Genomic DNA, 109,356 nt, shown 5'->3' with positions numbered 1-109,356 from the left:
ACTCAACGCCCAGGAACTCCAGCGAGAGGTTATGGATCAGATGGCGGAGTTCGGCCTTGAGATCGAGGATATGAAGCAGGTACAGGAGGCCCTCGACGTGGAGATTCTCGACCAGGATCTCGAAACCGGGGCCGACGAGGAGATAGAGCTCATGGAGGAGATGGCCGCCGGCGACATCAACCACGAGCAGGTCGATATCGACGACACCGTCGAGGTCGAGCCGGACGACTTCGATGTCGACATCGAGGACAGCGAGCCAAGCCTCTAACCCATGTCGCTGAAGCGGAGTGCCCAGAAGAGCCATCTCGAATCCGAGTACGAGCGCTACCGGAGCCACGCCGAGGCCGCCCGCGAGGAGGGCCAGCCGTCGGCGGCCGCCCGCTACTACCGGCAGTGTGTCGGCGTGCTTGAGGATCTCGCCGAGCTTGAAACCAACCCACGGCTGGCCACCGAGCGCAAGGAGCTGGCCGCCAATCTTGCCACCGCCGCCGAACGCCTCGAAAGCGACAAGCCGCTTGTCGACGAAAGCGGTGGCAGTACCGGTGGGTCGACAACGACCACGACAGCCACGGGCGATGGCGACACACCCGGGCGGGCCGGCGACGCCGACGACACCGGCACCGATCCCGAAACGTTTCTTGCGGAACCCCCCGCGATGGATTTCAGCGACGTTGGCGGGATGACCGACCTCAAAGAAACGCTGAAAGATCAGGTCATCGACCCGCTGCAGCGACCCGAACTGTACGCGGAGTACGATCTCGGCGTCGTCAACGGCGTTCTCCTATATGGCCCGCCGGGAACCGGCAAAACGTATATTACGGAGGCACTGGCCGGCGAGTTGGGGTACAACGTCGTCATCGCCCAAGCCTCGGATATCACCAGTTCGCTGGTCGGTGAGGCCGCCGACAACATGGCTGATCTGTTCGAGATCGCCCGCGACAACCAGCCCTGTCTGCTCTTTCTCGATGAGATCGATGCCATCGCCGCCGAGCGCGGCGGGACGGCAAACAAAACCATGAGCGAGAGCCAGATGATCACCCAGTTTCTCACCGAAATGTCGGAGACGAAAGGCGAAGACGTGGTGGTCGTCGGCGCGACAAACCTGCCGGAGGAACTCGACGGCGCGGCCTGGCGGCGATTCGACGAGCGCATCGAGGTGCCACCGCCGGATGCGACGGCGCGGGCAGCGATCCTGCGGATCCATCTCCGGGATCGGCCGGTCGTCACCGACGAGATCGATTGGGATGAGATCAAAGCACAGACCGATGGGTATGTTGCCAGCGACCTCGAGATCATCGCCTCGACGGCCGCACGCAACGCCCTGAAGGAAGCTCGGGATGCCGACTCGGTCGTCCCGATCTCACAGGCCCACCTGACAGCCGCCATCGAGGCAACCGACCCGAGTTTGGACGCGTGGGATGGGGGATGAAGCGATATCTGCTGTCGGATCCGGCCAGTGAGGACGCAACCCCGACCCGCGTGCCGATCGACTCACGGGTCGGGATCTACCGGCTCGGCGACGGCAGTAAGACGATCGTGGCCGAAACCGAGGGCCAACGCGTCGACCTCGCTGTCCGCGATGCAACCGTCTCCCGAAAAACCGACGGTCGACCGCCGGTTGAACTCTCGCCGATCTCACGCGGGATCAGCGTCCGCAACCACGGAAGCACGAATCCGGTCAGCCTCAGCACCAATCTCCGAACCCACACGTTGACAGCGGGTGACGCCGCCGCGATCACCGATGACTGTCGACTGACAGTCGGGATTAGTCTCACGTTGCAGGCCACTGTCGAGCGTGAGGGCTCTCAGCGCAGTCCGGCAGCCGAGCAGGCAGGTGGGGTCAGCCCGGCCGCCCACGCCAGAACGCTGGCCAACGCGTTGCGAGCCGCCAGCACCGACTCAGTTGCGGAAAGCCGGAGCGTTGTCGCCGAACTCCGGTCGTTTCTTGACTCTCACCAGTTGGATAGCTCGGAGCACGAGGCGGTACAGCGTCGTGTCGAACAGATCGAGCGACGGCTTGAGAGCAAGGCGGGTGGCCTCCACCACACAGAGGAGTTAGACGAGGAGTGGCAGGCGGAACTGACAGCCCTCAGCGACCGGATCGAGGGGCTCTACGCCCGAGCGTCGAGCTGACCGCTGTCGGAGGGCTAACCTCTATACGAATCCACGCACAAAAGATCGGTATGCCACCGTCGCGTCGCCCGGATGTTGCGTCCGTGGCGAGTCCACCACGTCGGTCGTTGACGTATGACGATCTCCAGATCGTCGACCGGCTTGGCGGCGGCGGCCACGCCACCGTCTACAAGGCGAAGGTGACGACACACGCTGAGCCGCGGGTCGTCGCGGTCAAGGAGCCGACCCACGAGGAGCGGACGCTGCCGGCGTCAGCGGCCAAGGAGTTTATCCGTGAGGCCCAGACGTGGCGGAAGCTCGATACCCGAGAGCGTGAAAAACAGCTCTACACCGACTACGAACACCTTGTCGGCGTTGTCGACACCGGCGAGGAGTTGCCGTGGATCGCCATGGAGTATATGGACGGCGGCTCACTCGGCGACCGGCTGGCGAGCCGAAGCGAGCCATACGAGATCCCCGAACTGCAGTGGATCATCGACTGTATCGCCCGCGGGGTCGAACTCGCCCACTACGAGGGGATCTCGCATCTCGACCTCAAGCCGGAGAACGTGTTGTTTCGGACGACCGAGGCTGGTATGTGGGATGTCGCGAAGATCGCCGACTGGGGCACCTCCTCGCGGCCCTTAGAGGGCAGCACCGACAGCGGCGTCTCGGTCGCCTTCAGCGCGCCCGAACAGTTCCACCCCGACCAGTTCGGCGAGCCTGACTCGATGACCGATATCTACCAGGTTGGGGCGATCATCTACACGCTGGCGGTCGGCGAGCCCCCCTACGAGGGAAGCCAAATCGAGATCTCGCAGGCGGTCGTCGACGGGCCAACCCCGCCAAGCGAGCACCGCCCCGAGCTTCCGACCGAACTCGATCAGGCGATCGCACGGGCGATGGCGCCGGACAAACAGGATCGGTTCAGAACGATCCGTGATCTCGCCGCCGCGATCGCTGATGTCCCGGATCCAACGGTGCAGCCGGCCGACGGCGGCCGGCCAGCCGATACCGGCGTGACAACCGATCGCGCGTCGCCGGTCGGCGGGGGCCAGCCCGGCGGCATCGGCGGCCCAACTGGGCCATCGGGGCCGAGGGTGCCCGGCGGTGAGTCCGAGGGTGAGCCCAAAGAGCGAACCGGGCCGATCCCGAAGGCAATCGGGACGATCGATCTGCCGCCATCGAGACAGCCGCTTGAGGTGATCGCCAGCGACGACGGCTATCTCGTCCGTGAGTACCGTCGGGATCCAAGCGAGGCAACGGTGTTTTCCCACCATGACCGGCGGATGATGGCGATGCGAACCGCCTCGAAACAGCTGACAAGCGAGCATCATCCCTGCACGCTGCGCTGGGATACCCCCAACAGCGTCGGCGACATCTACTGGAACGAGCACTTCGAATCCCTGCGCGTCGAATACAGCGATTTCCTCTCATCGTGGCTCGTTGTCCCATCGACTGATCGGTTTGCATTCGCCTCCGCGCCAAGTGCGAAAAAGGCCTACAAGTACGGCAAACGCGTTCAACAGGAGTACGATTTCAAGGAGCTTGCGGTGTGTTCGCGTCGGGGTGAGGTTGAGAAGGTCGTCGAACATCGATTTATCAGGCACTCGCTGACAAAATCCGGCGTGAAGTTTACTCGATAACATCGCGACAGAGGGCTCGCTGTGCTCGGGTTGTCGCACGAACGCGAGGCACTAAAGTTCTCAGAGCGCAAGTATCAGCTAATGGAGTACACGTATACTGGTACCGCCCACGAGTCGTTGGTTGAGGCCTACGCGGCCGACGACGACCGGTTCCGGACACACCAGCAGTCAGCGTTTCCGGAGCGGGCGACGACAGTCGAAGAGGTTGGTATTCTCCGCCGGCTGCTGTTTCCGGGCTGTTGGAACGCGTCGACGCTTGTCGGCGACGCGGACGCGGTCAAAGAAACACTCGATGAGTTAGGACAGCGGTTCTGTCAAGGGATTCAACCGTACGCCAACCAGTGTCTGGCGACGGTTGTCACCAACGTCCTCGACCAGCTACCGGCGATCCGGAAGCTGCTCAAACGCGATGTTGAAGCCGCCTACAAGGGTGACCCCGCCGCCAAGAGCTACGTCGAGGTCATCCGATCGTATCCGGGCTTTCATGCGACGATGGTACACCGCGTTGCACACGCGATCTACGAGGAAGGCGAGGGCGTCTACGCTCGGGAGCTCTCGGAGGCCGCTAAAAGCGTCAGTGGGATCGACATCCATCCTGGCGCGGAGCTCGGCGAGTACTTCTTTATCGATCACGGCAGCGGCGTCGTCATCGGCGAAACCGCCGAGGTTGGCGACTGGGCTCGCATCTATCAGGAGGTGACCCTCGGCGCGCTCCACTTCGAGGAGGATGAAAACGATGAACGCACACTCAAGAAAGGGTACAAACGCCATCCGACGATCGGCGACAATGTCGTCCTCGGAGCCGGAAGTAAGCTCCTGGGCCCGATCACGGTCGGCGACCACGTGAGCATCGAGGCCAACGCGTGGGTGACCGACGACGTGCCGGATCACACGACCGTCTTCATCAAACATCCCGAACAGGAACGGAAAACGCGGCCGCCGGAACAGCAGTAGGCGGCCGATCCCGCTTAGTTGCCGAAGGCAGCCGGATTTGGTTTGGCGTCGACACGGCCGACAAGCCGAACAACAAGATAGACAACCGGCGTATCCACTACGGCGATCAGCAGTTTCAGGAGGTACTGGCCAGCAATGAGCCCGAGAAGCACGTTTGTCGGCAACGGCGAGCCAACCCCCAGCAGCGTCGGCGCGAGATAGAAGGCGACTCCGACAAAGATCACCGTATCGATCGCTTGACTGCTTGCCGTCGAGGCGAGATTTCGCAGCCAAAGTTGCCCGTGGCCGGTGAGCTCCCGGATCTTGTGGAAGACAATCACATCCCAGTTCTGGCTGATGAGATACGCCAGCAGGCTTCCTAACACGATATTAACGCTGGGGGCAAGCGCAGCCTGAAAGGTCTCCGCAAATTCGGGGTTCGCAGCGGGCGCACGGAGCGTCGAAAACACCAACAGCAACACGACAAAGTTGAGCGCGAAGCCGACGTTGACCATGAGCTGGGCGGCCCGGCGACCATAGAGCTCCGAGTAGCAGTCCGAGGCAAAGAATGTCAGTGCATACGCGAGTGCCGCACCGGGAAGGGTAATAGACGCTTCGACGACCGGTAGCTCTAGCCCAAACGGCAGCGGGAGGGCTAACAGCTTTGCGGCAGTCACCTGTGCGGTCACCAATGCGGTGACAAACAACCCAAGCAGGGCAACCTGACCGACCGCCTGTCGGTCGGTGCTGCCGCCGGGTGCAACGGCGTTACTCATCGTCGATCCGCCCTTGTCTGGCGTCGATCTCGTCAAGCTGATCCAGCGTCTTTCGGATCGAGGCCCGCACGGCCTCACTCCGATTGACGAACTTCTTGCCCTCACCGACATGGGCGTCGAGATCTCCAAGCAGTTCATCTGGCACCTCTACGCTTATCTTGGTCATCGCTGGATAATATCCTAAGAACATATTTGTAGGTTCCGACCTCGTTGTGTGACCCTCAAAGCCACAATAGACCGATATATATCACTCATAGCGACGTTTTTCTTTCTCACAGCTGAACGGCGTCAGTGGGCGTGTTATCTCACTGCTTGCTCCCGCTGTCTGTCGTCTTCCAAGACGTGCCACGACACGCCCATCCGTTGCTGTCACATATATAGATCTATTGTGATAGATATTCCAGTACAGCGTTACTGTAGCGGTATCTGTCGTTATGTAGCGGTTGAAACTGCTCTATCGGACAACATATAACTATTACTATACTTCAAGGGCGAGAAGGTGTTTGCCTCACCTGATGGCACCCAACGATCGACGACGGCAGTTCCTGAAAGGCTCGGCAATCGCGCTGACGGTCGGTGTCGCCGGCTGTACCGGCTCTCAATCGACCAGTACCGACGACGGATCAAGTGGTGGCGGCGAAGATCCGCTACTGGCTGACGCCAGCTCGTTCGACCCCGCAAACCCCCAGTGGGAGGAGAACAACTACCTCTCGACGCCGTTGGTCGACAAGAGGTATGAACGCGGGTCGGAAGCCGACCTCGAAAACATGGGGAACCGTGAGGTCGAGGAAGTACCGCACGGCGATCCGGTTCGGGAGGCCCCCAGCGACGAGGGCGAGTTCCTCGATCCCGACACCCTCGTGTTCACCGTCAGCCCAAGCGAGGACGTCCAGGGCCGCTACGAGGATGACTTCGCGGCCCTCTTCGAGAGCATCCGTGAGGAGACCGGCAAGGAAGTCGAGTTCAACAAGGTCAACAGCTACGCCGCCTCCGTCGAAGCGATGCGCTCGGAGCGCGCCCATATCGCCAACTTCTCCACGGGGACAACGGCGTTTGCGGTCAACCTCGCCGGCGCCGTCCCGTTTGCGGCCGGGCTCACCGCTGACGGAGCCTTCGGCTACCGGCTGTTTGCGACGACCCGAGCCGACGCCAACAGCATCCAGAGTGTGAAGGACTTCGGCCGCGACGACGTGACAATCGGCCACTCCGAGCCGGCCTCAAACTCCGGCCATCAAGCCCCGTCGGCACTGTTCGATCAGTACTTCGATGTGACACCTACCGAGGACTATGAGGTGAACTTCTCGGGCGGTCACGGCAACACGACCCGTGGGATCGCCAACGGCGACTACGACGCCGGCCCGATCTGTTCGACCTGTTTCAAGGACACAGTCGATGCGAACAGCAGCCTCTCGTACGACGATTTCAAGGTTGTGTGGGCCTCGGCACCGTTCCCGAACGGCCCCATCGCCTACCGCTACAACCTCCATCCAGACATCGTCGAGGGGATCGAAGCGGCATGGCTCGACACCGATTACTCCGGAACCGCCTATGCCGACCGAACGGGGTACAATCAGTTCGTCCCGATCACCTACCGCAAACACTGGAAGGACATCATGGTCATCCAGCGGTACAACGACGTCAACTACACCCAAAGCGCGCTGGGAGAATAATGCTCCACGTCACCAACCTACAGAAGACCTACGACACCGGCGACGAGGCCCTACGTGGTGTCACTACATCGGTCGAAGGCAGCGAAACTGTTGCTATGATCGGGCCGAGTGGGGCCGGCAAGAGCACCTTCATCCGGTGTGTCAACCGGCTTACCGAGCCCAGCGGTGGTGAGATCGATCTTGACGGCACGGAGCTAACGGCACTCGACGACGACGACCTGCGGGCCGCCCGGCGGGATATCGGGATGATCTTTCAGGAGTACAATCTCATCGAGCGGCTCACCGTCATGGAAAATGTCCTTTCGGGACGGCTAGGCTATGTGTCGGCGTGGCAGGCGTTTCGGCGGTCGTTCCCACCGGCGGACATCGAGCGCGCCTACGGGATTCTTGAGCAGGTGGGCCTCGATGAGATGGCCGACAAACGTGTCGACGAACTCTCCGGCGGCCAACGCCAGCGGGTCGGTATCGCCCGCGCGGTGATCCAAGAGCCGAAGATCCTGCTGGTCGATGAGCCGACCTCCAGTCTCGACCCCGAGACCTCAGACACCGTCATGCGGCTGCTGACCGATATCGCCGCTGATCGGTCGATCCCGGTGTTGATCAATATCCACGAGGTGAACCTTGCACTCGAGCACGCCGACCGCATCGTCGGCCTTCACGACGGCGAACTCGTTTTCGAGGGGACACCCGACGATCTTGATGAGGCGGCCCTCGACCGCGTCTACCGCGGGGCCGACATCCCCGATACGACAACCGATGGCGAGGGATCGACCGAAACAGACGATCAGGAGGTGCCGCTGACGACTACCGGATCGACGGCGGGGGGCGTCTGACGTGGCGACGGGTGAACGGACGTGGCAGCGGCCGACGATCTTCCGCACCCGGCGCGTCAAGTGGGCCGTCTACGCCGGCTTGCTCGCGTTTTTTGCGTGGTCAGCGGTTGGCATCGGGTTCGATCCAAGCCGGGTGCTGCAGGGGATCGGCAACACGGCGGTACTCATCGGCGACTTCCTGCCCCCGGATGCGACCGCCCGCGAGCTCGACCGCATCATCGCCAAGATGCTCGAAAGCGTAGCGATGGCGATGGTCGCCACCGTCACCGGGATCGCTGTCAGCATCCCAATCGCGTTCATGGCTGCCGAGAACATCTCGCCGAAACCGCTGTACGCGCTCAACCGCGGCTTCATCTCGGTCTCCCGGGCGTTCAACGCGATCATCGTCGCCATCCTCGCCGTCAAGGCCGTCGGTTTCGGCCCGCTGGCCGGCATCATCACGATCACGTTCAAGACGGTCGGCTTCTTTTCGAAGCTGTTGGCCGAGGATATCGAGGATATCGATATGGGCGCGGTCGACGCCGTTCGGGCTACCGGATCGTCGCCGATCCAGACGCTGCTGTACGGTGTTGTGCCACAGATTATCCCGCGGTTTGCCGGGCTGTCGGTGTATCGATGGGATATCAATATCCGCACCTCGACGGTGATCGGCATCGTCGGCGCGGGCGGCATCGGCTCGGTGCTGTTGACGGCGTTCAATCGCTATGACTACCAGTACGTCTCGGCGATCCTGCTGTCAATCATCGTCGTCGTCCTGTTCGCTGAGGGCGTCAGCGCGGTTGTCAGACGGAGGTACCAGTAATGTCGGCGGAACAACCGAGTTGGCAGCGGTTTGATCGTCGTCGCCGGATCGGCCGATTTCTCGCGGTGCTTACCGCCGGCGTCGTCGTGATCGCCTCCTGGCAGTTCATGGATATCGGTGTCGTCGACCCCAACACCGTCCCACGGGAGATCGCCGACCTCCTGACGCGGATGTATCCGCCAGATATTGCGTACACACCCCAGATCATCGGGCCGCTGATCGAAACGATCCACATCGCCGCGCTCGGAACGGTCGGCGCGCTGGTGTTGTCGATCCCAGTCGCGCTGTTGGCCGCTGAAAACACCACGCCAAACGCCGCGACCTTCTGGCTTGGAAAGCTGATCGTCACCGTCAGCCGATCGGTCAACACGATCATCTGGGCGTTGATCTTCGTGGTGACATTCGGTTCTGGGCCACTGGCCGGCGCGGTCGCTATCGCCTTCCGATCGGTCGGCTTCCTCGGCAAGCTGCTCGGCGAGGAGATCGAAGAGATCGACTTCGGCCAAGTCGAAGCTGTCCGGGCGACCGGGGCCTCGTCGCTGCAACTCCTGTTGTATGGTGTCTTACCGCAGGTCAAGCCCGCGCTGATCGGCTTGGCGATCTATCGGTGGGATATCAACATCCGGGATTCGACGGTGCTTGGCTTCGTCGGTGCCGGCGGGATCGGCGTCCAACTGTTCCAGTCGGTCAACGCCTTCGCCTGGCAGTCGACCGCGATGATCCTCTTGGTCATCCTTGGGGTCGTCGTCGTCACCGAGGGGCTGTCAGCCTACACGCGGGGTCTGGTGCGCTGAGATGGCCCACCGACAGGTAGATGCGGCCGCCACCCCAGCACCCGATATGACCGACGGCGACCAGCTCCTATTGTTCGATATGGATGGCGTCATCCTGGAGGGCCACGGCACTGATCCAGCCGTCCACGACGATGCACTCGACGAGGCGATCGCCGAAGCCGGACTCAGCGTCGACGACGATACGCGATCGCTGTTGGCCGGCTACGAGTACGATACCGAGTTTGTCCGCGGCTGTGAGCACCTCGGGATCGATCCAGTCGCCTTCTATCGCCGGCGGGAGCGTCACAGCGCAAGCCACACGATCGACCGACTGGCGGCCGGCGACCGAACGCTGTATCCCGACAGCGACGCGCTCGATGGGTTCGCCGACGACTACACCCTCGGCCTCATCAGCAACAACTACGACGCCGTCGTCGAATTCGTCGTCGACCACTACGACCTCGATGGCTTCGCCTACGCCCGCGGCCGCGAACCCGGCGTCGGTGGCTTCTATCGGCGCAAACCCAATCCGCACTATCTGCTGGCCGGCCGGGAAGCCCTCGGCGGCACCGACGGTGTCTACGTTGGCGACCGCCCAACCGATGTGATGGCCGCACGACGGGCTGGGTTGGACGCGATCTTTATTCGCCGACCACACAACGGCGACGTGTCGCTGCCGGTCGAGCCACGCGCCATGATCGACTCGTTGACCGCGCTGAGCGAATACCTGTAATCACGTGATCCGGAGTCGCAGGTCGCCGCCCCGATGACGGGCGGCCTGATTGCCAGCGTTGCCGCGGCGGTGCTGCTGGGCAGCTATCTCGTCGGCGTCAAGCGGTATTTCAGTCACTATCCGCCAACGCTGTATCTCGTTGTCGTCCACGCTATCGGGCTCTGTTGGTATCTCCCGGTTGTCGTTGCAACGGCGGGGACTGACGATCTCTTCGCGCCGCTGACAGCGGGCGAGGCAGGGCTTGTCGTTGGCACGGTCGGCCTCATTGCGGTCGCGCTCGCGGCGTTTTATCACGCGCTGGCGATCGGCGACGTGTCGTATGTCGCGCCGATCAGCAAGATCGTCCCCGTCTTTGTGCTGCCGCTTGAGGTGCTGTTGCTCGGCCAGCACCTCTCGGGGATACAGGTCGTCGGCGTCCTCGTCGCCACGACCGCGGTGTACGTTGCTAACTACCGCGGCGGGTCGCTGGTGGGGCCGCTTCGAACGGTGGTTCAGCGGCGTGACGCGCTGCTTGCGCTCGCCAGCGCGGCCGTTTTCGGCGTTGTCGATGTCGGCAAACGGGTGAGCATGCAGGAGTTGGCCGTCCCCGCCCGTGCGTTTGTGATCCTGACGCTGGCGATCGTCCCGATCGCGTTGCTGCCGTGGGCGCTCCGCCGGCGAGGCGGAGGCAGCCTTCGCGGCGACCGCTGGAAACTCCTTGTTGCTGGTGGCGTCCTCGCTGCGGGTCAACACCTCATTTCGGTAGCGTTTGTCGCGCTGCCGGCCAGCGTCGTCTCACCGATCGTGAACACGCAGGCCGTCATCGCGGTCGTGCTCGGGAGCCTGCTACTCGGGGAGCCACACGCCAGAGTACGGCTGCTGGCCGGCGGATTAGCCGTTTGTGGTGTGGTGCTCGTCTCAATCGGCTGATCACCGATCACGACGGCCGCACCGGCTAGCTGACAATTTCCGCCGGCGGGGCGAGGTTGCGCCGCCCGCCGCCGGTCACCAGAAACAACACGAGCAGCCCGACACCGTAGGCCGCCATCAGCGGCACTGTCACGAGGAACATCGTCACGATATCCGCTGGCGTCAACAGCGCGCCAACAGTGAGCATCCCGACGGTGACCTCTCGCCAGCGCGTTCGCATCGCCCGATAGGGGATTCCAGCGCGGTTGAGCAGGAGCATCAGAATCGGTACGTCAGCAAGCAGCCCGATCCCGACGGTCGTAAAGAAAATGAGCCAAAAGAAGTCGTTGATGCGGTAGGTGAGCAACATATCGTAGGCTCGCGCATCGGCGACGAGATAGGAGATGATCGCCGGCGCGATATAGAGATACCCGAGCGCAAGACCACCAAGCAGACCGGCGGTCAACGAGCCAACCCACAGGAAAACCACCGATTGACGGCCGCGCACAGCACCGAGTTCACGCAGAGCGGGCCAGGCGTAGTAGGCGACCATCGGCACCACAGCGACCCCGCCGGCCAGCACCGAGAATTTCACAATAAACAGGAGAGCCTCGACCGGGTGGAGCGTGATGATCTCCAAGCTGGTTTCACTGACAAGCTCAGACGGCAGTCGACGCAGGAAGTTCCCGCGGACAGCACCCAGCCCGCCGATGTAGAACCACGTGAACGTCACCACCAACGCGATCATGAACGTGGCCACCAGCCGGAAGGATTTTGATCGTAAGCTGCCGGCGACGAAGGCGATATCGGTGTAGTAGCCGCCGATGTCGTCGGCGTCCTGCTCGCCGTCGGTGAGTTCACTGAGGAACGAATCGCCGGCGCGGCTGGCGCGATCACCCAGTCCCGGTTCGCCGGTAGCCTCATCCGCCCCATCGCCGCCGTCCGCATCGCCGCTACCCTCGCCGTCGTCCTGGGCCGCCTGTCGGGCCTCTGCCGTTTCGTCAAACCGATCGAGGATCGCTTGGGCTTTGGCCTCGTCGCCCTCGTCGATGGCCTCGCTGGCATACCGCATCGCCTCGTCTTCGCTGAGTTCGATAAACGCCTCGGGCGGGGCGGCCTCGATCCCGCCAGCGTCAAGCGTGGTCAGATCGATCGCGGTCGGATCGCCGAACTCGCCGTCGGGGTCGACCTCAAGCCCGGCGTAGATCAGGGCGGCGAATCCGCCGACCGCAAGCAGCACAGCGACGATTCCCCCATAGACCGCCATCGCCGTTTGGGGGTCAACGCCGAGGCCCGCTCCGGGCGGGAGAACCCGGTAGCGGCTATCGATCAGCGGATACGAGAACACGGCGTTGACCGCGTTGGAACCGCCGTATGTGTAGAAGGCGTACGGAAGGATCGCACCAACAGTCGCCAGCCCGGCAAGGACGTTCCAGCGGGCACGAAGTGTCGCTCGGATGTCGATCTGGTCGCTGCCGCGTTTCGTCGTGACGATCACCTTCGCCAGATAGAGGCTCAACCCGTAGAGGATGACAAGCGGGATCGCCCACATGATCTGGGTGAACGGATCGGGCGGCGAGAACACCGCTCCGAAAACAAAGATGCCGACAACGGCGTGTCGCCACTTGTCGCGGAACGTCTCGTATGGAACGATCTCGGCGTAGGAAAGCCCAGTGATCGCCAGCGGCATCTGCGCCGCAAGGCCGAATGACAGCGTCAACAAGACGATAAACTGCGTCCACAACACGATCGAGTACCGCGGCGCGAAGCCAGCCTCGAAACCAAACTCCGCCAGAAAGCTGAACATCACCGGGAAGAAGACAGCGTAGCCGTAGGCTGCTCCGCCGATGAACAGCGTGGCCGCAAACCCACCAACCGTGGCAACCTTCCAGCGGGCCGCGGGCAGTTGCCGCCAAACTCCCCGTCGCTTGAGTGCGTCGCGGGCAAAGTACAAAAACGCTGGCAGGGCGACGATCAGCCCGACGACAAGGCCGATCTTCGCCTGCAGGAGAATCACATCAAACGGCGTCTGGGCGATGATCTCAAAGCTCTCGCCAACCTCTGCTCGCATGCGGGATTCGGTGACAGTGCGGAGAAAATCCCAGATGTAGAGCCGCAACGCGTAGAATGTGCCCAGAAAGCCGAGAAGGAAGATAATAAAAACCTTCTGGAGATCCTTCTGGGCCGACCGCAACATCGCCCGCCCGGTTGCGGTCGCCTCGCCGAGCGCGCGTTGTGTGTCGTCGTCGAGCGCGCTTGCCATACCGACACCCAGTCGCGTCGGCGTTATCAACGTTGTCTCTCGGCGCGAGCAGCGGTCAGCGACGACAGCCACCACAGCCGAATCCGAAAAGGCATATACCCACAGGGAAGCCTTCCCTAGTTGTATGGCCGAGTCGCCGGACAGCAGCGACGATCCAACCGACCGCCAGAAACCACCAGCGGACGGTGACCCGTCAGCACACACGGCTGACAGCGACGCTGCCGATACGACCGCCGAGTCCGACGACAAGCCGACTGTCGCGTCAACTGCCGCGGCGACCCCGGCCGCCGACGGCGGCACCGGCAGCTCAGTCGCTACAGACCAGCCGCCAGCCACGCCCGGCGATACGGCCGTCGACGAGGGGCTCGCCGGCGAGGGGCCGGCCACCGACGAGGAGATGCCGTTGGCCGACCACATCGAGGAGATGATGCGCCGGTTAGGGCTCGTGTTCCTCATCGGTGGGATCGCCTTGGCGATCGCCTACCCGTTTGCGGGCGATCTCGTCAACTATCTGTGGTCGGTGCATATCCCGGAACCGGTGACGAATCGCCCGCGGCTGTATGGGCCACTGGAGTTCATTCTCACGAAGCTCAAAGTCGCCGGGCTCGCCGGGCTGATCGTCGGCCTTCCGATGTTCGTCTATCAGACCTACCGCTTCATGCGCCCCGGGCTGTATCCGACTGAGCGACGCTACTACCTCGCGGCCGTGCCGACCAGCCTTGTGTTGGGAACGCTCGGCGTGTTGTTCGCCCACTTTGCCGTTCTTCCGTTCGTCTTCGCGTACTTTACGACCTACACCGCCGAGGCCGCCGTCATCGCCTTCGGGCTCCAAGAGACGTTCAACCTGATCTTGGTGTTGATGGGCTGGATGGCGATCATCTTCCAGATTCCGCTGTTCATCATGCTGGCGATCATGATGAATCTCGTCACCCGTCAGTGGCTGGAGGCCAAACGCCTGATCTTCTGGGGCTCGTTCCTCGGGATCGCGTTCCTCTTTAGCCCGGATCCGACCGGGATGGCACCGATCATTGTCGCGCTCACGATGGTCGTCCTCTTTGAGGGCACCCTGGCGTTGCTCCGGTGGACGGGCAACTGAGCGGCGACCGGACGTGACAACACTCACTCAAACTCGACGCCGGTAATATCGAAGCGGGCACCGCCAGTCTCGCTGTCGCCGACGGTGATCTCCCAGCCGTGGGCCTCAACGATCTCCCGGACGATCGCCAGCCCGAAGCCGGTACCATCCCGGTTGGTTGAGTAGCCGGTTTCGAAGATCTGTTCGCGTTTGTCCTCCGGGATCCCCGAGCCATCGTCGGCGATATAGAATCCGTCGTCGGTCATCGCAACGGTGATCGACACGTCGTCGTCGCTGTGTTCAACGACATTTCGGAACAGATTCTCGAAGACATCGGCCAAGCGGCTCCGATCACCCTGAATCGTGACAGCACACTCCGCATCGATTGTCGCGTCGGCGGTCACAACTGTGCCCCAACACTGGCTGACGAGATCAGCCAAGGCGACAGCTTCGGTTTCACCAACCGTCTGGCCCTGCCGTGCCAACAGCAACGCGTCGTCGATGAGTTCCTCCATGCGAGTGAGTGCGCGGTCGATGACGTCAAGTTGATCGCTGTCACACTCCTCGGCGGCGAGTTTGAGCCGCCCGCTGGCAACGTTGATCGGATTGCGGAGGTCATGAGAGACGACGCTGGCAAACTGGTCGAGACGATCCCGTTGGCGGGTGAGTTCGTCCTCACGGGCTTTGAGCTGTTGCAGTTGGTCGATCCGGGCGAAGGCCTCGGTGACGGTGTCGGCCCACAGTTGGACACGCTCGGCGTCGGCCTCGCTGAACGCGTCAGGCTCTGTCGCGCCGATGTTTAGTAACGCGTACTCACCCAACGGGACGATCAGTTCGCTGGCGACCGGTGTTTCGGGGTTCGCCCGGTCGGGATGGTCGGCCATATTGGTGATCCGCTTTGTCGCCCCCTCCTCGAAAGCCGTCCATGACAGCGAATCAGCATCCGGCGAGTACGTCGGTGGCTCATTGACCAATGACCAGCCGCGTTCAGTCTGTGCGATCGGTTCAAGGTGAGTATCAGTTGCCAGCCAGATACAGGCGATGTCAAACTCAAGTGTGGATTCGAGTCCGTCGATAACGATCTCCGCGGCGGCTTCCGGGGTCGTCGCCTCCAACAGCCGCTGGGTTGTTCGCTGGAGGCCTTCAAGCGTGTTGCTGTACTGGGCGAGTTGGCGTTCGCTCTCTTTGAGCGTGGTTACATCGGTGATGAACCCCTCGAAGACTCCCTTGCCGTCCTCGATGGCGACTTGTTGGCCGTGCTCGCTGACCCACTTCTCGTCGCCATCGGCGGTGACAATCCGGTAAGTCAACTCAAAGGTATCCCCATCTTCAAGCTGCGAGGCGACCGTTTCGCGGACAAACGACCGGTCGTCGGGATGGATGATATCCGATTCCCAGGTGACCTCGCCGGCAACAATGGCGTCAGCCGGATAGCCGATCAGCGACTCGCAGTTGCCACCGACAAAATCGGTGTCCCACTCCGGCGTCTCTCGGGTGCGGTAGACAACCCCTGGCAACGTTTCGACGAGCGTCTCAAACTGACGGCTGTAGGTCTGTCGTTCAACGGCGTTGGTAATACGTTTCGCTAAGAGAGCAGGGCTGTCAGTGAGGTCGTCTTTCGGGATATAGTCGGTGACGCCAGCGGCGATCGCGTCGCTGGCAATCGATTCGTTGCCCTTTGCGGTCAGCAGTATCACCGGCAGATCGGGATAGCGGCGGTCTACCACCGAAAAGAGTTCAAGCCCGTCCATCCCCGGCATCTCATAATCGGTCACCAGACAGTCAAAAGACTCCTCGGATAGGGTTTCCAATGCGTCGTTCGGGGTAGGTTCAGTGACGAGGGTAAACGGCTCGTCGTGCTCCGCAAGATAGGCGGTGACGATCTCACCGTACTCCTGACTGTCGTCGACATGGAGCACCCGGATCGGACGAAACATCAGGCAGCCAAGCACTACCCCAGCAAGCTAATAAATGAGTTCGTAAGCGAGTTGACCTGTATGGTCGCTATTCTGTTGGTTCTGTGCCGACAGTGTTTGCAGCCGCCCGAAGTTTCGTTCGGAGCTCAGCGGCGTGAACACGGTAACTGAAAGCGTCCTCGTCGTTGATTACGATGTGGGGCACGCGGTCGCCGTACGTCTCGGCCAACTGCGCGTCGGCGTCGACATCGATCTCCTCGACCGCTACGGCAACATCGGTGTCGTCGACGACGCGGTCGATCGTCTCCATCGCTGACGCACAGAGGTGACAGTTCTCGCGGCTGTAAACTGTGATCTCGACCGGATCGCTCATAGCTACCCAGAGGACAGGGAGGGTAGCAAACGTTACGACTTGTCGGCCGCGAGCTGTGGTATGGCGACGCTGGTTGTGGTTCGACACGGCGAGACGCTGTGGAACCGCGAGAACCGAGTACAAGGATGGGCACCGGTCGCCCTTACCGAGACGGGTCGCCGCCAAGCCGACGCGCTCGCGGCAACAGTTACCGATCAGTACGCGGTCGACCGGCTGATAAGCTCTGACCTCCGGCGAACACTGGAGACCGCGCGGCCAGTAGGCCGAGCCGTCGACTGCGAGCCGACGCCGGATCGTTGCTGGCGAGAACGAGATTTTGGCGTTCTCCAAGGGCTCAGCTACGGTGAGCTGTTTCTCGGCTATCCGGAGTTCACCCTCACCGAGGTCGGATACACGGCCGCAGAGGCTCGCCCTGAGGGCGGCGAGAGTCTCATCGAACAGCGGAACCGCATCCTCGACGCGCTGACCACCCTTATCGACGACATGGACAGCGAGGAAACCGTCGTCGTTGTCACCCACGGCGGGCCGCTGTATCTGCTGCTTGGGTGGATCAAAGACGTCGACATCGTGGCGACGATTATGGAACAAGAGCAGGGCAACTGCACGATAAATGAGATCGAGGTCGACACAGAGAGTGGGGGGTTGATCATCAACCGAGAAAACGACATCCGACACGTCGATGGCGACGCGTAGATGCAGAACGGTCTCAGTACTTCGGCTCCGCGCCCGTCACGTCGTAGACCGTCTCCATCAGTTCGTCGCGTTGTCGTTGCCAGGTGTCGAGCGCGTCGGGGCTGGAGGGGTACCGTTCGTAGTGGTCGATCACCTGCTCGGCGACCTGTTTGACCTTGTAGAAATCAAGGATCTGTCGCCAGTAGCCGAAACTGTTGATCGCGGTTCTGGCTGCCAACAGCGGCCCCATTGAGGTCTTGCCATCGTAGAGGGCCTCGGCCAGTTTCTTGCCCGGCAGGGCGGCGAGAAGCCCCATCAGGTCATCGACATCGACCGCCGTCGAGAGGATATTGTACACGTCGAGGCCGGCGTAACGCGCACCGAAGTGCTCCATGACGCGCTCGTTGTAGTGCCAAAGCGCGTCCTCGCTCACGTCGCCGTCCTCGATAGCCTCGACGGCCTGCTCGGCGGCGTACTGGCCGGCGTAGGCCGCGCCAGCGATCCCGCCGCCGGTCGTCGGATTGACGTGGGCGGCGGCATCGCCGACGGCCATATAGCCCGGCGCGACAGCTGAATCGTAGGTTCGGCGGGTCGGCAGGGCCGCGCCGAGCTTGTCGGTGACCTCGGCGTTGTCGAACTCCTCGCGGTCGCGGAGGTCGTCTTTGAGGTCGTCGATCATCTGCATCGGCTCCTCGTTCATCTGGAAGCCCAGTCCGGCGTTGATCTCCGTCGAGGTGCGCGGGAAGTACCAAAGATAGCCCGCAGCGCGTTCGGTTGGTTTGAAAACGAGCGCATCGTCCCACTCGACCGCCTCGTCGACCTCGACGATCTCGCGGTAGGCCGAACAGAACTGGGAGTACCGGACGTTGGTGTCGAAGGTTGCGTCCTCAAGATCAGCCTTGTCCTGCAGCAGCGAGAGCGCGCCCGCGCCGTCGATAACGACCTCGGCGTCGTACTCGACAGGATCGTCCTTGTGTTTGCCGACGACACCGGTGATCTGTCCGTCCTCGGTCTGTTTCACGTCGTTGACGACGGTGTCGTAGTGGAGCTCCGCGCCGGCCTCCTCTGCGCCCTCGATCAGCAGCTTGCCGTATTTGAGGCGGTCGATAACCGCGAGCTCACCCGGGACGGGGATATCCAGCACTGTGTCGTGGCTCGGGATCTCGAAGCGACCGTGATCGACGCCAGTGTTTGTGAAGGCGGGTTCGATCTTCGATTTCGGGATCGCAGTTGGGAACTTGTCGGCCCCCTTCAGCGCGTCGCCACAGGCGATGTGGCCGGCCTCTTCGGCGTCTTTGCGCTCGATGATAACGGCGTCAAGGCCTGCGTTGGCGATTGTCGCCGCCGCATAGCAGCCGGCGGTGCCGGCACCGACGATGGCAACGTCGTACTCGTGGGTCGTCATTGATATCAGTGAACACCCGAGGGCGAAAACTCTTTGTCTTACCCCGAACCTGCCGTCGGCAATCGGTGACTACAGTCGGATGCTGAGTCAACGGACGATACAAGTACGATGATCCCGTATGTAACCTATGGACATTGATGCAAACGTCGGCGGAACCGACCGCCTGCTTCGGGCACTCGGTGCGATGCTACTGTCGATTGTTGCTGTTCGCGCGCTTGTCGCCGGGCAGCGATCGAAAGGGCTGCTCGCAGGTATCGGCGCGGTTGGGTTGGGATTCAACGCGACAACCTGTTTCTGCGGGCTCAACGCCGCTCTTGGGATCGACACCAACGAGGAATAGCGCGGGCGATTACAGCGAGACAGCCCAGACGCGATACTCCTCGGGGTAGCCAAAGGCTCGTCGAAAGACGGTCTCGAAAAACGCAGCCAGCCGGTCTTCGTCGGAGTGGGCCGTGATTTGGACGTGGGTGCCCTCGGCTTCCTCAGGGCTTTCGAGGTCGTCGATGCGGAAGTCGGGATACTCACCGAGGAGTGCTTTCAGGCGCTTAAGCTCGCTGTCAGTGCAATCAAGCGCAACTGTGGTGCCGCCGAACTGAATCCACGGCACCAGCTCGTCGTCGCTGCTGGGTGGTGTCTCGTCGGGTTCAAGTGTACAGAACTCGCTGCCGCGCTCACGATGGGCTGCGACGGTCGCCGCAAACAACGCCTGACGGGCGTCGGCCGCGGTGGCGTCAAATCTGGTCATACAGATGGCGACAACAGCGACACCTAAAATCCCCGGGAGTCACACAGGAGCGTCGTTCCGCCACTCGGTGACCAACGCCTCGGCGGCCTCGCGGCTCTCGACGGTTTCATAGGCGTAGGCTCGGCCGTCATCGGCCTGATGCAACTGATCGTATCGCACCGCAAACTGGCCGTCAGCGCGCTTACGAAGGCGGATCGTGACATAACCGTCGTCGCGTTCCCACTCGGTGAACTCGTCGGTGTCGGTCGTCTGCTCGTAGTCCATACCAGCCGCTTGGCTGCCGGCTACTTCGGGGATTCGTTCCGAAAGCGTGATCGGTTAAAAGTCGACACAGAAACACATCGATGCGATCGGTGTATTGGTACTGATTAACGCAGAAGGGAGAACGCGGGAATCAACCATGGCCTGTGTGCCTGACAATCAATATCATCTGAACTGAGAGCGTTTCGGCGTTAGTATTTAACCGACTCGGTGAACTAACTAAGCCAATGAAAGGCGATTCTGACGCCCCAGCGGATGCTGATGCGGGTGACACAGCCGCTGGTGAGTCCAGAGACGTTTATCAAACCATCTTCGAGGAGATGAGTGACGCAGCCTTTTTGATCGATGTTGATCGATCAGGACAGGACTACACGTTCACGTACCTGCGAAACAATGCCTCACGTCAACAACAGACTGGCCTTTCGGAAGACGAGCTACGCGGGCAAAGGCCACGAGAACTTCTTGACGACGAACAGGGCCTGGTTGTTGCAGAAAACTACCGCCGGTGTGTCGAACAGAAGGAGACGCTCAGGTATGAGGAGACATTACAGTTACCAGGCGGAACGAGCCACTGGCAAACAAGGCTGACCCCGATCGTTACTGCTGGGGAGGTCACTCAGATCGTCGGCGTCGCACGGGACATAACAGACAAAAAAGAGCAGGAACAGCAGCTAGAGCGTATCAATCGACGGTTCGAAACCATCATGGAGACCATGTCCGCAGCGGTGTTTCTGAAGGATGCCGACGGCCAGTATCTCATGATGAATCAGGCGTGCCGTGAACTGTTCAATGCGGAAGATCGAGACATCGTTGGGCTAACCGATGCGGAGCTTTTTCCGCCAGATACCGCTGAGCAGGCGAAAACAGACGATCAACAGGTCATTGAAACTGGGGAGACGATCGAAGTAGAGGAGACCATCCCAACAGCTGCAGGGAACACCGTCCGACTGACGCGAAAATCACCGGTGTACGACGAGCGTGGCGACGTTGTGGGTCTCTGTGGCGTCTCGACCGATATTACCGACAGAAAACAGTATCGAGAGGCACTAGACTCCTTGCTGGATGCAACTCGTCAGATGGTTTCTGCGTCAACGACAGAGGAGGTTGCTGAGGTCGTTACTACAACCGTCAAAGAATCGATCGGCCTTGCGATGAACGGCGTTCATCTGTATGATGAAACTGCCGGGGGGTTGGCTCCTGTGAGCGTCTCTCAGGGGAGTAGACAGGTCGTTGAGGAGCCACCGGTTCTCGATGAAGGGGTGGGATGGCAGGCGTACGAAACGGGGGAGCCTCAGGTGTATCATGATCTTCAGGCTGCCGATACCGTCTACAACGACCAGACAGATATTCAAAGCGAGATCGCCTTTCCGTTAGGCGATCATGGCGTGCTCTTGATTTCCTCTACAGAAACTGACTCATTTACCGATAGCGATATAACGTTGGCCAACACGTTGGCTGTGAATGCGACAGCAGCACTCTCACAGATCGAAACCTACCAACAACTCCAAGCTCATGAGCAAACAGTCGCGGAGCAACGAGACAATCTTCGGATTGTCAATAAGATTGTGCGGCATGATATCCGGAACGATTTACAATTGATTGCTGCCTACGCAAAACGAGCAGAAGATAGAGTAGACGAAGCCAAAGAGCTACACAAGATCAGTCAGCGCGTGACAAATGCCGTTGAGCTAACTAAGACAGCCAGAGAGGTGACAGACATACTTCTCCAGGCGGATCAGACCGATGAGGGTGTGGTTCTTTCGGCAGTTTTGTCGCCACAGATTGAGAATATCGATAGTAGCTATCCCAGATCGACAATCAAAATCATAGGCCAGGTTCCTGATATTGCTGTCGTGGGTAGCGATATGTTAGAATCAGTGTTTAGAAACCTGTTGAGCAACGCCATCCAACACAACGACAAGGCGGCTCCTGAGGTATCCGTCTCTGTCAGCGAAACAGATTCAAGTGCAGTAGTTGAGGTTGCTGACAACGGCCCGGGGATCCCTGATCGGCATAAGACGAGCATGTTTGAGGAAGGCAACAGTGGGTTGGATAGTGACGGGACTGGCTTGGGACTCTACTTGGTGAAAAAGATCGTTGAGCGGAATAATGGAAGAATCGAAGTCGTAGACAACGAACCGGACGGAACCGTATTTATTCTGAAACTACCAAAAATGCAGAGTCGCTGATTGGTTCTGGTTGTTGAGCGTATCAAATATGATGCGTGGCAACGATCTCGGATCGAGATCATCAGGTAAGATACAACCGTTCTCTTAGGCAACGCAATCTTCTCGCTTCGGGGCAGTTGCTACCGGTGTGTTTCTTCGACGAAAACTAAACCACGACCAGCCGCTACTCGTCGTCCGCAGCCAACAGCCCGTGTTCGGCGAGAACATCATCAAGCTCGTCAGGTGAGTACTGGTAGTACTGTTCGGTATCGACAGCAATCGTCGCCAGGTCTAGGCCAGCAGTCGTAAGCCCGTCGTCGCTGACGGACGCCAAGGCGCGAAGCGCGAGTTCGATCCCATCGTCAAGCGAGAGATCCGGCTCGTAGTGCTCCTCGAAGTAGTCCTGAATGTCGTCGCGGCTCTCACCGATGGCGAGGGCCTCCCACTCGTACGGTGTTCCCGAGGGATCGGTCTCGAAGAGCCGCGGTTCGCCGTTTTCGATCCCGCCAACAACGAGGGCGACACCGAACGGGCGGGCCCCACCAACCTGCGTATATCGCTGGATGAAGTCGGTGACCGTCTTTGTGAGCGTTTCGACGCCCATCACCTCGCCGAACCGGAGGCGGTTGACCTGTGCCTGCCGGCGAGCGAAATCAATCAGCTGGCGGGCGTCGGCGACGTGGCCCGCCGAGGCCATCCCAACGTGGTCGTCAGCTTTATGGAGCTTTTCGACGCTGGAGGGCTCTAAGAGCGGCGAGTGGCTCTGTTTGTCGGCGAGCAACACGACACCGTCCGGCGTTCGAACGCCGATCGATGCCGACCCGCGTTTGACGGCTTCGCGGGCGTATTCGACTTGGTAGAGCCGGCCGTCCGGCGAGAAGATCGTGGTGCCACGGTCGTAGGCCTGCTGTTGTTGTCCCTGCATACTAGTGGAAATCGAGTTCCGTCGCCGCCACGAACCCCTCAGGCAGCGAGAGTTCGGCGACATCGTCACGGTGAATCGCCGGCCGTTGGTCGTCCGCAAACGCGACGGGTTCCTCTATCGAATGTGTGCTTCGGTCGCCTAAATAGCTTTCTTCACAGGCACGTACCGTCCCGGAGATCCCGCGAACGACGAGGCCGATCGGCTCACTGTCGACGCTGTCGATACAGGCGAGAGCGGCCCGCGCGGCAGCCGTCTCCTCGCGGCGAGCGCGGACGATCGCCTCACCGATGCCGTCGGCATACGTAAATCCGAACACGGTCAGGTCGGCGTCGGCGCTGCCGGCGTCGCCGAGGAGGTTGCCGGCGGCATACCACAGCGCGCGCTGGAACGCCGTGCGGTCGATCTCGGCGGCGGGAGCGGCCTCGATCTCGACGGCAAGATACCGCCATCGCGGACGGATATGTTTGGGAAGGTGTTTCATGATGGTACTCAGGGCTCATAGCGGCCACGCCGAACACCGGGTTCGATGAAACGCTCATCTTCGCGGTTGCGGTTGCGGGCGACGATCTCACCCCATGCTTCGAGGCCGGCGGTGATCTGGTCGGCGGTAAACCCGATCTGTTCGCCGACCGCACGCAGCTCGCGTGGGGCCCGAAGCTGACGATGAGAGTCGGCGGTCACGCTAACAACGAAGGGCGCGTCATACTGCTCGATAAGTTCACGAAGCTTGCGAAGCCCCTGAAGCGCCTGCACGCGGGGGCCGCCACTCGCTCGCAGCACTGGCCCGAAGTCAAACTCAACGTGGACGCGGTGGGTCTTTGCGGCGCGAGCAAGCACGTGATTGAAATCGCCGTCGCCAGCCATTGGGCGGGTTAGCACGTCGATTCGGTCGGTTTCGACGGCATAGCGGTTGCGTGCGTTGGTGCCGCCACGGACGAGCAGGACGGAGCACTCGGGGCGATAGTTGCCGACCGCCCCCGCCGCGGATCCGGGATCGGCGGCGTCGACCTCGATCCCGCGGACGACCTCGATCCCGTAGCGATCGCTGATCGCGTCGGCGTCGAAATCGGCTTCGCGGGTGCGGACAACAAGGCCGTCGTAGCCGTAGTCGGCGGCCGTCCGCGCCTGCCGGCTGACGGTGCTGTCACCCGCAGGATAGGCCGCAACCGCCTCGTACATGCCCCCCCGTTGGCGTGTGGGTGGTTTGGGCGTTCCGGTCGGGGCCGCGGTCACACCGGGTCGGCGTCGAGAAGCGTTCCCTCGATCATCGCAGTCGCAAGCGCGGAGACATCGATGGCCGCCGGCGGACCGCGAGCGACGACTGGCGGGGCAGCCGGGCGGTCGCCGACAACGAGTTTTGGATAGGGTGCAGTGTGAAATCCCTCGATGAGAATGAACTCGTAGCCGGCCGCCTGGAGGTCGTCAACGGTTGATTCCAGCAGGGCACCCTCGCTGTCGGCGTCAGTCTTTCCACTAGAAGTGATCTTAAACGACAGCGACGGCGTCAGCCCGACGACCGTGTCGGCACCGGCGGTGCGGTGGCGGTAGGTGTCCTTGCCGGGCGTGTCGATCTCAATATCGTGGTGAATAGATTTGATCGTGCCGACCCGGCCGGCATCGGCGAGTTCGGCGACCAGCGATTCCAGCAGCGTCGTCTTGCCGGCGTCGCTGGGGCCGACGATACAGAGTGGGGGATGCATACCGTGGGTGGCACCCCGATTCCCAAAACCTCTGGGGCGAAGGTGGCCACGATATGACCGACACAGCCGCACTCATCGAAGAGACAACGACCCGCGAAACACCTGTAAGACAACAGCAGCAATACAATCGAGGAGAGCCCACCAGGTGGATTGCTGACATCTGATCGTGGCTGTTACCGATTAAAAGTCGGTGACAGTGTCAGAAGCTGATCGGACAACGATCGGCTGGTAACCGCACATTGGGATTTGCAGGGCAAACCGTTGTTACTCGGTCAGCTGGATGATGTTGCCGTTCCGGCTGAGATGCATGTCGCGGCCGACCTCGTAGCCGAAGGCGTTGGCCGTGTTGACGTAGCCTGACAGCCCCTTGAGATCCTGGTGGGCCGGAACCAGCTGCTGTGGCTGAAGCGCCTCCAGCATCTGGTAGTGACCCTCTTGACGCAGGTGGCCCGACACGTGGATGTCGTCGTAGATACGCGCACCCTGCATCTTCAGAAGGCGTTCAGACTGGTAGCGGTTGCCCTCGTTTGTCGGCTCGGGGATGATGCCGGCCGAGAAGATCACCTTGTCGCCGGTATCAAAGTCGTAGTTGGTCTCGCCGCGGCCCATCCGGGTGAGCAGCGCCCGTGGCTCGCCTTGGTGACCCGTCACGATCGGCAGGAAGTTCTCCTTGCCGTCATCCATGATCCGTTCGAGACTCTGGTCGATCGCCCGCCGGTGACCGTACATTTCGATGTTGTCCGGGAGGTCGACATCGAGGTTCGTCGCGGTGCCGGTGTATTTCTCCATCGAACGGCCGAGCAGGATCGGCTCGCGGCCGATCTCCTCGGCGAACTCAAGCAGACTCGACACACGGGCAATGTGGCTCGCAAACGTCGTCGCCACCATCCCGCCGTCGTAATCTTCGAGGCTCAGCATCGTGTCGTGGAGTTCCTTGCGCGCAACCGACTCAGAGGGCGTGCGGCCCTTCTGGTTGGCGTTCGTACAGTCCTCGATGTAACAGAGAACACCGTCGCCCTCACGGCCGATCTCGCGGAACCGCTTCATATCGATGGGGTCGCCAAGAACGGGATCGTGATCGAGGCGTTTGTCCAGCCCGTAGACGATCGCACCCTCCGGCGTATGGAGAACGGGGTTGATGGCGTCGATCGTCGAGTGGGTGACGTTGACGAACTCCATCTGCACCTGATCGCTGACCGCCATCTGCTCGCCGGAATTCATCACCTGCAGGTCGAGATCAACGTCGAACTTGTCCTCGTCGGCGATCTGGTCGCGAACGAGTTCGATGGTAAACGGCGTGGCGACAATCGGTGCGTCGTAGCGGTGAGCGAGCTTCGGGATCGCGCCGATGTGGTCGAGGTGGCCGTGGGTGGGGACGATAGCCGTGACCTCGCCGTCGAGTTCGCTCATGACGCGGTCGTCGGGGATCGCGCCCATATCGATCAGATCGAGACTGTGCATCGTCTCGGTCTGGACGTTGTCGTGAATCAGTACCTGCGAGAGGTTGAGGCCCATATCGAAGACGACGATCTCGTCGTCCATCCGCACGGCCGTCATCTGTCGTCCAACCTCTTCGTAGCCGCCAACGGTTGCGATTTCGATTTCCATAGGTAGTCCAAACAGGAGCCGTTCCGTCGGTGCCGCGGGCGACGCCCGGCCGTGTCAAACCAGCGGAACCGTCCACACCGCAGGGAGCGACAGCCGAAACGAACGCACCGACACACGAGGAACAGCGCGTTGGTTACTCGGATAGGTGGGCCCGAGATATAAATAGCCGGTGGCTTCTGGTCGGCAACGGGTGCGGTTGTGACCACCAAGGCTGTATCCCTCGTTGGCAACTGTGACCGCCAAAGCTACATACGCTGTTGGCCGGAATAAGTAGTTATGACACGTAGATATGACGCCGACCACGGTGTTGGGCTGCCGTGACGCTACAACTGCCCAGTGAGATCGTTGTCGAGCGGTTTCTGCCAACCGCTCGCGCGATGTTGGCGAGGGAACTCGCCGCCGAGGACTGCTCCCAGCAGACGATCGCCAACAAGCTCGGCCTCTCACAGGCTGCCGTCAGCAAGTATCTCAACGGCGAGCAGACCGGCGACCCGCGGTTCGCCGACAACGCCGAGATGCAGGCGACCATCGAGTATATCGCCAGCGGCTTCGCCGACGGCAGCGTCGACGAGTATGAGGCGCTCGCCGAGCTGCTCGAACTGATCGAATCCTTCGAGGATCGCGGCCCGATCTGTGCCGTCCACGAAGCAGAGATGCCAGCCCTCCAGGGGCTCGGCTGTGATCTCTGTGTGCGCGGCCAGGACCCCCGCGTCGAAACCGAACGCGAGGTGTTGCGGAACGTCCGGGGCGCGGTGCGAACGTTTGCTAACACGGCCGCAGTCGTCGACCACATCCCAAACGTCGGTACCAACATTGCCATGGCGATGCCCGACGCTGAACGGACAACCGACGTGGCAGCCGTGCCGGGACGAGTTCACGCCATGGGTGGGCAGGCGAACGTCCCAACCGACCCGGAGTTCGGTGCCTCGGAACACGTTGCGACCACCGTGTTGGCGATGGGTACCGCCGCCCCCGAGCGACGGGGCGCGCTCAACCTCAAAACGAGTGACGCGCTGTTGGATGCGGTGACCGCGGCCGGGCTGTCGACAGCCGAATTTGAGGCCGGCTACGAGAATCGATACGAGCGACTTACCGACCTGTTGGCGTCGACCGAGCCGACCCCCGAGGTGCTCTATCACGAGGGCGCCTTCGGGATCGAACCGATCACCTACGTCTTCGGCGACGATGCGACTGACGCGGTGACGACGCTGATTGATGCGGTGACAGCACCCACCGATAACGCGGGGTGAGCGGAGTCTTTATTTTCGCGGCCGTGGCTAGTGCTCACATGGATAGTGAACCCGCCGATCCAGACGATCCGTCCGACGAAGCGCTGACCGAACTCGTCAACTACCTCACGCCGCGGCGGGACAACGAGATGATCGCCACCTACCAGAACACCACTGCCATCGCCTGTCCTGTCTGTGAGGAGCCCTTCGATTACCTCATCGCCTCAAAAGGCCCCCAAAGCAGTCTGTCGCTGGATGAGGTGATGGATCTCTGTGTCTCCGTCAGCGACGACGACCGGGCGTTCCTCTTTACCCACGAGTAGTCAGCCGATCAGGGCATCGTCGACAAGCCGTTCGAACCGATCGACAAGCCGACTCGGCAGCGACGGCGAGACGGTGCGAGCGAGCTCTGCAAGTCGTTCCGGGCGGCGCGGGGTGATACGAACCTCGCCGTCAACGGTCTCCGTGTCGATCAGGTCAGCATCCGCCAGATTCGAGAGATGCCACGAGAGCGTGCTGCGGGCGATACCGATCTCGTCGGTGAGTGCTGGGGCGGATTGCGTGCCGGTTTCCAACAGTGTTAGGAGGATCTCCCGGGCCGTCTCCCGGCGCAGCAATGCGAGGGCGCGTTGCTCCCAGGGCTCAAATCCGGCAGGGTAGTAATGGGTGCGCCCCACAAGCGACTGGGAGTCGACTGCACCGTCGTTCATCAGCCGGCGGAGATGATACTGTGTCTGTCCGGTTGCGATGTCGAGGGCCCGGCCGATCTCGTTGAAGTGGACACCGGGGTGCTCGGTGACGTGGGTTTTGATCTGCTCCCGCGTGGTTGTCATAGGTGTGTTCGCCTCACAACACTGTAGCTGATACGACTACAAGTATACCAGATCGCTTCCCACTGAGTGAGAACAGCGGCCGCCACCAACATTTCACGATCCAGCCACAACCGATTTGAACACAGCCGGGGTAGGAGTCAGCAATGGGCTGGACTCTGGTGGGTGTGTCGGCACCGCCGCTGGCGTCGCCACCGTTGTTACATGCTGGCGGCGGCGAGCAGATGCTCTCGTGGGTGTTGCTCACCGCCGCGGGGGTGACGGCCATGCTGTTTGGGCTGAGTCTCGTCGTCGCATACCGCCGTCGACGCCGCCGGTATCTCCTTGTGAGCGCGACGCTGGCGGCGTTGCTCTCCCGGTCGCTCGTTGGGTTGCTGACGCTTCGCGGACTACTGTCACCCGGTAGCCACCACTTTTTCGAACATGGCCTTGACGCCGTGATCGCCGTCCTGCTGTTGGCAGCGGTCTACGATAGCACGACAACAACGAGCGCGGAGCAGCGACCAAACACCTAACAGCGGAGCCACGAACGACCGGGCGACGGTTTGCCCGGCACCCGCCGTCACCGGCAGCGCGGTTCGTTCAGTCGTTGTCGATGAGTCCGGGGTTCGTCACCGCACCCGTCGCCGCCGAGCCGAAGTCTCGAGCATATTTCGCCAGAATACCGTTCGTGTAGGCCGGGTCGCGTCGCTCCCACTCCTCGCGGCGAGCGTCGAGTTCCGCGTCGGAGCAATCAACCGAAAGCTCGCGTTCGGGAATATCGACGGTGACGGTATCACCCTCCTCCAACAGCCCGATTGGGCCGCCGTCGGCGGCTTCGGGCGCGACGTGACCGATCATCGGGCCGCGCGTGGCACCCGAAAACCGGCCGTCGGTCAGCAGTGCCACGTCGTCCTCATGGCCCGCGCCGACGACAGCAGCGGTGACGCCGAGCATCTCCCGCATGCCGGGGCCGCCGCTGGGGCCCTCGTTGCGGATGACGATCACATCGCCAGATTCGATGTGACCCTCCTGGACGTAGGCCATCGCGTCCTCCTCGTTTTCGAAGATGCGAGCCGGCCCCTCATGGTGGAACTTGTCGTCGCCGGTCACCTTGAGGACGCCGCCGTCCGGTGCGAGATTGCCGGTGAGGATCTTGATCGCGCCCTCTGGCTGATAGGGGTCGTCGACGGGGTAGAGGTAGTCGGCGTCGATCTCCGCGTCATCAGGGATGCGACCCTCGGCTTCGAGATGATCGAGTTCCTCAGCGATGGTGCGACCGGTGACAGTCATCGCGTCGCCGTGGATCAGGTCGGCCGCAAGCAGCCGCCGGAGAATGACCGGGACGCCGCCGATCTCGAAGAGGTCATTCATCACACGAGTGCCGCCAGGCTGGAGGTCAGCGATCTTCGGTGTGCGACGCGAGATCTCGTCGAACTCCTCGATGTCGAGATCGACGCCGGCTTCGGCGGCCAGCGCGAGCAGGTGGAGGACGGCGTTGGTCGAGCCGCCGGTGGCAACCTGCATGGCGATAGCGTTCTCGAAGCTTTTCTTCGAGAGGATATCCGAAGGTCGGCGGTCGTTCTCGATCACCTCAAGGGCGATCTCGCCGGATCGTTCGGCGATCTCATACCGCTCGTCGTGTTCGGCGGGGGCCGACGCCGAGCCCAGGGGTGCAAGCCCAAGCGTCTCGGAGATCGACGCCATTGTGTTGGCGGTGAACATCCCGCCACAGGAGCCCGCGCCGGGGCAGGCATGGCGTTCCATCTCGTCGAGTTCGTTCTCGCTCATCTCGCCTTGGGCGACCGCGCCGACGCCCTCGAAGACGTTCTGGATCGTGATCTCCCGGCCGTCGTGCTCGCCCGGCATGATCGAGCCGCCGTAGACGAAGACAGATGGGAGGTCAGTCCGGATCATCGCCATCATCATCCCCGGCATGTTCTTATCGCAGCCGCCGATCGTCACGAGGCCATCCATCCGCTCGCCGAAGGAGACAAGTTCGACGCTGTCGGCGATGACCTCCCGGGAGATCAGCGAGGCCTTCATCCCCTCGGTTCCCATCGAAATCGCATCGGAGATCGTGATCGTATTGAACTCGATCGGCATCCCGCCGGCGGCGTCGACGCCCGCGTAGGCCGACTCGGCCACGTCGTCGAGATGGACGTTACAGGGCGTGATATCGGCCGCACAGTTGGCGACCCCGACCATCGGCGAGGACAGATCCTCGTCGTCGTACCCCATCGCACGGAACATCGCCCGCGAGGGCGCTTGATCGGTGCCTTCGGTGACCTCGTTGCTCCGCAACGCCGGGTCTTTCCCCGACTCCGCTTTGGGTTCCTGTTTGCTCATACGGGCTGGTAGCCGCCGGATGCGTTAAAACTGCTCGCATGCGGTGTGGTGTCGAACCGTGAGGGCTTTGACCGCCGGCGAACAATGTTGCACAGTGAGTTCCGAAGCCGGTGGAGCCGAGACAGATGCCGACGATCCGGTTCACCAGTCGGATGCACCCGATGCCACCGCGACGCAGCTAGATCCGGCCGAGGCGACAGACCGCGAGGAAGTCGACCGACACGGGTGGGTGTTGGTCGCCGGTGTCGTCGCCTGTTTCCTCGTCGTGCCCGGACTCATCTATCTCCGGCCGGCCATCCCCGCGGCCGCGGGCTTGCCGTTTTTTGCGACGTTTCTGATCCTCCCACTGGTGCCGGCAGTGCTGCTCGGGTTGTTGGCTGTGTGGTCGATGCGGGCGGCCGCCTGACCACGCGACGAGAGCGGTGAGTCGACCCTGAACCACGCGGGTCGCACTCGGATACCGAATAACATATACAACGACCCATAGAGTACGTCACATGGACATCGACGAGTATCGTGATCACGTCGAAGCGCAGGTGGTCGATCACGAGTACGACCCGCTGCCGCCTGAGGAGGCAAACCCGTTCGATCCGGTCTGGTACAAGGAAGACGAAGACCCAACAATCGGCCGGACGAAAGTCTACGTGACGATCAACGAGGATCTTGAGCTTGATCCCGAGACGGTCAAGACGACGACCGAATCCTTCCGCACCCTTGTCGGCTCGGCCTCGCCGCCGGCTGACGGCTCCTTTCAGAATCTCTTTGGCTACATCGTCTACCCGCGGGCCTCACCCGACCAAGAGCTCATCGAGTTTGCCACCGAGGAGTTCACCGTTGCCAACCGGCGAACGAACCTGTTTCCGTTGTTGTATGATCTCGACACCGAGACGCTACACACCCACACCGTCCCACGGCTGAAGGGGCGTGGCTTCTATGAAAAACAGAAGTTCGATGCTGAAGCGCTGTTGACGCTGTCGTCGGAGTAGGGGCGAACGCTGGCAGCAGCTATTACGCAGTCCAGCCCGTTGGTATCGTATGGACGCTTCTGTTCCGTCGGACGCAGCAGCCGCCACAGCTGGCGACCGGCCGGGTGAATCGGTCGTCGTCGAAACCAACGGGATCAGCCTCCACACACGACAGGCCGGCCCCGAAGACGGGCCACTCGTGGTTTTACTGCATGGGTTTCCGGAGTTTTGGGATGGGTGGCACCGACAGATCACGCCACTGGCCGACGCCGGCTACCGTGTCATCGCCCCTGACCAGCGCGGCTACAACCGCAGCGACAAACCCGACGGCGTTGACAGCTACCACATCGAGGAGCTGGCGGCGGATGTGATCGGCCTTATCGACGCCGCCGGCCGGGAGACAGCAGCGGTCGCGGGCCACGACTGGGGGGCAGCCGTCGCTTGGTGGCTCGCACTCAGCTATCCTGCGCGGATCGACTCACTGACCGCGGTCAACGTGCCACACCCGACAGTGATGGAGGACACACTTCGGCGGAGTCTCTCACAGCTGCGGAAAAGCTGGTACATGATTGCGTTTCAGTTCCCGGTGCTACCGGAGACGATTGCGACAGCCAACAACTGTCGGGTGCTGGAGCGTGGCCTGACAGAGAGCAGTCGTCCCGACACGTTCTCGGCGACGGAGCTCCGGCGATACCGTGAGGCATGGACACAACCGGGGGCGGTGACCGCGATGATCAACTGGTATCGGGCGATGGGGCGGTATCGACCGCGGCCGCCACAACAGCAGGTGTCGGTGCCGACGCTTGTGATGTGGGGACAGCAGGATGACTTTCTGGAATCGAGGATGGCCGAGGAGAGTCTGGACTACTGCGATGCGGGGCGGTTGATGACCTTTCCGTCGGCAACGCATTGGGTACTGCATGAGCGGCCCGAGGAGACGGCCGAGGAATTGCTGGCACATCTCGATACGACTGTCTGAGCACGCGATGACGCCCCGCTTTTTAGGGCTGAGCCCGTAGAACGCAGTATGCTACTGGTTCGCGGGCTTGGTGGTGGCACCGGGTTGACAGGCACGGTGTTTGAGCGAGGCGAAGAACCACCGAAATACAGGGGGTCACCTGATGCTGCCGCACCGTACGTCTGGGTGTGTGATTCCTTCTATGCGGTCGAAAGCGGTGGGACAGCTGTCGAAGTCGACGGCGAAGAGGTGCGTGTCGCCTTCGAATCACCGATGCCGCGCGGCTTTGAGACAAAACAACAGGCGCTGTCAGCGGCCAAGGAGCACGTCGTCACACAGCTCACGCGTATCGGCGTTGATTCCGAGTCGGTCACCGTGGAAGTTGAGACCGCTGAGCCGACGGCCTAACCCTCTGTCCAGCGTTCGTCGTCGTACGTCTCCAGCTGCTCGCTGTGGAGTTTTCCCTCGAACTTTCGGCGAAGGGCTGCCTTCTCGCCCGCACTGATCTTCGCGAGTTCGTCGGCCTTGTCGACCGCCCGCGGCGGCCCGCGCTCGGCGGCGACCTCCGAGAGAATCTGTGTGTGGAGTTGCTCACGCATGGCCGGATTGTGGGTGATCGCATACGGGGCTTCGATCTTGTAACAGAGATCGTTCCGCGGATCGTAAATGATGAAGAAGGTGACCTCATAGCACTCGGGGGCAAGTTGTCGCTCGACACCAAGCGCGTCACCATCGGCCGCCATCGCGCCGTCCGGGCCGCCGCGGGAGATAAGCCATGAGGTCACGGAGAGTTCGTCGGTGCGACGGTCGGCTCCGGGCGCAGCCTCGGTGTCAGCCCCGCTTTCGGCGGCCTGCTGCTCAAGCAACCGCGTAAAGAAGGCGGTGTCATCCGGCCACGGTGCGTCGAAGCCGATTTCGTTGTCGGCGAGCGCGCTGGTGATGACGCGGGCCGAGGGGTTCTTGACGAAGCCGGCGATCGGTGTCTCCGCCTCGACGAAGCGTTCGACAAGCCGGACGTAGTTTTTGAGCACGTTTTTCGGCCGCGCCTCGTAGGTCAACGCGTCGAGTTCTGGGTTGCGATCCCGCCACGTCAGGATCTCTTTTGGGTAAAGCGGCCCATCAAGCAGTAATAGATCTTCAACTGTGTGGGCGTGCTCGCGGGCGTGGTGACCCTCTGCAAGATACAACGAGAGCGCGTGGACAACGGCCTCGGCGTAGCGGTTGACCGGCGGCGAGTTGATGACGCGGTGTTGGCTGTGGCCCTCGTCGTGGCGCACCCAATCAGTTTCCAGCGACCGAGAGCGGTCGGTCGCGTGAACTGTTGCGACGATCGTCCGCGCACGGTGAACCGAAAGCTCGGAGGGGTCAACCGCCATCGCGGCGTGGGCGAGATCCAACACCACCCCATTTTTAAACGAGGTCGGGTTGATCGTCCCCGAGTCGATGCCGTGGACGGTCGGAAACGGTCGCTCCGCCAGCGCGATATCGTCGATAGCGACACGGGCCCGTTGTTGCTCGCCGAGGGGTTCGACGATGGTGCGGCCGCGGGCGTCGGTGAGCGGATCAAGCCACGACTCCCAGACGGTTTCGGCGACATCGTCGTGGTCGCTGTCGTCAACGGCGTCGGCGACCGATCCCGCAAGCCTGGCGATGGCGTCAACGTGGATCGGATCAAGTGTCATACCAATACCCGAGTGAGGGATCGTCAAAAAACCGTGGTCAGCCCGCGTGTCGCTAGCCTCATACCCGTGGAGCCAGAACAACTGTTTATGTCGATACGCGGGGTCGCCTTCGACCTCGATTATACGCTCGCGGTGCCTGATCGCGACCGGGAGACACTGCTGGCGGAGGCTGTCGAGCAAGCCGACGCACCACCGATCTCCCGAGGCGAGTATGTACAGGCCCACCGCAATCACCTCACGACAGACAGCCGCACACCGATCTTCGCCGAGCTGCTGGCCGACGACACCACAGAGACTGATCCCGACCGGCTGGCCGCCGCCTATCGCAACGCGGTCACCAACGCCCTCGTGCCGATCCCTGATGCCGAACCCCTGTTGTGTGAGCTTCGGAGTGACTACCGTGTTGGTCTGCTGACGAACGGCCCGGTTCGCGCCCAACGATCAAAGATCGAGTATCTCGACTGGGAGCCGCTGTTTGATACGACACTCGTGACCGGCGAACTCGATGCGGGGAAACCCGACCCCGCCGCCTTCGACGCGCTGTTGGACGCACTCGGAACACCACCCGAGCAGACGGTCTTTATCGGTGATACACCCGATGAGGATATCTCAGGTGCCGACGCTGCTGGTATCCACACCGTTCAGGTGTTGTTCGACAGCGGGCCACAACGGGATACACGAGCCGATGCCTACATCGAACGCGACCAGCTTGCCGCAGATCTTCCGGGGCTGCTTGCCGCCTTCTGAGAACACCGTAACCGGACAGCAGATCGCCGACAACGATAGGACAATATTAAAACTGGGAGCTCGTGCTGTCGCCCACATGCGTTCGTGGTTAGAGAGATCAGAATGGCGGCCGTCTTGCTCGGGACACAACATCGTCACATACCGGTGGTGGCATACTCCACATCCAGGCGGTTGCAGTGCGCCGAACAGTACACTCGCGGTTGTGAGCTAACAGCCCAAGTCCCTATCTTTCAACAAACCGCTTACCCAGCGTTTCGGATTCGATCCCCCACCCGTCGGCCGGCTCATCGGCCTCGGGCTTGTAGTAGCGGATCGCCTCGTGGCCGTCAGGGGCGGCATTGCTGAGATACGCCAGCTCAGAAACCTCGATCCAGTCGTCATCCTCGGGGCGATCGGTTCGGGTGTCGGTGATGCGTCCGTCGTCGGCAGTCCGGATGTATCGTGTCATAGCTCACTCGTTTGTACGCCGCGTCGCTACTCAAACGATGTGACCCATTTGATTTGTATATGCTGCGGTTTGGGGCGAGAAACGCACAGCCGCCGCCTACGCTGGTGTTGTCGACACCGCGGCGACAACGGCCGTAAACACCGGAACCACGCGTTTTGCGTCCACACCGTCGGTGATGCCGATCAGTGCGGTGTCGTCGGTGGCCGTGCCGGCAGTCGACACAACATCGAGATTGGCTGTTGTCGCGGCCTCGACAGCGCGATCAGCCGCGGTGCTAAACCCAACCTGGGCACGGTCTGGCTGGACAGAGACGGTCGCAATCTCGGTCAGTTCAGCGTCGACATCGGCTGTGGAGTCGGCGAGTGTTGGGCGACCCCGATCGTCAGTCGTGAGAGCGTCGCTGTCGGCGACATGGACAACGCGGTAGGCGAACGCGCCGTCGTCGGTCGCCTCGACATCCGGGTCGGCGTCGGCGACAACAACGGTGGCGAGGGTAGACTGGTCGCCGGTCAGTTCGCTGGCCAACAGTTGGGCGATCCGTTTGCCGTCACGGAGCCGATCCTGTACCATACTCGTTTTCCGGCGGGCCAGCCTGAAATCGGTTCGTGTTTGTTGACGGTGCGTCCGCCATCGCTCTCCTGACGCACAAACTACTATCCTGGCTCGGCTGCAGTATCAACCATGACAGAGACTCACGTCAGCGATGTGATGACGACACCGATGTTGACGCTTGCCGCTGAGACACCGATCGACGAGGCCGCCCAAGCGATGGGTGAAGCGGATGTCAAGTCGGTCGTGATCGTTGCGGACGGCTGTCGGCCGGAGGGGATCTTTACCTCGACGGATGCACTGTCGGCGTTGGCTGACGCCGTCGCGGCTGGGGAGACGACGGTTGGAGCGTATATGACCACGCCTGTCGAGACCGTTTCGCCGACGACACCGTTGACCGACGCGGCCGCGCTCATGGGCGACTACAGTCATCTACCGGTCACCGATAGCGACGGCGACGCCATCGGCATCCTGACAAAAACCGATCTTGCGGCGGCCGTCGCCGATGCCGACACGGAGCTGGTCGACACAACCACCGCGTGATCCGGCGGGGAGGCAGGCTACGCCGATTGCCCCGAAAGGTCTGTCCGAACGGCATCAGCCGCAGCGTCAACGGCGATCCCCTCGCGGGTGGCGACAAGCACCGCCGCCGCCTCAAGTGTGATCCCAAGCCGGCGTTGGGTTTCATTGGCGGCGGCAACGGCCTCCTGTTTAGCCATCCCGGCGTCGGTCAGTCGATCGAGGAGCTGTTCGAAGGTCGACTGCGCACGGAGGATGTCGGTGTCGGGCGTGTACTCTGCCGGGATATCGACGGCGTCGAGATCGAACGTCGCGACGAGATCACCATCCACCGTCTCTAAGAGGCCGCGGCCGACCGCCACATCCACCAGCCGTTTGGCCTGATCCGGCGAGAACCACTCCCGATCAAGCGAGAGCGCAACCACAAAGGCTCCCTCGCCCAGCCGGTCGGTGCCCGCCTGGCGAAACGGCACCGCGACAGCAACCTGCAGGCTCATAGCGAACGGAGACGGCGAGAGGCACCTAACGTTTGCGACTCCGGGGGCGTTCCGAGCGATTCAAGTAGCTGCTGGAGGTTATACCCGATATGAAAGATCAGGGACGCTCGGCGCGGAAACGCACCGGCGGCCGACTCAAACACGCCAGCAAGAAGAAACGACACCAGCTTGGACGCGAACCAGCCGAGACAACCGTTGACGACCCCCGGTTCCGCGTTATCGACGCCCGCGGCACCAAGGACAAGCTGCGAGCCCTCTCAACGGACGTCGCCCACCTCGCCGACGGCGGCGAGACGACCGAGGTCGACATCGAGGATGTCGTTGAGAACCCGGCAAACGTCAACTACGCCCGCCGAAACATCATCACCAAGGGCGCGATTATCGAGACCAGCGAGGGTCGAGCCCGCGTCACCTCCCGCCCCGGCCAAGTCGGCCAGGTCAGCGCCGTCGCCCTCGACTGATCCGGTTGCTTCTTTCGCCGCTTACAAACCGAGCCACGACGAGAGACCGGTATGGAACTCGCCGAGTTCGTCAGCCGGCTTGACGACCGTCTTGCCACCGACGCCTACAGCGATGTCGATGCCAGCGCGAATGGGCTACAGGTCGGCCCCACCGAGGCGACCATCGAGCACGCGGCCTTTGCCGTTGATGCCGCCGAGGCAACGATCACCGCCGCGGCCGACGCTGACAGCGATGTGCTTGTCGTCCACCACGGGCTCTCATGGGGCGGGATCGAGCGCGTCACCGACCGCCAGTATGAGCGGATCGCCGCCCTCGTCGACAACGACATCGCGCTGTACGTCTCCCATCTCCCGCTTGACGGCCACCAGACGCTTGGGAACGCAGCCGCCCTTGCCGACCTGCTCGATCTCGACGCGGCTGAGCCCTTCGGCTCGATGGGGCCGGTCACCGTCGGCCAGCAGGGGGCCGCGCCAGCATCGTTGACGCGGGCAGAGCTGACAGCGACACTCAAAGCGGAGCTCGAAACCGACGACCTGCAGCTGCTGGAGTTCGGCCCTGAGAATATCGACCAGGTCGCCATCGTCACCGGCAGTGGCACCGACTGGCTGGATGAAGCCCGCGAGATCGGCGCGGACACGCTGATTACGGGCGAAGGCAAACAACAGGTCTACCATCGCGCGAGAGAGGCCGGGGTCAACGTCATCTTAGCCGGCCACTACGCCACCGAGACCGGCGGTGTTCAGCGACTCCAGGCGCTCACAGAAGAGTGGGGACTAACGACAAGCTATCACAGTCACCCGACAGGGCTCTGACTGACGGCGCTTACTCGTCGGCCGCGTTGTCGATACCGCCATCAGTCGCCGGTGGGGCCAGCAAGGACTCAAGCGTTCTGACGCGATAATCGCCGAGGACACACCGCCCGCGGGTGTCGTGGCCGTGGCGTTCGATGTGGACGCCATCAAGGCCGGCGTTCCACGCCGCGCCGATGTCGACGGCCGCATCGCCGACGAGCGCGCCGCGGTGGTCATCGTCGACACCCAGTCCCGTCATCGCCTGCTGTACCGGGTCGGGGTCGGGCTTCCAGCCCAGCTCATCAGTACAGCAGACAACCACATCGAACCAGTCGGCGATATCGAGATGCCGCAACACAGGGGTCGTCAGAAACTCCTGACAGTGGGTGACGAGACCGACCGGTGTTGTTTGGTCGGTGATCGTCCGAAGCAGCGTTGCGGCGTCGTCGTGGAGGTAGGTCGCTTCCGCGCGCTGCTGTGGGTCTTCGATCTCATGAAAGGCCGCCCAGAACGGATCAGGGTCGACACCGAACTCCTGCAGCGTGGCGTTTCGTGGGCCGCCGAGGCCATGCCAGAGGATCTCGGCTTCCCGATCGGTGAACCGACGGTCGAGTCGCTGGCCGACACGGTCGAAGATATCGCGGATATACCCCCACTCCGCATCGATGATTGTGCCATCGAGATCGAACAGCCAGAAGTCGTACGCGCCGGTGACCATCGACCAGAGAGTACGACGGGCAGCTATATCTGTGTTGTGGCGAGCCGGGCAGCGAATCGGGACAAACTGGTATGCCAAGATGGAAATTGTATCGAGACAGTGATCACGGATGAAACTTGATGACACGCGGATCGCCATGTTGGTCGGTCCGGGGGTCGAGGATCTCGAATTTTGGGCCGTCTATATGGGCACATAGGCGGAAGACGCGGTGATCGATGTCGTCGGCACCGAGGTCATCGTACCATCTGATAGCATGACCGCCCGCTGCGCGCGACGGGAGACAGCCCCACTCGTTAGGCGTCGGGGATCGCCTCGGCGTCCCGGACGTGGATCGAACTGCCGAGATGTTGGTGGACGACGGCGTCAACCGAGTCGGCGTTGAACCGCGAGAGATCGGTCTTGATTTCGGTTTCAAGTGCTGCCCGGTAGGCCGCGTCGGTTTCGAGTTCGCTGAAGCTGGCCTCGATAACCTCCACGTCGGGTGTGTCCGTCAGGAGTGCTCGCATATGATCGGCGTCGGCGACAGCACCGCGCCAGAGATTGTACTGGAAAAACAGCCAGCCATCGGTTCCCGGCGTCGCAGCCGGGAGTCGACACACTGTCTCGAAGCGATCAGGATCGAGACAGGCTTCTGGTGGATCAAGCTGGACTGTCACCCGAAACACGTAGTTCGCCTGCATGCCGGCGAAGAGTTAGTTATCCGAAAGCTGTTCGAGCACGTGCTGAGGGATTTCCTCGGGATCGACACCGTCAGGCAGTCCCGCAGGCGACTCCGGTGGGCCAGCCGGTGTCCCGCTGTCGCTGCCAGCAGGCATCTCGTCGTTGTCACCGGCCTCGGTGTCAGCGTTGTCGACATCCAACTCGTCGACAGCGTCGTCGGTCGGAACCGGGCCGTCAAACTCAGGATTAAACAGCTGCATCGCCGTCTGGATCGTCGTCCAATCGTCCTCGGCGGCGGCCTCACGCAGACTTTTCGTCGGCGCGGCCAGCAGTTGGCTGACCAGCGAATCCGCCAGCGACTCGATGACCTCACGGTGAGTCTCGGTGAGCTCAGTGTTGGCATCGAGCTTGGCCATCGCGGTGCCGACCTCCCGGTCTTTGACTCGTTCGGCGCTTTCATACATCGTGCTGATCGCCGCGTCAGCGCGCTTGCGTTTGAACAGCGCGAGCAGGCGCTCGAACTCCTCGTCGATCATCGCTTCGACCTCGGCGGCGGCATCTTCCCGACGGGCGTGGGTTTCGGCGGTGATCGTCTCCAGAGCGTCGATATCGTGGATCGTCACCCCGACCTCGGCGTCGGCGGCGGGGTCGATATCCCGTGGCTGGGCGAGATCGATACAGAACGTCTCGCCGGCACTCGCCAGCTCCTCGGCTGTGAGAACATGGGCTGGGCTCCCGGTGGCGGCGATCACCACGTCAGCCCGCTGGGCGGCGGCTCCGGCTGCCGACAGCCCGATCGCACTCGCGTCGGTCGGCACAGTGTCGGCGATGTGGGTTGCATGCGGGATCGTTCGGTTGGCGATCAACAGTCGATCAATCGCGGTTTCGGCGATCGCTTCGGCGGCGATCGTTCCCATCTCACCCGCCCCGAGAATCAGGGCGGTCGCGCCGTCGAGATTGGTTTCCCGATCGGCGAGTGTGACGGCCGCCGAGCCAAGCGAGACGACGCCCTCGTTGATCGCGGTCTCGGTGCGGGCGCGTTCGCCGACGTGGACGGCTTTCATCAGCGCGTCCTCTAAGATCGGCCCAAGCCCCTCGGCGCGTCGGGCAATCTCGATGGCGTCTTTCAGCTGCCCGATGATCTGATCCTCGCCGACAACGAGCGATTCGAGCCCGGCGGCCAGCCGCATCAGATGGCGCAGCCCCTCCTCGTGGGGCATCGTGACAACCCCCCCGGAGCGAACCGGATCAGCGATCTGGGCGAGGGCATCGCGACCCTGATCGGCACGGTCGGTGACGACGTAGGCCTCCGCGCGATTGCATGTTTGGATGGCAAACGCTTCCCGGACGCCTGGCGTCGCCAGCAGGTCGGCGATCCGAGCCGAGATATCATCCGCGCTGGCGGCCTCGATCTCGTCGACGGTTGCCGTATCGTGGGCGACTCGAACGCCGGTGATGACGCCGTTGCGTATCATGTGTCCTCCCCTGTGCGGTGATCCTGCATTACGCGTGCTGCCTCTTTTTTTGCGTTGGCTATTCCGGTATGTAAAACCTTCCAAACCGCCGGCGAGCGGACGACCGCACGGAGCATCGCCCGCCGCGTCTCGGGGGGCTCAGTCTGTTTCAACTCGGCCCGAAGCTGACCCGTCAGTTCGGCCATTTTTCCGGCGGCTTCGATCTCACCGTCGATCTGTTCGCGGAGATAGCGGGCGAGCGCTGGGCTTTGTCCACCGGTTGAGATGGCCACCGAGACCGACCCATCGTCGACGGTAGCGGGAACAACGACGCTGCCGACCGACCGCTCGCCTGCCCGATCAGTTCGGTTAATCAGCACGTCGCGGTCGTCGGCCGCCTCGGCGACGGCAGCGTTGAGTTCGCCGTCGTCGGTGGCGGCGACGACCAACGCGGGGTCGGCGCGGTCGAACCACGCCGGTATCTCCGTGGTCGCCGGGGCGGCTCGAATCCGCTCGATCGGCGGGAATTCGGGCTCCGCGAAGCGGTCGTCAAAGGTTGGGCTGACGACGACCACGTTGGCCTCGGCAGCGAACCGCTTGGCTTTCCGTGCGCCAACACTGCCGCCGCCGAAGATGAGCACCGTTGTGTCAGTGAAATCGTGATAGAGTGGGATCATTGTGCGCTGGCGTGTGGATGTCGGCACCCTACAGACTGCTGTCAACCCGCTGGTCGGCTGCCGGACGGTCTGGTTCACACCTCGGGATCGACAACCGATTAGTACTCTGGTATCCCCGTCGAACTGTCGTTATTTGAGGTGGTCTTCGACCGGCGGAACGACCTGTTTTTTCCGGGACATCACGCCCGGCAGGAACGCCTCTCGGTCGGTGAATGTCGCATCGAGGGCGTCGCCGACAGCCTCGGCGTGGTCGCCGGCGATAAACGCCGTCGACTCCTCTTCGAGGAGGTCGGTGACGAGGACGAGCAACACGGCGTAGCCGCGCCCGGCGACAACCTCGTCCATCGCCTCGATGACCGCATCGCGCTGCTCAAGAACGGTCTCGGGTTCGACGGTCTCGATCTGACCGATGCCCAAGACGTCGTCGCCGATGTCGTACTCCTTGAAGTCCCCAAGCACCATCTCACGGGGGCTTTTCTCGCCGAGTTTGCTCTTTTGGGCCAACAGTTCCTTGCCGTAGTCCTCGTAGTCGACGCCGGCGATGTCAGCCAGTCGCTCGGCGACCTCACGATCGGTGTCGGTCGTCGTCGGCGACCGGAGCACGACGGTGTCGCTGAGCAGACCACTGAGCAGCAGTCCAGCGGTCTCCTCGTCGATGTCGACGCCGGCCTCATCGTAGAGCCCGGTGAGGATCGTCCCCGTCGAACCGACCGGTTCAGCGCGGAAGGAGATGGGATCGCCGGTTGTCACGTCGCCGATCCGGTGGTGGTCGACGACCTGGGTGATCGTCGCCTCGCGTGCGCCCGAAACGGTTTGGCTGTACTCGTTGTGGTCGACAAGCAGCAGTTCCGCGTCGGTTGCGTCCTCCAGCAGCGTCGGGGCGTCGACGCCCCACCGCTCAAGCACAAACTCGGTTTCAGGGTTGAGTTCGCCGGCGCGGCCGGCAACGACATCGCCGCCCTGGGCCCGTTTCAGGCGGGCAAGAGCGATCGCCGAGATGATCGTATCCGTATCGGGCTGTTGGTGACCGATGGCGTAGGCGGATTGTGACATGTCCGAGGTACGGCACTACTGTAGTAAGAACGTTCCCAAACGACCGCGCCGCGAGCAACGGAGAGCCAGCCAAGCCATGGGATTGACGCAAACACCCACGAGTGTTTTAGTTTCGGCTCCGAAATGGAGGGGTAGTGTTCGCACCACGCCGACCGATGGAGTCGTCACCAGACAGTCATCAGCCATGCGCCTGATCCAAGCACTCATCCCGGAGGGGAAACGCCGGCTGGTAATCGAGCACCTAGAGGACGCAGCGATCGATTACGCGATGACAAGCGAAACCTCCCGAAGCGAGTACAGCGACATCGCCTACATCCCGACCGATGTCGACAGCGTCGAGGAGATCCTCGATGAGCTTCGGGATGTTGGCGTCGAGCGCGACGGTTACATGATCGTCTCCGATGTCGAGACTATCGTCTCCGATCGCTTTGAGCAACAGCAGGCAAACAATGCGGGCGACGAGGAGACAAACAGCGTCGCCGAGGACGAACGGATCTCCAGAGAGGAACTGCAGACGAAGGCCCGAAACCTCTCTCGGAGCACGGCCAACTACATCGCGTTGACGCTGATCAGCGCGATCGTCGCCACCGCCGGCCTCCTGCAGGACAGCGCGGCAGTCGTCGTCGGTTCGATGGTGATCGCGCCGCTGATCGGGCCGGCGATGGCCTCCTGTGTCGGCACCGTTGTCAGCGACGACGCGCTGTTCTGGGAGGGAATGCGCTCGCAGGCGATCGGCCTCGCGGTCGCAATTGTCAGTGCAACGCTGTTTGCGGCTGGCTATCGGGCCATCCTCGCACCGGAGCTTGAACTGCTCCTCATTCAGCAGGTCGCCGAGCGCGCCCACCCTGGCCTGCTCTCGTTGGCGATCGCGCTGGGGGCGGGGATCGCCGGCGCGCTGTCGCTGACTTCCGGGGCCGACGAGGCGCTGGTCGGCGTCATGATCGCCGTCGCGCTGATGCCGCCGGCAGCCGCAGTTGGGCTCGGGATCGCCTACGTCGATCCGACGCTTGCGGTCGGCGCGGGCGTGTTGGTGGCGGTCAATCTGTTATCGATCAACGTTGCCGGCGTGGCAACCGTCTGGGTGCGGCGATACAAGCCGACCCACTGGTACGATGCGAAAGAGGCTCGCCGGCTCACCGGACGGCGGCTCCTGATCTTTGGGGTGTCGATCCTGATTCTCACGTCGTTTCTGGCGACAAGTTCGCTGGCAGCCCGCGAGAACGCCCAGTTTGAAACCGAGGTTGAGACGATCGCCGACGATGCAACCGAAAACCTGCTTGCTGTGGAGTTTAGCTACAAAGCAAACCTGCTGACCCAACAGCCGGAAACGGTAACCGTGCGTGTCTACGGGGAGAATCCGCCTGCGGCCGCCACACTCCGCGAACGGATACGGGATACAACCGGCGTCGACGTCGGCGTACGCGTTGTCACCGAGCAGATCAGCCGCGCCTGAGCCGGCTGGGCCGCATAGGCTTTTACCGCAGTAAGCCGCAAGAACTGATAGATGCAGGTCGATGCGTTGCCGCTTGCGACACCACGCGTCGCCCACTTCCAGCGACAGGGGATCGAGCAGCTGTACCCACCACAGGCCGAAACGGTCGACGCCGGGATCTGTGCCGGCGAGAACGTTATGGCCGCGATCCCGACCGCCAGCGGCAAGACGCTGATCGCCCAACTCGCCATGCTGACCGCCGACGGGCCAGGGCTGTATATCGTCCCGCTGCGGGCCCTTGCCACCGAAAAACACGCCACGTTCAGCGAGCTTCCAGGTGTGGATGTCGGGGTCGCCACCGGCGACTACGACTCGCCGGCCGCCGAACTCGCCGACCACGATATCGTCGTCGCCACAAGCGAGAAGGTCGACTCCGCCGTTCGCAACGGCGCGTCGTGGGTCGACAACATCGGCTGTGTCGTCGTCGACGAGGTACACCTGCTTGGCCAGGCGGATCGCGGGCCGACACTGGAGGTCACCCTGGCGCATCTCCGGCGGCTCACACCGGGTGTCCAACTGGTCGCGCTGTCGGCGACCGTCGCCAACGCCGACGAGATCGCCGACTGGCTTGGCGCGGAACTCGTCGAATCCGACTGGCGACCCGTTGATCTCCGTACCGGTGTCGCCGACAGCAACGTCGTCACATACGACGATGAGAGATCCGATCCGATCGGGATCGAGGCTGCGGAACTACCGCCCGATGCGGATCTCGACACTGAGACGACGGCTCGGCTCGTCGACGACGCCCTCGCCGACGGCGGGCAGTCGCTGGCGTTCGTCCGCTCCCGCCGGGAGGCCGAAACGCTCGCTGAGCGACTGCGCGGCGACGTTGACGACACCACCAGCGACGACACTACCCAACCCGACCGCGAGGCCGTCGCCGACGAGATCGAAACCCTCGACGACACCGTCACCGGTCAGCGCCTCGCCGACTGTGTGCGCGATGGGGTCGCCTTCCACCACGCCGGCCTCAGAAGCGGCCATCGCGCGCTCGTCGAATCGGCGTTTCGGGAGCGAACGCTGGAGGCCATCTGTGCGACGCCGACGCTGGCCGCCGGGGTCAACGTCCCCGCCCGCCGGGTCGTCGTCCGCGACCAGCAACGCTACACCGGTTCGGGAACCGAGTGGCTGCCCGTCCTCGAAATCCACCAGATGTGCGGGCGGGCCGGCCGGCCGCATCTCGACCCCTACGGCGAGGCAATTCTCGTTGACACCGACGACCCCGAGGCGCTGGCCGACAGATATCTCGATGCCGACCCCGAGGCCGTCGAATCGAAGCTGGCAAGCGAGGCCGCCTTGCGAACCCACGTGCTGTCGATTATCGCCTCCGACTTCGCCGAAACCGAAGCCGGGATCTTGGATGTGTTGGCGGCAACATTTTACGCCCACCAGACCCCCGTCGGTGATCTCGCCGGGATCGTCGCCGCCGTCATCGAGGAGCTGATCGGGATGGGGCTGGTTGTTCGCAACTCGGCTGACGGCACCGACAACGTGGACGGTCGCGTGCTGGCGGCGACGGAGATCGGCGCGACCGTCTCAACGCAGTATATCACCCCCGAAACCGGGGTACGGATCGTCGAGGGACTGCGGACAGCCGGAGAGATGGCCGAGCCGACCACGCTCACCGCCCTAGAGATCATCTGTGACACGCCGGATATGCACGATACCTACCTCGGCAACGAGGAGCGGGCGGCGATCTACGAGTACGCCCGCCAGCACGCCGACGAGTTCACAACAGCGATGGGCGACACAGAGGACTTCGAGCGATGGCTTGAGGCGGTCAAAACCGCCCGGATCCTCGCTGAGTGGAGCGAGGGCGCAACGATCGAGACGCTCGTCGAACGGTATCGCCTCGGCCCCGGTGATCTTGATTCACGGGTCGAGCGCGCCGACTGGCTGTTGAGCGCGGCCGATGCCATCGCCGGCGTCCTCGGGGTCTCGCTGCCGGCGATCAGCCGCGTCCGCACACAGCTTTAACCTTGGCGAGCCGCCGTCGGCGAGACGGGTGGTGAAATAGTACCGAAATACTATTTCTTGGATGATCCCGCAAACTACAGTCCGATCGGTCAGTTCTTGGGAACTTATTTATGCGTTCCAGCGGAGCTATCTGTATCCGTGTCGAACAACCGATCCGCCGTTGAGCATCTCGGCGGCGGCGACGCCCCACCCTGCAAGCAGCCCTTGGAGGTCATCGAGACCGAGCAGGGGTACGTCTGTCGTGAGTTCCGGCGCGACCCAGAGAAGGCGACGGTGTTTTCGGTTCACCAGCGGCGGATGGCGGCGATGGCAGCCGCCTCAGATCGGTTGGAGGCCGACCGCCACCCCTGTACGTTGCGGTGGGACTCAGAAACAAGCGTCGGCGATATCTACTGGAACGATCTGTTCAGCACGCTGCGTGTCACCTACAGCCAACTGTTGAAAAAATGGCTTGTCGTCCCCGAGGGCGAACGCTACGTGTTTGGCTCCGCAAGCGCGGTCAAGCAAGCCTTTGTGTACGGCAAACAGGCCCAAGAGCAGTTCGATTTTAAGCAGTTGGCGGTGCACACACAGGACGGATCGGTCGAGAAAACGATTGAGCATCCGTTTCTCCGGGAGTCGATCACCGACGCAAACGTGAAATTCAACCGTTGAGCCTGAGAGAGACCGGCGAGTGCCGACGTGTGGGCGGTGCGACAGGCTCAACATGCCGGCCGGTCGTGGATCGGTATGACAGATATTCACCCTGACCAGCGCGTGGCCGTGCTCGCTGACTCACAGAACCTGTATCATACGGCCCACAGCGATTACTCACGGAACGTCGACTACGAGGGGCTGTTGACTGAGGCGGTCGCCGGCCGCGAGCTGACCCGAGCGATCGCCTACGTGATCCGGGCGGACGCACCCAACGAGGAGGATTTCTTTGATGCACTCGTTGAGATCGGCTTCGAAACCAAAATCAAAGCGATCAAAACGTTCGGCGACGGCAGCAAGAAGGCCGACTGGGATGTCGGCATGAGTCTCGATGCGATCACGCTGGCCGACCACGTCGACACAGTCGTTCTTTGTACCGGCGACGGCGACTTCTCGCGGCTCTGTTCACATCTCCGCCACGAGGGCGTCCGCGTTGAGGTGATGGCCTTCGGCTCCTCGACGGCCGAGGAGCTGATCGACGCGACCGACGAGTTCACCGATCTCGCCGACAACAAAGAGCGGTTCCTCCTGTAAGATGGTCACGAGCACCCAGATCGAAGGGCTTGCCCTCCCGTTTACCTTCGGCGTGGCGATCGGCCTCGCGCTCGGCCGAACACTGCTGCAGAGCACGCTCGCCGGCGTCGCCATCGGGCTTGTCCTGTTCGCGCTGTTGGCGTGGGGGCGGAATCGACTCGTCTCATAGCCACACCCCGGTGTCGTCGCCACAGACAACCTCGTTTTTGTACGCCCGACGAGACACGACTGTATGAGCGATGAGGGAGCCAGCCGTAGGGCAACAACTCCGAGTGATGATGCGATCGACGACGCCAATACTCACGACCGCGGCCTTGATGAACTCCGGACGATTGCCGACTACCAGTTCGGTGCTGGCGCGGGCGTAGCGCTGTTTCCGCCCGGCGAGGCCGTTGAGATCCGCCGCTCCAGCAGCGGTCGCCCGCGGCAGCTCGTCGCCGACGGCCAGCGGCTGGTCTCCTACGGCGTCGACGGGCGGTTCACCCTCGGCATCGCCGGCGGCCGGCGACTGGCGGCTGCCTTCGATCGACCGCGGTGCCGCGTCGTCGTCGGCGACGACTCCGAGCCGTTTGTTCGGGCGGGGAAAAACGCCTTTGCCAAGTTCGTCAGCGACGTCGACCCCGAGATTCGCCCGGGCGATGAGGTGCTGGTCGTCCACGACCGCGGCGATCTGCTGGCCGTCGGCCGGGCCGAACTCTCGCCCGAAGCGATGGCTGATTTCGACAGCGGGATGGCGGTCAAAGTGCGGGAGGGTGTCGACGACTGAGGTCTCGCTGACCGCGAGTTAGAGAAACCCGGTGGCCCCGACCGCCTCAACAAGCGGGAGGCCGACCCACAGCGCACCAACCAGGTAGCCACCGATCGCGCCGCCGTTGAGCAGCGGCAGACCGGCATGAGGTTTGCCTTTCATCACCATCGACATGAGGACGAGCAGGCCGGCGAGCGTGCCACCAAGCGAGAACAGCGCGGGCGTATTGAGTTCGATGAGAGGGATAGCGTACTGCGGGGCCGACGAAAAAAAGGCCGCGCTGGCGACCATCACGCCCGGGATCACGGCATCGCCGAGGCCGATAAAGAAGGCCTCGCGTTTGTCGTCACCGGGAGCGATGTCATCGCTCGGATCGGCCTTCGCGTCGTCGCTCTCGCTGTCGTCTGTGTCAGCTTCATCGCCAACACTGTCGCTCTCGCTGTCGTCTGTGTCAGCATCGTCCAGCAGCGAGTACGACCACGACAGCGGGATCACGAGAATGACGGGGATTCGGAGATCCATCACGCCATCCGCGAGATCTAACATGTGTTCGGTCTTGTAGACGCTGATCGCATCGTAGACTGCCAGCACCGACAGGAGGACGATCGCCGGCAGCAGGCCGAAGGTAATGCCGAACAGCCCCGCCGCGCCGGCACCCATCAACACCCCGGCGGTGTCGACGACGTACCACTCGGGGTAGATCCACAGCCCAACCGAGACGCCGGCACCAAGAACTGCGGCGACCCCGGAGGGGGCGACCGCGCTGAAGACGTACCACGAGAGCATCCCGCTGGTGGCGACGATAACGACGCGGACGACCCAATCAAGATCGTATTTGAACGCTGCCAGAAAGAACACCGTTGCGACCAACACCGCACCGATGTAAAGCAGGCTGTTGGTCGGATCGCTCGGGTTATCTACCGGCTGATAGCCCTGCTGGAAAAACGTCTCCACCAACGCGAGCGCGCCGAGTTGGACGAGGAGAAACAACACGACGGCGACGGCGACGCCGCGATACTCCCGGGGGAACATGGTCGCCTTTGGACGGTGGGGGGTTTGGCCGTTGTGTTTGGCGACGGCCGTTGTCAGCAGCCGGAGAAATTAACAGACTCGAGGTTCTCGCACTACGTATGACAGGCATGGAGTGGCGGTCGGAGGAGATCGAAGAGACCGTTGATACTGATGTGCCGTTCGGTGATGCACTCGCCGCGCTGGCTGTTGACACGGAGGTCGATGTCGACGCGGTGGCTGCGGTTCGTGAAGCACGTGAGGAGATATGACGGTCTTCCTTGATTCGAATATTTTTATTGCGATCGTTACCGACGACACGGATCGATCCGACGGTGCCCGCGCGCTGCTGAACACTGACCGCGAGTTCTACTCCTCGATCTACAGCCTCATGGAGATTCGGAACGTCTTGGCGACGAAATACCAGTATAACCGATCGGAGATCGAACAGATCGAACAAACCGTCCGGGCGTACGCGGAGCCAGTCTCACACAGTTCGATTCTTCTCCAGCAAGCTGACGACATTCAACAGGAAACCTACGTAACCGCGATGGACGCGCTCATGCTCGCCAGTGCGGAACACATCGGCGGAACACTGGTCACGTTTGATACAGAACTGCACCGCCACGGTGCGATCCCACCCGAAGAATTGGTCGGGTAGTGCTACTCGGCGTACAGTGTCGTCCCGACCAGATCCGTCAGCGACGCGTTATCGGTCGGCGTGATCGCCGCATACGGGCTGGCAACCGGGCCAAAGATGTCGACGATCCGGCCGACCGTCGACAGCGACTCGTCAATCACCATGAGGCCGATGTCGGGCGTCTCCTCGGTGTCGAGGGCGACGATCCCGAGCCCCTGAGCGGTTTTGTCGACAGTGCCGATCCGCTGCATCTTACTCCCGGAGGACGCCGAGGTAGGCACCGACGGCCTGGACAAGATCGTTTTTCGTATCCTCCGCGCCCGTGACGAGGACGCGGCCACGGGTTTCGATGGCTCGGGGATACGTCTTATCGCGTTCGATCACGGCGTCGTAGCCGATCTGCTGGACGGCGGTGGCAATCTCGTCGACAGCGGGCTCGTCAACCGCAAGATCGGTCGCGACCCGCCGACCCCCGGATCGCGTCAGGTCGGCGTCAAAATACGCCGGCCAGAGTACGTTTTCGACCATACCCAATCAAGACAGGGCCGAGGATAATACCGTTACGACTACCGCGCCGCGTGTCCGGTGGCGGAGTGAACGTGACGTTTCGGCGACCCGTCAGCTCGTTGGCCGGCGATCTCGAACAGAAAACGGGGGGCAAGAGACGGGTTGCGGTCGAGGTGCATCGGGTGTGTTATCGGCGCCACAGGTAGCCGGCAACACCGATAAGCCCGACCAACAGCGTCGCCAGCGGCCAGTAGCCGGGATCGGTGTCGGTGCGACGACCATCGAAGACCACACCGATCGCGAGCAACGCATGGGCGACAACGGTGATGCCGAGGACGGACGGCAACGAGATCATCGATCGCCTCCGCGGTTGACGTGTCGTGGTTCGGTTGTGAGGTGTGAGTCCATGTCCACGCTGTATCAGTCGAGACAGTTAGCCGGTCTGTTTTGGCTGCTGGGGCTACTCCTCGGAGCGTTGCCAGTCGTTGGGATCATCCAGGCCCCGTCCCTGTTCGGTCTACCGAACCTCCGTGAGGAGGTCGCCGTGGGCGCGAACGATAGTTCGCATATCGGCTTCGACCGGGACAGTTACGAGGGCAGTTGTCATCAACTCCCGAACGCGATTGATTGACATGATGTCGCAAGTGACCCGATTCGCCGCCTGATCAGTCCGGCTGGCCGGAAGGCCGGTAACACCCACACAACCGAATCCATTTAGTTACTCGTAGGCAACCAATGCCAATGACCAAGCGACACGTCTCCCTGCCGGCCGCGGCGGCCGACGGGGTTGATCGCTTCATCGAGTCGGTGGATGAACGACTCTCAGGATCGGAGAATACCTGCGAGGTCGTCACCGACGTACTCGTTGATCTGTTCGGCGATCGGGAGGCCTACGAGGCATGGCAGCGTGGCGAAGAGGTCTCGCCAGCAACCCGGGTTCGGCTCCAAGGCTATGATCCCTGTAACGCGACACTGGAGTCAGAGTACTATGCCGAGAGAGACGAGGATCGCTTCGAGGAATCAAAACACCTCCAGTGGCTCTGGCGGCAGTTCGACGCGACGCCGATGGCCGACAACGTCGCCTTCGCCCTCCAATTCCGCCAGATGCTCGCCAACCACCTGTTCGATGAGTGTGGCGACAACTGCCGATTTTTCAAGGGGATCACGTTCACCTACGGCCACAACATCTCGGTCGGCGACAACGTCGTCGTCCACGACGATGTCCACCTTGACGACCGCGGAAAATTGACCGTCGGCGACCGTGTCTCGGTCTCCGATGGCGTCCACATCTACAGCCACGATCACGACTTGGTCGATCAAACCCACGTCGACAACTACCACACAATCGTCGACGACGACGCCCGCGTCACCTACGACGCGATGGTGCGAGCCGGCTGCCGGGTCGGCGAGAACGCGGTGGTCGGCGCGCGTGCGGTGGTACAAGGCGATGTGCCAGCCCACCATGTCGTCGTCGGCTCCCCCGCCAACAGCGTCAAAATCAAACCCGGCTGGGAAGCGGTCGCTGAGCCGATCGATGATGGCCGACTGCCGAACCGACAGAGCAACCGCGAGATCGACCACGAGATCGACGATGAGGTCGAGATCTTTGATGAGTTCCAGCGGACGCTGTCACCGCCTGACGCGCCACACGACACGCCGCCTTCGGCGGCGCAAGATGAGAATCCGCCGCCGACCAGCGAGTGAGTAGCGTGGCCCGCGCACTCGCCATCAACGTCGCCGCCAACACGAACCTCCCGGGCGTGAGAGGGCCGATCTATCCCGACGGGAGCGTTGTCTATCTCCCGATTCCCGAGCGCGAACCGATCGATTCGGCCGCCGAGGTGCCAACCTACGACGACCTGCTGGCCGAGCTTGCACCGCTCCCCTTCGAGTTGCCGGGTGAGAGCCGCGACACCCCGGTGCATCTCGACCCCGAATTTGCGGGCTACCCCGGCTGTGATTCCTACACCTACGGCGATGAACATGGGGTCAAGGCCGGCCCGATCAGTGGGTTGGAGCCCGGCGATTCGCTGTTGTTCTATGCGACGCTGACGCGCCACGAGCCGCCCGCCGAGGTCGACACCGAACCTGCCGTCGAGTGGGTCGCCCCCGGGTGGGGGGCGTATCTGATCGGCGAATTTCGGATCGATCGCGTACTCGATAGCGACGCCTGCCGATCATTGTCGGCAGCCGAGAAGGCGGCGTTCGCCAGCAACGCCCACCGCAAACGCGCCGAGTTCGACGCGAAGGTGTTGGTTCGCGGGGGTAAGGACTCACAGCTGTTTGGTCGCGGAGTCCCGCTCAGCGCGCCAGAATCGGGGTCGACAGCCAACCGGATCGTCACCGAGCTGTCGAACGATTCCGGGAACGGCCCGTGGTGGCGACGCCGACTGTGGTTTGATACTGAGGCAACCGCAACGCTCAGATCGGTTACTGAATCGGTCGACAGTCACCCACAGCGGCTCACGGAGTGGCTCTCGTAGCACGAGCCCAGCGTGTTGAACCCGATGGCGAGACAGGGCGGCAGTAAACGGTTCAGATCGTGTTATGACACACCATACCAATAACAGAGTATAAGTCATCGGCGGTGGCTTGTCGGGCCATGGACGCAATTGTTCTTGCCGGTGGCTATGCAACCCGAATGTGGCCGATCACGCGGAACCGACCGAAGATGCTGCTCCCGGTCGGCGACACCACGGTGATCGACAAAACGCTCGCCCAACTCGACGACAACGACGATGTCGAGGATGTCTACATCAGCACCAACGAGCGATTTGCCGCGGACTTCGAGAACTACGTTGACGAGCAGGGCTACGAGAAGCCCGAACTCTCCGTCGAGGACACCAGCGACGAGGACGAGAAGTTCGGTGTGGTCGGCGCGCTCGCCCAACTCATCGACCGCGAAGGCCTCAACGACGACCTGCTCATCATCGCCGGCGACAACATGGTCGGCTTCGATATCGAGGACTTCGTCGGCTTCTTCGAGGAGAAGGAATCGCCGGTGTTGGCGGCTTACGATGTCGGCGACCGCGAACGCGCGAAATCCTACGGGCTGGTCGAACTCGACGGCGACGAGGTCGTCAACTTCCAAGAAAAGCCCGACGAGCCGAACACGACGCTGGCGTCGATCGCGTGTTACGCCTTCCCGGCGGACGTACTGCCGAAATTCGATACCTACCTCGCCAACGACGAGAACCCCGACGAGCCCGGCTGGTTCCTTCAGTGGCTCCAGGATCGCCAGTCCGTCTACGCCTTCACCTTCGAGGACGTGTGGTTCGACATCGGCGAAGCCGACGCCTACCTCGATGCCGTCGACTGGAAGCTCGGCGGCGAGCCAACGGTCGCCGAGGGCGCGACCGTCGAAAACAGCGATCTCAACGGCTCAACACACGTCATGGACGGCGCGACCGTCAAGAACGCGACGCTGACCGACACGCTCGTTTTCCCCGACGCCCACATTGAGGACGCCGAACTCACCGACACGGTTTTCGACGAGAAGGCGACCGTCGAGGGGATTGACCTCACAGAGAGCCTGATCGGCTCCTACAGCGTCGTCGCCGACGAGTAACGCGGTTTCGTCTCCGTTTTCCTGATTTTTAGCGGTGAGCGATAAGCGACGCGAGGAGAAAGGAAAAATAATCACTGCCTGCAACTGTGATCCCAATTCGTCCTACAGGAAGCCGCCCTCGGAGAGGCGATCGACCGCTTCGCGGAGTCGCGCTTCGCTGGCAGCGTAGGAGATGCGGGCGTAGCCGGGCGCGCCGAAGGCACTGCCCGGAACGGTGGCGACGTGGGCGTCCTGAATCGCCTCCTCACACCACGTCTGATCGTCGTCATCAACGGGGAGCATCATGTAGAACGCGCCGTCGCCAACGGGGACATCGACGCCGTGTTCGGCGAAGAGGTCGGCCAACATATCGCGTCGCTCACGGAACGCCTCCCGCATCTCAACGACCGAATCATCGGTGCGTTCTGAGAGGGCTTCGAGGCCGGCTCGCTGGACGAAGTTGACCGCACACGACACCGAATGCGAGTGGAGTTTGCTGGCCTGATCGATGAGGTCTTCGGGGGCGTGGATGTAGCCGAGTCGCCACCCTGTCATCGAGAACGCCTTCGAGAAGCCGTTGAGCGTGATCGTCCGGTCTTCCATCCCGTCCAGCGATCCGAGTGCGGTCTGTTCGACGCCGTAGGTGATCCGCTCGTAGATCTCATCGGAGATCACAACGAACTCATGTTCGACTGCGAGATCGCGGACGCCTTCGAGTGCCGCATCGGAGTAGACGGCACCGGTTGGGTTCGACGGCGAGTTGACGACCAGGAGTTCCGTCTCGTCGGAAACCGCGTCGGCAAGATCGTCGAGGCCGGGTTCGAGCTGGAAGTCGTACGGTGAGAGATCGACGCGGTTGAGCGAGCCACCGGAGAGCTTGACCATCGCCTCGTAGGACACCCACGCCGGATCGAGCAGGACGACCTCGTCGCCGTCGTCGATCAGCGTGGTGACCGCCTCATACAGGCCCTGTTTCCCACCGGGGGTGACGATGATCTCGTCGGCGTCGGCGTCGATCCCCTGTCCGGTGAACTTGTCGGCGAGCGCTTCCCGAAGTTCGGGGATCCCGTTTGAGGACGTGTAACCGGTGTGGCCGGCGTCCATCGCCGCCTTGCCGGCCTCGACGATGTTCTCGGGCGTCGGGAAATCAGGTTCGCCGACCGAGAGGTCAACGACATCGATCCCCTCTGCTTCAAGCTCACTGGAGAGGTTGCTGATCGCCAGCGTCGCGCTTGGTTCGACCCGCTGAACGCGGTCTGCGAACTCCATGTTCATGCTAGTACCTCCACTAAGTCCACCGCGGCGTTTACCGCTTCCGCTCCCTTGTCCTTACGCTCGCGGGCTTCAGCCCCGCTCATCCCCGGGCCGCTGACGCCGAAGGTCACCGGTGTATCGCGATCAAGGCTCACATCCGTGAGTCCTTGGGCGGCGGCGTCGGCGATCACCCGATCGTGATCGGTGTCGCCGGTGACGATCGCACCGATGACGGCAACGGCGTCGATATCCTCGCGGCGGGCGAGGCGATCGGCCGCCAGCGGCGTGTCGTAGGCCCCCGGTACCTCCAGTACCTCGCTGAGTGTGGCGTCGCGTTCGACGGCCGCGTTCTCGGCGGCGGCCCGCATCTCGCTGGTGACCGCGCTGTTGAACTGTGCGACCACCAGTCCTAACTGCGTCATACTGGAGGATCAACCGGTTCGGTAAAAGAACTACCGTTCGGAGGCGGGTGGGTTGTGACTGAGACACAAGAATCGCAATGAGGGGTGTGTCCATCGGGGGCTGCGCCGGGTGATCACCCCACAGATACGGCCTCAGCGGCGAGGTATGGCGATCAGCAACCGAGCCCACGGGCCACCCCGTGAGAGACGCCACCGTTAGGTATCATCAGCAACCCGTTCGAGCCCGATTGCGGTCGCGGCGATGATAAGCGTCAGGACGACCGCGCCGACGAGAAGCGTGGAGGCAACGCTTACTAGCGGGCTTAATGAGCCACGCAGTGCGAACCAAGACTCAACCGGGATCGTTCTTGTTTCCCGACCCGACAGAAAGAGAGCCATGATAAACTCTTGTAGGCTGACAACGAAGGCGATGGCCGCTGCGGCAACGAGTCCGGAGACGGTGTTCGGGACAACCACCTCTCGGAAGGCGCGAAGTCGACTCGCACCAAGATCCATCGCTGCCTCCTGTAGCTGCCAATCAAACCGGGAGAACGTTGCCCGCATCACCGAGAATGTCAGTGGCGTTGCCCACAGCGCGTGTGCAAGCACGATTGTTGACAGCCGCTGTTGGAGCCCGAAGCGGCTAAAAAAGATCAGAAGTGACACACCCAAAACGACGCCGGGCACGAGCAGCGGCACGAGCACAAGCCCTGAGACGGCGATCTGTGAGCGGTCGCTGAGATGTCGGGCACCAAGTGCGCCAGCGACGCCGAGCCCCGTCGAGAAGACCGCTGTCCCGCCGGCGGTGAGCAGGCTGTTCTGAACGGCTTGCATCCACACACGCCGTGTGAACAGTGTTGTATACCACCGGAAAGAGAGGTCTGTCGGCGGAAAGGTGACTGCGGTTGTTGCACTGAGTGAGGTTGCGGTTACAACCACGACCGGAGCCACGAGCAGCAGAAATACCGTTCCGTACCCGGCACGGAACAGCCACCGGAGCGCCCGATCGGTGTTACCCATCGGTTCCTCCACCGGTGTAGCTGAGGAGCCCGTATGTCACCGCAAGCGCCACAAACACCGTTGTGGCAACGAGCAATCCCATCGCCGCCGCGGCCGCCCAATCGAAGTTTTGCTGGAGCAGATCGGAGATCGCGATACCCGTCGTGCGTTCGGCACTCGACCCGGCAAGCAGTGGGGCCGCAAATGAGCCAACGCTCCAGGTGAAACTGATGACGCCAGCGACGATGAGCCCCGGGATCGTATGCGGAATGATTACCTCCACAACCGCCCGCAGTCGTCCAGCCCCGAGGTCACGGGCGGCATCAAGGAGGCTCTCGTCGACACTCGACAGCACGGAGTAGATCGCCAACACCGAGTACGGAACAACGATATACAGTTGGCCGATGACAGCACCGGCGGCACTGTTGATCAGCGCGAGCGGTTCCTGTATGACCCCGGTTGCCAGTACACCCTGATTGATCACACCGTTCGGTGCGAACAGCTGCTGTACCGCAAACAGTTTCACCACAATCGCCGTCAACATCGACACCAAGACGCCACCCAACAGCGCCACACGGAGACCGCCGGCGGCCCGCCAGATGGCGTAGGCATACAGCAACGAGATCCCCAACGACAGTGCGGTGACGCCGGCCGCAAACCAGAGCGTAAACAGAAAGCTGTCTATCAGTGTCGGCGTTGACAGCACATACTGGAAGGCTTCTAGCGACCACGAGCCCTCGACAAACGCCCCGCGCTGGGTTCGTTCGGTCAGACTGATCCGGAGCAGATAGCCAAACGGCACCACGAACACCAGCAGATCGAACAATACGATCGGTGCCACGAGGAGTCCGCGAAGCTCACCGTTTTGGAGCCGATCGCGGAGACCTGCCGCGGTGACACTCATCGGATGCGTCTCCCGGCGGCGTCGAAGTAGGTTATCGCCTCGGGCTGACAGCCGACAGCAACGCTGTCACCGATATCGACGCCAAGTCGCTCGTCGATCCGCCGTTCGGTGACAAGTGTTGTCTCGCCGACAGCCAGCTCATAGCGGATGCGCGATCCGCGGTGTAACCGCTGTTCGACGGTGCCGGTGGCGGTAAACAGCCACGATGCCGGCGGCTCGCTGGAGGCTGTCACAACGGACACCCGTTCCGGTCGGATCGATGCGGTCACCGTATCCCCGGGCGAGAGACGATCAACAGCTGGAACCGACAACGGCTCGCCAAACGGCGTTGTCAACTCGATTTCGGCGGTGCCGCCGTCGGTTGCTTCGGGGGTTGCTGGCTCCACCGCGGTCGTTGCGGTGACCTCGCAGGTGATGAAGTTTGTCGTGCCGAGGAAGGATTCGACAAACTGGTTGGTCGGGTCGGTGTATACCGTAGCTGGTGGCCCCTGTTGGGCGATATGACCCTCGTTGATGATGCCGATTCTATCGGCCAACGTGAAGGCCTCGTCCTGATCGTGGGTCACATACACCATCGTCATCCCCGTCTCACGCTGGATCGATTTGATCTCCAACTGCATCGCCTCTCTGAGCTTGCGATCCAGATTCGACAGCGGCTCGTCCAACAGAAGGATCTCTGGCTCAAACGCCAGCGAGCGCGCTAGTGCGACCCGTTGTTTCTGGCCGCCGGAAAGCGCGGCCGGTGGCTTCTCGGCGTGGTCGGTCATCTCAACTAACGATAATGTTTCATCGACCCGCTGTCGGCGTTGGGCTGTCGCAACGTCGTTCATCCGCAGGCCAAAAGCAACGTTCTCCCGGACGGTCTTGTTCGGGAACAGCGCCCAGTCCTGAAACACCATCGAGCAGTCTCGCCGGTTCGGCTCGGTGGGGGTGACATCCGTGCCGTCGATCCGGATCTGTCCCGAATCCGGCTGTTCAAATCCGGCGATCGTTCGCAACGTGGTTGATTTACCACACCCTGACGGCCCAAGCAAGCAAAACAGCTCACCGGCTTCGACCGACAGCGAAACGTCGTCGACCGCGGTCACGCTACCGAAGGAGTTCGTGATCGAATCGACCTCAAGGATAGCCATAGTGGTGTATCAGGAATCGGCTAGCTATATACCCTGCTTGATCTCGGTAAACCGATTCGAGAGGTTGTCGGAGTACTCCGCAATGTCGGCGTACTCAATAAACGACACGTTCTCTAGTTCGTCATCGGACAGCGGGACGTTTTCTTGTGTTGCATCCGGGTAGTTGGTTTCCGGATTTGCCATTCCAAGATTGAAGTTTTGGGCGTAGGTCGTCTGTACCTCCTCGGTAAGCATGAAATCAAGGAACTCCTTTGCCAACGCTTTGTTCTGGGTTCCCCGGACAATATGATAGTCGTCAGTGTATCCGGTTGTTTGTTCCGGAACGTGAATCCCGAAGTTGGTTTCAGTATCTGTGGTTTCGATCTTTTTCGCTGAATACGCGTAGAAATACTGCCCGAGATCGACAAGGTCGTTACTAAATGCCGGCCACATATCGCCCGGAGAGCTGTAGTATTGGGCGGTATCGACACCACGTAGCGTCTCGAAGATCACATCGTGACCGCTCTCATCGTACAGTTCCTCGTCGGCTGGCATCTCGTCGGCGGCCAGTGCGGCCATCTGTAACGCATTCGTAAAGAATGAACCGGGGAGTGAGACATTCGACGCCTGTGACGCGATCTCATTCCACGAGCCAAGCTCGAAATCGACCGCGTCTTGATCGTATACGGCGCAGGTCACACCATAACAGAGCGGGACAGATACCGGATCCTCCCTAAGCAGATTCGATTTGATGAGATCCCGATTCTCCAAGGTGTCGATGTCGAACGGCTCCCACAGATCCTCTTGAACCCCAAAGTAGTGATCCTTGTCGCCGACCAGTGTCAGGTCAAAGGGCGGATCATCCGCCGGAGCGGCCCGGATCTGCGAGAGGATGTTCGCCCAGTTACCGATAACCTCGAGGGTGTTGCCGGTCTGCTCCTCGTAGAGCGGCTTGATCTCCTGTCGGAAGACCTCCTCGTTTGTGCCGCTCCATGTGCTAACCCGCAGCGTCTCACCGGTCGACATCTCACCCGCTGTACCGCCCGTTTCATTGCCTGCGGTGGTGTCTGTGTTTCCACCGAGACACCCGCTAAGTCCAACAATACCGGTTCCGGCTGCTGTAATCACTGCACGGCGAGACGTTCTTGACGCGGCGGTACCATCTGAGCCGGTGTCTGCACTCATTGTATCAACGTACACCTGCAGGTGTTTAAGCCCTCAGTTTAGCTGTCTACACAGGTTCCGAGCCACACTGTTTTCCCGCGACCGGCGAGTACAACTCAGATAATATTGGGCGTCAGTGGATAGGCGTATATCTCACCGTTGTTGGCGTTGACCGTCCCGATAATCACGAAGATGACATCGATCACACCGAGAATCGGGAGCAGTAGAATCCCCACAAACGCAAACACCAACACCGCCGCGATCACCGTCGCAATGAAGAGCACGATCTGAAAGTTCAGGGCATTGTTTGCGTTTTCTCGGACGAGTTCATCGTCGTCGTCAGCAAGGAGGAGGAACAACAGTGGGCCAAAGAAGGCCGCAACGAGTGCGGAGGCATGCGCCAATGCTGCGAGGGTTGTGTCACCGGCTGCTTGGGTTGGCATAGCTGACAGTTACGAGGATGGCATGTTAAATCCGAGCCCGCATGTCAGGTTCAGAAACAGCGGTGGTATCGGCGCAGCAGTCTAGATATATATGATACCATCACACAACGCAATAGCAATTGTGTCGAACAAACGATCGACCACGGGGTTTTTCACGATCAGAGACACGTTCGGACGTATGGACACTGGTTCCCTCACCGATCAGTACTCGGTCATCGTCTGGATTGCCGCGATTCTTGTTGGAATCTTAACTATCCCGGTCGGCCTCCTCGTGCCGGCATACTTCTATATCAAGGCTGACAGGGGTGAAGGAAGAACCCAAAGTGCGTTAGAAGTCTGGACGGTCATTCTCGTCGGCATCTTCGGGATTGCTGCCGTCGAACTCGGTGGGCGAAAGGGGGCGAAGATCCTCTGGGGGCTCATCGTCGCGCTGTTCGCCTTGGTTATCGTTGGTGGGATTGCAGTCGTTGGACTGTTGTAACCGTTTTCGAACACGGGCAGCCGACTCGCGCTGTCTCAATTACGGGCGTTTCGCGGCAAACAACGGACGCAGTATGTCGCTCAGTCGTCGCTAACAGGTTCCTCAGCAGTCGGCGGATCGCGTCGGTCGTCGTCGCGGCCGATCATCTCGGCAGCGGCTCCGAACTTTGATTTGAGCCACCCGTCAACCGAGTACGGCCCAGCCCCGGTGATCAACAGCGCCGACACCAGTCCGAACAGCGAGATGTGGGCCACAACCGGGTCGTCCGGCAACCCGAACAGCGTCGTCACGAACAGCCCGAAGGCGACCAAGGAGAACCCACGCGTGAACGCTCCAAGGAGGAACATCACACCGACAAGGGCCTCAGTGAGGCCGGCACCGATCACCCAAAGCTCGGGAGCGACGGGGACGACGGCTGTAAGGTCATATTTACCAACGACGGCCAGCGCCTGGCCGGGGCGCAGCAGTTTCTGGGTAATGCCGAGATAGATGAAGGCGACGCCGATCCCGCCCCGCAGCAGCGTCGGTACCATCGCGGTATAGGGTTCGATCCGCTCGGCGAACGGCACCGCAACACGGCGGTAGAATGGATCGATATCGGAGTAGACGGTGCGGTCGTCGTCGGCCAGTCGGGCGATCATCGCATCGGCACTCGGCCGGCCGCCGCCGAGGAGCGCGATCGCCAGCAGGCCAGGCACATACTCAAACGCCAACAGCAGCCCCGGCTCGGATGGCAACACAGCCAGATACAGCAGGAGGGTACCGGCAGCAACAACCCGTGTCGCCAACCCGAACAGCAGCAGGAAGCCGACGCTGATCCCAAACAGTCGGAGAACTGTCGGATACGGCAGCTCGACAGCGGGGCTGAAGAAGTAGCCACCGAACCCCGCGCCGATCATCGGCATCCCCATGCTCAGCCGGAACAGCCAGGGCAACAGATCCTTGTAGTCGGTCATGACCGCCCGAAACGCGGCGATATCAGCCGGGAACGGCCGAACGTAAAGATAGACGACCAAGCCGACGACAATAGCGAGGAAACCGCCGAGCAGAATCGCGATCATAAACGGCGTTGTCAACGCATCGGTCAGGAAGGCGACGACATTCTGTGGTTCGCCACCCGGTGTGACGTACTCAACGTGGGCGGCCGCCGACCCGACGAGAATGTGGGCAGCAGCAAGGAGGGCGGTCAGGAGTCCAACCACGCGACGTAAGCGATGGTGCATACCCGCTCGTATGGACGTGAACATACTAATACCACCGGTCGGTGGTGAGCCGATGTAGATCCCACGCCACCGGGCAATCGCCGCGTTGGTGACGCCGCAGTCCACGCCGCATCCCGGCGTCCAGACCGGGCTGGGAGTCACCCACATCGGCTGCCAGGACGGTGGAATTAATACTCTCGTGGTGCATACAACAGGTAGTGAGTGTCAATCTCGAACGGCGGCGTGACGGGCCGGGTGAGACCGATCACGTCGACCTCGCGTGGCAGCTCAAAGAGCGCATCCACCGCCAGGAGGGTGTGCTCAAACAGCGGCGTGGCTTTTTCACCGACGCCTACCGCCGGGCGACGACCCTGCTGTACTTTGAAGATGACACACTCGTTGCCTTCGGCTCGGTGCGGCGCGACGGCTACATCCTCTTTTTAGCTGTCGCGCCTGAGGCGCGTGGACAAGGGTACGGTGAGCGGTTGGTCGCGGAGGTCGCCGAGGAACACACAACGATCACCTGTCACGCCCGCACGACCAACGAGTCGGCGTTAGGCTTCTATCAGCATCTCGGCTTCGAGATCGACCGCCGGATCGACAGCTACTACGAGGACAACGGCGACGCCTTCTATCTCAAACTTGGCGAGCAAGACGGGATTCGGAAGCGGCTCTCGGAGTTTTTGCGACGGTAGGGATCGCAACACCACCGTAGCGACGCCGTGTGACGGCCTCACGTGGGGGCGACGGAACGCACCATTTATACCCTGAGGCGGACAACCGCCGGTACTACTATGCCAAGTTCCAATGGGCCCCTGAACACGACGCGCGGCAAACTCTCAAATCCACCCCGCGAAAGCGGTACCTCACCACCGCAGCGGGCGATCGAGGAGTTCGATGTCGGGCAAAGCGTCCACCTGACGCTCGATCCAAGCGTGCCGGAGGGCCGGTTCCACCCACGATTTAACGGCCACACCGGCGAGGTTACCGGCACTCAGGGCAGTGCCTACACCGTGTCGATCACCGACGGCGGCAAGGAGAAAACTATCATCGCCCGCCCGGCCCACCTGCGCGCCCAAGAGGAATGACGATCTTCAAGGAGAAACTCGACGAGGAGTATATCACCATCTCCGAGGCGAAGTCGCTCCTCAACGAGGTCGAAGATGAGCGTGCCGGCGACGAGGATCGCGACCTGCGGTATGAACTCGCCCGCGCCATCGAGCATGTTAACCGACACGCCGTTTTGGAGGCCGAGGAATCTCGCGACCTCGTCGATGATCTGCTTGAACTCGATAAGGTCTCCGAGGAGATCGCCCACCGGATCGCCGACCTGCTGCCCGAGGATCGCACCGAACTGCGGGCGATCTACGCCAACGAGCGGTTTGCCCTCGACGGCGAGGAACTCGACGAGATCCTCGATGTTGTCGCCAAATACGTCTAATCCACACCCGTCGACGGTATCGCGGCCGGCCGTTCGAGGCGATTTTTTAAATAGCTCGTTTGCATAGGACGTGATATGTCCAACACCGAGGACGATGCTAGCGAGCCCGAGGCTACGAGCCGCGAGGCCGTGATCGTCGATTACCTCCCCCACGGCCGGCCCGACGATACCCGCCCGCAGTACCAGAAGGCGGCGCTGGCCTACGCCCTCGAAACTGAGAGCTTCGATCTGCTGGAGTTGACTCTCATCGAGGATGCCGACGTCAACATCGTCGACCGCATCCCTATCGACGAGGCGGCCAACGACGCAGTTATCGAGGACGTCGCCGACATCGAGTATGATGACCTCTCAAACTCGGGGGTCTCAGAGCTTGAATATGCTATCGAGGCGATCATCGACGCCGACGAACAGCGGTTCGTCGACTTCTACAACGACGCCCAGCCGATCAGTCTCCGGCTTCACCAACTGAATCTGTTGCCCGGAATCGGCAAGAAGCTCCGCAACAAGATCATCGACAAGCGAAAACGCCAGCCCTTCGAGAGCTTCGCGGATCTCGCCGACCGCGTTGGTGGCCTCCACAACCCAAAGGAGGTGATCGCCGAGCGGATCATGGATGAGCTCCGCGATGAGGATCTGAAATACAAGATCTTCGTCCGCAACGACGAGTCATAGCGATACCCCTCCAGCAGCGACGCCGGCGCGGCTCCCGGCTTCGTGCCCCGCGGCGACAACAAAACGGGATGTTTAGACCGGCGGCGGCGAACCCTGTGGTATGACTCGCTCCGAACCACCCGCTGGGGGCCGCGATCCCGACGCCTTGATCCGGCGGGCCGGCGACCGCGGCAACCCGGATTTCGACCAGCATTTTCTCGTCGATGACCGCGTTGTTGACCGGATCCCCGGCTATCTGCCCGACGGCGCTGACCGCAGCCACATACTCGAAATCGGCGGCGGGCCGGGCGTTCTCACCGATCGTCTGCTCGCGGTCGCCGACCGCGTGACCGTGATCGAACGCGACCCCACCTTCGCCGCGCATCTCCACACGGAGTTCGCCGATGCCATCGACGACGGCCGGCTGACCGTCATCGAGGGTGACGCCCTCGATGTGGATCTCCCCGATGTAACGGCCTGTGTATCGAACCTCCCGTACAGCGCGTCCAGCGAGATCGCATTTCGGCTGTTGCCGCTTGGTATTCCGCTGGTGTTGATGTTCCAACAGGAGTTCGCCGAGCGCATGGTCGCCGCCGTCGGCGACGACGACTACGGGCGGCTCTCGGTGAGTGCCCACCACTACGCCGACTGCAAGATCGTCGAATCGGTGCCGAACACCGCCTTCGACCCTCGCCCTGCAGTTCAGAGCGCGCTTGTCCGGCTGACGCCCCAAGAGCCCGAATATAGCGTCGCCGACGAGGAATTCTTCCTCCGGTTCGTGAAGGCGATCTTCACACAGCGTCGCAAAACGATCCGCAACGCGATCCGCAACACGGCCCACATCTCCGGGTTAGACGACGCCGACGCCGTGGTCGATGCGGCCGACGAGGAGCTGTTGGGGCGGCGGGCCGGCAACGTCGCGCCCGCGGAGTTCGCCGCGCTCGCACAAACCGCAGTCGAACACGGTTTTGCCGACTCCGACGATGGGTAACGCCGACAACGACCGCCCGTCACTCGCCGAGCAACGCGGCGTCGACGGCCATGTCTACCAGCCTGCAGAGGACTCCGCACTGCTGGCGAAAGCAGCCATCGACGACATGGCGGCTCCCGAGCGTGTCCTCGAAGTCGGCACCGGCTCGGGATGGGTCGCCGAACAGATCACAGACGAGTCCGACGCCCGCGTTGTCGGCAGCGATCTCAACCCCCACGCCTGCCGGCAGGCCCGCGAGCAGGGGATCGAAACCGCTCGCGCCGACCTGGTCGCGCCGTTTACCGCCGAGAGCTTCGGGGCGGTGCTGTTCAATCCGCCGTATCTGCCGACCGAGCCGGACAACGAGTGGGACGACTGGATGGAACACGCCCTGTCCGGAGGGGCTGACGGCCGCCGACTGATCGTACCATTTCTTGACGATGTTGGTCGCGTGTTGACCGCGGACGGTGTGGTGTATCTCCTGGTTAGCAGTCTCACCGGCTACGAGACCGTCGTCGACCTCGCGGAGAATGCTGGCTTCGAGACAACGGAGATCGCACAGGAGTCGTATCCGTTTGAGGTGCTGTCGGTGCTACGGCTGGCACGATGATTCGCCCGTGGAATTACTCACAGACATGTTCTGACTTAGTAAATATTAAGCAGCCGAATCATCAACGCTAAACAGATGACTGAACGCGTTGCGACGACGACAGGGCTACTACCCCTTCCTGACCCGGCCAAGTCAGAGCTCTCCGGTCTTAAAGGGTATCAAAAGCACGATCTGATCTCCGGCACCGAAGGCGAGGAGATCGCGGGTGCCTACGCCGAGTACCGCCGCGAAGTAATCGACGAACAGCAGTCCGCTGGCCTCGACCGGGTTACCGAGGGCCAGCTCCGGTGGGACGACATGCTCGCCCATCCGCTGACGACCCACGACAACGTCGATCCCAACGGGATCGTCCGCTACTACGACAATAACAATTTTTACCGTGATCCGCAGGTTCGGGGCGAACTCGATTTCTCCGGTGATGTGGCCGACGAACTCGACACCGCTGCCAAGCTCGTCGACGACTCGGCTGACTCGCTGCAGGCTGTCCTCCCGGGCCCGTACTCGCTGTTTGATCTCGCCAGCGACGAACATTACGGCGACGACAGCGAGTTCTTCGGTGCGATCGCCGAGTTCCTCGCCGGCGAAGTCGAGGCGTTCCCGGATCACAAAACGCTCACGCTGCACGAGCCCTCGCTGGTCGAGAACCCGCCGAACGAGGATCGCGTCGAGCGACTCGCCGACGCCGTCGACACCGTCGCAAGCGAGACTGACGCCGATGTGGTCGTCCACACCTACTTCGGCGCGCTCGATGAGACGACCTACGCGCACCTGATGGACGCCGATGTCGAGGCACTCGGCTTCGACCTCGTCGCGGGCGACCGCGAGGAGACGCTGTCGAACATCACCGAGTTCGGTACGAAGGACGCCGCCGCCCTCGGGATCGCCGACGGCCAGAACACCCTCGTTGAGTCCGCCGACACGCTCACCGAGCGCGTCGAGTGGTTCGAGGATCAGATCCCGGTCCAGGAGTTCGACCGGCTCTATCTGTCGACGAACACGGAGCCGTTCTACCTGCCGGTGAACAAACACCGCGCCAAGCTGGAGGCGATTGCTGCTGCAGCCGGTAATGTTGACGCCGAGGAGGTGACGGCATGAGCCGCCCCGCCGACAACCGCGCGCAGTTCCACCCCGACGACCACCCCAACGATCATTTCCTGCTGACGACCGTCGTTGGCTCCTACGCCAAGCCGAAGTGGCTGAACCGGGTTGACGACCTCGTCGATGACCCCGACTCGAAGTTCGACGAAGAGAACCTCCAAGAAGCCCACGACGACGCCGCCCGCGTTATCACCAACGAACACGAACGCTGCGGGCTCGACACGGTCGTCGACGGCGAAGTTCGGCGCAACGAGATGGTCGAGTTCTTCGCCGAGCGGATTGAGGGCTACGAGTTCAACGGCCCGGTCAAGGTCTGGGGCCACAACTACTTCGACAAACCCTCCGTCTCCGCCGAGGTCGGCTACGACGAGCCGTGGCTCGTCGACGAGTTCGAGTTCACGAACAACGTCGCCAGCAAGCCGGTCAAGGTGCCGATCACCGGCCCGTACACCCTCGGCTGCTGGGCGTTCAATGAGGCATACGACTCACAGGAGGAGCTCATCTACGGGCTCGCTGAGCTTGTCAACACAGAGGTCGAACAGCTGGTCGACGCCGGCGCGAGATACATCCAGATCGACGAGCCCGCCCTCGCGACGACGCCGGACGACCACGCCATCGTCGGCGAAGCCCTCGACCGGATCGTCAGCGGGATCGACGAGGACGTGCGGGTCGGCCTGCACGTCTGTTACGGCGACTACTCGCGGATCTACCCCGAACTCAACGACTACCCGGTCGACGAGGTCGATCTCGAACTCTGCAACGGCAACTACGAGCAGATCGACGTGTTCACCGACCCGGAGTTTGTCCCGGATCTCGCCCTCGGCGTTGTCGACGTGCACAACGCCGAGGTCGAACCCGTCGACGAGATCAAAGCAAACATCAAACAGGGTCTGAAGGTCGTGCCGCCGGAACGGCTCACGATCAGCCCCGACTGCGGCCTGAAACTCCTCCCGCGGGATGTCGCCTACGGCAAGATGGCAAACATGGTCGAGGCGACTCGGCAGGTCGAAGCCGAACTCGATAACGGCGAGATCGATATCGAGGCGCCGGTGCCGACGGCTGACTAAACGGCTACGTACGGCTTTTTGTTTTTCAGCGACTCGCTTTTGTCTGCTACAATGACACAGCGTACTGCTCGGCTACCTTATGAGTCAATTTGTAATGGATACAGTGCGTAAGTCTGTTACTCAGAATCGTGTTTAAGACAACGCTTCAACAGGTAGCCTGTCGCTCCGATTGCGGTGATTCCGCTCCCGACTCCAAACCCTGGAACTGAATCAGTACCTTCCGACTCAGCACGATATGTAGTCGATTGATCCGCATACTGCCAGTCTCCGTGATGGCCGGGCGTCCCCAAGTGTACTCGTGAGCCTTCGGTCGAACCCTCAACACCTGCGTCAAGGACATAGAGATTGTCGTCGGCACTCCCGACGAAGACGGTTCCATCTACCACCGTCGGCGACGAGAAAACCGCACTTCCAGTTTCGACGACCCACTGTTCCTCGCCTGTTTCCGCAGATAGCGCGTACAAATTATTGTCTATGCTCCCAACAAAGACCGTCCCATCCGCCACTGTCGGCGACGAGTAAATCGCTTCTCCGGTTTCGACGGCCCACTGTTCATCGCCCTTTTTCGCATTTACCGCATACAGATGGTGGTCATTACTCCCAACAAAAACTGTCCCATCTACTACTGTCGGCGAGGAGAGAACCGAGTCGGCGGTTTCAAAGATCCACTCCTGATCGCCTGTTGCCGCATCTACTGCATACAGATTGGTATCGATACTCCCGACAAAGACTGTCCCATTGACGACTGTCGGTGACGAGAAAACCGAGTCGCCGGTCTCGAAGACCCACTCTTGCTCACCAGTTGTCGCATCTACCGCGTGCAGGTAGTTGTCTCCACCCCCAACAAAAACTGTCCCATCTACCACTGTTGGCGACGATTGTATCCAATCGTCGGTTTCGAAGGTCCACTCCTGGTCGCCCGTTGCTGCATCTATCGCGTACAGATTGGTGTCCCAACTCCCAACAAAGACTGTCCCATCCACGACTGTCGGTGACGAGCCAAGCTTATCACCTGTTTCGACGGCCCACTGTTTTTCCCCCGTTGTCGCATCTACTGCATACAGATGGTGGTCGTGACTCCCAACGAAGACTGTTCCATCCACCACTGTCGGTGATGCGTTGACAGATTGCCAGCGGTCGGTCTCGAAGGCCCACTCTTGCTCGCCCGTTGCCGCATCTACGGCGTACAGGTGGTCGTCGGTACTCCCGACAAAAACTGTCCCATCTACGACTGTCGGCGACGAACGAATATTACTGGTTTCGAAGGCCCACTGCTCGGTTCCGGGATCGGCAGTGACAGGCAATGATGCACTGTTTCCAAGGACGCCCAGTGCAGTGAGGCCACCTGTTGTCTGAAGGATTCGACGCCGAGTTGGGTGTAAGAGTCGATCTTCTGCGGGACACATAGCACTGATATAAATATCGAATGACAATTGATTGGTGATTTAATTATGAAACACGTATTCTCCTGATTTTTCCAATTTTTCCTGCTTTGGCGTGAGAAATGCGGCCTTGAAGAGACTACCGTTTGGAACATCGATAGAGATTGTGAAACTAACATCGGTTTTTATAGGTTCTACTTGGCTTATGTTTGATAATTCGAGATTAATTACTACCAGATCTTCTGTGTCGCTCAAAACTATTGGATCTTGTTCTAAGCCCTCTACCCAACGAACATCCAGTCCGTCCGTCTGGCCTGGATTGCCATTTATCAGTACCGATTCCTCAGGTAATCCTATAGTATAGATCAATTCGGATAGGTTAACAGGTTCAGACCCCGATACCAACCCGAGTTTTATTTCGAGATTTTGTATTTTATCACCATCATTGTTGACTGCTCCTACTAGACCCTTTATTTCAACACCCCTTTCGATTTCAGCTGTTACTTCATCCGTTTCCGTTGTTGTACTTTTGGCACCAGTCGTTGCAGTTGTTTCGGTACTCGTCTGTGTCGCTTGGTTTTGGGTACAGCCTGATACACCTACAAGAGAAATCACAGTTAGACCTGATACCAGCTTTCGTCTTGTGAGCATAGTTACATGTGATCAATTGTCTGCTAACCTAAAAATATGATTCTTGGTTGAAAATTCCAAGCAGATCTCTGTATAAAACATGTCGTTTCTCCGACAGCAACGACACCTGCATGCCTACGAGTCCGGCAGATCCTCGGGCCCGGTAACGATTCTCGGGTCGTCCGCTGCGGCGTCGTGCCGCTCTCGACGGGCTTCTTCGACCGCCCGCATCTCCTCGGGATGGTCGTGATAGTACGCCAGGGCGTGGTAGACCGCTGCGGCAGTGAGATCGAACCGCTCGGCAACCGTCTGCGCGTCGAGCCCGCGCTCCTCAACCAGCACGTGAATGTAGCGCATGGTGATTCGCCGGTCTCGAATGTGGGGCTCGTCGTGAATCTCCGACCCGTCACCGGCGACGACGATGTTCACCTGCCGCGACATGGTGTGACGTACTGTTGCTGTGGGATTCATTCTTTGCCGGTGCGTCGTCAGCTTCGGGTATCTTGTGTGGCACAGAATGTATAGTATGTCACCGATACGATCAATGCCCGGAGCGAAGCATGTCGCCGCCGTCGGGGCCGTGCTCCCATACCCACGCGCGCAGCCGGTGGTGACTCCGGCGGGCCAGCGGAACTAACTCAGGCGGGCCGATAATAAAACCCATGACGATCAGACCAGCGACCGCCATGACCGACAACGGTGTTAGCGACCGCTGGGAACACCACAAACAGTGGCGATAGCTCCATCCGAGCTAGGTGGCTTCAAGAGGCTTGAACACACACACCCGCCCGATGACAGAGTCCTCGTTGGCCGCCGCCGTCCGCGACGTGCTGGCCGTCGATCCCGAATCGTACCGGACGGACGCCGCGACCGACGCCGACTTCGTGCTATCGGAGCTCAGCGACGGCACCTTCGACAACCACCAGTCGATTCTCGGCCTCGAATACGAGTTTTACGCCGTCTCGGAAAACCGCTGGAATCCCGGCGACGACGGGGCCTACGGGCTGGCACGTGTCCCGCGCCGCCTGCTGGAGTTGATCGGCTTCGAGAAGGAACTCGGCTTGCACAACGCCGAGATGACCGCCACCCCCCAGCCGTTCAACGCTGACGGCGTTCGCGCCATCGAATCGGAGGTTCGCAGCCAGCTCACGGCCGCCCTCGACTGTACGGCCCCCGAAGGTCTGCGGCTGGTCAGCGACGGGCTGTGGACGATCCCACCGACCGGTGAAACCGCCCGCGAGTATCTCACCGACAGCGTCAACGACGACGGCGTCCGGATCGCCACCAACATGACCGACGCCGTCCGGTACCACGCGATGGCCAACGGGAATCTCGCGGACACGTTCCGCGTTGAGGCTCCCCATGTCGATATCGCCGCCGAGACGCTGATGCCCGAGAGCCTGATCACCTCCATTCAGCCACACTACCAGATGCAGCAGGCGATGGATCTCCCGCGATGTTTCAGCTACGCGCTCCGACTCGCCGGCCCGCTGCTCGCCCTCGGCGTCAACGCGCCGTTCTTCCCGCCGGATCTCTATGAGGACGGCATCGACCCCGAGACGATCCTCGCGGAGGGCTGGCACGAAAACCGGATCGCCGTCTTCGAGTCGGTGCTCAACACCGCCACCGAGACCGACAAGGTGGTCTTCCCCGAGGATATCGACACCCTTGAGACGGCGATTCGCCGCGTCGTCGACGACGAGGTGATCGTCCCGATGGATGTCGACCGCAGCGACCGCTTCCACGACAACTTTGCCACACTTCGCCGCAAGCACGGCACCTTCTGGCGGTGGGTGCGACCGGTGTTCGGCGGCCCCTCCCGATCGGCGGCCAACGCCAGAATCGAGTTCCGGCCCCTGCCCGCTCAGCCGACCGTCCGAGATTCGATGGCGCTAACAGTCGCGTTTGCCGGCGCGATGGAGGGCCTCACCCGCACCGAGCACCCGGTCGGCGATCTTCCGTGGGACGCCGCCCGCGACAATTTCTACGCCGCGATGCGCAACGGGCTTGAAGCCGACATCGAGTGGATCCTCGCCGATGGCACCGAAACGAGCGACAGCACCGCCGCGATCACCGACCTCTTGGATCATGCTGCCGAGGGGCTGCGCGCGGTCGGCCTCGACGACGGGGCGGTCGATGCCTACCTCCAACCGCTGCTGTGGCGCGTCGACAACGAACTGACGCCCGCCGGCTGGAAACGCGAACAGGTGCGACAGCGGCTCAACGAGGGTGCGGCGTTCGATGAGGCGGTTCACGGGATGCAGCGGGCGTATGTCGAACACCAATCTCGGACGCTGATCGACGGCGACTTCCGCGATTGGTGATCAGTGACAACTACCAACATGCGTTAGTTGAGCGCCCGGACTCGCCACCTCACATGCCGGTCGGTCGGCTATAGACGACGTTCCGAGGCGGTTCACGGCGCTGATTACCGCATAGCAACGAACATCGATGGCTATACCAGACAGTCCCATCGAGTGGAATGGTTTAGTCTGCTAAGACAGGGCAAGGAACACGATCAAGAGATCTCTACCACAGCCAGCGTGTGACAGCGCGATCAAAAGTGGGCAGTCGGGCGTGTCGGTAGTGTAGGCCCTGACACGGCTCCTCACTCACTGCGTTTCGGATTGACGCCCCATGAGATCCGATCCCAGAGCCGTTCATAGCCGTAGTACGTCCCCGTTTTGACGACGTTCGCGACGAGGCCGATACTGAGAGCCTGCCCGGTGTCGCCGGTGAACCAGAAGGCAACGGTAATATTGATCACGATCAGCAACACACGGTTGCACTGCTCGCGGTTGCAACTGAAACCGATGGCACTGAGTCGTCCGGAAAACCCAACTGCAGAATCAGGATCGAAGGCGTCGCTTAGAGCAGTTGGTCGATATCTTTGTACTTGCTGACATCGACGCCGTCCTCGGTGACCACGGCGACGTTGATACCGTTGCCGGAGGCCAGATCGCGCTCGACCGCGCTCTTGATCGCCCGGGCGGCGACTTCCTCGGCCTCATCCAGCGAGAGGTCGTCCTCGTAGTGCTGTTCGAGCACACCGAGGGCGAACTGGCTGCCGGAGCCGGTAACCGTGTACTCCTCTTCGGTCGTCCCGCCGAGGGCGTCAATGGAGTAGATGTGGCTGCCCTCGTCGTCGACGCCGCCAAGGATCGGACTCACGATGAGGAACGCCCCCGAGCGGAGGAAGTTCCCGGTCAGCGTCGACAGCGCCTGCATGCTCATATCCTCGCCGCGGCGGGCCTCATAGAGCCGCACCTCGGCCTGCAGCGAGCTGATCAGGTTCTGGGCCGCTGAGACCGAGCCCGCGATCGTGAGCGCGCCCGTCGGGTGGATCTCCTCGACCTTTTGGACGTCCTTGCTGGAGACCATGTTGCCCAGGCTCGCTCGCATGTCCGTGGCGAGTACGACACCCTCGTCAGTTTTGAGGCCGACCGTTGTCGTCCCTGTTTTCATGCCGGCGTCGTCGGCGTCAGTTCCGCTCTGGTGGCCCTCACCACTGAACTCGCCGAGTTCCGGGCCGAAGACGTTGCTGTTGTCACCGTCACGCTGACCCAACTCATCAGCAAAACCGCTTGTCGGAGTTCGCATTATTTCTTATTCGGTCGGCGAGCGGATAAATGCAACCATTTCGCAACCCTCGCCGCAACACGACGGAAAGCATTCCACGCCGCCGACACAACGCGGCGTATGCGACGCGCTACCGCCGACGATATGGAGTAGTCGACGACTGAAAACGGCGAGACCAATTTCAAGCGCAAACACCTCGGCGAGGCCGCCGGCGGCGACCAACTCGGCTGTAGCCTGTATGAACTGCCGGCCGGTAGCCGGTCGTGGCCCTACCACTATCACACCGCAAACGAGGAGGCCATCTTCGTGCTGTCGGGCGCGGGAACCGTGCGGTGTGACGGTGAAAAGGCAGCCATCAGCGAGGGCGACTATCTCAACTTTCCGGCCGACGGCAGTGGCGGCCATCGCGTCATCAACGACACCGACGAGCCGCTTCGGTATCTGGTGGTCTCGACGATGATCGAGCCGAATGTCACTGTCTATCCCGATTCGGAGAAATTCGGCGTCTATGTGGGCTCCCCACCCGGCGGCCGCGAGGAACGCGCCCTCGAAGGATATTTCGAGCAGGACGCTGTCGTCGACTACTGGCAGGACGAGCGCTAGACGGCAGCAAAAAGAATCAGCCCGACTCGTAAGCGGCTTCCAGGCGGTCGAGCAGGGAGGCGATCGGCGGCTGGACGCCGAGGCGACGGGTCGCCAACGCGACCGGCAGCAGGACGATCCCGAGCAGCACCGTGAGTTGATACAGCGCGAACGTGGTGAACCGCGAAACCGTGTCGATCATGTCCGTACTCACCCCTGGCCAGTAGCGGTATATAAATGTTTGGAGGCGAGGTCTGCGTCAACATCGGCGCAGTCGTGCGGTTTTGGGTTGTCGCCGCGAACGGAGCCGCGTGACCGGCGAACGGCCGCTCATCCGACGTAAACCGTGTGACAAACCGGCCTGATTGTCGTAACGTATGAGAAACCAACAGGGCTCTTGCGCCTATCCAAACCAGTATGTGACCCTCGATGCAGCCGGTTGAGAGGTGTCGCGCCCTGCGTTGGAACGAATCACAAGACACGAAACCCTCCGGCTCAAGAAATGTGTATGAGCAACTATCTTGTCGCCATGGAAGCGGCTTGGTTGGTTCGTGATGTTGAGGATGTCGACGACGCCATCGGCGTCGCCGTGAGCTCCGCCGGCAAGCGGCTCAACGAGGCCGACAAGGAGTACGTCGACATCGAGGTCGGCGTCACCGGCTGTCCGGCCTGCGGCGAGCCCTTTGACTCGGCGTTTATCGCCGCCGACACCGCCCTCGTCGGGCTGCTGCTTGAGATCGATGTCTTCAACGCCGACAGCGTCGAACACGCCTCCCGGATCGCCAAAAGCGAGGTCGGTGGCGCACTGCGGGACGTACCGCTGACGGTCATCGACGTGATCGACGAGGACGCAGACGATCCGGAGGCCGCGGCGTAACTGTCGCTACCCGGCGTTGTCGACGAAAGCTTTTCAATAACCTGAGGTAATATACCTGTATGGATCTGCCGACGCCACAGGATCTCAAGGAACGCCGCACCGCCTTGGAACTCACCCAGAGTGCACTCGCCGAGGCCGCCGGCGTCTCACAGCCGCTGATCGCCCGCATCGAGGGCGGCGATGTCGACCCACGGCTCTCGACGCTTCGCCGGATCGTCAACGCCTTAGACGAGACCGAAGGCGAGGTTGTCCGCGCCGCTGACCTGATGAACGAAACTGTCATTAGCGTCGCCCCTGACGACGCTGTCGGCGAGGCCGTCGAGACGATGGAGGCCGAGGCCTACTCACAACTCCCGGTGTTACAGAGCAGCGTTCCGGTCGGGTCGATCAGCCAACACGACGTGATCCAAGCCGGCGAGGACGTCAGCGACTACCCGGTCAGTGAGGTCATGAGCGAGTCGTTCCCGACGGTCAGCGAGGACGCCACCGTCGACGAAACCCGAAACCTGCTGGAGCATTATAAAGCCGTGATGGTCACCCAAGGTGGCGCGACTGTCGGTATCATCACCGAAGCCGACATCGCCGCACAGTTTTCCTGAGCCGCGGCGACTACTCCCGCTCAGCAGCGTCCCAGTCGAACTCCCCGGGCTCGTCGTCACCCGCGGACGCCGTCGTCGGTGTTGTCGACTCTGGCATCCCGAACCCGGGTGACTGGTCGGCACCGCCGTCTGTGTGCTGGACGGCGCCGCCTGTGCCGGCAGCAACCTCACGTCCGACCTGTACCGCCGGCGGGGCTTCTGTCGGGCGGTCTGGGATCTCGGTATCGATAACTGTCGGTGCATCCGGCAGCGCATCAGCAACAATCCCGATGCCACTGTCAGGCCGCAACGCGTCGGCGGCTCCCCGCCCTGTCGCCCACGCTGCCGACATCCGCAACGAGAACAACAGCACCACCGTGACAAGCAGGGTGAGCAGGCCACCGATGGCAGCCAACGCGATGTCGTACAGACCGGCGAGCACCGAGACCACGATCAGCGGTGTCACCAACAGCGGGCCGACGGTCAACAGTCCGATCGCAATCAGCCAACCGGCAAGATACGAGCCTGCCATCGAGACGCTCACCACCCGGCGGGGGTTGATCGCCGCTAGCAGCGAACCAGTCGCCGCCAACACAGCCCGCGCGGCCGGGCGAAGATACAGATAGACGAGCCCGTAGAGAAGAAGCCCAAACCCACCGATCAGGATCGCGACCGCCGCGAGCACCTGCGGAATCCCCTCGAACCCGGGTGGGTCGATGATCGTGGCCGCGCCTGCGCCCCCAGCGAGGCCGACGCAGGCCGACGCCGGCAGCGCGTAGATCGCCGAGACGAGCGTTGATTGTGCCCCGGTACGGAGCAGCGACCCCCACCGGACAAAGGAGGGCGCGTCGGAACGCTCGCTGATCCCAGCGGCGACAACACGAACCAGATACCCCCGCACCAACAGACTCAACAGGAAGATGATCGGCGTCACCGCAGCACCGATTGTGGGTTCGACCGCCAGCAACGCGAACCAGCCGGCGGCGGCAACAACGGTGAGCCCCGTCAACACCGCTCCGACAAGCAGCGTCCCTGTTGCGTCGACAGCGCGGTACGGAACGCGGAGGGCCTCGTTGAGCATCACCTCAGCCCAGACGCTCCGGGCAGTTATACCTGCGCGTCGCGGCGACGACAGCCTGCCGGGAACGGTCAGTCGACGATCTCACTGCCGCCTGCGGGCAGGTGTTCCTGAATCAGATCCGGGCTGGCAACCGAGCGCACGAAGCTGTCGTCGGCAAAGCGACCCTTCAGCGAGCGGTAACAGCGTTTCGCCGCGTCGTTTTGGGCGTATTTGCCGGGTTGCAGTTCGAGGTGTGTCGCGGCATGGTCGGCGACAGCGGCGGTCGGCCCGCCGATAACACGCGTCTGCGGCTCACACTGAATCCCAACCGCGAGGTCGACAGCGAGATCGGTGAAGTAGGTGCGGTCGCCCCGGATCACGAAGCTCCCTTTTTCGATATACTCCCCGCTTTCCGGCGTTTTCGAGACCTGATCAGGCTCGACCATATACACGTCGCCGGCGTATTGACCAGCCTTCCAGACCGACGAGTGTGACACAGCAAACTGTGCGGCCTGTCGGAGGGTTGTCTCAGGAAAGTCGACCGCTTTGGCGGGTTCGCTTGGGCCGGTTGCCTTCAGGATCGTCACCGGGCCGCCGTGGGCTTGCGCATGAAAGAACCGATCACCGCTGCTCATATATTTCTTCACAAGGTCTTCGTTTTGATCGGCGTTGCGGCCACCGATAATCAGGAAGCCGTCGGTCGTGTGGAACCACCGGAACTGTTCGTACCAGCCTTCGTCGCGTTTGATCGGGATCGACGACCGCGAAAGCCAGTCGGCATCGGCGAACTCGTCGGCGTCGGCATCGCTATCGTCGTTCTCGCCGCGCGTATCGCCGTTGTCGCCATCATCGGCCTCCCACGCGTCACGGCGCGCCTTTACGGCCGCAAGCTCCTCGCGGGTGTTTTCGATCGCGGCTTTCGCGCCCTCCTTTTTGTCCTCGATGCGTTTGGCTTCCTGATACAGGTGGTCGGCGTTTTTTTCAACGCCAACAGTCGCGTCCACGGTTGCCTGTGTCTCACCCAGATCGACGGTAACCGTTCCCTCTGAGCCATCGACCTCGACAACAGCCTCAGCAGCCGACAGGCCGGCGTCGGCGGCTTCTTGGAGCGTGGCGTCGATCTCGTCCCACGAGACATCATCATCGCGGGCAGCTTGAATCGTTGTCAGAATCTCGTCAACACGGTCGTACTGCTCGTAAAGGGCTTCAGCTTTCGCGCGTTCGGCGGCGGCCTGCTGCTCAAAGCCCTCGATAGCACCCTCCTGTTGGTCAATAATGCGCTGCTGTTTGGCGATCTCGGCTTCAAAATCCGGTTTGCCGGTGTTAGGCTCGGAGCTATCGCTATCGTCCTCGGAGCGATCAAACCGATGAAAGTAGTCGTCGACGGCGGTGGTGAAATCGTCGTAATGTGCCTCATCAAGCCCTTCGGCCTCGCGTTCGGCCAGCGGGAACGGTGTCACGTCGACAACGCGGTCGTCATCGAGGTAGATCCGCGGCTCGAAATCACCGGCATCGACACGGGTGGCTAACTCGGTGAGAGCATCGTAGAGGGCCTGATAGTCGGCCTCGTCGGTCTCGTCGATGCCGGTCTCCTTCGGGATGCCAGCGCGGGTACAGACCTCCTCGGCGTAAAGCCCACCAAGATTGAGTTGGGTGGCGATGGTGCGCACCACGTCGCTGGTGGAGTCGTCCATCTCTCTGGCAAAGGTATCGTAGCCGATCGAGAGCGGATTGATCCGCGAGTCGGGGTACGCATACTGGCTGCCGGGAGCGATCGTCCGGGATTTCAGCCGGACGGTCTGGAGGCTCTGGATGACCTCGCCGGTTTCATCAAGAACGGCGATGTTGCCCTCGCCGAACAGTTCGACAACGAGGGTCGTGTTTGCGTCGGGGCGTTCAAACTCGAAGACGAGAATCCGATCGAACTCATACTGGGTGACACCGGCGAAATCCGCGCCGCCGAGGCGGTTGCGTAGCATCTTCGCGAAGTTTGGCGGCCGGCCGGGGGCGTCAGCAACGTGTTCGGGGTCGGCCATGTGTGCGCGTTTGACCTCGCCGACCTCAAGCAGCAACTCAACGCGACCGCGGTCGAAATCCCGACATTTGAGCCGGAGGAGATCATCGCCGTAGAGATACGCCTTGTCGACCTTCGCGCCCTCGTAGCGGCCCATCTCGGTGACGAGGGCGGCAAGGTCAATGCTAGAGAGCTCCCGCTTGGCGTCCATACCGATATCTCACGACGACGGGAAAAAGGGGTGTCGTTCCGGTGTGCGTCGCTCGCGGTCTGTGAGAGTCGACGGCGACCTCAGGCGACAAGCGATGCGTCAACGACCGCACAGGCGGTGTCGACAGCGATTACCCGCCACCCGTTGCCGCGGCAGGCAGCCTCGGTGAGGGTGACCGAAACGGTGTCGCCGACCGTCAGCCCGGCAAGCTCGTCTACAGCCCCCGGTGACGCACAGTCGATGATCTGATACGTGCGGTCGTCCACAGACCGGAGCGTCATCGCGCTGTGCCGATTTAGTTCGGTCACGACGGTTCCCCGAACCTGCTGTGTGGTCTGTAAAACGTTTATGATAATATATCATAGTCTGAGCGCAAAAAGCCACCGCTGGTGTGAGCCTGTCTCTCCTCGGCGAAATCAGGAGGGCTGTACCGATAGAGTCCGGAGTCTGTTCGTTGCTCAGAGTCAGCTAGTTGGTAAAGAAACAGCTACTATCTCAATAGAAGGCCGTTATCTGAGTACGTAGGAGCCCCCATCATTCAGCTGTCCAGGTGCCTGTTTCTCGATAACAGTCCGACCGCCGGCCGGAGATTCAATGCTAATCGAGACACGGTCGTCAGCAGCAAGGGGATTTACCTCAGAGAGGTTTGTGAGGTCAAACTTTGCGATAATAACTTGATCTTGGTCTGTCAGCGTTGTTTCACCAGCGGCTAACCCTTGTGACTGATTGTAGCTGATACCGGTGGTGCTTTCGTTTCCGGAGACAACCGTCGCGGCGTTCGTATCTCCCATCGTCGCGATCGTATAGGAGGTTTCGTTCATCTCAACGGAATCAGCACCCGAAGCGAGCCGGATCTTCGCTTCGAGGGTTTCGATCTCGGTCGTTCCACCGCTGGCGTTGGCGGTGCCGATAATGTCTGTGATCCGGACTATGTCACTGACCTGTGAGGTGGTTTCCTCACCGGTCTGAGAGGCCTGAGACTGAAGCTGTCCGGCGGTCGTAATTAGCACACCGGAGGCGATCGCAGCAACGAGCACCATCGCTATAAAAACGATAAGTGTTCCTATCCCGACCTGACCGCGCTCGTTGGTGCTGAACATGGTGGTTAAGGGTGCGATCACCGCGGCCGATACAACGCCAGTACCTTATTCAAAAGTATAGATATAGCGGTATAAAACGTTTCATGTATTTGGCAAGGATGCGATACATTTGTAACACCATGACACACCGGTGTTGAACCGGCTGGCAAGCAGCGTTGGAGATGGCAGCTACTCGAAGCGGTCGACAGCCGCGTCGATAACGGCCTCACGAGCAGCCTCGCGTCGACCCGAAAGGAACTCGATGCGACCCTCACGGATGCCGCGGGCGGTCACGTCGGCTTCGGGTGCGGCCTCGGCGGCCGCCGCAGCGATCGCACGAACATCGAGGGGCTGGCTGCTCCGAAGATACAGTTCATCCATCCCAACGCCGACGGTGAGGAACCCATCCTCGTCGCGTTCGACGTAGTGAAGTTCATCAAGCAGGAGCGTCGTCGGCGGGAAATCAAACCGATGGGTGAACTGGTCGGTATCGAGTACCGCAACCCCAACGCCATCATGCTCGCGGCGGTCGAGGTTGGCTTGAGCGGTTTCAATCTCATCGTCGAGTTTCTGTCGGAACTGCTCGGCGATGTGGCCCGCAAGTCCACCCGGGTCGTCGAACAGAAGATCCGTAATCAACTCGCGTTTGTCCTGATAAGACTGGTAGTAGGCCTCAAGCGCGATGGCCTCCCGGAGGTGTCGCACCTGTTCGGCATCGTAGCCGGCCTGTTCGGCGGCCTCGGTGTACGCCGTGGGCGTGTGCTCCCAGTAGCTGATCGCCGGGAGGTGCTGCATCTCCTCGCGCACCTCAGGGTTGAGCGCGGCCGCAAGCGTCGCCGTCAGCGCGCCGATCGAGAGATCAGCGGCGTCGCCGGTGACAACCTGCTCGGCTACATCGCTGACCTCGGAGTCGGCGGCGATGGCGTCAAGGACGATCCGTTCGGCACCGTACACGCCGAGCAGCCCAAGTCCATCGACGGAGTCAGCCGTCGAGCCCGCGCCGACAAAGCAGAACAGGGGCAGCTTCTCGTCGTGTCGATCCCGATCCCGCAGCATCTGGGTGGCGTCGTTGGTTGCATCGTCCATGTCGTAGACCGCGTTCTCCAGCGGGCGGCGGACGATGTAGTGGTACTCGGCGTCCGAGCGGGCGTGTTCCTCTCGAACGAGGGGGAGGACAGCGCGCTCGATGGCCGCACCGGCGACGTAGCCCGCGGCGGTTGCGGGATGGCGGATAACGACCGGCCGCGATTCCAAGATGGCTCGCCGGATCGCCTCGGCGACATCCAGCAGCGACGCAGCCATCCCGGCGACAGTGTCGTGATCGCCGATCGGATCGAGCTCGTCAGGGCGGGCGCGGTCGGTCAGCGCGTCGGCCAGCCGGTCGGTCACGGCCTCGCGGGCAGCGCCCTCTAAGGCAACGAGTTCCTCGGTTTCGACCTGTAGTTCGCCACGCCGTTGTTCAACCTCGCCGTCGAGGCGGACGACATCGCCGACCTCGATCTCCGGGTAGGCGCGAACGCCAGCCTCAACGAAGGCCGCACAGTCGACGACACCGGTCTCATCGCGGAGTTCGAAGATGGTTGGCCCGCCGGTCTGGCGGACGCTGACGATCTCACCGTCGAGACGAACTGACTCGCCGACCCGGTCGGTGAGTGCTGTGACCGTTGTGCCGCTGTCGGGGTTAGCATCGTCGTCGGTCACGGTGTCGGCGTCTACGGTTTCGGCGTCGTCGGAGTCGGCGACAGCGACGGCCGCTGTGCCGTTCGTGTCGGTGACGGATTCAGCGTCGACAGCAGCGTCTGTGGTGTCACCAGCCGTGTCGGCAACGGATTCTGACGCGACATCGTCGCTGGTAGATTCAGTGGCGGCTGCTGTGTCGCCATCGGTCTCGGCCGGTGTCGGATCGGCCGCCGCGTTGGTCGGCGATGGGTCGTGCTCTGTCGTCGATGACCCAGCATCGGCAGCGTCGCTCGCGGTGTCATCGGTATCGATAGCAACGTCGTCGGTGTCGGCTGAGTCACCCGTAGACTCAGCCGGTGTCGACTCCGGGTTGGGGGCCTCCTCGTCGGTATCAGCATCAGCGTCGTCCTCGTCGCCCGGAAGCGTCTCGCCGTCGCCATCAAGGATGATCTTCCCGCGGAACTCTCGCTCGGACTGGCGGATCGATTTGGCGAGGTCGATGTTGCCGTTATCTCGGACGTTGGTCACCTTGACGCAGACGGTGTCGCCGGGCTCCCAATCGAGGCTATCGAGCCGCCGATCAAGTTCACTGCGGTGCAACAGCCCGGTCACGCCGGGGGCGATATCGACGAAGACACCAAAATCGGCGTAGCCGTCGACCGTTCCCGTATAGAAACGGCTTGAAACGAGTTGAGCAGCGTTGTTGCCACGGAACTCGAAAAGGACATCCTCTTGATGACTCGCACAAACGTGGCCGCCGTCGACGGGCGTGCCACAGATGATACAGGTACCCATTTGTTCCCGAACTAGGGGGCCTCCCTTTAACGGTTGTCGAAACGCGGCTGTCAGCTACCCCACGAGTGCTGCCAGCAGCCAGAGCCCACGGAAGCCAACACCGAACACGAGGACAGCCGGGATGAGACCCGCTACAATCGCCCGCAGGAGCGACGTTTCGTGAACGGTTGCAAGCCCAACGAGCAACAGCCCGGCCCCATACAGCGTACAGGCCGCTGCCACCGCTGGCACCGGGATCCACGTCAGCGCACAGGGTGCGGTCGCGTAAGCGACGACCTGCACCGTCTCGCTGACGCCGGCGCGATCATCGACCGTCAGCATCAACAACACCGTCTGGATCGCCGCGGTCAGATGCAGTCCGGCGGGCGCAGCGACGACAGCGGTCACGAGCAGAACCAACAGCATCGTCAGCGCGGTACTCCCGCCGAGAATCGGCACAACTGACGTGCCGAGTATCAACCCCGGTTGGACGGCTAACAGCCCGGCAACATAGACGACAGCGACGACGACCGCGAAGGCAAGGCCAGGGGCTTGCTCACCGGGGGCGACACCGGTCGTAAAAAATCGCCGAGGGCGACGAAGCACCGCGGCCCACGCACGAGCGATCCCGACCGGGCCGCGACCCCGGCCATCACCCGTCGTCTCAACCCATGTAGTCACACCCGACTGTAGGGGCTGGAGCTGGTATGATAGTTACTAGTCAGCGTCGTCCCCGCTACTCGAACTCATCCAGCGTTGCGTGGATTCCCTGCCGAGATTCGGTCACAAGCCCGCCGGTGATATCGAGACCAAGTTCCGCAGCGGCGAGGTGGCCAACACGATCAGCGGCCGACGGCGTCGTGTAGACGCCGAGTCGCCACTGGCCGCGTTGGGTGGTTCGTAACGCGTTCACCAGCGGTGACTGCGCGCTGAGGTTCCGGCTCTCGCCGTTGACGACGACGCGCGTTGAGGACTCCCGCATTGATGGCTCCTCTGGGATCTCGATGATCACGGTTTCTTCGGGCACGTTGGCCCGATCGGCGATCGTCGCCTCCAACTCCCGGAGCTCGTCGTGGTCGAGATCAAGCAGCTCGTCAGGGACGTTTTGCAGCTCCGCCCAGACAGCGCGTTTGAACAGCCGACGCTCATCGTACCGCTCGGCGAAGGCCTCGGTCGCTGGCGTCGTCCGCAGGGCGACCAGCAGATCGTGGTCGTCCATCCGCCGCAACTCGTCCGCGTCGATGTCGGTCGTTCCCAACAGTCGCTCGCTGGCCCGACGCAACATCGCCTTGCTGATGCGGGCGACAGGGTGCATGTAGACGGTTGGATTCATCAGCGCGCGAGCCAGCAGCAGACTCTCGGCGGTCTGGACGTTGCCCGCCGCAAGCACCAACTCGCCGTCAACAAAGGTAAGTTCCCGAAGGAGTCGCTCGGCGTCGATGGTGCCGTAGGGAACGCCGGTGTGGTGGGCATCCCGGACGAGGTAGTCCATCCGGTCAACGTCGAGTTCGCCGGAGACGAGCTGGCCGAACTGGCCCTCGCCAGCGACGAGGCCGGCGATGTGCGCCGGGTCGAGATCATGCTCACGAAGGATCTCACCGACATCGCCCGAAGCAAGCAGTTCGTCGACATCGTCGTGGTAGTTTCCGGTCTTGCGGTGGATGAGCGCCTCGATGTTGTGGCTGAACGGGCCGTGGCCAACATCGTGTAATAAGGCGGCCGCCCGAATGCGTTCGGCCGCCCGACCTTCGATGCCGAGTTCGGCGAGCGCGCGGTCAGCGAGATGGTAGACGCCGAGGCTGTGTTCAAAGCGGGTGTGATTCGCCGAGGGGTAGACGAGCTGCACCGTCCCGAGTTGGCTGATGTGACGGAGCCGCTGGACGGTCGGCGTATCGAGCAGGGCCTCGGCGACACCGCTGATCTCGATGTGGTCGTGGACACTGTCCTTGATCGTGGCCATAGACAAGCTATCTGCGGCTCGGATGAAAAATCGTCGCCGGCGCAAACGACAACAGTCACCAGTCGTTGTCTGTGCGGCCGCATCGAGAGACGATTCACGCCGTGTTAGGGACGACACTAATGCCGCGTGACGCTCATACGACAGTATGGACAACGAGGAGACAGAGCCGGTCGGTGGTGCGCTCTCACCAGCCGAGTCATTCGACGAGCGAATTCTTGGAGCGAGCGAGCATCTGTTGCGGTACGTCGAGGTGATCGCCGCGGTGGTGCTTGTGCTCCTGTTTGCGATCGGTGTCTTTGATCTCGGCTTGCAGATCTTCGAAAGCGCGCTGAGCGGTAGTATCACCGATCCACTCGTCGTCGTCGGCTTCATCGATACCGCGCTGTTGCTGTTTATTATCGTTGAGGTTTATCAGACGGTTGTCGCCTACACCCAGGAGAGCGAAACCCGACGGATCGTCCGGCTGGTGATCTACACCGGTGTTATCGCCATGGTTCGGAAGGCGATCATCTTCCGCACCGGCGAGTACGCCGACGAGGGCGCGGCCCTGATGGCTGCCGGCTCCTACACGCTGATTATTCTGGGGTTGGCAGCACTCCTCATCGTCGAGCGGCGGACGCGACAGCTCGATACCGCCGGGAGCTAAGGCGGGTAGCCACAACGTTATGTCGCTGCCACGCCGCCATTCTGTATGGCAGATACCAAACAAGGGCGGGCCAAACAGGCCGACGACGAAGCCAACCGGCAACGCGAGCGCGACAGAGCGGAGGCCCGCAAGCGAGGCGATGAGGCCGACCCCGACGCGCCAGCGACATGTTACCGCCGTGACTGTGCCGAGCCCGCGGCGTTTGTCGTGGTTGAACGCTATCAGGAGGAAGGCGGCCACGGGGCTGTCGAAGCACGGGTCGAGTTGTGTGCAACCCACACCGCAGAGGAGCGCCCGGTCAATCTCGATGCCGTCTACGACGACTACGTGTTCCGCGTCGAGCCACTTCCCGACAGCGCGTAAGTAGTGTGTCGACGCCGACCGCAGCAGCGAGCTACTCGACGACGACCAACACGTCGCCCATATCGACGCTGTCGCCCTCATCAATCATGATCTCGGTGACGGTGCCACCGCGTTCGGTCACCACGTCGTTTTCCATCTTCATCGCCTCCAGCACACAGACCACGTCGCCGGCGGCGATCTCGTCGCCTGCCGCCACATCGACCGAGAGAATCGTCCCCTGCATCTCGGCGGTGACGGTGTCGCCGCCCTCGACGCTGACCGCCTCGTCCTCGTCGTCGCTGTCGGCCTGCGGTGGGCGATCCATCCCCCCGCTGTCGTCGACAGCGACCGAGCCAACGTCGATCGCCGGCGCGTCGTGTGCTTCGAGGTTGACATCGAAGCGTTTGCCGTTGACCTCGACGGTGTACTCGCGTTCAGTTGTCGCCTCGTCGTCATCACTGTCGTCGCTGTCGTCGCCGTCGCTGTCGCCAACATCCCTTGGCCCCCACTGGGAAACCGCCTCCTCGATGCGGCTCTGATCCAGCTGCTCATCCAGATACTTTGTCGTATGCTCGCTATTTGAAAAGGCCTCATCGGTCAGCATGAGGCGGTGGAACGGGATGATCGTCTGGATGCCCTCGATGTCGAACTCCGCGAGAGCGCGCTCCGAGCGGGTGAGACACTCATCGCGGTCGCTCGCCGAAACGATCAACTTCGCGATCATCGAGTCATAGTCGCCGCCGATCTCGTCGCCCTGCCGAACCGCGTCGTCGACGCGGACGCCGATCCCGCCGGCGGGATCGTACGTCTCAAGCGTGCCGGTCGCGGGTTCGAACTCCGCGGCGGCGTTCTCGGCGTTGATCCGGAACTCGATGGCGTGGCCGTCGAACTCGATGTCGTCCTGTGCGAAATCGAGTGTCTCACCCGCAGCAACGCGGAGCTGCCATTTGACGATATCGAGGCCGGTGATCGCTTCGGTGACGGTGTGTTCGACCTGAATCCGCGTGTTGACCTCCATGAAATAGAACTCGCCGTTCTCGACGAGGAATTCGACGGTGCCAGCGTTGGTGTAGCCAGCGGCGTCGACGCCGCGTTTGGCGGCGTCACCGATCTCCGCACGAAGGTCGTCGTCGAGAATCGAGGCGGGTGCTTCCTCGATGACCTTCTGGTGGCGACGCTGGAGTGAACAGTCGCGTTCGCCGAGATGGCGAACGTTGCCGTGTTCGTCGGCGAGGATCTGGACTTCGATATGGTGGGGTGTTTCCAGATATTTCTCGACGTAGACAGAGCTATTATCGAAGTAGGCCTCGCCCTCGCGTTGGGCGGTTTCAAATTGGGCTTCGACTTCGTCCTCGCTGTGAACGACTTTCAGCCCACGACCGCCACCGCCACCCTCCGCTTTGATCGCAACAGGATACCCATAGTCGTCGGCAACAGCGGTGATCTCCGCGACCGACGAGACCGGCTCCGTCGTCCCCGGAACGACCGGCACGTCGGCCTCCTGCATGAGCGCGCGAGCGTTTGTCTTCTCGCCGAGGGCCTCCATCGCGTCCGGATCAGGGCCGACCCAAACAAAGCCGCTGTCGACGACGGCTTGGGCGAACTCGGCGTTTTCGGCCAGAAAGCCATAGCCCGGATGGATCGCGTCGACACCCGCTTTCGCTGCGGCTTCAAGAACAGCCTCCTGATCAAGATAGGAATCAGCAGCGCGGGCGGGGCCGATATTGTAGGCCTCGTCGGCGTAGCGAACGTGGCCGGTGTGTTTGTCGGCCTCGCTGTAGACGGCGACGGTGCGGACGCCCAACTCCTCGCAGGCGCGCATCACCCGAACCGCGATCTCACCGCGGTTGGCAACCAGAACCTTCCTGAACATTCCTACCGCCTCATTGACCGAAGGGTTACCTGATTCTATCGGTCGACCCTGACGCGATATGGCTGGTAGAAACCAAGCTATCAGCGCATGAAACTACTGGTCGAACCGAAAAGTGGGTGTGCTGAACGCAAAGCGGGTCGGCAGGGCTACCGAAGTCGGTTGAGCATCGCGATCTGCTCGTCGATCCGGTCGCTGATCGTCTCGGTCTCGCTGTCGATCTTGTCGGCGTTGCTGGCAGTTTCATCGACCATCGAGGCAACGGTGCTTGCACTCTGGGCCTGCTCGTCGGTCGCAGCAGCGATCTCGTCGACACCGGCCGACACTTCGCCGACAGCATCCGTGATCTCATCGAGACTAGATTTCGCCTCGTTGGCGCGGCTCATCCCGGTTTCGACCTCCTCAACGCTGGATTCCAGCGTCTCGACCGCGCCAGCGGCGTCCTCGGTGACCCGCTGGACGGTCGCATCGATATCCTCGGCCTGTTCACGGGACTCCTGGGCAAGCGATTTGATCTCGTCGGCGACGACCGCAAACCCTTCTCCCTCCTCGCCGACCCGAGCGGCCTCGATCGAGGCATTCAACGCCAGCAGGTTCGTCTGGTCGGCGATCTCGTCGATCACGTCGGCCAGTGCGGTGATCTCCTCGACGCCCTCCCGGATCGTCCGGATCTCCTCGACAGCTTCCTCAGTCGCCGACTGGATCTCGGTCATCGCCTCGACGACCTCCTGGGTTGCTGCCTCGCCTTCCTGGGCGCGCTCGTCGGCATCGTCGGCGGCGGTGGCAACCTCCTCGGCGGAGGAGGCGATCTCTTCGACGGCCGCGCTGAGATCCGAGACCTCCGCGGAGACCTCCCGCATGTTGTTCGACTGTTTGTGGGCTCGGTCGGAGATCTCCTCGACGCCGTCGGCGACATCTTGGGAGGCGGTGTAGACGTCGGCGATCGTGTCGTCGACACCACCGTTGATGGCCGCATCGCTGGAGCCGTTTGTGTCCGCACCAAACTCGAATTCACCGTCAGCATCGATATCGGGCTGGTTCGCTGTCATTGCTGGACAAACGGAAGCTATCGTAATATAGCTCGGGGTAACAGTATCGAAGCTGATAGAAGTGGTGTGGTGGCGATCCCAACAGCACCGGGCTCAGAACCGATCAGCGCGATCCGCGGCTGTCCAGCTGTCCGATGGCGTCGACGATGCCGGCCGAGGGGCGGTGACCCCCAGTCCGGACAGCCGGCCGGCAAACTGCCATGACCGTTGGCCTGCATCGTCACCATCGGCGTCGGCTGTGGCGGCAGCGGCCGCTGCGGCTTCCTGCGTTCGGATGTGATCGCTGATCGCGGCAACGATGGCGGCGGCTTCCTCGTCGCTGGCGGCGGCAAGCCCATTGAGTGCGTCGGCGTCGATTGGCGGTTCCGGCGACATCAGATCGGAATGTTCCCGTGTTTCTTCGACGGTTTCTCCTCGCGTTTCGAGAGCAGCATTTCGAGGTCGTCGATCAGCCGCGTCCGGGTTTCAGCGGGTTCGATCACGTCGTCGATAAAGCCGCGGTCGGCGGCGGTGTAGGGGTTGGCAAACTCCTCGCGGTATTCGTCGATTAGCTCTTGACGGCGGGCCTCGGTATCGTCGGCGTCAGCGAGTTCCTCCCGATAGAGGATGTTGACCGCGCCTTTCGGCCCCATGACGGCGATCTCGGCGGTCGGCCAGGCGTAGTTCACGTCGCCGCCGATATGCTTCGAAGCCATGACACAGTAGGCACCGCCGTAGGCCTTCCGCGTGATGACGGTCAGCAGCGGGACGGTCGCCTCGGCGTAGGCATACAGCAGCTTCGCGCCGTGGCGGATGATCCCGCCGTGTTCCTGGTCGGTGCCGGGCATGAAGCCGGGGACGTCCTCGAAGGTGACGATCGGGATGTTGAACGCATCACAGAACCGAACAAATCGTGCGCCCTTCTCGCTGGCCTCGATGTCGAGCGTCCCCGCATTGACGCGGGGTTGGTTGGCGACGATGCCGACCGAACGGCCGTCAAGCCGAGCGAAGCCGACGACGAGGTTCTTCGCAAAGTCCTCGTGTACCTCGAAAAACGAGCCCTCGTCGACGATCTCGTCGATGACCGTGGTCGAATCGTAGGGTTTCTTCGGCGCGTCGGGGACGATCTCGCCGGCCGCCGTGGTGTCGCGGTCGGGATCGTCCCACGGATCGATCCGGGGTGGATCTTCGACGTTGTTCTGCGGCAGGTAGGACAACAGACGCGCAATGTTGTCGAGGGCTTCTTCCTCACTTGCCTCGGCGAAATGCGCCGACCCGGAGGTCGAGGCATGGGTGACCGCGCCGCCAAGCTCCTCGAAGCTGACCTCCTCACCGGTGACCGTCTCGACGACATCGGGACCGGTGATGAACATGTGGCTGGTCTCTTTGACCATGAAGACGAAATCCGTGATCGCCGGCGAGTAGACCGCGCCGCCGGCACACGGCCCGAAGATCCCCGATATCTGTGGGATAACGCCGCTGGCGTCGACGTTGCGCTGGAAGATCTCGCCGAACCCGCCGAGCGAGCCGACACCCTCCTGAATCCTGGCTCCCGCGGAGTCGTTGAGCCCGACGATCGGCGCGCCAACCTCCATCGCCTTATCCATCACCTTACAGATCTTCTCGGCAAAGACCTCGCCGAGTGAGCCACCGAAAACGGTGAAATCGTGCGCGAAAACGAAGGCGGTGCGACCGTTGACCTCGCCGTAGCCGGTGACAACCCCGTCGGTCAGCAGCTGTTGTTCCTCCATCCCGAAGGTGTGGTTTCGGTGGGTGCGGAACTGATCGAACTCATGGAAGGTGCCGTCATCGAGGAAGTAGTCGATCCGCTCGCGGGCGGTCTTTTTGCCCTTGTCATGCTGTTTGGCGATGCGGGCTTCACCGCCGCCTTGGCGGGCCTCCTCGCGTTTCGCCCGTAGCTCATCGATGCGGTCGTCCATCGTCATCGGCGACCACCTCTCATTGCTACCTCCGACACCGACGGGCGCAAAAAGGGTTCCGCAACCGATTGTCGGCGGCAACAAACGGCCTTATCTGCGTGTTCGCAAAACAGGCGCGTGATGGACGAACGCGCAACCTGGGCGACACGCATCGGCTTCATCCTCGCCGCGGCCGGCAGCGCGGTCGGACTGGGCAACATCTGGCGGTTTCCGTTCCTGACCGGTGAGTCGGGTGGGGCGGCGTTTCTCGTTGTCTACCTGCTGTTGGTCGTGGGCGTTGGCGTCCCGGTGTTGCTCGTCGAGTTCGTTATCGGACGGCGATCGAACCGCAACCCGATCGGGGCCTTCGAGCGGCTCGGTCACCCCGGCTGGAAGGCCGCCGGCGCGGTCGGTGCGATCGCCGCGTTCATCATCTTTTCGTACTACAGCGTCGTCGGCGGCTGGGTGATCCAGTATGTCGTCGCCAGCTTTACCGGCGGCTACGGCGCTGACGCCGAGGCGTTCTTTCTGAGTACGGCCTCCGGCACCAACGCGATCGCCTACCACGGGCTGTTCATGACGACGGTCGCCGGCATCGTCGCCCTCGGGATTCGCAACGGACTTGAAAAGGCAGCTACGGTGATGGTGCCGACAGTCGTCGTCTTGCTCGTCGGGCTGGCCGGCTACGGGGCAACACTCGACGGTGCGGGAGCCGCCTACAGCTACTATCTCGCGCCGGATCTCAGTACGATCGTTGGCGATGCCGTCTCGATTCTCCCGGCAGCAGCCGGCCAGGCGTTCTACACGCTGTCGCTGGGGATGGGGATCATGATCACCTACGCCTCCTACATCGGCGAGGATCGCAATCTCCTGCAGGACGCGGGCGTCATCGTCGTCCTCGATACGGCGATCGCGCTGTTGGCTGGGCTTGTTGTCTTCCCATTCCTGTTTACTCAGGGGATCGAGCCCGGCGAAGGCGGGGCGGGATCGATCTTTATCAGCCTCGCGGGCGCGTTCCAACAGCTACCCGGCGGGGAAATACTCGGTGGCGTCTTCTTCCTCATGCTGTTGGTCGCCGCGTTGACCAGCGCGTTCAGCATCTTCGAGGTCGTTGTCTCCTACGTCACTGATACCTTCGATGTCGACCGCGTGCCGACGGCGATTGGGATGGCGGCAGTGTTGTTCGTCGTCGGAATCCCGACCGCCATCGATCTGAGCTATCTCGACGCCTACGATCTCTTTGCTAACAACATCCTCCTGATTCTCAGTGGACTCCTGTTGTCGATTTTTATCGGCTGGGTGTACGCCGGCGAGGCGATCGAGGAGCTCGGCAAGGGCCGAACCAGCGACGGCCGGATCGAAGCGGTCTGGCTGACGACGCTGCGCTACGTGGTGCCGGTCGTGCTTGCGATCACGCTCGCGCTGTCGGTGCGGGACTACATCGGGTTCCTGCAGGAATCGTTCCTCTGACGTTGACCAGTAATCCGCCTGTAGAAACAAGCAGCCAAGCAGCTGGGTCGGCTGACCGACCAAACCACGTCCTGGCGGACTGAAAGGGCGAGATGCGCTCGACGAACCACGGCGACGTAAGCACCGTAGGAACGAGCGAAGCGAGTGACGAGGAGCACAGCGAGCCGCGGGAGTCGAGCGCGTCGAGGGCTTTCTACACCGATTCTCCTGAAAAATGTGCGATCTAGTAAACGATCCCCGACCATTAATTCCCTCGACCACCGAGTGAGGGTATGCTCACCGCCGACCGCATGGCAGCCGTCGACGCAAACGCGGCGGCCCTCGGTGTCCCGCGCAAGCAGTTGATGGAGTCAAGCGGCAACGCCGTCGCCCGCGTCGTCCGACAGTATGTCGATCCCGACGACCAGGTGATCTTCGTCTGTGGCCGCGGGAACAATGGAGGCGACGCCTTCGTCGCCGCCCGGTTTCTTGATGCGTACGATGTCGAAGTCGCCTTGCTTGGCCATCCTGATCGCATCGGTACCGACATCGCCCGCAAAAACTGGGCGGCCCTCCAAGCCGCAGAGATCCCGGCGACAACAATCACCGATTCGACCGCGATCGACGACCTCGATCTCGCCGGGGCCGACTGCATCGTCGACGCGATGCTCGGCACCGGCGTCACCGGCGCGCTTAGAGAGCCGGCGGCGACAGCAGCCCGCGCGATCACCGCCGCCGATACGGCGGTCGTCGCCGTTGATGTCCCCTCTGGTGTCGATGCCGACACCGGGGAGGCTGCCGGCGATGCGGTCACAGCCGATCACGTTGTCACCTTTCACGACACAAAACCCGGACTCGACGCCCTCGATGCCGCGGTGACCGTCGCCGATATCGGGATTCCGGCGGCCGCCGAGCGGTTCGTCGGCCCCGGCGATCTGTTGGGCCGCGAGCGGGCCGCCGAGAGCCACAAGGGCGACCACGGCGAACTGCTGGTGATCGGTGGCGGCCCCTACACCGGCGCGCCGGCGTTGGCCGGCCAGGCTGCCCTCCAAGCGGGTGCCGACCTCGTCCATGTTGCCTGCCCTGAGTCAGTCGCCCCGCAGGTGCAAGGGTACAGCGAGAACCTGATTGTCCACCCGCTTGCTGGTGAGTTGGTGACCCAAAGTGTTGTCGACGACCTGTTGACACAGGCCACCGCGGTCGACGCCGTTGTCTGTGGCCCGGGACTCGGCGACAACGAGTCGACTCGGGCGGCTGTGGGCGCGTTTCTTGAGCGCTACGACGGTCGAGCCGTCGTTGACGCCGACGCGCTGAGTGTCGTCCCTGAGGTTGACACCGGCGCGACGCTGGTGTGTACCCCCCATCAGGGCGAGGTGGTTAAAATGGGCGGGCCGAGCACCGACGACCGCGAGCAGTTGGCCGATCAGGTTAGCGATTTCGCGGCCGACCTCGGCCACACGCTGCTGGTGAAGGGTGCCCACGATATCATCAGCGACGGCGAGACAACCCGGATCAATCGCACCGGCAACCCCGGGATGACCGTCGGCGGTACCGGCGACGTGCTGGCGGGGGTGGTCGGCGCGCTGCTGGCAACCGAAGAGCCACGGGCGGCTGCGGCGGTCGGGGCCTACGTCACCGGCCGCGCCGCCGATCTGGCGGCTGACACTGTCGGCGACAGCCTTGTTGCGACAGATCTACTCGACCGACTCCCGGAGGTGTTTGCGACCGATGAGTGAGCCAACAGAGGAGCCGACGCAGCCGACGACCGATACGGCCGACAAACTGACCCACACCGACGACTCGGGGACAGCACAGATGGTCGACGTCGGCGACAAACCCGACAGCGACCGCCGGGCTGTCGCCGAGGGGACGATCCACCTCCAGCCCTCAACGGTCGAAGCGATCGAAGCCAACGACGTAGCGAAAGGCGATGTGCTCGCTACCGCCCGGGTCGGCGCGGTTCAGGCGGTCAAACACACCTGGGAGTCGATCCCGATGTGCCACCAGATCCCGATCACGAACGTCGACACCGAGTTTTCGGTCGCCGACGACCGGATCGAACTGACCGTCGCCGTCGAGACAACCGGGAAAACCGGCTGTGAGATGGAAGCCTTGGAGGGCGTGACAACCGGTTTAAACGTCGTCTGGGATATGTGTAAGGCCGCCGAAAAGGACGGCGACGGGGGGTATCCCGACACGCGGATCGATGGAATCTGTGTTGTTACAAAACAAAAGAAGTCGATATAGCACATTGTAGTTTATTTGGGCGAATATCGCCGCTGACAACCACAGACCCGAACCGCCGGGGCCCGACTACGCCTCCAGCGACCACACCCGGTCGCACAGTGACTCGGCAACCCCGGTAAGATGTGCCTGGCCGAACAGCGCGACCAACAGCGCGCCCAGCGAGTTGTACAACATATCAACAACCGTATCATCCAGCCCGTGTTGGGCCAGCGGCATCGTAAGCCCCGTTTCAGCACTGATCAGATCAAGGGTAAACTCGAAAAGCTCCCAGATCACCCCGAAGGCCAACACGACAATGAACAGATAGACGAACACGAACTGCGTGGGGATGTGGATCTTGTCGCTGTGGAGGTCAACCACGCGCGCGGCCGTGTAGCCGACGCCGGCGACAAGCGACGCCGACAGCGCGTGGGTCATACTATCCCACCACGCAAACTGTGCGTAGAGCCCAGCCGATCCCAGGGTGTGCAGAAAGACCGCCGTCGTGATCCACAACCCAAGCCATGGATCGAGCGAAAACCGGTAGTTACGCCGGAGTATCGCCGGCAGCAGCGTCACACCCAGTCCAATGCCGCCGTTGGTGACTGCTTTCGGCTGTCCAGCTAATAAACCATATACAACGATAGTAACTAGCAATATCTGCATCACAACCGTGAGTCGCCGCTGTGTCGACAGCGATGGCCGAGGTAACAAACTCATCGGCCGATCACCCGCCGAAGCACGCGGCGCAGCTGGCGATCCCGGCGGCTGAAGTAGCCGTCGAACAGGATTCCGGCGACGACACCGGCGACGGTTACGGAGAGCCACTCGATCATCAGCGTCTCGTTGTCAACGAGAAACGCGGTGCCAAGATACTGATCGGCACCCCACCGAAGGATCGTCCACACCCCGACGACCGCAAGCGTCGTCAACACGACAAGGGCGACCGCAAACCAGTGGGTCACCGTCAACGACGTGAACATGTGGAGTTCGACAACAACGAGCAAGGCGAGAGCCGCCAAGGAGATGTAGGTCGCAACCGTGCCAACAGTGCCGCCGACGAGGCCACGCACGAGAATCGGTAGCAACGCGACGACAAGCAGCTCCCAGGGCAGCATCACGCGCCAGTCCCGATAGGCGATCGGCGGGAGACAGACAACCGCACCGACAACGGCAACAAACAGGATCCACCGATAATCAAGTCCCAACAGACTCTCAACGAAGACACCAGCAAGGACGGCGATCAATAGCCACGCCAGTCCCGCGTTGTAACGACCGTCACGGAACAGCCGTTCAAGCGCGCCGGGGATCGCGTTGGCACCCGGTGGCGCAGATGGCGGTGAAGACATACTCGATCAAAACCGCGAGATGGCGATAAAGCCAGCGGCGCGAAGACACCACCTCAGCGACGTGTTTATTCCGACCCACCGCCTCCCGAACGGCATGATGCTGCCAACCCACGCGCTGGTCGGGCTTGCGATCAGCGCGCCGCTGCTGTGGCTGGCTCCCGAATCTGCGACCGCCGCGCTGATCGGCGGGGTGGGTGGTGGGATCTGGCCGGATCTAGATCTGTACGGTGGCCATCGGCGAACGCTCCATTACCCGACGGGCTATTCGTTAGCAGCGATCCCAGCGGTAATCGGTGCAGCCGTTGTTGGGTCGCCGCTTACACTTAGCCTCGCTGTCGCGCTTGTTGCCGCCGCCGCTCACTGTCAGATGGATCGCTTCGGTGGCGGCCTCGAACTCCGGCCATGGGAGAACACCTCCGAGCGGGCCGTGTACGATCACGTTGCTGGCGAGTGGCACGCACCCAAGCGGTGGGTGCGCTACGATGGCGCGCCTGAGGATGTGGGGCTGTCGCTGCTGGTCGGCCTCCCGCTTGTCGCCGTGGTGCCGCCGCTGTTCCGCTGGCTTGTCGCCACCGCGCTCATCACCGCCATCGGCTATGGGCTGCTTCGGCGGCGACTCGCCGCACTCGCCCCGGTGCTCGCCGAGTTCGTTCCCGACCCGGTCGTCGAACACGTGCCCGAGCGGTATCGGCGCGACGATCGATAGTTCGAATGCATAAATATAATACTTAGACGCCTCTAATCTTCGCGCACTGAATGGAGTCCTTTATTAGTGTTGTTGGCACCGCATTTATTCTTCAGCTGACCGCCCTTCCCGGCGAGAAGGGACAGCTCGTGATCGCCGGGCTGGCGACACGGTACAACCCGTATATGGTTGTCGCGGGCGCGTCGACAGCCTTCGGCGGTTGGACGGTTATCGAGATACTCCTGGGGAACGCGTTGAAAGGCGCGTTACCCGAAGTGTATCTCGACGCCATCACCGCAGGCCTATTTTTCACCTTCGGGGGGTGGCTGTTGTATACGACTGTCGATAGCGTCGATACCCCGGAGGTCGCCGCCGAAGGGAGCCGGTTAGCTGCGATCCAATCGCAGCTCCCGAAGCGACTCCATGGCTTTCTCCCGTCGTTTTGGTTCATGGTTTTCGGTGAGTTCGGCGACAAAACACAGCTAGTCACGATCGGGCTGGCCGTCCAGTACGGCGCGACACCGGCGATCTGGGTCGGCGAAATGCTGGCGATTATCCCGGTGAGCCTGGCGACCGCGCTGTTTTTCAACAAAACCGCCCACCGGCTCGATCGGACGTGGTTCCACCGGGTGGCCGCCGGGATCTTTGTGCTGTTTGGCCTCGATATCGTTGCCTCATACACGATCGGGCGATCATTTCTCCCGCTGTAAGGGTGGTCGCTACGACGCTGGCTGTCCAACAACACAACGGCGTTAGGCCGATTCGACGGGCGTGAGCGCGGCGGCTTTCGCACGAGCCTGCTCGACGATCGCCGGTCGGGCATCAAACGCCAACAGTACCTGATCGCCCTCGTAGGATTCAGTCTCAACGTGGGCGTGATCGTAGAGCCACGAGACGAAGCTCATTGTGTCGTCGGCCATCGGTACCAGCAGGCGTTCGTGTTCCCAGTCGGGGAGCTCGGCTTCGGCGCGCGCACGAAGCGTCTCGATGTTCTCGCCGGTCTTCCCCGAGACGGCGATTGGATTCGGCGCAAGCGTCGACAGCGCGGCCTGTTTGTCAGCGAGTTCCTCCGGAGAGAGTAGGTCAGCCTTATTGAAGATGGTGCACACGGGAGCCTCGTTGCGCTCATGAAGGGTATCGTGGGAGGTCACCAGCTTCTCTCGCATCTCCTGTACCGACTCGCTGGCGTCGACAACAAGCAACACAAGATCCGCTCGGTACACCGAATCGAGTGTCGACTCAAAGGATTCAACAAGCCAGTGAGGGAGATCCGAAATAAAGCCGACGGTGTCGGTCAACAACACCTCCCGCCGCTCTAGTTCGGCCCGCCGGGTTGTCGTCCCGAGGGTGGTAAACAGCATATCCTGGGATTCAGCCACATCGTCGAGATCAGGATGTTTCTCGGCGTTTTCGTCGACATCGAGTTCGGCCGCCAACTGCCGGAGTAGTGTCGACTTGCCGGCGTTGGTGTACCCCGCGAGGGCGACCAGATCAAACCCGGAGTCACGACGCTCGGCGCGTCGCTGGGCTTCCTTCTCAGCGATCGAATCCAGCTCGTCTTTGATCGAGGCGATCTGAGATTTGATATCCTGTTCGCGGCTCTCGTCGTACTCGCCGAGCCCCATGAATCCCGGGCGCTCATCGCGTTTGGCAAGGCTCGTTTTCGCCGACGCCCGCGGGAGCTCGTAGCGTAGCTCGGCGAGTTCGACCTGGAGTTGGGCTTTCCGGGTTTGGGCGCGCTGCCCGAAGATCGTGAGGATGAGCGTAAACCGATCGAGTACCTCGGTCTCGCCGGGCAGGATGCGGCCGATGTTGAACATCTGGTAGGGGCCGACCTCGTTGTCGATAATGGCCGTTTCGGCGTCGGTACGGGCAACCAACTCGGCGAGTTCGGTCACTTTCCCCTGTCCGAAGTGGTGGGCCGTATCCTCTTTTCTGGTCTGGGTGAGTTCGCCGACAACCTCGTAGCCGGCCGCCGCCGCAAGGTCGCGGAGCTCAGACAGATCAGCGGTGCCACTGTCGACGCGCTTGGCGAGTATCGCCTTCATCGGTGGCCTCCACGCCGGGCGGCCGCCCCCGGTCGATCAAAGCCGTGATCACGCACGGACAGTCCAAACCACGTCCATATCAAACAGTGGGCTGGGAACATCAAGAATCTCTCGGCGAACTCACCGGGTTTTGATGTCGTCTTCGTCTCTGATCACCCGTGTTTCGGCCTCACCGCTGGTAAGCTCGTTGACCATATCGTAGAAATCGTTCTGTAATCCCGCTGGAAACGTGACGACACCGACCCACGAGCCGTCGCTTTGCCACTCCTCGCGCTCTAACTCGCCGTACTGCCGCACCTCAGCCTGCCCGCTGCCGGCGTGGTCGGCCGGGAGCTGTACCGCCATGGTCACCTCATCAAATCGGATCGGGATCACCGGGCGAAGATCCTCCAGAGCCTCGTCGACCTGCTCGGAGACGGGCTCCATCGGATCAATCCGGAAGCCAGCCTCTTCTAAGGCGCGTTCGATCCGCTCCGGCGGGTGTGGGGCATCGTCCATCTGTGGGTTAACGGCGTTGCGTGCGATCTGATTGATGAGCTGTTTGCGCTTCTGTTCCTGCATCTCGCGGCGCTGCTCGGCGGTGATCTGGATCTCGCCGCGTTTGATCACCTCGGGAATGATCTCCAGTGGCTCGGTGGTGTCAAACACATCCTCCAGATCGGTTTCGGCCGGGCGATCACCGCGGGAGGCGTTCTCGAAGACATCCTCGGCGGCGATCACCTCCTCGAGGTCGCCGTCGAACTCATCGCGTTTGATTTCGAGGGCGGCGTCGGGATCGATCAGTACCTCAAAGCGCGCGCCGTGGGATTCCAGCCGCGCGGTGACTGCATCCTCAAGGGAGATCATACTACAGCATTACACCGCGGATAATAAAAACGCTCCCCGCGGGAGGATGTCAATCCAGATAGCCCGCCCGGCAGTCCTCGGAACAGAAGTGTGTGTGTTCGATCTGTCCGTCCTCGACAGTGGCGATGACACGATGGGTCGGGAGTTCGATGATACGTTCGCCGCAGACCGCACAGTCGGGGGCGTCAGCCTCGTCGACGTCCTCCCCGATATCAGATGTCGGATCGACCATACCGGAACAGGTGGGCCTCGGTACGTTAAGCTGTCTACTCGTCGTGACGGATGTTGCCGCTTCGTCACGATGCATCGACCACAACGACCCGTAGATCGTTGACGTTTGTCCCGGTCGGGCCGGTGTCGATGAGCGCGTCGGCCGAATCGAGAACCGCAGTCGCGTCGTTTTCGGCCAGCGCGCGCCGTCCGACCCCGGGAGTGATCGTCTCGCTGTCGACGATCCCGCCGGCGGCGTCGGTCGGCCCGTCGATCCCGTCGGTGTCGACGGCGGCAACGACGGTGTCGCCAACCGCGTCGCCGACGCCGCTGTCGTCGGCCGCGGCTGCGGCGAGTTCGACTGCAGCCGACAACGCGAACTCCTGATTTGGGCCGCCAGTACCGTCGCCGTCGACGGTGACAGTTGTCTCGCCACCGGAGACGACGACCGCTGGCGGGGCGATCGGCCGGCCGCTGGCCTGTATCTCCTCGGCGATCGCGACCTGTGTTTTCGCCGCCTCGCGCGCTTCGCCACGAATCTGTGAGGAGAGAACCACTGGATCGAAGCCGGCCTCGGTTGCGCGGTCGGCGGCAGCCTCAACGGCGGTTCGCCCATCACTGATAATCGTCGTTGTCACCGAGGTGAAAACCGGGTCGCCGGGCGTCGGCGTCTCATCAATCTCGCCGGCTATGCCGCGATCCAGGTGGTCGATAACCGCCGCCGGCACATCGCAGTCATAGCGGTCGAGCACCGCGCGGGCGTCAGCGTAGGTTGTCGGATCGCCAACGAGGGGGCCGCTGGCGACCGTCGCAAGATCGTTGCCAACGACATCACTGACAACGAGCGAACGGATATCGGCGGGCTGGGCTGCTGCCGCGAGCCGGCCGCCCTTGATCGCCGAGCAGTGTTTGCGGACGGCGTTGATCTCATCGATCGTCGCACCCGACGCCAACAGCGCGTCGGTCGTCGCCTGCAAGTCGGCCAGCGAAAGCTCCTCAGCGGGGGCGGTCATGAGCGCGCTGCCGCCGCCGGTGATAACACCGAGTATCAGCGTGGATTCGTCGGCTGCTTCGGCGGCCTCCAACAGCCGGCGGGTACTCTCGACGCCGCGTTCGCTGGGGATCGGGTGGTCGCCAGCGAGCACCTCGACGCGTTGGGTCGAGACAGGCGAGGCGTCCGGCGAATCGGTGATAACGAGGCCGCCGTCAAGGGCGTCGCCGAGGATCGCCTCAAGCTCCGCGGCGACGACCGCCGCGGCCTTCCCGCCGCCGAGGACGATCACCGCACCGTAGTCGGCGAGGTCGTCGACGGTCAGCGCGCCGTCGGCCAGTGACACCGCCCTACGAGTCAGTCGCGCGGGATCGGCGGCCTTGATCCCAGCAGCGAGACAGTCGAGAGCAACCTCGTGAGCAGGGGAACTCGGCAGTTGGTCACGGTTTCGGATCACTGTCATACTACTGGGTGGGACGAATCAAAAAACGTCTCGGCGACCGCTAAGTCGTGTTCAGAGAAGTCGATGAAATTGGAACCATCTCGAAAGCCCCGACGCCCTGGAGTCGGGGGGCTCGCTGCGCGCTTCAGGCCTTCGGCCCTGCAGTGCTTGCGTCGTCACCAGAAATCAGAGATTTCTGGTTGGCTCACGAGAGCTTGCTCTCGTGAACGCCCGCCTTCCTCCAGCGCGTCGCCCCTTTCAGTCCCACCCGCGTCAGCGGGCCAAGCAGCCGCAGTCGGGTGGGACTGAAAGGGGCCGGGGGCTTTCGAGGTGTGCTCAGTCTAATCGCACTATCCCGAACAGTACCGACCGCCACGCCTGCTACTCGCTGGCCGGATGAGCGATCTCGTAGGTCGTCTTTGTGGCTGGGCTCTCGATCGTTCGCTCTCGGCCATCGAGCCAGCAAACCGTAAGCCGGCGTGGCGTCTGTGTGGGTGCCGTCGCGCCACCAAGGCCGAAGTGGGCGACCGGCTCGGATTGGCAGAGATAGCCGCTGCCGGCGTCGATCACGCGTCGCTGGTGGCCGCGATCGGTATCAAGCGTGACGACCGCACCGCGGGCTGCCGCGCCGTACTGGGTTGTTGGCCGCACGCGAAGCCAGTCGTTGTCGGTCGGAGCGTCGTACAGTGACAAGGGTTGGGCGTCGCCATCGCCGCCGACGACCAACAGTTCCAACCGGCCATCGCCATCGAGATCGGCGACGACCGCACCCGTCCCCCGCCTCGCAGGTTCGGCCGCCGCACCAAGCGAGCGGGCTTCCCACCCGGTCGCTGTGGCGGTGGCCGCTCCATCTGTGGTCGATGCCTCGTTGACGACCGGCGCGAACAGGCGGTTGGAACCGCCACAGACGTTGACGAAGAGCTCTTGGCGGCCGTCGTTGTCAAAATCCGCCGCAAGGAGCGTTTGAACACGCGCCGGATCGGCAAAGCCCGGTGGCGACGCATCTCTAAAGCCGGTGTCGGTCGGCACGAAGAGATGGTTCTCGCCGTCCCAACTGCCGACCGCGACAGCGACAGTCCCGTTGCCGGCGTCAACGAGGGTCACGCCGCGGGCATCGGCCTCCGGGGCGTCGACGCCAGCCGTATCAGCGACATCGACAAAATGGCCGTCGTCGTTTCGGAACAGGCGGTTGGGCCCGTCGTCGACGCCGACGAACAGATCCATCTGCTCGGTAACAAGCGGGGCGGCGAGCAGCGAGCGCGCCCCACAGGTGGCATCTAGTCCGATCGCGTCGGCCATATCGGTGATCTCGCCGTCGTCGCCGAGCTCATAACACCGGGTAGCCGCCGCGGAGCCGGCGACAACCATGCCGTAGCGACCGGTGCCGAAGCGATCGACAGCGGCGACCGACCGGCCGGCGGTGAAGTTTCCGCGGTCAGCGTTGACCGCGTTGGCGAAGGCATCACACCAGACCGTCCGGCCGTTGTGGTCGATCCGGTCGAGTAACAGGTCGGTCGTCGCACACGTCCCGCCGTCAGTATCGGTGTTGTGAACGTACAGTTCTTCCTCGCCGTCGGCGTCAAGATCGGCCGCCGCGACGCCGATAGCCTGTCGGTTTGCGTCGGCGATGATCCCACAGGCGCGATCTCGGAGACGGCCGTCGGCCCACGAGCGAAGCTGGTTCGGGCAGTCGACCCCGGTGACCAGGATGAGCGGCCCCGCAGGGCCGGGCGTGACCGCCGCGCCGGCACCGATGACTGGCTGATTGTCGGCGATCGCGGCCGACCGATCCCGAAACATGGCCGGAGGGAGTCGACCGAAGGATAAGAACGCTCGGATCGGGCGGCTCAGCGGCGTAACCACGGCTAGTAACATCACTCGGCGGCTGCAACCGTTGGGTCGTACATCGTTTCGTCGTCGGGTGGGTACGTCGGCAGTGCGGCTACTGCGACGGGATCAGATCGCACCCTAACGGGGGCGTCAGTGAGCGCGATATCAGTGCTGTCTGTTGGCTGCTCACCGAACCGATCCTGCAACTCATCGGCGTCGGACGGTGTAGCTGTCGTGAGAAACGAGTAACGGTAACCAGCGGGCAGCGAGTCGACACAGCCCGTGACCGGGCGGCTACCAGCAGACACACCAGCCGGCTGCCTCAGTCGCCGGCAGCCGTCGACCCGGACAGATCGGCAACAACACCAGCGTCGGTCGGTTGTGGTTCGCTGTACTTGGCGACCAAGCGATCGAGTTCGGCGGGGTCGTCGGCTCCCGGCAGCTGCTCGTCGGCGGTGATCGACTCGGCATCGACACCAAGCTTCCCGGCGACATGGTCGGCGGTCGATTCTGCCATCATGCGGTAGGTTGTCAGCTTGCCGCCGACAACGCTGGCGAAGTTATCGACGCCGTCCCGCTCGTGATCCAACAGCGTGAAATCACGGGAGATGCTACGCTCGTCGCCCTCACCGGAGTCAGTACGGTTGCTCTCGTCAGGTGCGTACAGTGGCCGGCAGGCCCACCATTTGCGGAGCTCCTCGCGGCCCTCGATGTCCGGCACCATCTCAGCACACTCCTCGTACATCCGGTCGACTTCCCACTCCTCTTTGGGGTAGTCATCCGGATTCTCCACCTCAACACTTGTTGTGCCAAGAACGGCCTCGCCCTCGTGGGGGATGATGATATCGCCATCGGCCGGCTCACGACAGCGGTTGAGCACAGGGCCAAGATCCTCATATTCGACGCTGAGCATAACACCCTTCGTTGGTTTCATCGCGAAGTCAACACCGGCCATCGCACCGATTTTGTCGGCCCACGGGCCGGTTGCGTTGATAACGTACTCCGGTTCGATTGTCGTGTTTACCTCACCGCCGATAGCAACGTGTTCGATCTCGCCGTCGGTGACAGTGATCTCAGTTACCGGGGCGTTGGTGTGGATCGTCGCACCGTGTTCGGCCGCGCTCTCGGCGTTTGCAGCGGCGAGCCGCGAGGGATAGATCGCCCCGTCGGGAACGACCATCGCTCGCTCAACGTTCTCGCTGAGATCCGGCACGCGGTTGCGTGCCTCGTCGCCGTCGATTACCTCGGCGTCGATCCCGTGTTCGCGGCAGGCCTCGAGTTTGGTGTCGAAGTACTCCGGGTCGTCCTGCTTAAGCTGAACGAAGAGCCCACCAGTATCGTGAATACAGTGGCCGGCGATATCACGGAGCGTTTCGTTTTCGCGGATACACTCGGCCGCGCCCTCGGGATCTGACTCCGCGTACCGCGCGCCGCTGTGTAGTAATCCGTGCGAACTGCCCGATGTTTCGCTGGCGAGTTCGCCGCGTTCAACGAGTGTCACGTCGACACCGCGGAGTGCGAGGTCACGTGCTGTTCCAACACCGGTGCCGCCGCCGCCGATTATGAGTGCGGTTGTTGTTTGGGTCATAAATACCGCATCCGGTTGAGATGATTTCTGGGTGTATAAACCGGAAGCAACATACTTAGGATTCCCACAGGTAAAAATACTATCATCAACGATCAATACATCTTATCGTCTGTATTGACGTGATCGACAGCCAACAGAAAGCGGCGAAACCGGAAGCTAAAGGAGGGCTTCCTCGAGCAGCTCCAGCGGGTGGCGGATCTCGTAGCCTGTCCCGTGGTTCATCTGCATTGAACACGTTGGGCACTCGGTCATCCCGACATCACCCTCTGCGTGTTCCATGTGGTCGAACATCTCCGCGCCGATCTTCATCGAGGTTTCGTACTTTTCGGACTTCCAGCCGTAGGTGCCCGAGATGCCGGAACAGGAGTCGCCGACATCCTCAATCGTCGCGCCATCAAGCTCACGGAAGAGCTCGATCGCCTGGTGATCGATGCCTTGGTTTCGGGCGTGACACGGCGCGTGGTAGGCAAAGGCCTGCGAATCGATCTCAGCCTCGCTCAGCTTGGCTTCGAGATCCTCGTTGACACGGAGGAACTCAAGCGATTCCCAGGTGTGTGCTGCGAGTTCATCGATCCCATCGATGTCAAACAGCTCGGGGTACTCCTGTCGCAGTGCCATCGAACAGGACGTACATGAGGCGATAACCTCCGCACCGTTCTCGATCGCCGCACCGAGTTCGCGAACGTTGACCTCGGCCTCACGACGAGCGTCATCCAGCATCCCGTTGGCAAACATCGGTGTGCCGGAACACTGCTGTTTTGGAACGAGCACCTCGTACCCGAACTCCTCGTAGACCCGTACCATCGCTTTTCCAACCTCGGTCGTATTGAAGTTGGAGTAACAGCCATGGAAGTAGGCAACCTGTTTGTCAGGGTTTGACACCTTCGACCCGCCGCGTTGTTTCCACCACTGCCGGAAGGTTTCGGTGGCAAACTCCGGCATATCGCGCTCGCTGGGGATGCCCATGAGCTTGTCACCGAGGTAGCTGGTGATGTCAAGCCCCATCACGAAGTTGGCCAGCCGTGGCACCTTTGTGCCGAGCGTCGCCATCGTCCGGTAGTTGGCCAACATCCGATTGCGGAGGTACTCAACGGAGAGCTTGTCCATGTGTTTCTCGACATACTCTCCGCGGGCGGTGTTGTGCATCTGGCTCAGCGGGACGCTTGACGGACAGGCGTCGTCACACCGCATACAGTTCGAACACGACATGATCGAGTCGTCGATGTCAACGTCCTCGTGGCGTTTGAGCCGCCACTGTTCGGGCCCCTGGAACTTGGGCCCAGGGAAGTCCTCGTTGACCTCGGCGACCGGACACGAGGTGTCACAGCTGGTGCATTTATAACAGTTGTCGGCACCCGGCCGGAGATCCATATCCTCACTGGACGGAAAGACATCGACCGGTTCGAACTCATCGACTGCCGTCGTGGCATCAAACTCACTCGGTTGTTGTGCGTCGCTCATTGGCTCACCTCTCGTTTCACAGTTCGTTCACGCGCACGTTGCCCCGCGACCGTGGCGGTCGTCAGCGAGATCCCGCTTTGGGATTTCTCAGCGACCGGATCTGTCCCGCCGACAACACCGCCGGCGGCTCGGAGATTGGTAAACTCCGGCTCGCCGTCAGGGTTCAGCGGGCGCATTCCGTCGTCGATACGGACACCAAAGTGAGCGAACGGTTGGTTGCCAAAGGCCTCCTCGTCGAACCAGTCGTATCGGTCGTCGGAATGCGGGATATGGCAGTCAAAGATCGGCTCCTCGACGGTACCGTCGCGCTCGGAGTCGATCCCTTTGCCGACGAGTCCACCGGTCGCAAGGATGAACTCCTCGGCGTGGTACGGCACCTCTCGACCTTTGCTGTCAACAACAACGGCGGTAAGCTCGTCGCCGTCGGCCTCGTAGTCGATGACCGGGTTGCCCGCCGAGATGCGAACGCCAGCGTCGTGGATAGCGTCTTTTAGCTGGTCGGCCAGCCGCATCCCAGGGAAGCTCGGCGGCCCCATCGGGATCTCGAACACATCGACCCCGAGTTCCCGTTCGAGATCGGTTCGCACGTCGACCGCGTGGTCGTCACCAAGGAAGGCCGGGAAGCCGACACGTTTAGCGTCACCGATATGTGGGTCGACCGCATCGGCGAGCGCCTGGCGGGCACCCATCGTTTGGCCGTCGTGATCGACATCCTCGTTGCTATCCAACCGCTTGGCAAACCGCGTCACCCGGGAGTCGTTGGCGTACTCGCCGGGGAAATTGAGTTCGACGCCCTCGACATCGAACGGCACGTCGGCAGCGTCAAGATGGTCGGCCAGCATGCCGGCGTTGTACTCGGTGAGTTCCGCAAAGCCGACGATCAGCATGTCGCGGCTGTCGCTGGCAAGGCCGGCCGCCGCGGCGGTCGGATAGCGGGCGGTCGGTTTGACCGCACCACCGAACGTCGGCAACAAGGCGTTGTTGTCGGTGTGGGAACCCTGATAGCTGTCACCGACCGCCGCATCGAAACGGGCGAGCCCATCGCGGATCGCCGCCTCGCCGGCGATCGAGTAGGGGTGATCATCCGGCAGTTCGCTGATCGCCGCGAAGGGATCAGCGACCGGCTCTTCGTCGTCGAAATAGCCCAGCACGTCGATCAGCCCGCTGGCGTGTCGCAGCGTGCTCTTTTTATGTGTGATCAGGCGGACTGAGGCGTCACCGTCGACCGCTTCAAGCGCGGCTATCGAGCCGGCAAGCCCGCCACCGATAACGATCACATCCTCATGGATTGCCATCAGTCACCTCCCCGCCGGCCGCCATCAGTCGCTGCCGCACCGGCCGCGCCGTCGCTCGGTGATGCCCCGACACCGGTGTCGAAGGCGGTGAAGTCGCTGATGACGGTGTCGGTCGTCGCGGCGTCCTTATCGCGGTTCATTGTCGTGCCGTGCAGCGAGTATTTGAGCGCGGCCTGAGAGAGCTGTCGGCCCCACATCGCGTGGCGCTCACCCTTCCAACGTTCCTGATAGAGTTCGTCCCACGCGGTGTACGCCGTCTCCTCGTCGTACTCATCGTAGAGCTCCGAGGCCATCCGGTGACAACAGAACGCACCTTGACAGTTACCCATTGACGCCCGCGTGCGAAGCCGCACAGCGTTGAGGTCTGAGCCGGCCCCATCGATGCCGTCCTGAACCTCCGCGCGCGTGACCGCCTCACACTCACAGACGACCGGGTTCGGGCCGTCGACATCCAGCACCTCGTCGGTACGGGAGCCGAGTCGCTGGGCGCTGCGGCGGCCGATCGGCGAGCGAATCCCGAACTCGTCCATGTAATCTCGCAGCACCGAGAAGTCATCGCTGCCGGGCAGCGGTACCTCGTCGGTGCGACACTCGGCGTCGACGCCGAGCTTGTCGCAGACGTGATCGGAGATATCCTCGCCCATCATCCGGTAGGTCGTGAACTTCCCGCCGACAATCGAGGTGAAGTTCTCGACGCCGTCGCGGTCGGCGTGGTCGAGCAAAAAGAAGTCTCGGGTGATGTCCGTCGAATCGCTCGTGCCGGTCCCCGGCGGCTCATACAGCGGGCGGACACCCCAGAAGGAGCGGATCGTCCGAGCCTCTTCGACGATCGGCACCAGCTCTTTGAGCGTGTCGATCATCAGGTCGACCTCCCACTGTTCTTCGGGGTAGTCCTCGGGATCATCAACCTCGACGTCTGTGGTGCCGAGGATACAGGTCGTCTCGTGGGGGACGACAATGTCTGCGTCGCCCTTCGGCTTACAGCGGTTGATAACGGTGTCGACCTGGCGGGTGTTCATGATCGTCATGACGCCCTTGCCGGGTCGAACCTCGATCTCCTGTTCGAGGCCGGCCATCTCGCCGATCTCGCCGGCCCATGCCCCGGTGGCGTTGACGACGTAGTCGGCGCGGATCTCCTCGCGGGTGCCAGGCTCGCGGTGGACGCGCTTGCCTGGGCCCGATTCGTGTTCGACCTCGACGCCGACGACCTCGTCGCCCTCTTTGAGCACGTCGACCACGGGCGCGTGTGTCTCGATGCGCGCGCCGTGTTCCTCCGCGCTGGCGGCGTTGGCCACACAGAGCCGGAAGGGGTCGACCGCGCCGTCAGGAACGCGGATCGCCTTTTCGACGTCTTTCGCGAGGTACGGCTCCTCTTTCCGTGCCTCCTCGCCAGACAGTACCTCAACCGGGATGTCACACTCCTTGCAGCCCTCCAGTTTCTTCTGGAAGTACTCCTCGGAGTCCTCCGGTCGTTTGACAAAGAGCCCGCCGGTCTCTTCGACACAGTGGCTGGCGATATCCCGCAGGATCCGGTTTTCGATCATACACTCCTTTGCGCTGGCCTGGTCGGCAACCGCATACCGGCCACCGCTGTGGAGGAGGCCGTGCATCCGTCCTGTCGTTCCGTGGGTGAGGTTCCCCTGTTCGACGAGCGTCACATCGAGTCCGCGCATCGCGAGGTCGCGCGCGATGCCGCACCCCGTTGAACCGCCGCCGATTACGAGAACGTGTGGTTGGCTACTCATCCGTTCAGTCTGCGTTTAAACTATGATTACTTTACTTTATCCCCTGCTGATGGCACGCGCCACCGAGTCATCATGAACGACGCGCGTCTGACGTTCTATTCATGCGTGTGAGTGTCTCGCAAACCACCCGAAACAATGCGAAACTATAGTCAAGTTTGGGGACGGGAGTAACATTTATCACGTTCTTCCATAGTGTTTACCCGTGGTGGTGGAACCGGTCGTAAAGAACGGTTCGCCGCCAGCGGGGGAGTGGCCCCCACAAGGAGTGTGGTGAATACACATGTCAGAAACATACGTTGGTTCAATTGACCAAGGGACGACTGGAACTCGTTTCATGGTCTTTGACCATGACGGAAACGTCGTATCGCAAGCCTACGAAAAACACGAACAGATCTATCCGGAGCCCGGCTGGGTCGAACACGACCCGATGGAGATCTGGGAGAACACGAAGCTCGTGATTAACGAGGCACTCGACAAGGAAGGCCTCGACGCTAACCAGCTCGAATCGATCGGTATCACCAATCAGCGTGAGACCACGATCATCTGGGACGCCGAAACCGGTAAACCGGTACACAACGCTCTCGTCTGGCAAGACCGTCGGACGACCGATCGGGTCGAAGAGATCCAAGACGAAAGCACCGACACGCTGACCGTCGAAGAGATCCGCGAGAAGACCGGTCTCGAATGTGATGCGTACTTCTCGGCAACAAAAACCGAGTGGATTCTCGACAACGCCGATCCGATCAAGCTCCAGCGATCCCGACCGGAAGACGTCCGCGACCGCGCCGAGGACGGCGAGCTCATGATGGGTACCCCGGACACATGGGTTATCTACAACCTTACCGGCAACCACATCACCGACGTGTCCAACGCCTCCCGGACGATGCTCTACGACATCGAGGGGCTCCACTGGGACGACGAACTCCTCGATGAGTTCAACGTTCCGCGGGAGATCCTCCCCGAGGTTCGTCCCTCTTCGGACGACGAGACCTACGGGTCGACCGACGCCGACGGCTTCCTCGGTGCTGAGGTACCTGTTGCGGGTGCCCTCGGCGACCAGCAGGCCGCGCTGTTCGGCCAGACCTGCTTTGATGCTGGTGACGCCAAGAACACCTACGGTACCGGCTCGTTCATGCTCATGAACACCGGCAACGAGGCCGTCAGCTCCGATCACGGCCTGCTGACGACGATCG

The 109,356-nt window shown here is 62.0% G+C and carries 123 protein-coding genes and 1 pseudogene (1 of these 124 only partly in view); 58 read left to right on the top strand and 66 right to left on the bottom strand.

The annotated features are described in order from the left end of the window. The 5 genes from DP106_RS16035 to epsC all read left to right on the top strand — a co-directional run. A protein-coding gene (locus tag DP106_RS16035) for a hypothetical protein (protein WP_205738871.1) crosses the window boundary here: on the top strand, positions 1–268 show its 3' end. It extends 389 nt beyond the left edge of the window; only the last 268 of its 657 coding nucleotides appear in the window; its start codon lies beyond the left edge, outside the window; its stop codon occupies positions 266–268. A gap of 3 nt (positions 269–271) precedes the next feature. Continuing rightward, on the top strand, positions 272–1,429 hold the full coding sequence (locus DP106_RS03230; protein WP_120083361.1) for an ATP-binding protein: 1,158 nt from the start codon (positions 272–274) through the stop codon (positions 1,427–1,429). After that, complete coding sequence (locus DP106_RS03225; RefSeq protein WP_120083359.1) at positions 1,426–2,133, top strand: hypothetical protein; 708 nt, start codon at positions 1,426–1,428, stop codon at positions 2,131–2,133. Before DP106_RS03230 ends, DP106_RS03225 begins: the two co-directional genes overlap by 4 nt. Before the next feature lie 50 nt (positions 2,134–2,183). Next, entirely contained in the window at positions 2,184–3,758 is a 1,575-nt protein-coding gene (locus tag DP106_RS03220; protein ID WP_120083358.1) for a serine/threonine-protein kinase, read from the top strand. An 81-nt stretch (positions 3,759–3,839) separates the two neighbouring features. Further along, positions 3,840–4,712 (top strand): serine O-acetyltransferase EpsC, encoded by an 873-nt coding sequence (gene epsC, locus DP106_RS03215; protein ID WP_120083357.1) that lies wholly within the window; start codon positions 3,840–3,842, stop codon positions 4,710–4,712. A gap of 14 nt (positions 4,713–4,726) precedes the next feature. Here epsC and DP106_RS03210 read toward each other — a convergent pair whose 3' ends face one another. Next, positions 4,727–5,467 carry a queuosine precursor transporter gene (locus DP106_RS03210; protein ID WP_120083355.1) on the bottom strand — a complete coding sequence of 247 codons (741 nt, stop codon included), beginning with the start codon at positions 5,465–5,467 and terminating at the stop codon, positions 4,727–4,729. Beyond that, complete coding sequence (locus DP106_RS03205) at positions 5,460–5,633, bottom strand: ribbon-helix-helix domain-containing protein (RefSeq protein WP_120083354.1); 174 nt, start codon at positions 5,631–5,633, stop codon at positions 5,460–5,462. Before DP106_RS03205 ends, DP106_RS03210 begins: the two co-directional genes overlap by 8 nt. A 349-nt stretch (positions 5,634–5,982) precedes the next feature. Between DP106_RS03205 and phnD the strand changes: the two genes are divergently transcribed. The 6 genes from phnD to DP106_RS03175 are packed head-to-tail and all read left to right on the top strand — an operon-like array spanning position 5,983 to position 11,187. Further along, on the top strand, positions 5,983–7,137 hold the full coding sequence (gene phnD / locus DP106_RS03200; RefSeq protein ID WP_120083353.1) for a phosphate/phosphite/phosphonate ABC transporter substrate-binding protein: 1,155 nt from the start codon (positions 5,983–5,985) through the stop codon (positions 7,135–7,137). Further along, positions 7,137–7,970 carry a phosphonate ABC transporter ATP-binding protein gene (phnC, locus tag DP106_RS03195; protein WP_120083352.1) on the top strand — a complete coding sequence of 278 codons (834 nt, stop codon included), beginning with the start codon at positions 7,137–7,139 and terminating at the stop codon, positions 7,968–7,970. Before phnD ends, phnC begins: the two co-directional genes overlap by 1 nt. A 1-nt stretch (position 7,971) precedes the next feature. Next, entirely contained in the window at positions 7,972–8,772 is an 801-nt protein-coding gene (gene phnE, locus DP106_RS03190; protein WP_120083351.1) for a phosphonate ABC transporter, permease protein PhnE, read from the top strand. After that, the gene (gene phnE / locus DP106_RS03185; RefSeq protein ID WP_120083350.1) at positions 8,772–9,566 is read left to right on the top strand and encodes a phosphonate ABC transporter, permease protein PhnE; all 795 of its coding nucleotides are present in this window, start codon (positions 8,772–8,774) and stop codon (positions 9,564–9,566) included. Before phnE (DP106_RS03190) ends, phnE (DP106_RS03185) begins: the two co-directional genes overlap by 1 nt. A 46-nt stretch (positions 9,567–9,612) precedes the next feature. After that, complete coding sequence (locus DP106_RS03180; protein ID WP_120083509.1) at positions 9,613–10,278, top strand: HAD family hydrolase; 666 nt, start codon at positions 9,613–9,615, stop codon at positions 10,276–10,278. Positions 10,279–10,311: 33 nt separating this feature from the next. Beyond that, the gene (locus tag DP106_RS03175) at positions 10,312–11,187 is read left to right on the top strand and encodes an EamA family transporter (protein WP_120083348.1); all 876 of its coding nucleotides are present in this window, start codon (positions 10,312–10,314) and stop codon (positions 11,185–11,187) included. Between the two features lie 25 nt (positions 11,188–11,212). On the opposite strand, the gene tatC (DP106_RS03170) is transcribed toward DP106_RS03175, so the two are convergent. Next, the gene (tatC, locus tag DP106_RS03170) at positions 11,213–13,429 is read right to left on the bottom strand and encodes a twin-arginine translocase subunit TatC (RefSeq protein WP_120083347.1); all 2,217 of its coding nucleotides are present in this window, start codon (positions 13,427–13,429) and stop codon (positions 11,213–11,215) included. A gap of 25 nt (positions 13,430–13,454) precedes the next feature. Between tatC (DP106_RS03170) and tatC (DP106_RS03165) the strand changes: the two genes are divergently transcribed. Continuing rightward, positions 13,455–14,525 carry a twin-arginine translocase subunit TatC gene (gene tatC, locus DP106_RS03165; RefSeq protein WP_394343447.1) on the top strand — a complete coding sequence of 357 codons (1,071 nt, stop codon included), beginning with the start codon at positions 13,455–13,457 and terminating at the stop codon, positions 14,523–14,525. A 23-nt stretch (positions 14,526–14,548) separates the two neighbouring features. Here the strand turns inward: tatC (DP106_RS03165) and DP106_RS03160 are convergent, their stop codons facing one another. Both DP106_RS03160 and DP106_RS03155 read right to left on the bottom strand, forming a co-directional pair. Beyond that, positions 14,549–16,441 carry an ATP-binding protein gene (locus DP106_RS03160; protein ID WP_120083345.1) on the bottom strand — a complete coding sequence of 631 codons (1,893 nt, stop codon included), beginning with the start codon at positions 16,439–16,441 and terminating at the stop codon, positions 14,549–14,551. 67 nt (positions 16,442–16,508) lie between these two features. Further along, positions 16,509–16,793 (bottom strand): glutaredoxin family protein, encoded by a 285-nt coding sequence (locus DP106_RS03155; RefSeq protein WP_120083344.1) that lies wholly within the window; start codon positions 16,791–16,793, stop codon positions 16,509–16,511. A 60-nt stretch (positions 16,794–16,853) separates the two neighbouring features. Between DP106_RS03155 and DP106_RS03150 the strand changes: the two genes are divergently transcribed. Then, positions 16,854–17,486: a histidine phosphatase family protein gene (locus DP106_RS03150; RefSeq protein ID WP_120083342.1), complete on the top strand. Its 633-nt coding sequence runs from the start codon at positions 16,854–16,856 to the stop codon at positions 17,484–17,486. 13 nt (positions 17,487–17,499) lie between these two features. Here the strand turns inward: DP106_RS03150 and DP106_RS03145 are convergent, their stop codons facing one another. Next, complete coding sequence (locus DP106_RS03145; protein ID WP_120083341.1) at positions 17,500–18,870, bottom strand: geranylgeranyl reductase family protein; 1,371 nt, start codon at positions 18,868–18,870, stop codon at positions 17,500–17,502. Positions 18,871–18,997: 127 nt separating this feature from the next. Between DP106_RS03145 and DP106_RS03140 the strand changes: the two genes are divergently transcribed. Next, on the top strand, positions 18,998–19,210 hold the full coding sequence (locus tag DP106_RS03140) for a YgaP family membrane protein (RefSeq protein WP_120083339.1): 213 nt from the start codon (positions 18,998–19,000) through the stop codon (positions 19,208–19,210). A 9-nt stretch (positions 19,211–19,219) separates the two neighbouring features. Here DP106_RS03140 and DP106_RS03135 read toward each other — a convergent pair whose 3' ends face one another. Together DP106_RS03135 and DP106_RS03130 are read right to left on the bottom strand one after the other, a co-directional pair. Continuing rightward, positions 19,220–19,615, bottom strand: coding sequence for a hypothetical protein (locus DP106_RS03135; RefSeq protein WP_120083338.1), 396 nt, complete (start codon positions 19,613–19,615; stop codon positions 19,220–19,222). 39 nt (positions 19,616–19,654) lie between these two features. After that, the gene (locus DP106_RS03130; protein WP_120083337.1) at positions 19,655–19,879 is read right to left on the bottom strand and encodes a DUF7543 family protein; all 225 of its coding nucleotides are present in this window, start codon (positions 19,877–19,879) and stop codon (positions 19,655–19,657) included. Between the two features lie 224 nt (positions 19,880–20,103). Between DP106_RS03130 and DP106_RS03125 the strand changes: the two genes are divergently transcribed. Next, on the top strand, positions 20,104–22,065 hold the full coding sequence (locus DP106_RS03125) for a sensor histidine kinase (protein WP_120083336.1): 1,962 nt from the start codon (positions 20,104–20,106) through the stop codon (positions 22,063–22,065). Between the two features lie 163 nt (positions 22,066–22,228). On the opposite strand, the gene psmA is transcribed toward DP106_RS03125, so the two are convergent. The 5 genes from psmA to DP106_RS03100 form a co-directional block, all read right to left on the bottom strand. Continuing rightward, entirely contained in the window at positions 22,229–22,969 is a 741-nt protein-coding gene (gene psmA, locus DP106_RS03120) for an archaeal proteasome endopeptidase complex subunit alpha (protein ID WP_120083334.1), read from the bottom strand. A gap of 1 nt (position 22,970) precedes the next feature. Beyond that, complete coding sequence (locus DP106_RS03115; protein ID WP_120083333.1) at positions 22,971–23,450, bottom strand: Rpp14/Pop5 family protein; 480 nt, start codon at positions 23,448–23,450, stop codon at positions 22,971–22,973. Between the two features lie 8 nt (positions 23,451–23,458). Further along, a complete protein-coding gene (locus DP106_RS03110) occupies positions 23,459–24,148 on the bottom strand; it encodes an RNase P subunit p30 family protein (RefSeq protein WP_120083332.1) in 690 nt (229 codons plus the stop codon). Between the two features lie 50 nt (positions 24,149–24,198). Beyond that, positions 24,199–24,669, bottom strand: a complete 471-nt coding sequence (gene mobB / locus DP106_RS03105) for a molybdopterin-guanine dinucleotide biosynthesis protein B (protein WP_120083331.1) — start codon at positions 24,667–24,669, stop codon at positions 24,199–24,201. A gap of 264 nt (positions 24,670–24,933) precedes the next feature. After that, the gene (locus DP106_RS03100) at positions 24,934–26,277 is read right to left on the bottom strand and encodes an RNase J family beta-CASP ribonuclease (RefSeq protein WP_120083329.1); all 1,344 of its coding nucleotides are present in this window, start codon (positions 26,275–26,277) and stop codon (positions 24,934–24,936) included. Between the two features lie 317 nt (positions 26,278–26,594). Between DP106_RS03100 and DP106_RS03095 the strand changes: the two genes are divergently transcribed. Together DP106_RS03095 and DP106_RS03090 are read left to right on the top strand one after the other, a co-directional pair. Beyond that, the gene (locus DP106_RS03095) at positions 26,595–27,527 is read left to right on the top strand and encodes a thiamine-phosphate synthase family protein (protein ID WP_205738870.1); all 933 of its coding nucleotides are present in this window, start codon (positions 26,595–26,597) and stop codon (positions 27,525–27,527) included. Positions 27,528–27,565: 38 nt separating this feature from the next. Then, complete coding sequence (locus tag DP106_RS03090; RefSeq protein ID WP_120083328.1) at positions 27,566–27,829, top strand: DUF7385 family protein; 264 nt, start codon at positions 27,566–27,568, stop codon at positions 27,827–27,829. Here the strand turns inward: DP106_RS03090 and DP106_RS03085 are convergent, their stop codons facing one another. After that, entirely contained in the window at positions 27,830–28,339 is a 510-nt protein-coding gene (locus DP106_RS03085) for a winged helix-turn-helix transcriptional regulator (protein ID WP_120083327.1), read from the bottom strand. It lies immediately after the preceding gene. A gap of 143 nt (positions 28,340–28,482) precedes the next feature. Here DP106_RS03085 and DP106_RS03080 point away from each other — a divergent pair, with 143 nt between their 5' ends. Next, the gene (locus DP106_RS03080; RefSeq protein WP_205738869.1) at positions 28,483–28,851 is read left to right on the top strand and encodes a DUF7471 family protein; all 369 of its coding nucleotides are present in this window, start codon (positions 28,483–28,485) and stop codon (positions 28,849–28,851) included. Positions 28,852–28,918: 67 nt separating this feature from the next. Here DP106_RS03080 and ilvD read toward each other — a convergent pair whose 3' ends face one another. Next, on the bottom strand, positions 28,919–30,664 hold the full coding sequence (ilvD, locus tag DP106_RS03075) for a dihydroxy-acid dehydratase (RefSeq protein WP_120083326.1): 1,746 nt from the start codon (positions 30,662–30,664) through the stop codon (positions 28,919–28,921). A 94-nt stretch (positions 30,665–30,758) separates the two neighbouring features. Here ilvD and DP106_RS03070 point away from each other — a divergent pair, with 94 nt between their 5' ends. From DP106_RS03070 to DP106_RS03055, 4 genes are all read left to right on the top strand, one after another. Then, on the top strand, positions 30,759–31,070 hold the full coding sequence (locus DP106_RS03070) for a hypothetical protein (RefSeq protein WP_120083324.1): 312 nt from the start codon (positions 30,759–30,761) through the stop codon (positions 31,068–31,070). Between the two features lie 91 nt (positions 31,071–31,161). Further along, the gene (locus tag DP106_RS03065; RefSeq protein WP_120083323.1) at positions 31,162–31,650 is read left to right on the top strand and encodes a hypothetical protein; all 489 of its coding nucleotides are present in this window, start codon (positions 31,162–31,164) and stop codon (positions 31,648–31,650) included. Positions 31,651–31,699: 49 nt separating this feature from the next. Next, the gene (locus DP106_RS03060) at positions 31,700–32,608 is read left to right on the top strand and encodes an alpha/beta fold hydrolase (protein ID WP_120083322.1); all 909 of its coding nucleotides are present in this window, start codon (positions 31,700–31,702) and stop codon (positions 32,606–32,608) included. A gap of 48 nt (positions 32,609–32,656) precedes the next feature. Continuing rightward, complete coding sequence (locus DP106_RS03055) at positions 32,657–32,995, top strand: DUF7113 family protein (RefSeq protein WP_120083321.1); 339 nt, start codon at positions 32,657–32,659, stop codon at positions 32,993–32,995. On the opposite strand, the gene DP106_RS03050 is transcribed toward DP106_RS03055, so the two are convergent. Next, positions 32,992–34,269, bottom strand: a complete 1,278-nt coding sequence (locus DP106_RS03050; RefSeq protein WP_120083320.1) for a DNA double-strand break repair nuclease NurA — start codon at positions 34,267–34,269, stop codon at positions 32,992–32,994. The genes DP106_RS03055 and DP106_RS03050 overlap by 4 nt on opposite strands. An 87-nt stretch (positions 34,270–34,356) precedes the next feature. On the opposite strand from DP106_RS03050, the gene DP106_RS03045 reads away from it, so the two are divergent. Further along, on the top strand, positions 34,357–35,016 hold the full coding sequence (locus tag DP106_RS03045; protein ID WP_120083319.1) for an HAD family hydrolase: 660 nt from the start codon (positions 34,357–34,359) through the stop codon (positions 35,014–35,016). 223 nt (positions 35,017–35,239) lie between these two features. On the opposite strand, the gene DP106_RS03040 is transcribed toward DP106_RS03045, so the two are convergent. Both DP106_RS03040 and DP106_RS03035 read right to left on the bottom strand, forming a co-directional pair. Continuing rightward, positions 35,240–35,464, bottom strand: coding sequence for a hypothetical protein (locus DP106_RS03040; protein WP_120083317.1), 225 nt, complete (start codon positions 35,462–35,464; stop codon positions 35,240–35,242). 96 nt (positions 35,465–35,560) lie between these two features. Continuing rightward, positions 35,561–36,034 (bottom strand): hypothetical protein, encoded by a 474-nt coding sequence (locus DP106_RS03035; protein ID WP_120083316.1) that lies wholly within the window; start codon positions 36,032–36,034, stop codon positions 35,561–35,563. Between the two features lie 111 nt (positions 36,035–36,145). Here DP106_RS03035 and DP106_RS03030 point away from each other — a divergent pair, with 111 nt between their 5' ends. Continuing rightward, positions 36,146–36,556, top strand: coding sequence for a CBS domain-containing protein (locus tag DP106_RS03030; RefSeq protein ID WP_120083315.1), 411 nt, complete (start codon positions 36,146–36,148; stop codon positions 36,554–36,556). Positions 36,557–36,573: 17 nt separating this feature from the next. Here the strand turns inward: DP106_RS03030 and DP106_RS03025 are convergent, their stop codons facing one another. Beyond that, positions 36,574–37,029: a DUF2240 family protein gene (locus DP106_RS03025; RefSeq protein WP_120083314.1), complete on the bottom strand. Its 456-nt coding sequence runs from the start codon at positions 37,027–37,029 to the stop codon at positions 36,574–36,576. 89 nt (positions 37,030–37,118) lie between these two features. Between DP106_RS03025 and DP106_RS03020 the strand changes: the two genes are divergently transcribed. Then, entirely contained in the window at positions 37,119–37,490 is a 372-nt protein-coding gene (locus tag DP106_RS03020) for a 30S ribosomal protein S8e (protein ID WP_120083313.1), read from the top strand. Between the two features lie 51 nt (positions 37,491–37,541). Next, positions 37,542–38,303: a Nif3-like dinuclear metal center hexameric protein gene (locus DP106_RS03015; RefSeq protein ID WP_120083312.1), complete on the top strand. Its 762-nt coding sequence runs from the start codon at positions 37,542–37,544 to the stop codon at positions 38,301–38,303. A 10-nt stretch (positions 38,304–38,313) separates the two neighbouring features. On the opposite strand, the gene DP106_RS03010 is transcribed toward DP106_RS03015, so the two are convergent. From DP106_RS03010 to DP106_RS02985, 5 genes are all read right to left on the bottom strand, one after another. Continuing rightward, on the bottom strand, positions 38,314–39,000 hold the full coding sequence (locus tag DP106_RS03010) for an HAD family hydrolase (RefSeq protein WP_120083310.1): 687 nt from the start codon (positions 38,998–39,000) through the stop codon (positions 38,314–38,316). Positions 39,001–39,293: 293 nt separating this feature from the next. Continuing rightward, the gene (gene lwrS / locus DP106_RS03000) at positions 39,294–39,680 is read right to left on the bottom strand and encodes an LWR-salt protein (RefSeq protein ID WP_120083309.1); all 387 of its coding nucleotides are present in this window, start codon (positions 39,678–39,680) and stop codon (positions 39,294–39,296) included. Between the two features lie 12 nt (positions 39,681–39,692). Further along, positions 39,693–41,135, bottom strand: a complete 1,443-nt coding sequence (hemA, locus tag DP106_RS02995; protein WP_120083308.1) for a glutamyl-tRNA reductase — start codon at positions 41,133–41,135, stop codon at positions 39,693–39,695. Continuing rightward, positions 41,132–41,791, bottom strand: a complete 660-nt coding sequence (locus tag DP106_RS02990; protein WP_120083307.1) for a precorrin-2 dehydrogenase/sirohydrochlorin ferrochelatase family protein — start codon at positions 41,789–41,791, stop codon at positions 41,132–41,134. Before DP106_RS02990 ends, hemA begins: the two co-directional genes overlap by 4 nt. Before the next feature lie 129 nt (positions 41,792–41,920). Continuing rightward, positions 41,921–42,844 carry a manganese-dependent inorganic pyrophosphatase gene (locus DP106_RS02985; protein ID WP_120083306.1) on the bottom strand — a complete coding sequence of 308 codons (924 nt, stop codon included), beginning with the start codon at positions 42,842–42,844 and terminating at the stop codon, positions 41,921–41,923. 184 nt (positions 42,845–43,028) lie between these two features. Between DP106_RS02985 and DP106_RS02980 the strand changes: the two genes are divergently transcribed. The 6 genes from DP106_RS02980 to DP106_RS02960 all read left to right on the top strand — a co-directional run bounded on the left by DP106_RS02980 (position 43,029) and on the right by DP106_RS02960 (position 48,306). After that, complete coding sequence (locus DP106_RS02980; protein WP_165857811.1) at positions 43,029–44,297, top strand: TIGR00341 family protein; 1,269 nt, start codon at positions 43,029–43,031, stop codon at positions 44,295–44,297. Between the two features lie 51 nt (positions 44,298–44,348). Continuing rightward, the gene (locus DP106_RS02975; RefSeq protein WP_120083303.1) at positions 44,349–46,313 is read left to right on the top strand and encodes a DEAD/DEAH box helicase; all 1,965 of its coding nucleotides are present in this window, start codon (positions 44,349–44,351) and stop codon (positions 46,311–46,313) included. 138 nt (positions 46,314–46,451) lie between these two features. Beyond that, positions 46,452–46,967: a hypothetical protein gene (locus DP106_RS02970; protein WP_120083302.1), complete on the top strand. Its 516-nt coding sequence runs from the start codon at positions 46,452–46,454 to the stop codon at positions 46,965–46,967. A gap of 75 nt (positions 46,968–47,042) precedes the next feature. Then, complete coding sequence (locus tag DP106_RS02965) at positions 47,043–47,540, top strand: LabA-like NYN domain-containing protein (RefSeq protein ID WP_120083301.1); 498 nt, start codon at positions 47,043–47,045, stop codon at positions 47,538–47,540. A 1-nt stretch (position 47,541) separates the two neighbouring features. Further along, positions 47,542–47,709: a hypothetical protein gene (locus DP106_RS15755; RefSeq protein WP_165857810.1), complete on the top strand. Its 168-nt coding sequence runs from the start codon at positions 47,542–47,544 to the stop codon at positions 47,707–47,709. A 63-nt stretch (positions 47,710–47,772) separates the two neighbouring features. Next, entirely contained in the window at positions 47,773–48,306 is a 534-nt protein-coding gene (locus tag DP106_RS02960; protein ID WP_120083300.1) for a PUA domain-containing protein, read from the top strand. A gap of 18 nt (positions 48,307–48,324) precedes the next feature. On the opposite strand, the gene DP106_RS02955 is transcribed toward DP106_RS02960, so the two are convergent. Further along, entirely contained in the window at positions 48,325–49,320 is a 996-nt protein-coding gene (locus DP106_RS02955; protein WP_120083298.1) for a presenilin family intramembrane aspartyl protease PSH, read from the bottom strand. A 98-nt stretch (positions 49,321–49,418) separates the two neighbouring features. Here DP106_RS02955 and DP106_RS15750 point away from each other — a divergent pair, with 98 nt between their 5' ends. Both DP106_RS15750 and DP106_RS02950 read left to right on the top strand, forming a co-directional pair. Continuing rightward, complete coding sequence (locus DP106_RS15750) at positions 49,419–49,568, top strand: hypothetical protein (RefSeq protein WP_165857809.1); 150 nt, start codon at positions 49,419–49,421, stop codon at positions 49,566–49,568. Continuing rightward, a complete protein-coding gene (locus DP106_RS02950) occupies positions 49,565–49,957 on the top strand; it encodes a type II toxin-antitoxin system VapC family toxin (protein WP_120083297.1) in 393 nt (130 codons plus the stop codon). The genes DP106_RS15750 and DP106_RS02950 overlap by 4 nt, the downstream gene beginning before the upstream one ends. Before the next feature lie 2 nt (positions 49,958–49,959). On the opposite strand, the gene DP106_RS02945 is transcribed toward DP106_RS02950, so the two are convergent. From DP106_RS02945 to DP106_RS15745, 3 genes are all read right to left on the bottom strand, one after another. Further along, positions 49,960–50,187, bottom strand: coding sequence for an H/ACA ribonucleoprotein complex subunit GAR1 (locus DP106_RS02945; protein ID WP_120083296.1), 228 nt, complete (start codon positions 50,185–50,187; stop codon positions 49,960–49,962). 1 nt (position 50,188) lies between these two features. Continuing rightward, positions 50,189–50,464, bottom strand: a complete 276-nt coding sequence (gene srp19 / locus DP106_RS02940) for a signal recognition particle subunit SRP19 (protein WP_120083294.1) — start codon at positions 50,462–50,464, stop codon at positions 50,189–50,191. 166 nt (positions 50,465–50,630) lie between these two features. Then, positions 50,631–50,798 carry a hypothetical protein gene (locus DP106_RS15745; protein WP_165857808.1) on the bottom strand — a complete coding sequence of 56 codons (168 nt, stop codon included), beginning with the start codon at positions 50,796–50,798 and terminating at the stop codon, positions 50,631–50,633. Between the two features lie 386 nt (positions 50,799–51,184). Here DP106_RS15745 and DP106_RS02930 point away from each other — a divergent pair, with 386 nt between their 5' ends. The 3 genes from DP106_RS02930 to DP106_RS02920 all read left to right on the top strand — a co-directional run bounded on the left by DP106_RS02930 (position 51,185) and on the right by DP106_RS02920 (position 54,011). Next, positions 51,185–52,147 carry an acyltransferase gene (locus DP106_RS02930; RefSeq protein WP_120083292.1) on the top strand — a complete coding sequence of 321 codons (963 nt, stop codon included), beginning with the start codon at positions 51,185–51,187 and terminating at the stop codon, positions 52,145–52,147. A gap of 5 nt (positions 52,148–52,152) precedes the next feature. Continuing rightward, complete coding sequence (locus DP106_RS02925) at positions 52,153–52,926, top strand: Nmad3 family putative nucleotide modification protein (protein ID WP_120083291.1); 774 nt, start codon at positions 52,153–52,155, stop codon at positions 52,924–52,926. Positions 52,927–53,045: 119 nt separating this feature from the next. After that, positions 53,046–54,011: a nucleotidyltransferase family protein gene (locus tag DP106_RS02920; protein ID WP_120083290.1), complete on the top strand. Its 966-nt coding sequence runs from the start codon at positions 53,046–53,048 to the stop codon at positions 54,009–54,011. Positions 54,012–54,113: 102 nt separating this feature from the next. Here DP106_RS02920 and DP106_RS02915 read toward each other — a convergent pair whose 3' ends face one another. The 7 genes from DP106_RS02915 to DP106_RS02885 form a co-directional block, all read right to left on the bottom strand. Then, a complete protein-coding gene (locus DP106_RS02915) occupies positions 54,114–55,265 on the bottom strand; it encodes a pyridoxal phosphate-dependent aminotransferase (RefSeq protein WP_120083289.1) in 1,152 nt (383 codons plus the stop codon). After that, a complete protein-coding gene (gene ribH / locus DP106_RS02910; protein WP_120083287.1) occupies positions 55,262–55,666 on the bottom strand; it encodes a 6,7-dimethyl-8-ribityllumazine synthase in 405 nt (134 codons plus the stop codon). Before ribH ends, DP106_RS02915 begins: the two co-directional genes overlap by 4 nt. Positions 55,667–55,861: 195 nt before the next feature. Continuing rightward, a complete protein-coding gene (locus tag DP106_RS02905) occupies positions 55,862–56,665 on the bottom strand; it encodes an ABC transporter permease (protein WP_120083286.1) in 804 nt (267 codons plus the stop codon). Further along, on the bottom strand, positions 56,658–57,548 hold the full coding sequence (locus DP106_RS02900; RefSeq protein WP_120083285.1) for an ABC transporter permease: 891 nt from the start codon (positions 57,546–57,548) through the stop codon (positions 56,658–56,660). Before DP106_RS02900 ends, DP106_RS02905 begins: the two co-directional genes overlap by 8 nt. After that, on the bottom strand, positions 57,545–58,681 hold the full coding sequence (locus DP106_RS02895; RefSeq protein ID WP_120083284.1) for an ABC transporter ATP-binding protein: 1,137 nt from the start codon (positions 58,679–58,681) through the stop codon (positions 57,545–57,547). Before DP106_RS02895 ends, DP106_RS02900 begins: the two co-directional genes overlap by 4 nt. A 24-nt stretch (positions 58,682–58,705) precedes the next feature. Further along, complete coding sequence (locus tag DP106_RS02890) at positions 58,706–59,845, bottom strand: ABC transporter substrate-binding protein (protein ID WP_120083283.1); 1,140 nt, start codon at positions 59,843–59,845, stop codon at positions 58,706–58,708. Positions 59,846–59,940: 95 nt separating this feature from the next. After that, complete coding sequence (locus tag DP106_RS02885) at positions 59,941–60,267, bottom strand: DUF4870 domain-containing protein (RefSeq protein ID WP_120083281.1); 327 nt, start codon at positions 60,265–60,267, stop codon at positions 59,941–59,943. A gap of 178 nt (positions 60,268–60,445) precedes the next feature. On the opposite strand from DP106_RS02885, the gene DP106_RS02880 reads away from it, so the two are divergent. Next, positions 60,446–60,748, top strand: coding sequence for a hypothetical protein (locus DP106_RS02880; RefSeq protein WP_133305091.1), 303 nt, complete (start codon positions 60,446–60,448; stop codon positions 60,746–60,748). Positions 60,749–60,828: 80 nt separating this feature from the next. On the opposite strand, the gene DP106_RS02875 is transcribed toward DP106_RS02880, so the two are convergent. After that, positions 60,829–61,971 (bottom strand): DoxX family protein, encoded by a 1,143-nt coding sequence (locus DP106_RS02875; protein ID WP_120083278.1) that lies wholly within the window; start codon positions 61,969–61,971, stop codon positions 60,829–60,831. A gap of 197 nt (positions 61,972–62,168) precedes the next feature. On the opposite strand from DP106_RS02875, the gene DP106_RS02870 reads away from it, so the two are divergent. The 8 genes from DP106_RS02870 (at position 62,169) to DP106_RS02835 (ending at position 67,787) form a co-directional block, all read left to right on the top strand. After that, positions 62,169–62,645, top strand: coding sequence for a GNAT family N-acetyltransferase (locus DP106_RS02870; protein ID WP_120083276.1), 477 nt, complete (start codon positions 62,169–62,171; stop codon positions 62,643–62,645). A gap of 99 nt (positions 62,646–62,744) precedes the next feature. Further along, on the top strand, positions 62,745–63,038 hold the full coding sequence (locus tag DP106_RS02865; RefSeq protein ID WP_120083275.1) for a 50S ribosomal protein L21e: 294 nt from the start codon (positions 62,745–62,747) through the stop codon (positions 63,036–63,038). After that, positions 63,035–63,391: an RNA polymerase Rpb4 family protein gene (locus tag DP106_RS02860; RefSeq protein ID WP_120083273.1), complete on the top strand. Its 357-nt coding sequence runs from the start codon at positions 63,035–63,037 to the stop codon at positions 63,389–63,391. The genes DP106_RS02865 and DP106_RS02860 overlap by 4 nt, the downstream gene beginning before the upstream one ends. A 75-nt stretch (positions 63,392–63,466) precedes the next feature. Continuing rightward, on the top strand, positions 63,467–64,063 hold the full coding sequence (locus DP106_RS02855) for a DUF655 domain-containing protein (protein ID WP_120083272.1): 597 nt from the start codon (positions 63,467–63,469) through the stop codon (positions 64,061–64,063). A gap of 100 nt (positions 64,064–64,163) precedes the next feature. Next, a complete protein-coding gene (locus tag DP106_RS02850) occupies positions 64,164–65,033 on the top strand; it encodes a 16S ribosomal RNA methyltransferase A (protein ID WP_120083270.1) in 870 nt (289 codons plus the stop codon). Then, positions 65,026–65,622, top strand: coding sequence for a HemK2/MTQ2 family protein methyltransferase (locus DP106_RS02845; RefSeq protein WP_120083268.1), 597 nt, complete (start codon positions 65,026–65,028; stop codon positions 65,620–65,622). The genes DP106_RS02850 and DP106_RS02845 overlap by 8 nt, the downstream gene beginning before the upstream one ends. 75 nt (positions 65,623–65,697) lie before the next feature. After that, positions 65,698–66,717 (top strand): 5-methyltetrahydropteroyltriglutamate--homocysteine methyltransferase, encoded by a 1,020-nt coding sequence (locus tag DP106_RS02840; RefSeq protein WP_120083267.1) that lies wholly within the window; start codon positions 65,698–65,700, stop codon positions 66,715–66,717. Beyond that, the gene (locus DP106_RS02835) at positions 66,714–67,787 is read left to right on the top strand and encodes a methionine synthase (protein ID WP_120083266.1); all 1,074 of its coding nucleotides are present in this window, start codon (positions 66,714–66,716) and stop codon (positions 67,785–67,787) included. The genes DP106_RS02840 and DP106_RS02835 overlap by 4 nt, the downstream gene beginning before the upstream one ends. 116 nt (positions 67,788–67,903) lie before the next feature. Here DP106_RS02835 and DP106_RS02830 read toward each other — a convergent pair whose 3' ends face one another. From DP106_RS02830 to DP106_RS15740, 4 genes are all read right to left on the bottom strand, one after another. Continuing rightward, a complete protein-coding gene (locus DP106_RS02830) occupies positions 67,904–69,193 on the bottom strand; it encodes a beta-alanine-activating enzyme beta-propeller domain-containing protein (protein ID WP_120083265.1) in 1,290 nt (429 codons plus the stop codon). 39 nt (positions 69,194–69,232) lie between these two features. Next, positions 69,233–69,820, bottom strand: a complete 588-nt coding sequence (locus DP106_RS15480) for a hypothetical protein (protein WP_133305090.1) — start codon at positions 69,818–69,820, stop codon at positions 69,233–69,235. A 114-nt stretch (positions 69,821–69,934) separates the two neighbouring features. After that, positions 69,935–70,240 carry a DUF433 domain-containing protein gene (locus DP106_RS02825; protein ID WP_120083263.1) on the bottom strand — a complete coding sequence of 102 codons (306 nt, stop codon included), beginning with the start codon at positions 70,238–70,240 and terminating at the stop codon, positions 69,935–69,937. Positions 70,241–70,340: 100 nt separating this feature from the next. After that, positions 70,341–70,487: a hypothetical protein gene (locus tag DP106_RS15740; protein ID WP_165857807.1), complete on the bottom strand. Its 147-nt coding sequence runs from the start codon at positions 70,485–70,487 to the stop codon at positions 70,341–70,343. 103 nt (positions 70,488–70,590) lie between these two features. On the opposite strand from DP106_RS15740, the gene DP106_RS02820 reads away from it, so the two are divergent. Further along, a complete protein-coding gene (locus tag DP106_RS02820; RefSeq protein ID WP_120083262.1) occupies positions 70,591–72,123 on the top strand; it encodes a hypothetical protein in 1,533 nt (510 codons plus the stop codon). A gap of 284 nt (positions 72,124–72,407) precedes the next feature. Here the strand turns inward: DP106_RS02820 and DP106_RS02815 are convergent, their stop codons facing one another. After that, complete coding sequence (locus DP106_RS02815; RefSeq protein ID WP_240625313.1) at positions 72,408–72,578, bottom strand: DUF2061 domain-containing protein; 171 nt, start codon at positions 72,576–72,578, stop codon at positions 72,408–72,410. 89 nt (positions 72,579–72,667) lie between these two features. Next, positions 72,668–73,399, bottom strand: a complete 732-nt coding sequence (gene psmB / locus DP106_RS02810) for an archaeal proteasome endopeptidase complex subunit beta (RefSeq protein WP_120083259.1) — start codon at positions 73,397–73,399, stop codon at positions 72,668–72,670. A 99-nt stretch (positions 73,400–73,498) separates the two neighbouring features. Here psmB and DP106_RS02805 point away from each other — a divergent pair. Further along, positions 73,499–73,981: pseudogene (locus DP106_RS02805) on the top strand (cupin domain-containing protein). Positions 73,982–73,997: 16 nt separating this feature from the next. On the opposite strand, the gene DP106_RS15735 reads toward DP106_RS02805, so the two are convergent. Continuing rightward, complete coding sequence (locus DP106_RS15735; protein WP_165857806.1) at positions 73,998–74,162, bottom strand: hypothetical protein; 165 nt, start codon at positions 74,160–74,162, stop codon at positions 73,998–74,000. 306 nt (positions 74,163–74,468) lie between these two features. Between DP106_RS15735 and DP106_RS02800 the strand changes: the two genes are divergently transcribed. Then, a complete protein-coding gene (locus DP106_RS02800; RefSeq protein WP_120083258.1) occupies positions 74,469–74,837 on the top strand; it encodes a DUF555 domain-containing protein in 369 nt (122 codons plus the stop codon). Positions 74,838–74,896: 59 nt separating this feature from the next. Further along, positions 74,897–75,436 (top strand): CBS domain-containing protein, encoded by a 540-nt coding sequence (locus DP106_RS02795; RefSeq protein ID WP_120083257.1) that lies wholly within the window; start codon positions 74,897–74,899, stop codon positions 75,434–75,436. A 10-nt stretch (positions 75,437–75,446) separates the two neighbouring features. On the opposite strand, the gene DP106_RS02790 is transcribed toward DP106_RS02795, so the two are convergent. The 7 genes from DP106_RS02790 to DP106_RS02760 all read right to left on the bottom strand — a co-directional run bounded on the left by DP106_RS02790 (position 75,447) and on the right by DP106_RS02760 (position 84,193). Then, positions 75,447–76,496, bottom strand: coding sequence for a DUF4013 domain-containing protein (locus tag DP106_RS02790; RefSeq protein WP_120083255.1), 1,050 nt, complete (start codon positions 76,494–76,496; stop codon positions 75,447–75,449). 68 nt (positions 76,497–76,564) lie between these two features. Then, positions 76,565–78,700 (bottom strand): ribosome rescue protein RqcH, encoded by a 2,136-nt coding sequence (gene rqcH, locus DP106_RS02785; RefSeq protein ID WP_120083254.1) that lies wholly within the window; start codon positions 78,698–78,700, stop codon positions 76,565–76,567. A gap of 80 nt (positions 78,701–78,780) precedes the next feature. Beyond that, positions 78,781–78,981 carry a hypothetical protein gene (locus tag DP106_RS02780; protein WP_120083253.1) on the bottom strand — a complete coding sequence of 67 codons (201 nt, stop codon included), beginning with the start codon at positions 78,979–78,981 and terminating at the stop codon, positions 78,781–78,783. A 228-nt stretch (positions 78,982–79,209) separates the two neighbouring features. Next, a complete protein-coding gene (locus DP106_RS02775; protein ID WP_120083252.1) occupies positions 79,210–79,800 on the bottom strand; it encodes an archaellin/type IV pilin N-terminal domain-containing protein in 591 nt (196 codons plus the stop codon). Between the two features lie 168 nt (positions 79,801–79,968). After that, positions 79,969–82,254 (bottom strand): OB-fold nucleic acid binding domain-containing protein, encoded by a 2,286-nt coding sequence (locus tag DP106_RS02770; RefSeq protein ID WP_120083250.1) that lies wholly within the window; start codon positions 82,252–82,254, stop codon positions 79,969–79,971. A gap of 54 nt (positions 82,255–82,308) precedes the next feature. Then, positions 82,309–82,914, bottom strand: a complete 606-nt coding sequence (locus tag DP106_RS02765; RefSeq protein ID WP_120083249.1) for a YIP1 family protein — start codon at positions 82,912–82,914, stop codon at positions 82,309–82,311. 55 nt (positions 82,915–82,969) lie between these two features. After that, complete coding sequence (locus DP106_RS02760) at positions 82,970–84,193, bottom strand: HD domain-containing protein (protein ID WP_120083248.1); 1,224 nt, start codon at positions 84,191–84,193, stop codon at positions 82,970–82,972. A 145-nt stretch (positions 84,194–84,338) separates the two neighbouring features. On the opposite strand from DP106_RS02760, the gene DP106_RS02755 reads away from it, so the two are divergent. Further along, a complete protein-coding gene (locus DP106_RS02755) occupies positions 84,339–84,839 on the top strand; it encodes a phosphate-starvation-inducible PsiE family protein (RefSeq protein ID WP_120083247.1) in 501 nt (166 codons plus the stop codon). Positions 84,840–84,884: 45 nt separating this feature from the next. Then, the gene (locus DP106_RS02750) at positions 84,885–85,202 is read left to right on the top strand and encodes a hypothetical protein (RefSeq protein WP_120083246.1); all 318 of its coding nucleotides are present in this window, start codon (positions 84,885–84,887) and stop codon (positions 85,200–85,202) included. A 31-nt stretch (positions 85,203–85,233) separates the two neighbouring features. Here DP106_RS02750 and DP106_RS02745 read toward each other — a convergent pair whose 3' ends face one another. The 4 genes from DP106_RS02745 to DP106_RS02730 all read right to left on the bottom strand — a co-directional run bounded on the left by DP106_RS02745 (position 85,234) and on the right by DP106_RS02730 (position 90,019). Next, positions 85,234–87,054, bottom strand: coding sequence for an acetyl-CoA carboxylase biotin carboxylase subunit (locus DP106_RS02745; protein WP_120083244.1), 1,821 nt, complete (start codon positions 87,052–87,054; stop codon positions 85,234–85,236). Positions 87,055–87,200: 146 nt separating this feature from the next. Next, positions 87,201–88,100, bottom strand: coding sequence for a methyl-accepting chemotaxis protein (locus tag DP106_RS02740; RefSeq protein ID WP_120083243.1), 900 nt, complete (start codon positions 88,098–88,100; stop codon positions 87,201–87,203). Positions 88,101–88,193: 93 nt separating this feature from the next. Next, on the bottom strand, positions 88,194–88,475 hold the full coding sequence (locus DP106_RS02735; RefSeq protein WP_120083242.1) for an acc operon protein: 282 nt from the start codon (positions 88,473–88,475) through the stop codon (positions 88,194–88,196). Further along, the gene (locus DP106_RS02730) at positions 88,475–90,019 is read right to left on the bottom strand and encodes an acyl-CoA carboxylase subunit beta (RefSeq protein WP_120083506.1); all 1,545 of its coding nucleotides are present in this window, start codon (positions 90,017–90,019) and stop codon (positions 88,475–88,477) included. Before DP106_RS02730 ends, DP106_RS02735 begins: the two co-directional genes overlap by 1 nt. A gap of 120 nt (positions 90,020–90,139) precedes the next feature. On the opposite strand from DP106_RS02730, the gene DP106_RS02725 reads away from it, so the two are divergent. The 3 genes from DP106_RS02725 to moaC all read left to right on the top strand — a co-directional run bounded on the left by DP106_RS02725 (position 90,140) and on the right by moaC (position 93,694). Then, positions 90,140–91,468, top strand: coding sequence for a sodium-dependent transporter (locus DP106_RS02725; RefSeq protein WP_120083241.1), 1,329 nt, complete (start codon positions 90,140–90,142; stop codon positions 91,466–91,468). A 272-nt stretch (positions 91,469–91,740) separates the two neighbouring features. Further along, positions 91,741–93,183: an NAD(P)H-hydrate dehydratase gene (locus tag DP106_RS02720; RefSeq protein WP_120083239.1), complete on the top strand. Its 1,443-nt coding sequence runs from the start codon at positions 91,741–91,743 to the stop codon at positions 93,181–93,183. Beyond that, a complete protein-coding gene (gene moaC, locus DP106_RS02715; RefSeq protein WP_120083238.1) occupies positions 93,176–93,694 on the top strand; it encodes a cyclic pyranopterin monophosphate synthase MoaC in 519 nt (172 codons plus the stop codon). The genes DP106_RS02720 and moaC overlap by 8 nt, the downstream gene beginning before the upstream one ends. A 66-nt stretch (positions 93,695–93,760) precedes the next feature. Here moaC and DP106_RS02710 read toward each other — a convergent pair whose 3' ends face one another. Together DP106_RS02710 and DP106_RS02705 are read right to left on the bottom strand one after the other, a co-directional pair. After that, entirely contained in the window at positions 93,761–94,393 is a 633-nt protein-coding gene (locus tag DP106_RS02710) for a hypothetical protein (protein ID WP_205738868.1), read from the bottom strand. Further along, the gene (locus tag DP106_RS02705; protein WP_120083237.1) at positions 94,390–95,022 is read right to left on the bottom strand and encodes a hypothetical protein; all 633 of its coding nucleotides are present in this window, start codon (positions 95,020–95,022) and stop codon (positions 94,390–94,392) included. The genes DP106_RS02710 and DP106_RS02705 overlap by 4 nt, the downstream gene beginning before the upstream one ends. Positions 95,023–95,116: 94 nt before the next feature. Here DP106_RS02705 and DP106_RS02700 point away from each other — a divergent pair, with 94 nt between their 5' ends. Both DP106_RS02700 and DP106_RS02695 read left to right on the top strand, forming a co-directional pair. Further along, positions 95,117–95,728, top strand: coding sequence for a metal-dependent hydrolase (locus DP106_RS02700; RefSeq protein WP_120083503.1), 612 nt, complete (start codon positions 95,117–95,119; stop codon positions 95,726–95,728). Positions 95,729–95,778: 50 nt separating this feature from the next. Next, positions 95,779–96,417, top strand: coding sequence for a TMEM165/GDT1 family protein (locus tag DP106_RS02695; RefSeq protein WP_120083236.1), 639 nt, complete (start codon positions 95,779–95,781; stop codon positions 96,415–96,417). Positions 96,418–96,459: 42 nt separating this feature from the next. Here the strand turns inward: DP106_RS02695 and hflX are convergent, their stop codons facing one another. The 10 genes from hflX to glpA form a co-directional block, all read right to left on the bottom strand. Further along, positions 96,460–97,755 (bottom strand): GTPase HflX, encoded by a 1,296-nt coding sequence (gene hflX, locus DP106_RS02690; protein WP_120083234.1) that lies wholly within the window; start codon positions 97,753–97,755, stop codon positions 96,460–96,462. A gap of 120 nt (positions 97,756–97,875) precedes the next feature. Beyond that, entirely contained in the window at positions 97,876–98,601 is a 726-nt protein-coding gene (locus DP106_RS02685; protein WP_120083233.1) for a ribosome assembly factor SBDS, read from the bottom strand. 49 nt (positions 98,602–98,650) lie between these two features. Next, on the bottom strand, positions 98,651–98,833 hold the full coding sequence (locus DP106_RS02680) for a DUF7576 family protein (protein ID WP_120083231.1): 183 nt from the start codon (positions 98,831–98,833) through the stop codon (positions 98,651–98,653). A 64-nt stretch (positions 98,834–98,897) separates the two neighbouring features. Beyond that, entirely contained in the window at positions 98,898–100,259 is a 1,362-nt protein-coding gene (locus DP106_RS02675; protein WP_120083502.1) for a glycerate kinase type-2 family protein, read from the bottom strand. Positions 100,260–100,625: 366 nt separating this feature from the next. Continuing rightward, entirely contained in the window at positions 100,626–102,044 is a 1,419-nt protein-coding gene (locus DP106_RS02670; RefSeq protein ID WP_120083229.1) for a CRTAC1 family protein, read from the bottom strand. Positions 102,045–102,118: 74 nt separating this feature from the next. Next, entirely contained in the window at positions 102,119–102,382 is a 264-nt protein-coding gene (locus tag DP106_RS02665; protein WP_120083228.1) for a hypothetical protein, read from the bottom strand. Positions 102,383–102,396: 14 nt separating this feature from the next. Continuing rightward, positions 102,397–103,662, bottom strand: coding sequence for an FAD-dependent oxidoreductase (locus tag DP106_RS02660; RefSeq protein WP_120083227.1), 1,266 nt, complete (start codon positions 103,660–103,662; stop codon positions 102,397–102,399). A 156-nt stretch (positions 103,663–103,818) separates the two neighbouring features. Further along, positions 103,819–105,123, bottom strand: coding sequence for an anaerobic glycerol-3-phosphate dehydrogenase subunit C (locus tag DP106_RS02655; RefSeq protein WP_120083226.1), 1,305 nt, complete (start codon positions 105,121–105,123; stop codon positions 103,819–103,821). Continuing rightward, positions 105,120–106,418: a glycerol-3-phosphate dehydrogenase subunit GlpB gene (gene glpB / locus DP106_RS02650; protein ID WP_120083225.1), complete on the bottom strand. Its 1,299-nt coding sequence runs from the start codon at positions 106,416–106,418 to the stop codon at positions 105,120–105,122. The genes DP106_RS02655 and glpB overlap by 4 nt, the downstream gene beginning before the upstream one ends. Next, positions 106,418–108,163, bottom strand: coding sequence for an anaerobic glycerol-3-phosphate dehydrogenase subunit GlpA (glpA, locus tag DP106_RS02645; RefSeq protein ID WP_120083223.1), 1,746 nt, complete (start codon positions 108,161–108,163; stop codon positions 106,418–106,420). Before glpA ends, glpB begins: the two co-directional genes overlap by 1 nt. A gap of 280 nt (positions 108,164–108,443) precedes the next feature. On the opposite strand from glpA, the gene DP106_RS02640 reads away from it, so the two are divergent. Beyond that, positions 108,444–109,356 (top strand): FGGY-family carbohydrate kinase (locus DP106_RS02640; RefSeq protein WP_240625311.1); only part of this gene is annotated, 913 nt, incomplete at its 3' end.

Source organism: Halonotius pteroides, from assembly GCF_003605635.1.
In the GTDB taxonomy this organism is placed as follows: domain Archaea; phylum Halobacteriota; class Halobacteria; order Halobacteriales; family Haloferacaceae; genus Halonotius; species Halonotius pteroides.
Note: the sequence above shows the minus strand (reverse complement) of the source record. Positions and strands in the feature narration are given on the sequence as shown.

Excerpts from the sequence above, each read along its gene's own strand:
- DP106_RS02945 (WP_120083296.1), bottom strand. The coding sequence starts at position 50,187 with ATGCAGCGGATCGGCACTGTCGACAAAACCGCTCAGGGGCTCGGGATC.
- DP106_RS02920 (WP_120083290.1), top strand. The coding sequence starts at position 53,046 with ATGGACGCAATTGTTCTTGCCGGTGGCTATGCAACCCGAATGTGGCCG.
- lwrS (WP_120083309.1), bottom strand. The coding sequence starts at position 39,680 with ATGCAGGCGAACTACGTGTTTCGGGTGACAGTCCAGCTTGATCCACCA.
- DP106_RS03145 (WP_120083341.1), bottom strand. The coding sequence starts at position 18,870 with ATGACGACCCACGAGTACGACGTTGCCATCGTCGGTGCCGGCACCGCC.
- DP106_RS03015 (WP_120083312.1), top strand. The coding sequence starts at position 37,542 with ATGGAACTCGCCGAGTTCGTCAGCCGGCTTGACGACCGTCTTGCCACC.
- DP106_RS02770 (WP_120083250.1), bottom strand. The coding sequence starts at position 82,254 with ATGGGTACCTGTATCATCTGTGGCACGCCCGTCGACGGCGGCCACGTT.
- DP106_RS02725 (WP_120083241.1), top strand. The coding sequence starts at position 90,140 with ATGGACGAACGCGCAACCTGGGCGACACGCATCGGCTTCATCCTCGCC.
- glpB (WP_120083225.1), bottom strand. The coding sequence starts at position 106,418 with ATGGCAATCCATGAGGATGTGATCGTTATCGGTGGCGGGCTTGCCGGC.
- DP106_RS03040 (WP_120083317.1), bottom strand. The coding sequence starts at position 35,464 with ATGACACGATACATCCGGACTGCCGACGACGGACGCATCACCGACACC.
- DP106_RS15755 (WP_165857810.1), top strand. The coding sequence starts at position 47,542 with ATGGTCACGAGCACCCAGATCGAAGGGCTTGCCCTCCCGTTTACCTTC.
- srp19 (WP_120083294.1), bottom strand. The coding sequence starts at position 50,464 with ATGGTCGAAAACGTACTCTGGCCGGCGTATTTTGACGCCGACCTGACG.
- moaC (WP_120083238.1), top strand. The coding sequence starts at position 93,176 with ATGAGTGAGCCAACAGAGGAGCCGACGCAGCCGACGACCGATACGGCC.
- DP106_RS02980 (WP_165857811.1), top strand. The coding sequence starts at position 43,029 with ATGCGCCTGATCCAAGCACTCATCCCGGAGGGGAAACGCCGGCTGGTA.
- DP106_RS02680 (WP_120083231.1), bottom strand. The coding sequence starts at position 98,833 with ATGGTCGATCCGACATCTGATATCGGGGAGGACGTCGACGAGGCTGAC.
- DP106_RS03010 (WP_120083310.1), bottom strand. The coding sequence starts at position 39,000 with ATGGTCACCGGCGCGTACGACTTCTGGCTGTTCGATCTCGATGGCACA.
- DP106_RS02720 (WP_120083239.1), top strand. The coding sequence starts at position 91,741 with ATGCTCACCGCCGACCGCATGGCAGCCGTCGACGCAAACGCGGCGGCC.
- DP106_RS02840 (WP_120083267.1), top strand. The coding sequence starts at position 65,698 with ATGACTGAACGCGTTGCGACGACGACAGGGCTACTACCCCTTCCTGAC.
- psmB (WP_120083259.1), bottom strand. The coding sequence starts at position 73,399 with ATGCGAACTCCGACAAGCGGTTTTGCTGATGAGTTGGGTCAGCGTGAC.
- DP106_RS02710 (WP_205738868.1), bottom strand. The coding sequence starts at position 94,393 with ATGAGTTTGTTACCTCGGCCATCGCTGTCGACACAGCGGCGACTCACG.
- DP106_RS02705 (WP_120083237.1), bottom strand. The coding sequence starts at position 95,022 with ATGTCTTCACCGCCATCTGCGCCACCGGGTGCCAACGCGATCCCCGGC.
- DP106_RS03150 (WP_120083342.1), top strand. The coding sequence starts at position 16,854 with ATGGCGACGCTGGTTGTGGTTCGACACGGCGAGACGCTGTGGAACCGC.
- DP106_RS02825 (WP_120083263.1), bottom strand. The coding sequence starts at position 70,240 with ATGTCGCGGCAGGTGAACATCGTCGTCGCCGGTGACGGGTCGGAGATT.
- DP106_RS02955 (WP_120083298.1), bottom strand. The coding sequence starts at position 49,320 with ATGTTCCCCCGGGAGTATCGCGGCGTCGCCGTCGCCGTCGTGTTGTTT.
- DP106_RS03110 (WP_120083332.1), bottom strand. The coding sequence starts at position 24,148 with ATGTACGAGGCGGTTGCGGCCTATCCTGCGGGTGACAGCACCGTCAGC.
- DP106_RS02860 (WP_120083273.1), top strand. The coding sequence starts at position 63,035 with ATGACGATCTTCAAGGAGAAACTCGACGAGGAGTATATCACCATCTCC.
- DP106_RS03025 (WP_120083314.1), bottom strand. The coding sequence starts at position 37,029 with ATGAGCCTGCAGGTTGCTGTCGCGGTGCCGTTTCGCCAGGCGGGCACC.
- DP106_RS02790 (WP_120083255.1), bottom strand. The coding sequence starts at position 76,496 with ATGCTCAACGAGGCCCTCCGCGTTCCGTACCGCGCTGTCGACGCAACA.
- DP106_RS02830 (WP_120083265.1), bottom strand. The coding sequence starts at position 69,193 with ATGTGTCCCGCAGAAGATCGACTCTTACACCCAACTCGGCGTCGAATC.
- DP106_RS15480 (WP_133305090.1), bottom strand. The coding sequence starts at position 69,820 with ATGCTCACAAGACGAAAGCTGGTATCAGGTCTAACTGTGATTTCTCTT.
- DP106_RS02760 (WP_120083248.1), bottom strand. The coding sequence starts at position 84,193 with ATGGCCACGATCAAGGACAGTGTCCACGACCACATCGAGATCAGCGGT.
- DP106_RS02730 (WP_120083506.1), bottom strand. The coding sequence starts at position 90,019 with ATGGACGACCGCATCGATGAGCTACGGGCGAAACGCGAGGAGGCCCGC.
- DP106_RS02660 (WP_120083227.1), bottom strand. The coding sequence starts at position 103,662 with ATGACCCAAACAACAACCGCACTCATAATCGGCGGCGGCGGCACCGGT.
- hflX (WP_120083234.1), bottom strand. The coding sequence starts at position 97,755 with ATGAAGGCGATACTCGCCAAGCGCGTCGACAGTGGCACCGCTGATCTG.
- DP106_RS03175 (WP_120083348.1), top strand. The coding sequence starts at position 10,312 with ATGACGGGCGGCCTGATTGCCAGCGTTGCCGCGGCGGTGCTGCTGGGC.
- DP106_RS15745 (WP_165857808.1), bottom strand. The coding sequence starts at position 50,798 with ATGATCTCGTTGCCGTCCGTCCTCGGCATCACCGTTGTCGCCCATGCG.
- DP106_RS03090 (WP_120083328.1), top strand. The coding sequence starts at position 27,566 with ATGGATAGTGAACCCGCCGATCCAGACGATCCGTCCGACGAAGCGCTG.
- DP106_RS03085 (WP_120083327.1), bottom strand. The coding sequence starts at position 28,339 with ATGACAACCACGCGGGAGCAGATCAAAACCCACGTCACCGAGCACCCC.
- ribH (WP_120083287.1), bottom strand. The coding sequence starts at position 55,666 with ATGACGCAGTTAGGACTGGTGGTCGCACAGTTCAACAGCGCGGTCACC.
- DP106_RS02695 (WP_120083236.1), top strand. The coding sequence starts at position 95,779 with ATGGAGTCCTTTATTAGTGTTGTTGGCACCGCATTTATTCTTCAGCTG.
- DP106_RS03055 (WP_120083321.1), top strand. The coding sequence starts at position 32,657 with ATGCTACTGGTTCGCGGGCTTGGTGGTGGCACCGGGTTGACAGGCACG.
- DP106_RS03160 (WP_120083345.1), bottom strand. The coding sequence starts at position 16,441 with ATGTTTCGTCCGATCCGGGTGCTCCATGTCGACGACAGTCAGGAGTAC.
- phnE (WP_120083350.1), top strand. The coding sequence starts at position 8,772 with ATGTCGGCGGAACAACCGAGTTGGCAGCGGTTTGATCGTCGTCGCCGG.
- DP106_RS02750 (WP_120083246.1), top strand. The coding sequence starts at position 84,885 with ATGGCAGATACCAAACAAGGGCGGGCCAAACAGGCCGACGACGAAGCC.
- tatC (WP_120083347.1), bottom strand. The coding sequence starts at position 13,429 with ATGGCAAGCGCGCTCGACGACGACACACAACGCGCGCTCGGCGAGGCG.
- DP106_RS03060 (WP_120083322.1), top strand. The coding sequence starts at position 31,700 with ATGGACGCTTCTGTTCCGTCGGACGCAGCAGCCGCCACAGCTGGCGAC.
- DP106_RS02960 (WP_120083300.1), top strand. The coding sequence starts at position 47,773 with ATGAGCGATGAGGGAGCCAGCCGTAGGGCAACAACTCCGAGTGATGAT.
- DP106_RS03130 (WP_120083337.1), bottom strand. The coding sequence starts at position 19,879 with ATGGACTACGAGCAGACGACCGACACCGACGAGTTCACCGAGTGGGAA.
- DP106_RS02905 (WP_120083286.1), bottom strand. The coding sequence starts at position 56,665 with ATGGGTAACACCGATCGGGCGCTCCGGTGGCTGTTCCGTGCCGGGTAC.
- DP106_RS02985 (WP_120083306.1), bottom strand. The coding sequence starts at position 42,844 with ATGTCACAATCCGCCTACGCCATCGGTCACCAACAGCCCGATACGGAT.
- DP106_RS03180 (WP_120083509.1), top strand. The coding sequence starts at position 9,613 with ATGACCGACGGCGACCAGCTCCTATTGTTCGATATGGATGGCGTCATC.
- DP106_RS02900 (WP_120083285.1), bottom strand. The coding sequence starts at position 57,548 with ATGAGTGTCACCGCGGCAGGTCTCCGCGATCGGCTCCAAAACGGTGAG.
- DP106_RS02875 (WP_120083278.1), bottom strand. The coding sequence starts at position 61,971 with ATGCACCATCGCTTACGTCGCGTGGTTGGACTCCTGACCGCCCTCCTT.
- DP106_RS02880 (WP_133305091.1), top strand. The coding sequence starts at position 60,446 with ATGGACACTGGTTCCCTCACCGATCAGTACTCGGTCATCGTCTGGATT.
- phnC (WP_120083352.1), top strand. The coding sequence starts at position 7,137 with ATGCTCCACGTCACCAACCTACAGAAGACCTACGACACCGGCGACGAG.
- phnD (WP_120083353.1), top strand. The coding sequence starts at position 5,983 with ATGGCACCCAACGATCGACGACGGCAGTTCCTGAAAGGCTCGGCAATC.
- DP106_RS03210 (WP_120083355.1), bottom strand. The coding sequence starts at position 5,467 with ATGAGTAACGCCGTTGCACCCGGCGGCAGCACCGACCGACAGGCGGTC.
- DP106_RS03140 (WP_120083339.1), top strand. The coding sequence starts at position 18,998 with ATGGACATTGATGCAAACGTCGGCGGAACCGACCGCCTGCTTCGGGCA.
- DP106_RS02670 (WP_120083229.1), bottom strand. The coding sequence starts at position 102,044 with ATGTTTCGGGATCGGTCGGCCGCGATCGCCGACAATCAGCCAGTCATC.
- DP106_RS03135 (WP_120083338.1), bottom strand. The coding sequence starts at position 19,615 with ATGACCAGATTTGACGCCACCGCGGCCGACGCCCGTCAGGCGTTGTTT.
- DP106_RS03050 (WP_120083320.1), bottom strand. The coding sequence starts at position 34,269 with ATGACACTTGATCCGATCCACGTTGACGCCATCGCCAGGCTTGCGGGA.
- mobB (WP_120083331.1), bottom strand. The coding sequence starts at position 24,669 with ATGCATCCCCCACTCTGTATCGTCGGCCCCAGCGACGCCGGCAAGACG.
- DP106_RS03035 (WP_120083316.1), bottom strand. The coding sequence starts at position 36,034 with ATGGTACAGGATCGGCTCCGTGACGGCAAACGGATCGCCCAACTGTTG.
- DP106_RS15740 (WP_165857807.1), bottom strand. The coding sequence starts at position 70,487 with ATGGCGGTCGCTGGTCTGATCGTCATGGGTTTTATTATCGGCCCGCCT.
- DP106_RS03230 (WP_120083361.1), top strand. The coding sequence starts at position 272 with ATGTCGCTGAAGCGGAGTGCCCAGAAGAGCCATCTCGAATCCGAGTAC.
- DP106_RS02655 (WP_120083226.1), bottom strand. The coding sequence starts at position 105,123 with ATGAGCGACGCACAACAACCGAGTGAGTTTGATGCCACGACGGCAGTC.
- DP106_RS02795 (WP_120083257.1), top strand. The coding sequence starts at position 74,897 with ATGGATCTGCCGACGCCACAGGATCTCAAGGAACGCCGCACCGCCTTG.
- DP106_RS02895 (WP_120083284.1), bottom strand. The coding sequence starts at position 58,681 with ATGGCTATCCTTGAGGTCGATTCGATCACGAACTCCTTCGGTAGCGTG.
- DP106_RS15750 (WP_165857809.1), top strand. The coding sequence starts at position 49,419 with ATGACAGGCATGGAGTGGCGGTCGGAGGAGATCGAAGAGACCGTTGAT.
- DP106_RS03030 (WP_120083315.1), top strand. The coding sequence starts at position 36,146 with ATGACAGAGACTCACGTCAGCGATGTGATGACGACACCGATGTTGACG.
- DP106_RS02685 (WP_120083233.1), bottom strand. The coding sequence starts at position 98,601 with ATGATCTCCCTTGAGGATGCAGTCACCGCGCGGCTGGAATCCCACGGC.
- DP106_RS02735 (WP_120083242.1), bottom strand. The coding sequence starts at position 88,475 with ATGTCGCCGGAACCGCCAATCGACGCCGACGCACTCAATGGGCTTGCC.
- DP106_RS03045 (WP_120083319.1), top strand. The coding sequence starts at position 34,357 with ATGTCGATACGCGGGGTCGCCTTCGACCTCGATTATACGCTCGCGGTG.
- DP106_RS03155 (WP_120083344.1), bottom strand. The coding sequence starts at position 16,793 with ATGAGCGATCCGGTCGAGATCACAGTTTACAGCCGCGAGAACTGTCAC.
- DP106_RS03080 (WP_205738869.1), top strand. The coding sequence starts at position 28,483 with ATGGGCTGGACTCTGGTGGGTGTGTCGGCACCGCCGCTGGCGTCGCCA.
- DP106_RS03205 (WP_120083354.1), bottom strand. The coding sequence starts at position 5,633 with ATGACCAAGATAAGCGTAGAGGTGCCAGATGAACTGCTTGGAGATCTC.
- DP106_RS03020 (WP_120083313.1), top strand. The coding sequence starts at position 37,119 with ATGAAAGATCAGGGACGCTCGGCGCGGAAACGCACCGGCGGCCGACTC.
- DP106_RS02890 (WP_120083283.1), bottom strand. The coding sequence starts at position 59,845 with ATGAGTGCAGACACCGGCTCAGATGGTACCGCCGCGTCAAGAACGTCT.
- DP106_RS02885 (WP_120083281.1), bottom strand. The coding sequence starts at position 60,267 with ATGCCAACCCAAGCAGCCGGTGACACAACCCTCGCAGCATTGGCGCAT.
- DP106_RS02755 (WP_120083247.1), top strand. The coding sequence starts at position 84,339 with ATGGACAACGAGGAGACAGAGCCGGTCGGTGGTGCGCTCTCACCAGCC.
- DP106_RS02990 (WP_120083307.1), bottom strand. The coding sequence starts at position 41,791 with ATGATCCCACTCTATCACGATTTCACTGACACAACGGTGCTCATCTTC.
- DP106_RS02745 (WP_120083244.1), bottom strand. The coding sequence starts at position 87,054 with ATGTTCAGGAAGGTTCTGGTTGCCAACCGCGGTGAGATCGCGGTTCGG.
- DP106_RS02780 (WP_120083253.1), bottom strand. The coding sequence starts at position 78,981 with ATGACGCTCCGGTCTGTGGACGACCGCACGTATCAGATCATCGACTGT.
- DP106_RS02775 (WP_120083252.1), bottom strand. The coding sequence starts at position 79,800 with ATGTTCAGCACCAACGAGCGCGGTCAGGTCGGGATAGGAACACTTATC.
- rqcH (WP_120083254.1), bottom strand. The coding sequence starts at position 78,700 with ATGGACGCCAAGCGGGAGCTCTCTAGCATTGACCTTGCCGCCCTCGTC.
- DP106_RS02965 (WP_120083301.1), top strand. The coding sequence starts at position 47,043 with ATGACAGATATTCACCCTGACCAGCGCGTGGCCGTGCTCGCTGACTCA.
- hemA (WP_120083308.1), bottom strand. The coding sequence starts at position 41,135 with ATGATACGCAACGGCGTCATCACCGGCGTTCGAGTCGCCCACGATACG.
- DP106_RS02820 (WP_120083262.1), top strand. The coding sequence starts at position 70,591 with ATGACAGAGTCCTCGTTGGCCGCCGCCGTCCGCGACGTGCTGGCCGTC.
- DP106_RS02850 (WP_120083270.1), top strand. The coding sequence starts at position 64,164 with ATGACTCGCTCCGAACCACCCGCTGGGGGCCGCGATCCCGACGCCTTG.
- psmA (WP_120083334.1), bottom strand. The coding sequence starts at position 22,969 with ATGCAGGGACAACAACAGCAGGCCTACGACCGTGGCACCACGATCTTC.
- DP106_RS02915 (WP_120083289.1), bottom strand. The coding sequence starts at position 55,265 with ATGAACATGGAGTTCGCAGACCGCGTTCAGCGGGTCGAACCAAGCGCG.
- DP106_RS03100 (WP_120083329.1), bottom strand. The coding sequence starts at position 26,277 with ATGGAAATCGAAATCGCAACCGTTGGCGGCTACGAAGAGGTTGGACGA.
- DP106_RS02855 (WP_120083272.1), top strand. The coding sequence starts at position 63,467 with ATGTCCAACACCGAGGACGATGCTAGCGAGCCCGAGGCTACGAGCCGC.
- ilvD (WP_120083326.1), bottom strand. The coding sequence starts at position 30,664 with ATGAGCAAACAGGAACCCAAAGCGGAGTCGGGGAAAGACCCGGCGTTG.
- DP106_RS02845 (WP_120083268.1), top strand. The coding sequence starts at position 65,026 with ATGGGTAACGCCGACAACGACCGCCCGTCACTCGCCGAGCAACGCGGC.
- DP106_RS15735 (WP_165857806.1), bottom strand. The coding sequence starts at position 74,162 with ATGATCGACACGGTTTCGCGGTTCACCACGTTCGCGCTGTATCAACTC.
- DP106_RS02740 (WP_120083243.1), bottom strand. The coding sequence starts at position 88,100 with ATGACAGCGAACCAGCCCGATATCGATGCTGACGGTGAATTCGAGTTT.
- DP106_RS02800 (WP_120083258.1), top strand. The coding sequence starts at position 74,469 with ATGAGCAACTATCTTGTCGCCATGGAAGCGGCTTGGTTGGTTCGTGAT.
- glpA (WP_120083223.1), bottom strand. The coding sequence starts at position 108,163 with ATGAGTAGCCAACCACACGTTCTCGTAATCGGCGGCGGTTCAACGGGG.
- DP106_RS02835 (WP_120083266.1), top strand. The coding sequence starts at position 66,714 with ATGAGCCGCCCCGCCGACAACCGCGCGCAGTTCCACCCCGACGACCAC.
- epsC (WP_120083357.1), top strand. The coding sequence starts at position 3,840 with ATGGAGTACACGTATACTGGTACCGCCCACGAGTCGTTGGTTGAGGCC.
- DP106_RS03220 (WP_120083358.1), top strand. The coding sequence starts at position 2,184 with ATGCCACCGTCGCGTCGCCCGGATGTTGCGTCCGTGGCGAGTCCACCA.
- DP106_RS03065 (WP_120083323.1), top strand. The coding sequence starts at position 31,162 with ATGGACATCGACGAGTATCGTGATCACGTCGAAGCGCAGGTGGTCGAT.
- DP106_RS02975 (WP_120083303.1), top strand. The coding sequence starts at position 44,349 with ATGCAGGTCGATGCGTTGCCGCTTGCGACACCACGCGTCGCCCACTTC.
- DP106_RS02950 (WP_120083297.1), top strand. The coding sequence starts at position 49,565 with ATGACGGTCTTCCTTGATTCGAATATTTTTATTGCGATCGTTACCGAC.
- DP106_RS03225 (WP_120083359.1), top strand. The coding sequence starts at position 1,426 with ATGAAGCGATATCTGCTGTCGGATCCGGCCAGTGAGGACGCAACCCCG.
- DP106_RS03115 (WP_120083333.1), bottom strand. The coding sequence starts at position 23,450 with ATGAAACACCTTCCCAAACATATCCGTCCGCGATGGCGGTATCTTGCC.
- DP106_RS02865 (WP_120083275.1), top strand. The coding sequence starts at position 62,745 with ATGCCAAGTTCCAATGGGCCCCTGAACACGACGCGCGGCAAACTCTCA.
- DP106_RS02930 (WP_120083292.1), top strand. The coding sequence starts at position 51,185 with ATGACCAAGCGACACGTCTCCCTGCCGGCCGCGGCGGCCGACGGGGTT.
- DP106_RS02700 (WP_120083503.1), top strand. The coding sequence starts at position 95,117 with ATGATGCTGCCAACCCACGCGCTGGTCGGGCTTGCGATCAGCGCGCCG.
- DP106_RS03125 (WP_120083336.1), top strand. The coding sequence starts at position 20,104 with ATGAAAGGCGATTCTGACGCCCCAGCGGATGCTGATGCGGGTGACACA.